We start from the raw sequence: 115,343 nt of genomic DNA, 5'->3' as shown, positions 1-115,343 counted from the left end.
AATTATACTCGCTCCAACTGTCCATTTCGCGCCTTCTATTATTAATTGGACAAGGTCACGGCCTTTCGTATCACTTCCGAACCAAAATTTACTTGATGGCGAAAATGGAGCAGCCTCTAGTTCTCCTTTTTCATTATACATCATCGTAAATTCACGAATATTCCCATCGAAAAATAACGTATATCCAATACTAATAATCATTAGTACACTCAGAAAAGTAACACCTATCCAAAATCTCACATCTCTTTTTACAACTTGCCACATGTTACACACGCTCCCTTATAACATTTTGTAAAAGCGTATGTAATATACGAAATAGTATAAAAAGCGGAACGTATAATATAACTAGACTCACTGTAAATATTTCTAATTTAGAATTTTCTTTTACAAATACAAACATTCCATATGTATTAAAAATCCATTCGATAATATATAAATTGGATAGCATAAATAAAATATTTGTTTTCGCATAGTAAATTGTCGTCAATAAAACATTCCTTGAAACATGATGTGTTAAAATATGCTGCAAACTTAGTCCTTTACTCTTCGCAAATATACTATAATCTTTCTCCATTTCTTCTTTAAAACGTAATAACAATAGTTTAATAAATAATAACGTTGTTGGTATTGTAAGACATATAATCGGTAACAATCGTACTCTCTCTTCTCCTAATCCAGCAAGTTTTATTGGCATAAAACCTGTTTTTTGAAAAACAATTACGACAAGAAGTTGTGATAATAAAATAAGTAATATATCCGGTATACTCTCTAGCGTAAGAAAAACTCCATTCCACATTTTTTGCTTCATATGAGAACGCTGCAATACCCAAACAACAAGTACATACGCTATAAGCAAAGATAGTAAAAAAGCTGATAGAAATACAATCATAGTTTCACTATAATGAATCCATATTTGTGGAAATAATTTCCTCGAGTCTCGAAATCCAAATGTAATTTCCCATGGTCGGAGTAACTTTCCTCCAATAAACACAATCGTGTTCCAAAAACCGATTAAATCAATTTGCAATCCCTTAAATAATCGAGGGAGCGCACCTAAACAGATTATACATAGAATTGCAGCTAATAATTGTAAACAAGTAATCCAACACCACTTAGCAGTTCGCATGAACATAACTATTACCCCTTACCATTCGATAGAATATCTAGAAACAAAAAGAGCTAAATATGTCACATCTCTTTAGCTACAACATGTACTCGCTTTTGCCCACTAGGTAAAATAGCTTGGTATAAACACGTAACAAAAAATAATAAACCAAATAAAATAATATACAAAGTATCCGCCTCAATCCATTTTGGGAATAACATAGCTATCGCTCCAAGAGATAACAATTGAAACCCTGTCGTTAATGGACTTAGCAAACTTTGAACACGCCCCATAAACGATTCTTCTACGATCTCATACATCCATCCTGATATTGCAACATTAATAAACGGTAAAAAGAATGTCGCTAAAGCGATACATACATAAAAAGTCCATACGTAATTTACAAAGTAACACATACCAAAGAAGACTCCTGAGCCTGCCATACCAAAAACTATAATAGATTTTGGCGCATATTTCTTACCTATACTCGTTGCTACTATGCTTCCAATTAGTAATGAAATCCCTCCAACTACACCGCCCACCATTGCTAAACTTTCATACGTTTCTGGAGCTAGTTTGTATTTTAATATGTAAGTAGTGGATACACTTAAAACACCATTTAATAATCCAAATACGATAAATCCTAAAAGTAATTTTTTTAAAGTTTCATTTTGGTATATATACCTAATCCCTTCTTTAAACTCTGTTATTAACATCTTCAAATTAACTTCTTTCCATTTTGTTCTACCATTTGGTAAACGAACTTTTTCTGGAATGGAGATTGTTTGAATCAAAATACCACTCATAATAAAAGTGAGCGTATTTACTAAAATGCTCCCGTAAATTCCAAAAGTCCAGTACACCATCGTTGCAATTCCTACACCAAACAAAGCATACAAACTATTTACCATTTGATTAATACCCGCTGCTGCACCGTATTGGTCTGATTCAACTACTCCCTGTATCATCGATTGTTCTGCTGGAGAGAAAAATTGTATACACGCATTTTCCAAAAATAAAAATATAAAGACAAGTATAATCATCCCGTAATAAAGCGAAATTAGGATTCCAATATTACAGAGCGAGCAACATATGTTACTTACTGTACATATACGTTGTCTATCAAATCGATCCACTACTGTCCCTACCAATAGAAAAAAGATTAATGCAGGTAATGCAATCATAATTTGTGTCATCGTTGCGTAAACTGGTTGTTTTCCGTATTGATCTAGCAAATAAAACATTAAAGAAATTCCAGCAATCATAGAACCGAGTCGCTCTAAAATATTTGCTAGAAAAAAACGTGCATACACTTTGTTGCGAAATAACTGTAGCATTTCTTTCATACTTCGTATCCTTTCTCTCGACAAAATAGTATTGTTTTAGTCATTTCTTGGAAGTTACATTATATTTTTCGACCATTATCCAATCTTTTCCTTCTTTATAAAAAACATAAAAAAAGAGCCCTTATTCTCAACACAAGGACTCTTTTCATAAACTATTTAGCTACCTCTTCTTTCGGCATTACCATACCTTTATAAAGTTGAACAGTTATCCAGTAATAAATGAAATAAATGACTAAGAAAATCCCTATTGGCACCCACACTTTCACAAACGGGTCAACTAATATAAAGCTAAATAAGTTAAGCCCTACTAAAACGTGAGAAATGCCAATGATCGCTGGGAAGATAAATAAATATGAAATTTCTTTATATATACTTTTCGTTAACATACTGCGTCTCACACCAATTTTTCGTAACATTTCATAACGGTGTACGTCGCGAGAAGCACCTGTTAATATTTTGAACATAAGGGAACTTGCCATCATTGCTAAAAAGGCAATTCCGAGGAAAAATCCCATAAACATTGTTCCGCTCATGAAGCTGTTCATAAACTGATAAATTGTCATTTTCGTAAATAAGTCTACCTTTTCACCTGTTGCTTTTTCAATTTGTGCTTTTTGTCTCTTGTCTATTTCGATCAATAACGGTTTATATTTTTTCATATCATCTACTTTTGCTAATATTACAGTGTGTTCTGTTCCTTGAATTCCTTTATAATGCTCTTCGTCTGCAATTCTTACTGGTTTTCCGCTAAATTGATTATGCGTAATTTGTATCTCTCTTACAACTGCGTCTTCCCAATCCTTTGGCATTTGAGGGAATTTTGCTAATTCAGGAGCCTCTAAAGCTGAATATACAGGTTCAGTTAAAGGCTCAGTCACACGTTTACGAACAGGCTCTTTTAACGTTTTTGTATCAAAATGGTCTGAAACAAGTGGTGGTTTCGCAGTTAAGTCGTTACGTAAATAATAAACCGCTTCTCCATCTACTTTATAGTTGTACTTGCTTTCTTCAACAATTTCCATTTCTTTTAAGGCAGCTTTGTCTTGATCATTCGGATCATGAATTACAACATCATATACACGAGAAAAGTCTGTCATAATACCTACATTTTTTTGGAAAGCCATACCTGCCGTCATCGCACCTGCGCCTAATGCAATTAACATTGCTACAGTACCTAATACTCTCGATAAACTATTTACTCGAAAGCGTAGCTGTGCATATGTAAAACTATTTAGACCAGTTTCATTTCGTTTTTTATTCCCCTTAATTTTCATCACAAAAAATGGGAGTAATGAACTAAAGATAAAATATGTTCCAAGTGTTGTAACGATGGTTGCTATAATAAAACCTAATTCAGCATATATTTTTACATTGATCATAAAATAGTACCCTGTACTTACTAGTAATACACCAAGTACTGTCATTATAATAATGCGAGTTTTACTTTTCTTTACTTCATCTAGTGTTTCATCTTCACGAATTAACTCTAGTTCAGTTTTACGTAACAATCGGACACTGTTCATTAAGCCAGTAATGAAAAATAGTATTAAGAAGAAAATAGCTGTAACTAAAATTGCTGGTGTGTATACAGATGCATAACTACCTTTTGCTGAAATTTCCATTCCATTCATTAAAAAGTTTCCTGCTACACTTGCAAGTAACATCCCTACTAAAATACCGATAATAATACTGACAATACCCATACCGAATGTTTCAATAAATAATAACTGTGCTACTTTTTTCTTTTTTGCACCAAGCATCATGTACATACCGAGTTCTTTTCTTCTTAACGTGAGTAAGAAAGAGTTGGCATATATAATATAAAATACAGTAATGAAAGATAATAGTATTGCACCTACCCAAAAGACGAGTCTAATACTACTAATTAGGCTATTATCTTTCGTAAATTCACTATTCATCGCCATTGTTTGGAACATGTAGAAAATACTAATACTAATAACGAGGCCAATAAGTAAAACCATATAATCTTTTAACATCTTTTTCATACTATGACGTGATAATTTAAATAACATAGTTTCGCCCCCCTACTTAGACTCAGCAGCTGAGCCCATATGAGCGAGCACACCTAAAATGTCTTGATAGAAATTCTCTCGAGTGCCTTGACGATTTAATTCTTTATAAAGAAGACCATCTTGAATAAATAAAATACGCTCACAATAACTTGCACTAAATGCATCGTGTGTAACCATTAAAATACTTACATTATGATTTTCATGTAAATCTTGCATCGCTTCTAATAAACTTTTTGCATTTTTACTATCAAGCGCTCCTGTCGGTTCATCTGCTAATACAATTGCTGGATTATGTACTAAAGCTCTTGCCGCCGCTGTTCTTTGCTTTTGTCCCCCAGAAACAGCCGTCGGATATTTTGTTAAAATTTCAGTGATGCCTAATTTCTTCGCAACGTCATTTACCTTTCCAGTAATCTCACTTGATGGTACGCCTTGCAAAGAAAGTGGTAAAGCGATATTTTCATAAATTGATAAATTTTCTAGTAAGTTAAAATCTTGAAAGATAAAACCTAATTTTTGAGAGCGAAAATCAGATAACGCATTGCCCTTCATAGAAGTAATATTTGTACCAGCTATCGTCACACTACCACCTGTCGCTTGGTCAAGTGTACTTATCACATTAAGTAAAGTCGTTTTTCCAGAACCAGAAGGTCCCATGATCCCGACAAATTCCCCTTCTTTAATACTTAACGATACACCCCTTAATGCTTTTGACTGATTCTCATTTCTTTTCCCATACGTTTTTTCTACACTTTCTACAGTAACTACATTTGTTGACATCTCTTTCACTCCATCCCTTTTGTATAAAATCAATTTCTCACATATTTCTTATTATTTTGTCATGTAAATCCTTAAGAATTTTTTAATTATTCATCCAATAAGAGTTACACCCTTAACATGAACCTATTTCCTATTTCCTATTTCCTACTTCATATTCTCATTTTTCTACAACTCGTTCCCTCGATTTCGCTTACATTTACCTTACATTTTTGTAAGATAAAAAAGAAAACACACTAATTTCTAATAGTGTGTTTTCTTTACAATCAATATTTTCTATTCTTTATTTCTTCTTCAATACTTGCCACAAATACATCTAGCGCAACAACTTCTGACTTCTCTTCTCCATATTTACGTACATTTACAGCTCCGTTTTCCATTTCCTTATCCCCAATAACAAGAATATACGGTACTTTTTGCATTTGTGCTTCTCTTATTTTATATCCTAATTTTTCATCTCGTGCATCCTCTTCAACACGAACTCCAGCTTGTGCTAATTTATGTGCAATCTCATTGGCATATTGTTCATGTACTGCATTTGAAACTGGAATTACTTTCACTTGAACTGGTGCCACCCATGCCGGGAACGCCCCTCCAAAGTGCTCAATTAATATTGCTAAGAAGCGATCTAATGACCCTAAAACTGCCCTGTGAATAACAACTGGTCTTTTCTTTTCATTATTTTCATCTATATAATTTAAATCAAATTTCTCTGGCATTTGGAAATCAAGCTGGATTGTTCCGCACTGGTGACTTCTATTTAAAGCATCTTTAATATGAAAATCAATTTTCGGCCCGTAAAATGCACCGTCACCTTCATTTAGTCTATATTTATAATTTAGCGATTGTAATACATTTTCTAATGCTGCTTCTGCTTGCTCCCATAATTTATCGTCACCCATTGAATCTTCTGGACGAGTAGAAAGCTCTACTTCATATTCGAATCCAAAAGTTTTATATACGTAATCAATTTGCGCCATTACGGATTTGATTTCATTTTCAATTTGTTTTGGAGTTACAAATAAATGTGCATCATCTTGGCAGAAAGTACGTACTCTTAATAATCCGTTTAACGCACCACTAAATTCATGGCGATGTACTTGACCGAATTCACACATACGAATCGGTAATTCACGATAAGAATGCAATTTATTTTTAAACATAAGCATGTGCCCTGGGCAGTTCATCGGTTTTAATGCAAAACTTTTATTATCTACTTCAGAGAAATACATATTATCTTTATAATGTCCCCAGTGCCCTGATCTCTCCCATACTTCTTGGTTCATCATGAACGGAGTGCGTACTTCTTGATAATTGTACTCTTTTTGAATTCCTCTTAAAAATGCTTCCAATTCGTTACGAATCATTTGTCCTTTCGGTAAATAAAACGGCATTCCCGGAGCCTCTTCAGAAAACATAAATAACTCAAGCTCATTGCCTAACTTACGATGATTTCTTTTTGCTGCTTCTTCAACGAAATGTAAATACTCTTCTAATTCTTTATGAGAAGAGAATGCAACACCATATATGCGCTGAAGCACTTGGTTATTACTATCACCTCGCCAATATGCACCGGAAACATGAGTTAATTGAAATGCTTTCAAATAACCTGTTGATGGTAAATGTGGCCCTCTACATAAATCTACAAATTCACCTTGTTTATATAGTGTTACACTTTCCCCACTAGGAATTGCTTCTAAAAGTTCTAATTTCAAGCGATCGTTCATTTCTTGAAACAGTTTTGCTGCTTCTTCTCGAGAAACCTCAACTCGTTCTATCTTTATATTTTCATTTATAATCTTTTTCATTTCTTTTTCGATTTTTCGTAAATCTTCTATGTTTACACTACTTGGAAGATCCATATCATAATAAAATCCATTTTCAATAACAGGCCCTACCCCAAGATTTATATCACCATACATTCTTTTTACAGCTTGCGCTAAAATATGTGCCGCAGAGTGTCTTGCAATTTCTACACCTTCATTTGAATCTATAGTAATGATTTCTACTTCCGCATTTTCTTCAATATTTCGGCGTAAATCATATAATCCATCATTTACTTTCCCCGCGACTGCTTTCTTTTTCAAACTACTACTAATAGATCCCGCAATTTCTTCTAAAGTAATTCCTTTTCCAAATTCTTTCACGCTACCATCTGGAAATTTAATTTCAATCATTTGTTCTTTCATTTTTCATCTCTCCATTTCATAATAAAAAGCACACTCATCCCTAAAATAGGGACGAGCGTGCTTATACCCGTGGTTCCACCCAGATTCCCATCACAAAATGCAATGGCTTCTTTTACGGTAACGTCGTTTATACGGCACTAGATACTTAATTTCCCCAGTGCAGCTCTAAGGTGGTAAGTTATTTTTCTGCGTTAGGAAGTTCTCAGCTTTCCTTCCTTCTCTGTATAACCGGGTAAAATAACTCGTGTCCTTTTCTTCGCTTATTATGAAATTGAATGCAAAAAAGCATATTCATCCCTAAATATAGGGACGAATATGCTTATATCCGTGGTTCCACCCAGATTCCCATCACAAAAAACATAATGGCTTCTTTTGCGATAACGTCGCATACACGGCACTAGATACTTAATTTCCCTAGTGCAGCTCTAAGGTGGTAAGTTATTTTTCTGCGTTAGGAAGTTCTCAGCTCTCCTTCCTTCTCTGTATAACCGGGTAAAATAACTCGTGTCCTTTTCTTTGCTTTTTGTAAAACATCCATTTATTGTTATTTAATATATCTTATTCATTTTATTTTTGCAAGTGTTTAAAAAAATTATTTATTTAATTAAAAAAGTGAAACCAAATTTTTTTGGTTTCACTTCACAATTTTACCAATCTTGTGGTTCGTAATTTAAGTCTGCAAATAGACGTCTTTTCTCTTTCTTCGTTAAATCTCTCCACTGCCCAACTGGTAAATTATTCAATTCGATATTCATAATTCTCGTACGTTTTAACGTGTATACTTGATAACCTAAAGCTTCACACATACGGCGAATTTGACGATTTAGCCCTTGTGTTAAAATAATTTGGAACTCATATTTTGATAACTGTGTAACCTCACAAGGAAGCGTTTTTGTTCCTAAAATTTTAACACCCGCTGCCATTTTCTCTAAGAAATCAGGTGTAATTGGCTTATCTACTGAAACGATATATTCTTTCTCATGTTTGTTTTCAGCACGTAAAATTTCATTAACAATATCACCATCATTCGTTAATAAAATTAAACCGTCTGAGTCTTTATCAAGACGTCCAATGTGACTAATTCGTAAAGGATGGTTCACTAAATCGATAATATTACCTTTTACAGCTTTTTCACTCGTACATGTAATACCTACTGGTTTATTTAAAGCGATATATACGTGATCTCGAGCAATTCGAAGCTGCTCTCCATTTACTCGTACATCATCACCTGGGTTCACTTGGTCACCAATTTTTGCAACCTTACCGTTAATAATTACTCTTCTCTCATTAATTAGTTTATCCGCTCCACGTCGAGACGCTTTTCCAGCTTCACTAATAAATTTATTGATACGCAAATTAGGCACATCCTTTTCTAAAAAAATTTCAAGCTCACACTGCTTCTACCGTACAATACAAAAGGGTAAGCCTCCTATTATAACTTAAATATATTAACATGAAAGGGTATATAACGTCTTCTATTAATTACTTGTTTATAAGAAAATATCGTTATTATACAATCATTTATGCACTTTTTCAGCGTTTAATATACAAGCCATTCTTCCTTACATACAGCTTGTTTTCCTTGTATCTTTTCTATATCTTCATGAATATTAGCTAATTTATATAAATCTGGGAAAATCTCTTCCACATAATGTTGGTGCGCTATTTCATCTTTCCAATACGTTAACATTATGTAACGATTTTCATTTTTTAAAGACTTCCCAACTACTCCACCTAGCATTCCTTTTGCTTTTTCCATTCCTTTATTCCAAATTGTTTCTTGCTTATGTAAAAAATACTTTTCCTTTTCCAACTTTACATCACATATAGCAACTCTTACGAATGCCCCCTCTATTACAACGTCTTTCAAATGCATATCAGTTATATCATACAACGTTTGAAATAATTCAATTTCACATGAAAGAAACGTATTCTCTTGATTACTATTTAAATAAATTGTATCGTGAGCTCCATTCATAAATGATTGATATACACTTCTATCTTCCCATAAAGTAAATACACATGCCTCATCTTCATTCCATCCACCAAATTGTCCATGAAAACCCTCTAGGTGTTGTATATCACGCCATTTTTCTTGCGCACTGGAAAACAATTCTTTTTTCTCTTCTTCCACCTTACAGTAGATTGTTTTTAGTAACATTTTTAATTCCCCCTTATGATTCGATCCATTTCCCACTCGCCATACTTTCTATTTTTCCATATACACAAACGTTAATTTATTTTGTTATCAACTCCATTACTTATTCAAAGTTTGATGCCCTCCGTAAATGTTGTAAGTTGATTATTGGAATACTTACCGTGTAAAAATACATCTAAAATATAAAAATTAAAATCTCTTGCTTTCTTACCCTGTTTATAGTTTACATAACATTATTATGTATTACCAATTATCTATATCATTCATAAAACATATTATTTTATACTATACGCATAATAATTTTAATTCAAACAATTCAGAATTAAAATCCGAAAAAGATAGAAAGTAAACAATCTTACATTATCATCTACTCCCTATCTCTTTTATCATCAATTATTTTTCAAACAAATAATACGTAATTTCTCCTGGATAATGTAATACAGTTACCTTCCGCTCCCCCTTTTTAAAACTAACAGTATGCCCGTTTTCCCCTAAGTTCTCCCATCCACTCGCCTTTGTAATTGGCATTACACTTATATATTGATAATCCTCTTCCTTATCATCGTTAATATGAATTGCTGACATTGGTACTGGAAAACCTTTAATTTTAGATTCTTTATTCATAAATATGAATGCAATTACACCAACTAATAACATAGCCATTGAAATACTTGAAACTAGTTTTCTTCTATTCATTTTCACTAAAAACCCTCTTTTCTCACATATAACTTTCATCATTTTACTAACTTTAATTATTTATGTATAGAAAAGATATAATTTAAATCATTTCCAACCTATTTTCTCTACTCCAAACAACATTATTGTTATATATTATAATTATAAGTTTTTAAATTTTGGAGGCGTTACATATTGCAGAAATTACTTTTTACTAAATGGACAGTTATTATTTCTATTTTCATCATTTTCGGTACAATTTTCTACGTTACTAATGTTAAAAATAACAACGAAAAAGCACCTGTAGAAACAGCGGATACAAAAACTTTCAAAACGAAATTACAACCTAAAATTAATGAATTGACTACTAATTATAATGAAATCATTGAAAAAGATTGGTTGCCTGCCTGGGAAGAGATTAACACGAATGGAGATTCAGTAGATCGAAATAAACTATTAGTTACAATGAATGCCGTTTCCAAGCAGTATGAAACAATTATGAACGAAATAGACACACTTAAAATTGAAGAAAACATCACAGATATAGATATACAAAAACAACTAATTCAATTCACAACTCAGTTTAAATCCGCATCAAATTTCATGAAAAATGCAGCAAATTTGATTATAGACGGAACAAATAACTCTATTCCAACCAATGAAACTATTGAAAAAACAAAACAAGCTTTAGGACTTGCGGATCAACATATTGTCATCGCTTTATCTACTTTAAATGAAGTTGAAGATAAATTAGGACTTACAAAAAAATAAAACTATTTACTATTTTAAAATAAAAAATGATTGCAATTCACAATTTGTATGTCTATAATATTTTTATTGATTTACAATCAATGTGTTTATAAATTTTATAATTCGGATGAACCATTCAGGAGAAGGTCTATTGATCTACCGACGGGGCAAAAAGTTGTTATACCAACTTTGAAACTCTCAGGTCTTGGTTACAAGTAGAACTGCATGGGGACGAATCTCTGGAGAGACTCCCTCTCGCTTTTATAGAGCGCGGAGGAAAACGAGCACCGAAGGAGCAAATCTGCTACTTTAGCGGATAATCTCTCAGGTAAAAGGACAGAGACAAGCGAAAGAAAAAGCCGATTGTATCGGTTTATTTTTCTATCCCTTGTTTCTCCAGAGACCATTTCATTTACTTGAAGTGGTTTTTATTTTTTCTAAAAAAGGAGAATAAAGATGGAGACAGTAAGTAAAGTATTAGAACAACTAAATCAATACGTGTGGGGATTACCAACTTTGTTGCTACTCGTTGGAACTGGTGTCATTCTCACAATGCGTTTGAAAGGTTTACAGTTTAGTAAACTATTATACGCTCACAAACTAGCGTTTAAAAAATCAGAAGATACTTCTTCTTCTGGAGATATTAGTCACTTCCAAGCACTCATGACAGCTATGGCCGCAACGATTGGTATGGGAAATATAGCCGGTGTTGCAACAGCTGTTACTATAGGTGGACCTGGTGCAATATTTTGGATGTGGATTACCGCATTGTTCGGTATGGCAACAAAGTATGCTGAAGCAATACTTGCAGTGAAATACCGTGTTAGTAATGAAAATGGTGAATATTCAGGTGGGCCAATGTATTATTTAGAACGTGGTTTGGGTAAGAAATGGCTAGCAGTATTATTCGCTATATTCGGTACAACTGCTTCTTTCGGTATTGGTAATATGGTGCAATCTAATTCAGTTGCAGAGGCAATGCGAATTAATTTCTCTTTCCCTCCTGCTTTAACTGGTATACTAATGGCATTTTTAATCGCAATTGTTATTTTAGGCGGTGTAAAAAAAATCGGGAAAGTGACGGGTTATGTCGTTCCTATTAAAGCTTTCTTTTATATAATTGCTGGTCTTATAATTATTTTCTATCACTACGACCAAATTCCTGAAGCATTTTCACTTATTTTTTCTGGTGCATTTAATGGTACAGCAGCTGCTGGTGGTTTTATTGGGTCAACAGTTGCATCAGCTATTCAAATTGGAATGGCGCGTGGTGTATTTGCGAACGAAGCTGGTTTAGGGAGTGCACCAATTGCTGCTGCGGCTGCAAAAACTGATTCACCTGCAAAACAAGCTTTAGTTTCAATGACTGGTACTTTTCTAGATACGTTTATTGTATGTACAATTACAGGACTAGTATTAATTACTACAGGTGCTTGGAAATCTGGTAAAACTGGCGTTGAAGCTACAACACTTGCATTCCAATCTGTATTTGGTACTGCTGGTAGTATGATTCTCGGTATCGCAATTATTTTATTTGCCTACTCTACTATTTTAGGCTGGTCGTATTATGGAGAAAAATGTGTAGCTTATTTATTCGGAGAAAGTGCTGTTAAATATTATAAAGCAATCTTTATCGTCATGATTGCAATTGGTGCTAATTTAAAGCTAGGAATCGTATGGACATTTGCTGATATTGCAAATGGACTTATGGCCATTCCAAACTTAATTGGTCTAATTGGATTAAGTAGTATTGTTGTTGCTGAAACGAATCGCTTTTTACAAGCAGAGAAATTGAAAGAAAATAATAAAAAACAGGCAAGTTAATCTATGAAAAAAGGAATGACTCATACACGATGAGCATTCCTTTTTTCATCCCCTCTTTTACTTAATTACTATCATTAAAAATATATTTATATCAATGTTTACTCCTTTTTATTCCTCCAAAAGTTTTTCACATAAATGTCATAAATCGTATGGTCTAACTATATAGTTGAAAAGGAATGCGACATTAAAGTGTCGCTGAAAAACTCATCCAAGAAAAGGGAGGAAAAATCTTTTGAAAAACAAAATCATTGTTTTCCTATCTGTTTTATCATTTATTATTGGTGGTTTCTTCTTTAACACAAATACTTCAAGCGCTGAAACATCATCTACTGATTACGTTCCTAACCAATTAATCGTTAAGTTCAAGCAAAATGCATCTTTAAGTAATGTGCAATCTTTTCATAAATCTGTCGGAGCTAATGTCTTATCTAAAGATGATAAGTTAGGTTTTGAAGTCGTACAATTTTCAAAGGGTACTGTAAAAGAAAAAATAAAGAGTTATAAAAATAATCCAGATGTAGAATATGCAGAACCGAATTATTACGTTCACGCCTTTTGGACTCCAAACGACCCATATTTTAAAAATCAATATGGATTACAAAAGATTCAAGCTCCACAAGCTTGGGATAGCCAACGAAGTGATCCTGGTGTAAAAGTAGCTATTATTGATACAGGAGTTCAAGGTTCACATCCTGATTTGGCTTCGAAAGTAATTTACGGGCATGATTATGTTGATAACGACAATACATCTGATGATGGTAATGGTCATGGTACACATTGCGCTGGAATTACTGGAGCACTTACGAATAACAGTGTCGGAATTGCTGGTGTTGCCCCACAAACTTCAATTTATGCTGTCCGCGTATTAGATAATCAAGGAAGTGGTACTCTTGATGCTGTAGCGCAAGGTATTCGAGAAGCTGCTGATTCGGGTGCAAAAGTAATTAGTTTAAGTTTAGGAGCTCCAAATGGTGGTACTGCATTACAACAAGCCGTTCAATATGCATGGAATAAAGGCTCTGTTATAGTTGCAGCTGCTGGAAATGCTGGAAATACAAAAGCTAATTACCCTGCTTATTACAGCGAAGTAATTGCAGTTGGTTCTACAGATCAATCAGATAGAAAATCTTCATTTTCTACTTATGGTAGCTGGGTAGATGTTGCAGCACCAGGTTCAAATATATATTCAACATATAAAGGAAGCACGTATCAATCATTAAGTGGTACATCTATGGCAACACCTCATGTTGCAGGAGTCGCTGCTCTTTTAGCAAATCAAGGATATAGTAATACACAAATTCGCCAAATTATTGAGTCAACTTCTGATAAAATTAGTGGTACAGGTACGTACTGGAAAAACGGTAGAGTCAATGCATATAAGGCTGTACAATACGCTAAGCAATTACAAGAAAATAAAGCTTCTTAAGAAAACTTTAATCAGTCGATCTACCATGAATGCGGAATAAAATAGAAGGAGAGACTTCTATAATTAAAGCCTCTCCTTCTTACAAACTATATTACTCTCCCTGCTTTTTAACCATATGTAAATACAGTACAAAATCCATCATTGTCGACGAATGACCAAGTTGACGGATCATCGCTGTTATATTTCCTCTATGATATGTACCATGATTTACGACATGTTGCACTAATTCTAAAATCGAAGTTTCTAATTTCCCTACATATGGATTCTCAATAACAAATACAGCATTCACATCTTGTATTGTAATTAAAAAATCTTTATATTGATTTGCCATGTTTTCAAACATTTTTTCTAATTCATGTAACGATTTAGTTTCAATTTGTTTTCGTAAATCTTCTCGGTCTTGTATTGCTTCATTCATACTTTTACCATGCAATATATGTAACCACACTTGATCTGTAATATAAATATGCACAAAAGTATCCTTAATGGATGGAAATACACTCTGTATCTGCTCCTTAAAAATGGTCTCATAGTTTGGTAACTCTTTTAATCGATTGAATAATCTTGTATTAGCCCAAGCATGATAATCACACTGTTTTAATATATAATCTTTCAATTTATATTACCTCCTTATTGTATGAAACGAATGGTTTGTTTCTTCATTTCTGATTCTCTATCAGCCTTTGCAATCCCTTTTTCTTTCATTTCATGCTTATTTATCGTTTTATATTTTACATACGTATAAAATTCCGTTTGAAATGGAAATGGTGTAATCCGAATTGTTTCCTCATCCACCCATTCAGCTTGAATAAGTTTCTCCTCTTTACTATTAAACATTTCTGTTCCTTCAAAACCATCTTTAAATAAATCAATTTCATCTTTCTTTTTGACACCAGGCTTATTCATACATACGTATAAAGAAAGTTCATCACAAAACTTTAATAATCTATAATGTTTATCGAACATCGCAAACTGTTCCTTTGTTAACGTTTTCAAGATTCTTTTTTGTCGTTCTAATTCATGTTTATAAAATGACATCATCTCTTCATCTTCCTCGTTTAGTGGAAATGATAAAAAATGTTTACTACAAAGCAATGCCCCGTATGGATTAGAATTTTCAATTTCATTCAAACCAATCGTATAAAAAACAAAACGTAATGGGCTTGGACAATCCATAAATGTATATGGAATATTTTTAGCATCATTTAAAATTGGTACTTTATCAAGCTCTATCCATCCTCTGTCATGCTCATATATTGCATCAACTGTTTCTTTTAAATATGTTTTACCTTCATCTTTTATATGCTTTGCAATCTCTCCAGCTAAAAAACCATGATCATGTTGACGAATTAATATACTTTCCTTCTCATTTTTTTCACGAAAAATCATTCGTATACTCCCCCTCATCCTCATACTAAAGCTTTTTATATGCATCGATTCTTAATTAATCCCCAAATAATAGAAGGGATTCAGTCTCTTGCAACGAAATTAACATAATTATATAGTATTCTTTCTAATCATAGTGATAGCTTTATCTTTACTATCTATTATACTAAAACATTCATTCCAAAAATTTTTTTATGAGGTGAAAACATGAACAAAACAGAATTAATTAAAAACGTAGCACAATCAGCTGATATTTCTCAAAAGGACGCTTCTGCAGCTGTACAATCCGTATTTGACACAATTGCTAATGCATTACAATCTGGCGATAAAGTTCAATTAATCGGATTTGGAACTTTTGAAGTGCGCGAAAGATCTGCTCGTACAGGACGTAATCCGCAAACTGGCGAAGAAATTCAAATCGCAGCTGGTAAAGTTCCTGCATTTAAAGCAGGTAAAGAATTAAAAGAAGCTGTTAAATAAACAAGAAACCAGCCATTTTATAGGCTGGTTTCTTGTTTTTATTTAAGCAATTGCTTTATATTCTCTGCATGATACACTTCACAAATATAAAATACACATTTGCAGTTACTTACAATTTGATACTTTCTAGTTGGATACACATTCGCTGTAACAGAACATCCATCAAACAATTCAATAATATTTCCAGCTGGCTGATATCCTTCATATAATACATTTCTTCTTACTTCCATCTTTTCTATAAGCTTTTCAACAGGAATATTTCCACTCTCTAATTCACTCTTTATTGCGTCCGGTAAAAACGAAGTGTCTGCAAAAATTAGATTTTCAGATAACACCTTTCCTTTATAACTAACATTAGATACACGGTAAAGAAATGTTCCATCTTTATCAAAGAAATTCTTTGCTTCTTTCGGAATGTACTGTCTACCAAGTGCCTCTTGTTCAAGAACATCAAACTGAACTGTATCATTTAAAAGCTTTTCTAAAGCATGAATGGATGATGTATCTCCAGAAAATAAAATATTTTTAATTGCTTGTACATTATAAATGAATTCATTCTTTCTATTTTCCGCTACTAACATGAGGAACACCTCTTCTGTAATTTTTTTATTTAAGATTTAAAAGTGCTGCCGCGTCTAATTGCGTAATTTCAGTCACTTCCTTACTGAATATTGCAACAGAAGCCCTATAATCTAAACTAGGCCTTACATCTTCCATCATTGTATTACTTGCTAACTCTTGTCTATCCTTAAAAACCAACAAGTTTGGAGGATCATTTGGAGCTGATACTGTAATATGTACTGGTGGAATCATTAGTCCTTCACCTGTCGCTTTCAGCACCGCTTCTTTTCGAGTCCAATATGTTAAAAAACCTTCTATTTTCTGTTCATTTGGCAGTTTCATAACTTGCGCTATTTCAATTTCTGTTAATACACCTTCTGCCATTTTCATAACATCTATACTTGGATTCATTTGTTCTACATCTATGCCAACAGGTACAGATTTTGTAAATGCAACGACAACCCACTCACCTGAATGCGAAACGGATAATTGCGGCATACCTTCTGGTAATTGTGGTCTTCCATGCTGCAATTTACATACTGAGCACATTCGATCAATTGGTACTTGGACTGGTGACATAGAAAGTATCTTGCCGAGAACTAATCTACTTATTACGCAACCTATTATAAAACGAGCTCGATCTGCCGAATGATGATACGAATTTGCTTTCTCTCGCTCTATATCATTTAGTAAATTGTAATGCCATGATTGTAAATCCGAAATTCTTGCCCACCATATTTGACAATCATTCTCATTCAAAGTTGGAATAGAATCTACAACTTTACTTTCTATCATGTAAACTCTCCTTTATTCAACGAATATCAATTTTCATAAAAAGCATACGTATATTGTTATTCATTGACAAGTACTTTCTCTTTTTCTGATACAGATAATGTTTTTTCTTTCTTCTTTGACATTACCTCTTTATCGGAAATACGTAAAGAAAATAGTAGTGCTATGAGCAAAAATATTGCTGACCCAATTAATGCTGCTTGATATGGTAAAAAATCGGATTGAACGTTATTACCTCCAAAACCAGCTAGTATACTAGCTAAAACCGCTACTCCTATTGCTGAACCTAGTCGATTTTGCACATTGAATATAGTAGTCGCTCTCCCCATAGAAGGTGGCGTGATATTGTTAAAGGCAGAAAATTGAACCGCACCGACAGATTGACCTAAGAAAATACCGATACCAAACAATAATGCCCGGATTTGCCACGGATTCGTATCATGATTTACAAAACTCAATAAAACAAATATAACCGCCGTACATATTAATCCAATAGAAATTACCTTTCGAGCTCCTAATTTCTTATATGACCATGGTACAATTTGTGAAGAAATCATTAATCCAATCGCCTCTGGAAATGTCGTAAGTCCTGATTCCAGTGCAGAAACTCCTATCACATTTTGATACATAAGAGGAAAAACAAATAACATTCCTAATAAACCAGCTGATGAAAATAATGATATAATGCTCATCTTTCTAAAGACTGGTTCTTTTAATAAGCGTAAATCTAACATCGGTTGCTTTACTTTCAGTTCTACAATTATAAACAATGTAATGAATACAACCCCAGCTATCCCAGTACTCATAATTTCTGAAGAAATCCACCCTTTTGATGGTCCCTGGCTGAGTGCATATATGAGCATCGCAAATCCTGGTGCTGATAAAATAAAGCCGAGCGAATCAAAGCGACCAGCTGATTTTTCAACATGTTCTGCTAAAAATAGAAGTCCAAATAGCAATGCAACGATTCCAAACGGTAGATTAATATAAAATGCCCAACGCCAAGACATTTGATCTACAAAGAAACCACCGATGATAGGACCAATTGCTGGTGCTACAGCAATTGGAAGTATAATGAACCGGGAAATCTTCGGTCTTTCCTCTGGTGAAAATGTTCGAAATAACATCGCCATTCCAACCGGTGTTAAAAGCCCTCCGCCAGCACCTTGAATAATACGGAAAATATTCAATGAAGTAATATCGTTAGCCATTCCGCATAAAGCAGATGCAATTGTAAATACGAAAAGAGCAATTAAAAATACTCTTTTCGTACCAAAACGATCTCCTAACCAACCAGAAATCGGAAGGAAAACAGCTAAACTAACTAAATACCCAACATTCACCGTCCCCATTGCAGATGGAGGTACTTGTAGTTCTCTACTTATCGTTTGCAGTGCTACATTTACAATCGTTGCGTCCATCGCAGCCATAAACATCGCAGTTATATAAACGATACTTACAACTACTTTTGGATTTAGTTTTTCTTTCATTATCGTTTTCCTACTAATGTTTTTTCGCGAACTTGATTACCTTGTGGATTCAAATCTTTCCAGTTATATTCAACATATTCTAAGCAGCTCTGCCTACTAGCTTCTTCATATACGACATTCCAGCCAATAGGTACATCGAGAAAAGCAGGCCAGAGAGAATACTGGCCCTCCTCATTTATTAATACTTTATATGTGTAATTATCATTTTCAAATGGATTCGTCATACTCTACTTACCCCTTTCTTATTCTGCAAATATTTCGCTAATACTTGTCCAATTTCCGTAAGTGGACCTGGCTGACATAGATCTTTATGTCTACAATCAATATCGTGCTGCACAATTTGCCCATCTAAATAATTTAGCCACGTATTTGGAGAAATAGGATCAAACCAGTCTGGTATAACAGTAGATCTAAAGAATAAGATATCTCCGTTATAAACTTTCGGTACATATTTCCCTAACAACCCTACTGAATTTACATATGTTTCTTTCAAGTTCAATATAGTCTCTTCTTCAAGACTTGCTAATGCACTTCCATCTTTACGAAGGATTTCAACTGCACTTTCCATTGTAAGTGGTTTACCCTCCATGTTATCTGGGTCATATCCGCCTAAAGCAAGTAATGCGATTAACGCTTCCTCTTCAGTAGGCGCTTCCGTATTCGGTAAGAAGTGTCCAGGATAAGAATCAAGCATAACGAGTAATTCTACTTCTTCCCCTTCATTTTGTAATTGCGCCGCCATTGCATGCACAACATTTCCTCCAAGCGACCAACCTAGTAAACTATATGGTCCATGAGGCTGTACTTCACGAACATGTTTCAAGTAATCCGCCGCCATCTCCTCTAAACTTTTTGGAAGTTCTTCATTTTTAGCAATACCTCGTGCTTGTACACCATAGATTGGATAATCTGTTCCTAAAGATTTCATAAGTCCTGCATAGCACCAACTTAATCCACCAGCTGGATGTACACAAAATAGTGGTAATTGATCCCCGCTTGCTCGTAATGGAAGCAACACATCAAGTGCACTTTGACCATTCCCCATCTCAAGTCTTTCAGCTAACCCTGCAACAGTCGGTGCTGCAAATAAAGTGCCAATATTTAGTTCCACTCCAAGCGCCTCTTTCATGCGGCTCATAAGTTGCACTGCAAGGAGTGAATGGCCACCAAGATCAAAGAATCCGTCATCAATTCCAATTTGAGGTACACTTAGCACTTCTGTAAACAAGTCACATAACATTTCTTCTTGCGGTGTTCTTGGACCACGACTAGAAGATGATGCAATAAATTCTGGAGCTGGCAATGCCTTTCTATCTAATTTACCGTTTGGAGTTAAAGGTAACTCATTTACTACTACAAAAGCGTATGGAACCATATAATCTGGTAAACTACCACTAGCAAACTGACGCATTTCATTCGTATCAATCGCTTCATTATTTGATGCAACGATATAAGAAACTAACCGTTTATCCCCTGGTTGATCTTCACGTACAATAACGGCTACTTGCTCAACTTTAGGGTGCTTCATTATGACTGCTTCTATTTCTCCTAATTCAATTCGGAACCCACGAATTTTGATTTGATGATCTGCACGTCCTATATAATCTAGCGTCCCATCTTTACGCCAGCGAGCTAAGTCTCCTGTACGATACATTCTTGTACCTGGCTTGCCAAATGGATCTGCGATAAAGCGTTCAGCCGTTAATCCTGCTCTTCCTAAATATCCACGCGCAAGCCCTGCACCTGCAACATACATTTCTCCAACTACTCCAGGTGGCACTGGTTGTAAATAGTTGTCTAACACATACACTTTAAGGTCAGGTATACTGCACCCAATTAAACTATTTGCTCGTAAAGAGACGATAGTTTCATCTAATTCAATATAACTAACATGTACTGTCGTCTCCGTAATACCGTACATATTAATAAGCTTTGGTGCGTTATGAGGATGTCGACTATACCAATCTTCTAAGCGACTTAGCTCAAGTGCTTCTCCTCCAAAAACAACATATCGTAAAGATAATTTTTGGCCAATCTCTTCATTTTCACGATCTGCTTGCATCAATTGATAGAACGCTGATGGAGTTTGGTTTAAAACCGTAACCTTTTCTTTAACAAGAAGCTGTAAAAATTCTTTCGGTGAGCGACTTACAGTATGTGGCACTACAACTAAACGCCCTCCGTATAATAAAGGTCCCCAAATTTCCCAAACCGAGAAATCAAAAGCGTATGAATGGAACATCGTCCAAACATCGTTTCCGTCAAACTGGAACCAATGATCAGTTGCTCCTAAAAGTCTTACTACATTTTGATGAGGTATCATAACGCCTTTCGGTCTACCCGTTGAGCCTGACGTATAAATAACGTAAGCAATATGTGATGGAGATAATGGCTTAATTCGTTCCACTTCATCAATATTGTCATCACTATATTTCTCAACTTCTGCTATTACTTTCACATCATCAACTAAAACTTTTAGTGCCTCATCACATTCAATTTCCACTTCTGAATTCGTTAAAACACATGATGGTTTCGCATCGTGTAGCATAAATGAAATGCGGTCTGCTGGGTAATCTGGATCTAACGGAAGGTATCCGGCACCAGCTTTAAGAACAGCTAATAAGCTTACAACCATGTTTAATGATCTTGGCATCGCTAAAGCAACGAGTTGTTCAGGACCAATCCCTTTTGCTATTAGGAATCGAGCTATTTTATTTGCTTTTCTATTTAACTCTTCATAAGTTAATTTCTTATTTTCAAAGACAACAGCTATAGAATTTGGATTTATATGAGCCTGCTTTTCAAACAATTGTGGCAATGTCATTTCTGGTGCAATTTGAAAACCACCATTCCACTTTTCTAACACTGTATTTTTCTCTGCTACAGTTAATATTTCTAATCTGCCAATTGATTGATCCGGATTTGTAGCTGCATCATCTAATAACAAAATGAATCGTTCTATTAGTTTTTGAACCGTTTCACGTTTATATAAATCGGTACTAAACTCTAGTAATCCATGTAAACCGTTCGGAGTACCATCAACCTCGTTACTCTCACTAATTTCAAATGTTAAATCAAATTTTGCAGAACCAACGCTTTGAATTTCAAGGCTCGCTTCTAAATCTGGTGCATGAAACGTTGCTTCTGGTGTATTTTGAAAAGCTAACATAACTTGAAACAACGGGTGGCTGTTTCGAGTACGTACTGGATTTAACACTTCAACAAGCCTTTCAAATGGAACATCTTGATTTTCATAAGCTGCAAGATTTACCTGCTTCACTCTATTTAATAATTCTTTAAAACTTGGATCTCCTGACGTATTTGTACGTAACACTAATGTATTTACAAATAAACCAACGATATCTGAAAGTACATCATCATTTCTTCCAGCAATCGGACTTCCAATTGGTATATCAGTGCCTGCACCTAATCTTGTAAATAGTGCACTAAGCCCTGCTTGCAATACCATAAACAAACTAACTCCATTTTTACGTGCAAGCTCTACTAACCTACTATGCATACCTTCATCTATATGAAAATGAATTGTTTCCCCGCGGTAACTCGTCTCAATTGGACGCTGGAAATCTGTAGGTAACTCCATTTGGTCTGGTAAACCTTTAAGTTCTTCTTTCCAAAAATCTAATTGTGTTGAAATAAGACTCTCTGGTGTCGTTTCATCACCTAGCAATTGCTGTTGCCAAAGTGCATAATCTGCGTATTGAACTGGTAGTGTCTCCAGCTGAACTCTGTCACCTTGACATCGTGCTTTATACGCCGCTGTAAAATCTCTCGTTAACGGCTGTAATGACCAGCCATCACCTACAATATGATGTAATAAAATTAATAATACATGTTCGTTTTCACTCACTGTAAAAAGTTGCAAACGAACTGCCGGCTCAATATCGAGGTTAAAGCTATATCTTACCGCCTCTGAAAGTACACTTTCTAATTCATCTTTACATGTATTAGTTATAACCATTTCTAGATTTAAATTTTCCATATCTAAAATTTTCTGATAGGAACTACCTAATACGTTAGGGAAAATTGTTCTAAGTGTTTCATGTTTCTCAACTACATCATAAAAAGCACCTTGTAATGCTTCCCGATTCAATATTCCATTCATACGAATGACTAGCGGAATATTATAAGTAGGACTTGGACCTTCTAAACAATTTAAGAACCATAACCTGCGCTGTGCAAATGAAAGTGGAACTTCATTTGGCCTACTTGCTTTCTGAATAGCTGGTCTTGCGCTTTTTGCATGGTTTAATTGTTTCGCCAGTTCGGCAACAGTTGGTGATTCAAATAGTTTCCCAATTCCTAATTCCACACTTAACGTTTCACGAATTCTTGCCATTAAACGAGATGCGAGAAGTGAATGTCCACCCATTTCAAAGAAATTATCATCAATGCTAATTCGAGAAACACCAAGTACTTCTGCAAATAAATCACATAATATTTCTTCTTTCGGATTTCTAGCAACTCTCTCGTTGTTCATTCCATTAAAATCAGGAGCAGGTAATTTCTTTCTGTCAACCTTACCATTTGGCGTTAATGGTAATTCTTCTAGCACAACAAATGCCGATGGTATCATATAATTCGCTAAACTTTCTGAAACATAAGAACGAATTTCTGAAAGATTAATCGGTTCCTTTTCTTCTGCAACGATATACGCAATGATGCGTTTATCATTTGCACGATCTTCTCGTACCATTACTACCGCTTGTTGAATATTTTCATGTCGTTGTAATACCGTTTCAATTTCAGCTAATTCAATTCGGAATCCACGAATTTTAATTTGATGATCTGCGCGACTAATGTACTCTAACGCACCATCACTACGCCATTTCACAAGATCTCCTGTACGGTACATGCGCTTCCCTGATTCTCCATAAGGATTTGCAACAAACCGTTCAGCTGTTAACTCAGGTTTTCCTAAATATCCGCTTGCAAGTCCTTCCCCTGCAATATATAATTCACCAATAATTCCAGGTGGAACTGGTTGTAGCCCTGCATCCAATACATACACTTCTGTATTGCAAATTGGCTTTCCAATAGGTGGTATACCCTTTTCACCTTCATCAATGTTCATGAAAGTAGACCAAATCGTCGTTTCAGTTGGTCCATATAAATTAGTTATTGAACAACCTAATTCTTTTAATTTATTTGCTAAATGCGCTGGGAGAGCTTCACCACCAACAAGTATATTTAGCCCTTGTAGCTTCTCTGGATAATCAGTTACTAACGCCTGCCAAAGCGTCGGTGTAGCCTGCATAATTGTCACTCTTTCTTCTTGTAAAAGTGTCGTTAATGCTGATGGCTCTTGTATGTCTTCTTTTTGCGCAATTGTTAAACTTGCACCACTAATAAGAGGTAAATAAATTTCTAGAGCAGAAATATCAAACGCAAACGTTGTAACTGCTAATAAATGATCATTTTCATTTAATGAAAACTTTTGCTGCATAGCCATTAAAAAGTTACTTAAACCTCTCATAGGAACAATTACACCTTTTGGGTTTCCTGTTGAGCCTGAAGTATATATTGTATAGGCTGGGTTTAAAAGTGATACATCATTCTTACATGCTATATTCATACGAGAATATGTATGTAACGCTAGTTTCGTTTCTTCGTCATCTAATACAATTTTTTTCATATCCTTTTCTATAACTAACTTAGATGAAACAGATGAATGTGTTATGATACAAACTGGTTTTGCATCATTTACTATATAATTAACTCTTTCTGCTGGGTATTCTGGATCTATTGGTAAATACGCTGCACCAGCCTTTAAGACTGCTAGCATACTAACTACCATTTCTATTGATCTAGGGAATACTAAAGCTACAAACTGATTTGGTCGTATTCCTTCTTCTACTAAATAATGTGCTAGTTCATTCGCTCGTTCATTTAGCTCTTTATACGTAAGGATTACACCGTCACAAGTAATCGCTAGTTTATTTGGATTTTTTTGCACTTGTTTTTCAAATGATATAGGTAAACTGATTAACTCATCGTCTTCCTTCGTTTCATTCCATTCCAATAAAACTTTATGATTTTCTTCAGGCAGAGTAATGTTTATTTTTCCAATCGGCTCGTTTTTCTCATAATTATTTATTACTAATTCAAATAGATTCATAAATCTTTCTTTATGCAATGCTAGCTCTGCGCCATTATATACTTCGGGATTCGCATCAAAATGAATCATTAGCTCATTTTGATCAAAACGTTTATATACATTTATCGATAAATCATCTACAGGTCCTGCTGATAAGTTATGCGTAATACCACGATTTCCAGCAAAATTAAGCCCGTAATCAAAAGGCATAACATTCACTAACGGTCCAAACAACCTTTGATTTTCACCTAGTAACTTTAAGTCTCTTCTTAATTCCTCATGACGGTATTTATAATGGCGACGTACATCTCGGATTTCTTTAGAAACTTGCTGCAATAATTCCGCAAGAGTTATATTTGGAGTTACTGTGATACGAAGTGGAACTAAATTCATTACCATACTTGGTGTATGAATAGATACAGAACCTAGACGTCCCATCATCGGTAAACCTAAAACAATATCATTTTCACCTGTTAATTTATGCATATAAATACTTGTTACAGCCACAATGAATTCCGGCCAACTTGTTAACGAAATATTGATATCTTCTAGTAAAGTTTTCGTGCTAGAACTAGATAAATAAGCTGTTTCTCGTGAAAATCCATTTGATGTTCTCGGTGCTCGTTCTGCCAAACTTACAACTTCTGGGGCATCTGCAAACTTTTCTAACCAAAAAGTACGATTTTCCTGAAATTGTTTAGACTCACGATACTCGATATCTTCTTGCACGACTTTTGCAAGAGAACCAAATAGCTTTTCACTCTTGTTTGTTTCTTCTATAAGTGATGTATACTCATTCGCTACCTTTTGGCTAAGAAGTGAAAATCCATAGCCATCCATCACAATGTGATGGATGCGCTGATACCAAAAGAAACGATTATTTTCAACTTGAATAAGTGCTTCAGTAAATAATGTATCTTTTTTCAAATTGACTGGTATAGATAAATCATTTTTCATCCATACTTTAGCAGCTTCTTCAGGGTTTTCTTCTTTCCGAGCGTCAATAAAATGCATATGAAACTGTGATTCTTCAATAACTTGCCATGGGCCAATTTCATCCTCTTCGAAGCGAACGTGAAGTGCTTCTGCTTCCATTACAACTTTACGTACAGCTAATTCAAAAATGTCTTGATGAATATTCCCGTTTATTTCTACATATTCCCCAGTATTATATATCGGATTAAGCGGATCTAATTGTTGCGCAAACCACATGCCAGACTGCGCAGATGATAACGAATGACGAATCTTTTGACTGTTAGGCATTCTTTACTACCCCTTTATTATGTAGTCTATTTGTTACAGCACCTGTGCTGTTTGTGAAGATAGTAAGCTGTACCAACCTGCAACAGTTGGACGTTCTGCTAAATCTGCAAACGTGATTTCTTTCCCTTCACGACGCCACTTCTCTACTAAACTCATAATTCTGACCGAATCAAGCCCTCTATTTAATAAGTCCTCATCAATATCAATACTCTCTACTGACTCACGAAGTAGTTGTGCAACTAGTTCATGTACTTGCTGTATAGTGATTCCTTCACTCTCATCACCTTTTACACTTTGTAAATCTTTTAACAGTAGGTTTGTTGATGTCGTTACTGCGCATCTATTAGATGCATACTCCAATGCTTGTTTATGATGCTCTAGTGAAAAATCAGCAACTGCATCTGCTACAAAGAACGGCTCTATACCATCCATAAATGCTTCACAAGCTGTTAAAAGGCATCCAATATGCGCATAAATACCGCAAATAATGAGTTGATCTCTTCCTTTTTCATTTAAAATTTCTAATAGATTTGTCTTTTTAAATGCACTATATCTCCATTTTGTTAGGAATATATCATCCTCATCAGGAGTAAGTTCATCAACAATTTTCTTTTTATCTGGTCCAGCAGGAATACCGTCACCCCAAAAGTCTTGTAATAAACCTCTTTGTTCTAACGTTTGTCCACCAGGTTGCGCTGTATAAACAACTGGTATACCAAGTTGTTTACATTTTTCTCTTATCATTTTAATATTTGAAATAAGTTCTACTTTTGGTGATTCTTTATCGCTATATGCATCAAGAAAATATTCTTGCATGTCATGAATTAAAAGTACTGCACGTTTCGGGTCTGGTGTCCAATTCACTTTATTTTTTGGTAGTTCTGATTCAATTGGCATTTTATATACTGAAATAGATGGGATAGCCATCTAATCACTTCCTTCCGGTTTTTATTATTGTTTTACTGTAATAAGTTTTTCAGCAATGACTTTACGTAGTTCTTTTTTGCTGACTTTTCCGACTCCTGTTTGCGGGAATGATTCAATAAATTCAATTCGATCTGGAATTTTATAAGCCGCTATACCACGTTCTCTTAAAAACATTTTTAATTCACTTACTGCCGGAACTTGTCCGCGAGCTATAACAAAAGCACAGGTGCGTTCACCTAAATAATCGTCAGGCATAGATACAATTGCTACGTCATGGACCGCATCGTGTGCTAATAAATGATTTTCAACTTCTTCCGCAGCAACTTTCTCACCACCACGGTTAATTTGATCTTTATCTCTTCCTTCTACAATGATGTATCCTTTTTCATTTACTTTTACAAGATCGCCTGTGCGATAAAATCCATCCTTTGTAAATGATCGTGCATTATGCTCTTCAGCTTTATAGTAACCACGAATTGTATATGGACCTCTTGTTAATAAACTACCTACTTCGCCAGGTTGTACATCGTTGTCATTTTCATCAACAACTCGTACTTCATCGAGTGCAGACATTGGTCTACCTTGTGTATGAATAATAATTTCTTCCGGATCGTCTAATCTTGTATAGTTCACTAATCCTTCCGCCATACCGAATACTTGCTGTAACGTACATCCAAATGTAGGGCGTATACGTCTTGCAACCTCAGCGCTAAACTTAGCACCACCTACTTGAATAACCTCTAGGCTCGATAAATCGGTATTACGAGAAGATGCAGCATCAAGCCAAATCATTGCTAATGGCGGAACGAGCGCTGTAATTGTAACTTTTTCTTTTTCAATAAGAGCAAATGCCTCATCTGGACTACCACCAGTTGCCAATACCACTTTTCCACCCGCATAGAAAGTTCCAAATGTCCCTGGAGAACTCATTGGGTAATTGTGTGCTACTGGAAGAACTGCCATATAGACGCTTTCTGCATTCAAATTACAAATTTCAGCGCTTACACGTAAACTATAAATATAGTCATCATGTGTTCTAGGAATTAATTTAGAAAGACCTGTTGTCCCTCCTGATAATTGGAGAAATGCAACATCACTTGGCTGAACTTCTGGTAATGAGACGGGATCCATATACAGATCATTTATGTTCACAAACTCTTCTTCTTCCCCCACTACAATTACACGTTGTAAAGTTGGCACTTTCTCTTTCACTTCTCTTGCTAGTTTTCGATAATCAAAACCGAGAGCCTTATCTGAAATAACGTAAGCGCTCGCCTCGCCAAACTCACAAAAATAACTAATTTCACTGCTTCGATGTGAAGGTAGTGCAAAGACAGGAAGCGCTCCAATTCGAAATAGTGCAAAACATATTTCGAAAAACTCGATAATGTTAGGTAACTGGATTACAACTCTGTCCTCTTTCTTTATTCCTAAATTCAGTAAACCTGCTGCTAAACGATCTGCATTTTTATCAAGTTCACTATATGTTATATGCTTCTTACCACTTACAACCGCGATTCGATCTCCATATTTCTCAGCCCGCTCTCTTAACACTCCTCCAAATGTTTCACCAAGCCAACATCCTTCTTCTCGATAATGATCGGCAAATTCTTTTGGCCATTCTGTATAACCTACTAGCATTCTTTCTTCCCCCTATTTTTCATTAAGTGAACTATCTCTTAATCCTAAAGCTTTTAGCATTGTTTGGAACTTAGCTGATGTTTCTGCTAACTCATCTTCTGGTTTTGACTCAGCAACAACTCCAGCTCCTGCATATAAACGCAGTGTATTTTCTTGTACTTCAGCACAACGAATTGTAACAATCCATTCTCCATCTCCATTTAAATCGCTCCATCCTAGCATTCCTGTAAAGAACTCGCGGTCAAATGGCTCAATATGCTGTATAGCCTCTCTTGCTTTTTCCATCGGAGTTCCGCAAACTGCTGGCGTAGGATGAAGGGCAATTGCTAATTGTAAAGAAGAAGTATTTTGATCCTTCAGTTCACCTTTCACTTCTGTAGACAAATGCCACATCGCTTCACTATGAATAACTGATGGCTTTTCTGGAACATGTAATGTATGACAATACGGACGAAGTGCAGCGGCAACCGCTTCAACTACTACCGCATGTTCATGTAAATCTTTTGGAGAAGAAAGTAATTCCTCTGCTCTTCTTTTATCTTCTACTGGGTCCTCACTACGTGGCCTTGAACCAGCTAACGGATTAGAAATAACTTGCATACCATTACGTGAAACAAGTAATTCAGGACTTGCTCCAATTAGCGTCTTACTGTTCTCTTTTTCATCTTTCGGTAAATTCACAGCAAATGTATAACCATGCTTATTATGTTCTGCTAATTCTCGCAGAAGTTTTTGCTTATCAATCTTTTCCGAAGATTTAACATCTAACGATCTAGATAGAACGATTTTCTTTAAATCACCGTCCTGTATTTTTTTAATTCCTTGCTTCACACCATTCATATAAACTTCAGGGTCTGGTACTGGCGTCATTTCAAATGTTACGTTCTCATTTGTTTCAAGCTGATTTGTTGTATCCAATTGTAAACGCTCAGAAATCCTACTATATTCTGGTACGATAAGTTGGACTTCTTTTCTACGATCGAATGGCAAAGCACCCACAACGATAGGATTTGGATTTCCAGCTTGTTTCGCATTACTTAATGTCGCTTGCACAAGCTCTGGGAAATTTTCAATTTCACGATGCTTTACTGTAGTAAACTCTCCTTCTGCTAATATAGTTCGAGTTGGTGAAGCGAAAAAGAATGAAGATTCAGTCTTATAATCTTCTAAAAGTTTTTCTGACAATTCCTTTACAGCTATATGTTCATTCATAATATAATAACCTCCTGAATTTTTATTAAACTCCTAACGTAGCACCGCCATCGACACATAAATTGTGCATTGTAATATGACTTGCTCTATCTGAGGCTAAAAATAACACTGCTTCAGCAACTTCTGAAGGTTGTGCAATTTTTTGTAATGGAATTCCGAGTCTATATGTATTTTGAGAACCAGTAATTATATTTTTAGCTCCATTCTCATCAGCCCATAGTAATCTTTGCATCTCAGTTTCAGTAGAACCTGGAGAAACTAAGTTGCAGCGTATATTGTATGCCGCAAGCTCTAGTCCTAAACATTTCATAAACATCGTCGTTGCAGCTTTTGACGCAGCATACGCAGCCATCTCCATTCTCGGCGTATTTGCCGCATTTGAACCGACTGTAACAATTGCCCCTGATTTTCTTAACATCATATTTTTACTTACCGCTCGGGACATATTGAAAACCCCTGTAGTATTTACAGAGAATGTTTTATTCCAATCTTCATCACTTAACGAATGAATTGGTCCCATACGTAAAACCCCTGCAACATTTATTAAAATATCTATTGGCGCTATTTCATTTGCAATATGATTTACCATGTCTTCAACAGCAGCGCTATCACTCACATCTAAACGAAACGTTTTCATACGTGTATTATTTAATTCATTTTGATTTAAGAGTACATTTAACCCCTCTTCATTTTGATCAACCGCAATAACTGTGGCTCCTCTTTCTAAAAACATTTTGGCAACAACACTGCCTATGCCTTGTGCTGCACCTGTTACTAAAACTGTTTTCCCATCAAATTCCCCTAAGTTCATTTTCTCTATCCTTTCACATAAACATTAATTTCATTAAGCAACACCACTGATATTGATTTTCATTATCAGTGGTGTTGTAAAAAATAATACACTTACTAAACTAATTGGTCAAGTGCGCATTACTTTAAAATCCATCTTATTGATAATGTTTTTCATTTACTATCTTACACCGAAATGATAATGTTTCTCAATAAACTTGTCAATCTTTTTTTATTTTTCAGACAAAGTATTTTAATGCTTCTTAATAAAATCATATGTAAACGTATTAAATGTACTTATATTATAAATAAAATTCTAAATCCTCTTTTTAAAATTGAAGAAGACAAACTAGAGATACGTTCATTTACAATGCTTTATGAAAAACTCAAGTATATATTTTCTCAATATTTTTCTGAAAATATATCTTACAAATACTAACGAATGTCTTCTTTATCATTTAAGATTTAATATATATTTCAAATGCGATGTATCAATTCATTATATTCCAATATATCCCACTCACTTTTACATCTATAAAACTCCCAAAAGTAATTTAACCTTGTTAAAATAACTCATAAAAAAAGCATCCTAATTAATAGAATAGGATGCTTTTTCGTAATCATAGCGTTATAGAAGATTTGTATACTTACGCTACGCTGCGATACTCTTCTTCGTGTTCTTTTTTCTGTTTAGGTGCTTGAATTAAAATTGCGATAATGAATGACACGACACATAATACACCGATCACCATGAACGTTGGTTTGAATCCACCTAGAAGTGCACCGATAAAGGAACCTGCAAGCGCCCCGAATCCAAATCCTTGATACACAATTCCGTAGTTCTTACTATGGTTTTTCATACCGAAGAAATCACCAACAATAGCTGGGAAAATAGTGATATTTCCACCAAAGCAAAACGCTACACTTGCTACACATACGAAGTATATACCGTAATTTAAATCTACAAAACTTAGAACTAATACTGAACTCGCCATAACAACAAAAGTACCAGTAACGATTTTTAAACGCCCAATTTTATCCGATAACGGTCCTAAAATGATACGACCTAATGTATTGAAGATTGCAACCATAGCCACCGCATTAGCTGCTGTTGCTGCGCTAAGTCCTACAAGTTGAACACCAATGTCTTTTACCATACCAATTAAGTATAAGCCACTCATACATGATGTAAATAACATGATAAATAATAAGTATACTTGTTTTGTGCCTAACATTTCTTTCGTTGTGTATTCCTTAGTTTTTGTTTCATGAACTGCTCCTTGATCTGCAGCTTGATGGATTAAACAAGCACCAATTACAATCATAGCTGTAACAATTAAACCCCAGTATATAAATGCTTGCGATACACCAACTGATTCAATCAACTGTGCGTTAACGTATTTAAAGATTAAGCTACCTGAACCATATGCAGAGACAGAAATACCAGCAATTAGACCTTTACGCTCTGGAAACCACTTTATTAAATTTGATAGTGAAGTGATATATGCTGTACCATCTGCATAACCTACAACAACTCCTGCTAGTGCATAAAGCAATATTAATGAAGACGCTTGTGAACTAAGTATTAACCCTAGTCCTAATGCTAATCCAGCTATCATAATAAGTTTACGAAGTCCCCATTTTTCTTGCAATTTACTCGCAAATAAAGTTGAAAATGCTAAAGAAAGACTAGTAATTGAGAAAGTTATCGCAACAGCGTTAAGACTCCAACCGTATTTACTAACTAAAGGCTGATTGAATAAACTCCATGTATATATCGTTCCAAGCCCCATTTGTACTATAACTGTGCCAAGGACAACAAACCATGGATTAACAGTTGATTTTTTCATATCTTTCCGCCTCCTCTTTCTATTTCAATGCTATTCGCTAAATTTACTTTTTTTATGTTCATTTTGGTCACCTCTTTTGATTTGACACCTTCATTGTATAAGATGTTTCTGTTTATGTAAGCACTTACAATACAGAGCGTCAAAAACATGGAATCAGTTACAAAAAACGAAGGATGAAATACAAAAAACTACTGATTAAATACACTAGAAAAATTTTTTATACTTCGATTCACCTTATTTTTTATAAAATCACAAATTTTTTCCCAATAAATAAAACTAAATATTCACTAATATATCTATCCGTGGTTTAATATATATAATAAAAAAATATTTCTGTCTTTAATGAGGAGGTACTATGAAAGCAAACGTAGGGGATACTATACTTTTTCAACGAAACAATTTAAAGATTACAGGATCTGTACTAAAACTTTATACTGAATCGGTCTTAGTTGAAATTACAAATGTAAGCGGTGGTACTTTTGAATTTGATCGAACAATTGTAAATCATAAAAACTATAAAGTTTTAAATGCAAATACATAAAACAACACAAAATAGCCCCTGCTCAACAGCAGGGGCTATTTTATATAAAAATATTTCACTAGTTTATATACCCTAAAACATTAACAATCTTACTCGCTTTTAAATTGTTAATATGATAATAAATTTCTAAACCTCTTCTCTCTGCTCGTAACACTTTACCCTTCATTTTTGATAAATGTTGTGAAACAGTAGATTGCGGAATATTCAGTAACTCTGTTAATTGTGTTACATTACAAGTTTTTCTCGTACTTAATTCATTTACAATTTGCAGTCGGATTGGATGCGCCATAATTTTTAAAATATCTACATCTTCTTCTGAAACTAAAGTTTTTTTCATTTCACTTGTATATGTTGTCATAAGACATTCCCCTTTTATATGAATTCCATTTTTATAAGATCTATTTCCAAAATTTTCAAAACCCTCGATTAAAACTTTCATATAGAAATAAAAGGATTTTAAATTTTTGAAAACAGAACTTACATTCACTTTATTTATTTGGTACATATACATAATACAATGTTAATATGTGCTCTATGTGAAGTTCGCATAAATTTGTGATGAAGATTTATTTAGCCACTCGCATCCTACTCATCTAATTACCCACTGCATAAAATCATCAGTTATTTTAACACATTTTAGGCGTTTGTATATACTATTTATAAAACAACTTTTATAAAGGGGAATTCATATGCCTACAGCGTTACAAGAAGAAGTCGAAGAAGCACGGGAAACATATGTCAGTCGTATCATCTTAGTTGGAGGATCCGCTTTATTTTTAGTAGGCGGGGTTATCTCAGCAATTTCAGCCTTTAAAACTTATAATCGTTTGGAGAATACGCCGCCTTCTACAGATAATTCATAGATATTTTATAAAATAAAACGTCGCCTCCAATATGAAGAGACGACGTTTTATGATTCATACATATGACACTAAAAGTATCGATAGATTCCCTACTCCATTTTCTAAGCTTACTTCACCACAAACCTAGTCTGACTACACCCATCCTTTTGCTTCGTTACTTCTAATACAGCTGGCATTGCGTTTTTCAGCTCTTGTACGTGTGAAATGACACCGATAAATCGGCCTGATTTTTGTAGGTCAATTAAGGCATCAACTGCTTTCGTTAATGATTCTTCATCTAATGAACCGAACCCTTCATCGATGAACATCGTTTCGATGGAAATACCACCTTCATATGCTTGAATGACATCTGCCATTCCTAGCGCTAAGCAAAGTGATGCGTTAAATTTCTCTCCGCCGGATAATGTTTTTACATCGCGCGTTTGGCCAGTGTATGCATCGTACACATCTAAGCCTAATCCACTTTGACGGTTTCTTTTTTCAACTCGTTCACTTCGTTTTAAATAAAATTGTCCATTTGATAATTTACGTAGTCGTTCGTTTGCGATTTGAACGATTTGTTCTAAATACTCAATTAAAATGTAACGTTCAAATGATATACGACTTTCGTTATCACCTTTCATTACTTCATATAAATCAACAAGTTCTTGGAAGGCTTTTTCTTCCTCGTGAATTTGTTCGTCAATACGTCTAATGTTTTCATGTAAATCAGAAATATATGTTACCGCATTTTGCGCACGTTGACGTTTTTCTTTAATTATATCGAGATTAATTTCTAGTTCTTTTATGTGTTCACCTAAAGATGTAATATCCATGTACTCTTTATCTTTTAATTCTGAGTTTAGCTCTTCAATTTGTTTTGCAAGCACTTCAAGAGATGAATAATAACCTTGAATTTCTTTCTGTAACATCTCCATCTCGGCGTCGCTTAATTTGGCTTCTTTATACGTGAATTGATCTGTAAATCCGCTTTGTTCTAGCTCTTTCATAAAGCGTGCGAAAGTCTCTTCTTTCTTCAATTTTGCACTTTCAAATTGATTAGAAGCACCTTTCTGTTCTGCTTGAATACGTATATTTTCATTTTGCCAATGTTGATACGCTTCCTGCACTTTCTTCCATTCGTCCTCCATTAACCTAAGTTCGTGCATAGCTTGGTCAAACTGTGATTTCCAAGCTTGTACTGTTTGCAAGTTTTCTGGAATATTTCGTTTATCATGTTCATATGACGTACGAAGTTGCATGCACTCTATTTCTGTACGGTGCTGCATTGTTTCTACTTCCCGTTTTTGTTTCTGAAGTTCTTCTATTTTTTCTTCTACGCTTTTCATGTTCGCAGCAATCTGCTTACGTGTTTCTTCACTTGCTTTTAACGTATTAACGTCTGCTGCTAATTGTTTTCCTTTTTGAACAAGTGCACTATATGTTTCAACTAATTTTTCGGAGTTATAGCCACGCTTCACAACTTCTTCTATCACTTGTTCATATTGTAGTCGATAAAAATTCCATTTCTCCTCTACTTGCACATGTAATTTTTCAGCAATGTTCTTCTTATCTCTTAAATCGTTTAACTCTTTTTCATCGATCGCATTACTTTGCTCTGTAGCTTTTTGCGGATGATTCGTACTACCACATACCGGACAAGATGCACCGTCATGTAAATGAAGAGCTAATATACCAGCCTGTTCACTTAACCAGCGGCGCTCCATGTTTTCATATGCACGAACTGCCACGTCCATTTTATTATTTGCCACTTCTTTTTCTTGCTCGAATTTTTGTTTTTCTTGCCAAACATCATATGCTTGCTTTAAAACTTTTGCATCTTCTCGCATATTCGTTAGTTCTTCTACTTTAGCTACATATTGCTCAAGTGCTTGTTCTAATTGATGCAATTCATCAGACATTCTCTGTTTTTGGCTTGTATGCTCTTCTAGTTGTTGATCCAACTTTTGCATACTTTCTTTTAATTTCCCTATTTGAATTTCGGCATTTTGTAAATTCAGCTTTCTCTCAGCTAATGATTCAATGATTGCTTGTAACTCTTCTAATCTTTGAACAAGTTTTTTAGCCTCTTCTCGTTCAGCTTCTTTATTCTTTACTACTTCATACTTCTCCTGAGCAAGTTCAAAGCTGTTCATTATCTGTTCTTGTTTGACGATTATCTGTTTTAACAAACTTTCAGCTTTCTGCTCATTTTGCATCGCTTCTTCATACCATTGTTCAAATGGTAATAAGCGCTTTGCTTGTTCCGCACGTTTAAAGGATTTTTCTTTCCTTTCAATTGCTGCACGGTTCTCTTGTAAAGTGTTATATTTCTCATTCTTTTGTTGTAAATCTATAAATTTCTCATTTACAGATTTTGCTGCATGAAAACGTGTTTCTGCATCCTTTAATTGCTTCGTTTGAACATCTTGTTCTACTTGTAATTGCTCAACCTCTGCCTTATACACTGTTGTTTCTTGTTCTAACGCTTCTACTACTTGATGCGTATTTACATGTTCTTGTGCCGCTAATGTCTCTAATAATGCTCCATCACGGATTGGTAATTTAAAAACATTACGGAAATAGAGCTCTCTCTCTTTTTGTTTTTCTTGTAAAACATCTTTCCATTGTTTTCTCTTTTGATCAAGTAACTCACGCATTAATTTATAACGATCCGTTTTAAAAATACGACGTAAAATCTCTTCTTTGTTTTCCGTCTCAGATGTTAATAGTTTTCGGAATTCACCTTGTGGTAACATAACAATTTGACTAAATTGATGTTTACTTAAACCAATTAAATCTTCCACTTTTTTGTTTACGTCTGTTACATGAAAACGATCGACGGCTGGAACGTTTTCTCCATCAATAACTTCATATAATTCTACTGCATGTCCTGTAATGGTCTTATTCCCTTGTTTTTTATGTCCAAGTTGTCTTTTTATTTCATAGCGTTTCCCTTTTAATTGAAAGGTTAATTCTACACTTGTATAAACATCATCATCAGCAAATTGACTTCGAAGCATGCTCGTATCACTACGTTCTTCTCCACTAGCCTCACCATATAACACATAACAAATCGCATCAAAAATCGTTGTTTTTCCAGCTCCCGTATTCCCAGAAATAGCGAAAATACGATGTTCTCCAAGATCTTCAAAATCGATTACTTCTTTCTGTTTATATGGCCCGAATGCTGTCATAATAAGCTGAATCGGTCTCATCCTCGTTCACCTTCCCGTTCTTGCACTGTTTGTAATACATCTATAAATAGGCGTTCTTTCTCTTCTGATAAATCTAACCCTTTCATTTCTTTATAGAAAGCCTTTAAAAGAGATAAATCATCCGTTTTATGTCTTGAAACCGTTACTTCATTTGTATCTGTGAGTTCTCGCCTTTGCATCGCTCTTTCAACGTGCATTGCATTTGGATATACAGATCGTATTTTCTCCATTGGCTGTAAGACAGGGTTTTCATCTAATAATTTTACAAATACGTAATCTTCACTTACTGGGTGCTGTAATAATTCATCTATTTTCGCTTCTACTGTTCGCATTTTACGACGTGGTGAAAGTAACCTTTTTTCAATTGCTACTTCACCAGTTTCATTCAGTTCTACAATGTAATAACCTTTTTTATGTTTCTCTTCAGAAATTGAATAGGCAAGTGGTGAACCTGAATATCTAATGGTCTCATTACGTACGAAATGCGCTTGATGTAAATGTCCAAGCGCAGTGTAATGAAACTTATCAAAATAATGACTATTTACATATTCAGCACCACCAATTGAAAGTGGTCGTTCTGCATCACTTGTATTCTCCTCCGCTTCTCCTGAAGAAGTTACAAATGCATGTCCAACAAATACATGTCTAGCTTCTTTATCCATTGTTTCAGAGAGCTCATTCATAAAAATGCGCATCGCATCATCATGAGAACGTACGTCTTCATTTTTCAACACGTGTCTAACTATGCTTGGGTCTGCATACGGTATTAGATGGAAGTGAACCTCTCCATATTCATCATTTAGTACAACAGGTTCATACGGGAATTGAAATTGGCCTGCAATATGTAATCCCTGTTTTTTCATTAAACTACTCCCAAAATGGATACGATCCGGACTATCATGATTACCAGCTACTGCAATAACTGTTGTTTGTAAATCAATAACTATTTTTTGCAGCACATCATTTAATAAGTCTACTGCTTCTGTAGGTGGAATTGCTCGGTCATATAAATCCCCTGCAATAATTACAGCATCTGGTTTTTCTTCTTCAACAGCCTGTACAAACTGATCTAATACAATCTTTTGGTCTTCAGTCATATACACGCCATGAACAAGCTTACCTAAATGCCAATCCGCTGTATGAAATAACTTCATATTTTTCTACTCCTTTTAATTTACTGATTTTAGTGAAACGAGTTGATAGTTTATTGTAGTTTTTCCGTTCTCCCACTCTAGCTTCAATATCGTTGCACTTCCAATTCTTTCTTCATTTGATTTATATAAAGGCAATATTTCTTGAATTGTAAATAAGTGATAACCATCCAATATTAATTGAAATATATTTTCTTCAATATGTAATCTTACTTCTTTTTCATTTGAAATAATTTTTGTGTGCATCTCAAATTTCATGATAGATACAACCCCTTTTTATAATCTCTACATTTTAATAGTATAGTGGCTATGCAAGATTGACAAGTACATACACAGCAAAGTACACACTTTTCTATTGTTATATGTTTTATGTATTTTATATAAAATACGGTATGTGAAATTTTATATTTTCTCCAAAATAAAAATGCCTATTGTGACATCTTTATTTTTGTATAAAGTCTTTCATTACATAATATAAAACGGTAATTAAAACGATTGCGACGAAAAATGAGAACACTGCGACAATGTACCCATCTTTATTTAATAAAATACAGAATGAAATAGATATTATAAAAATCGGAAATACGAGACGTACTTTATCCTTCACTTCTTCTGTCGTATCTGTATGATGAAAATACTGCGTTATCCCTATCATTAAAGAAGACAAAATAATAACCGACAATAGTAAAGGTCCTGGCATTCCGATTTCTCCTTTCTCTATTTCTAATTCAGTGTAAAATTTTTTATTACAATTGTACGATTCATTTTTTCTTCAAACACTCTTTTTAGAATTGATAATGAACAATTCACACCTATATAATAGCGCTTTTATCATTATAACTTCAAATAATTACACTTACAGTAATGTTGTAATATTCCCCCTCAGTCTCTGAAATCCTGCAAAGATAACTCGTCAAAATATGCGGTGACCAAATTAATATTTACCGTCAACTTTTGACAAAATTTATAAAGGACATTTCAGTACATATCAAGAATTAAGAATAAGAAGATATGTAAGGGAGGATGCATTATGACTGAACACGTTTTATTTTCTGTTAGTGAAAACGGCGTTGCAACAATTACTTTAAACCGTCCAAAAGCACTTAATTCTTTATCTTATGACATGTTACAACCTATCGGACAAAAACTTAAAGAGTGGGAACACGATGAGCGTATTGCACTTATCGTGTTAAAAGGAGCTGGCACAAAAGGTTTTTGTGCAGGTGGCGACATTAAAACTCTTTATGAAGCGCGTTCCAATGAAGTGGCATTGCAACATGCAGAACGTTTTTTTGAAGAAGAGTATGAAATTGATACATATATTTATCAATATACAAAACCGATTATTGCTTGTTTAGATGGAATTGTAATGGGCGGTGGTGTCGGTCTTACAAATGGTGCGAAGTATCGCATTGTAACTGAACGTACGAAATGGGCAATGCCAGAGATGAATATCGGCTTCTTCCCAGACGTCGGAGCTGCATATTTCTTAAATAAAGCACCTGGATATACAGGTCGCTTCGTTGCTTTAACAGCATCTATTTTAAAAGCTTCTGACGTATTATTTATTAATGCTGCTGATTACTTTATGACATCTGATTCATTACCAGAGTTTCTTACTGAACTTGAAAGTGTAAATTGGCATAAAGAAGATGATGTACATACTAATTTAAAAGAAGTTATTCGTACATTCGCAACTGCTCCAAACTTAGAAAGCGAGCTGACTCCTTCATTAGAAGTAATTAATTCACATTTTGCTTACGATACAATTGAAGAAATCATCCATTCATTGGAGAAAGATGAAAGCTCCTTTGCTCTAAAAACGAAAGAAACACTGTTATCAAAATCACCTATTTCACTAAAAGTAACATTAAAACAGTTTATTGATGGACAAGATAAATCCGTTGAAGAATGTTTCGCTACGGACCTTATACTTGCTAAAAACTTCATGAGACATGAAGATTTCTTCGAAGGAGTACGCTCCGTTGTCGTTGATAAAGATCAAAATCCGAATTATAAATATAAACAGTTAAGTGACGTTTCAGAAGAAGATGTGAATCGTTTCTTTAATTTACTTAATGCATAAAATGAAACTGTAATGAGTGGGTGTTTTGTTCATCCCCCACCTAACTTCTTTGCTCCAGCTAAATCTTGTGCGGTGGAAATCTTACTACTCGCAAATAGCGGGATAAAATCGAGGCTATATAGTAGTGTAATTACAGCTACTATATAGCCTTTTTTATTTAATAATTTTTAATAAAATTTAATTTTATTAAATCCATTTTTGTGCTACACTGATTTTAATCAAATATTCTAAAAATAAAAAGGAGGGGCGGCTATGATAGAAAATTATCTTCTTTTCATCATTATGTCTATTTGCCTTATCATTTTACCTGGTCCAGATACAGCAATGGCTACGAAAAACACATTGGTTGCTGGTAAAATCGGTGGAGTGAAAACAGTGTTTGGTACATGTATTGCACTATTAATTCATACTTTAGCTGCTGTAATTGGTCTTTCTGCACTTATTGTAAAGTCAGCTCTTTTATTTTCTATTTTCAAGTACGTTGGGGCTCTCTATTTAATATATATCGGTATTAAAGCCCTTTTAGCAGTAAGAAACAAAGAAAACTTAGATACAAATGATCTATCTTTGAATAATGAAAACGAACATACTTCTTGCTTTCGCCAAGGATTTCTTACAAATTTATTAAATCCTAAAGTTGCAGTCTTCTTTTTAACTTTTTTACCGCAATTTTTAAATCCAAATCATAATACATTTATTCAACTTCTTGTAATGGGCCTTACTTACCTCGTTTTAACAGTCATTTGGTTTGCATTTTATATATTTTTAATTGATAAAATTAGTGCTTTTATGAAAAAACCAAAGACGCAACGTTATATTCAAGGGCTAACAGGAGTCGTCCTAATTGGATTTGGTATTAAACTAGCTTTTGAAAAAAATAATTAACAAGATGAAAACCACCACCACTATTAATAGTGGTGGTGGTTTTCATTTAATAGCTGATTTGGCTGTTTACTCTATATTAAAACCAGCGCTCAGTTACAACTTTTTTACGTGTATAGAATTGAACGCCATCTGTACCATTTGTACCTAAATCACCAAAGAATGAAGCTTTATTTCCTGCAAATGCGAAGAATGCCATTGGTGCTGGAACATTTACATTTACACCGATCATACCAGCATCGATGTTATCACGGAATGTTTGTGCATGTTTACCATTTGACGTATAAATAACCGCACCGTTTGCAAATTTAGATTGATTTGTTAGTTTAATACCTTCTTCTAAATCTTTAACACGTACAATGCTTAATACTGGAGCAAAAATTTCATCTTGCCAAATTTTCATTTCTTGATTCACGCCATCAAAGATTGTCGCACCTACAAAGTAACCTTCTCCAACTTCTTCATTAATTTTACGGCCATCTACTAATAAAGTTGCCCCATCTGCTACACCGCTATTAATATAGCCTAAAACGCGCTCTTTATGAGATTCACGGATTAATGGTCCAACATAGTTATCTTCGTTAAAGCCATCGCCTACTTTTAATTTTTTCGTTTCTGCTACTAATACATCAATGAATTCATCAGCAATTTCATCCACTACTGCTACTACTGAGCATGCCATACAGCGCTCTCCACTACTTGCAAATGCAGATCCAATTACACCTTGTACTGTTTTCTCAAGATTGCAATCTGGCATTACAATCGCATGGTTTTTCGCACCTGCTAACGCTTGTACACGTTTTCCGTGTTTTGTACCTGTTTCATATACGTAACGAGCTACCGGCTCAGAGCCAACGAACGAAACAGCTTGAATATCTTTATTTTCTAAAATGCTATTTACAACATCTTTTCCGCCTTGTACTAAATTTAATACGCCTTTTGGGAAACCTGCTTCATAGAATAATTCTACAAGTCGCTCCGCTAAAAGTGGCGTTCTTTCCGATGTTTTTAATACGAATGTATTACCGCAAGCAATTGCAAGTGGGAACATCCATAATGGAATCATCATTGGGAAGTTGAACGGTGTAATACCAGCAACAACTCCGATTGGGTAGCGCCAAATTGATCCATCAATTCCGCTAGCGATATTCGGAAGTGCTTGACCCATCATTAAATTTGGCGTAGATGTTGCAAGTTCTACCGCTTCAATACCACGCTGTACTTCACCTGTTGCATCTGTTAGCGTCTTACCATTTTCTAGCGTAATAATTTTTGCAAGCTCATCTTTGTTTTCTTGTAATAGCTGTAAATATTTATATAAATTTCTTGAACGATTCGGAACTGGTACTTTAGACCATGTTTCGAATGCTGCTTTTGCCGCTTCAACAGCTTTTTCAACATCCTCTTTTGGAGATAGTGGAACGTAAGCGATAATTTTTCCAGTCGCTGGATTTGGAACTGCTTCTACTTCCGTACCTGTCGATTCAACCCACTCACCGTTAATGTGATTTTTCACTCGTTTAATTTCAGTTGTAATCATTGTATTCTCTCCTTTGTATAATTTATTTTTGATTAGAAATTAATTGCTCGCTAACTTTCTTATATAAAGCAGCCATATCGTTTTCACCATATCCAGCTTGACTCGCTTCGTCATATATATTTAATAACATTTCGCTTACCGGTAAATGGAGTTCGCTTTCCTTAGCTAAGTCAACTGCAAACCCTAAATCTTTCTTCAATAAGTTCACAGTAAATCCTGGCTCGTAGTTTTCAGGTGCTATAAAACTTTTAAAATTACGTTCATAAATTCTGCTTTGGCCGTAACTTACATTTAAAATATCAAACATTTTATCTAAATCCATATTGTTCTTTTTCGCTAATGTTAAAGCTTCACTTACACCAGCTGTATAAAAACCAATTAATAAGTTATTAATTAACTTAACAGTTGTACCACTATCAATCTGCTCACTAACATGGAAAATGTTCGCGCCTAGAACGCCCATGATAGATTCCGTTTTCTCATATACCTCTTTTGATCCACCAACCATAAACGTTAATGTACGATTTTCGGCTCCAATTACACCGCCGCTCACAGGTGCTGCTAAAAAGTTTACTTTCTTTTCCTTTGCAGCTTCCTCTAATTGTTTGTTTAACTGCGGCGATACCGTACTTGTATCAATGAAAACTACATTCAAGTGACCATTTTCAAATAATCCTTCTGCTCCAAAATATACCGCTTCAACAGCGCGAGGTGAAGGTAAACTTGTAAAAACTACATCACATGTTTCTGCTAGTTTTGAGATTGATAGACCGATAATTCCGCCTTCTTTTTCAAAGGACGCTTCTGCCTCTTTATTTAAGTCCACGCCATATACTGTGTAACCTGATTTAGCTAGATTTTTTGACATCGGAAGACCCATGTTACCTAAACCGATAAAACCAATCTTTTTCATATCACTTTCCTCCTATTTACACAATATATTTCCCGCGATTTATAATAGCTTTCGCAATTTCTCTCTTCTTCGTAAATACGTTCGTGTATAAAGGTACTAATAATTGACGGATTTCAGCTAAAATCACATGTCTATCTTGTTCTTCTGTGACAGCCGCCGAAAGTACAGAAATCGCTGCTTCTTCTACTTTACGGTATCCTTCTTCACAAATAACATCCGTTATGAGTTGCTTCGTACGTTCTTTTTCCTCACCATTTTTACTTACCGCTTTTCTCGTACGTAAAAACGCTGATTCCATGACGTACACGTCCGTCAACATATTTGAAATTACACGTGAATATTCTTGTTCTTGGTCAATTTTTAGGGCTGGAGTTTTAGAGAGCGTTTTCAAAGATTGTTTCAACAATTTTTTCGCTAATAAAATGTAACGATGGTTTCTTTCTACATTTGCTACATCACTTTCTACTGCAGTATCTTCTAATTGTTCGATTTGCTTCATTAACATTTTGGCAACTGTTAATCTATTAATTTCATTCGTTCCTTCAAAAATACGACTAATTCTAGCATCACGATATAATCGTTCTACCTCATACTCTTGCATATAACCGTAACCACCATGAATTTGTACAGCTTCATCTACGATATAAGCAAGTGTTTCAGAAGCGTTCACTTTATTAAGTGCACATTCAATTGCAAATTGGGACATTTTCTTCATAAGATCTTCATCGCTCTCATGAATTGCTTCATCGATTACACCTGCTGTACGATAAGCTGCACTTTCTGCTCCATATGTAGCAATGATCATATTTGCAATTTTCTCTTGAATCATCGTAAAGTCTACTAATTCCGTTTGGAACTGTTTTCGCTCTTTTCCATATTGAACCGACAAACCAATTGCTTGTTTTGCTGTTCCAATATTTCCAAAAGCAAGTTTAAGTCTAGCAAAGTTAAGAATATTAAGGGCTACGTGATGCCCTTTCCCAACTTCCCCTAAAACATTTTCAGCAGGGATGACAACATCTTCTAAAATAAGAGTCGCTGTTGAAGAACCTTTAATCCCCATTTTCTTTTCTTCTAATCCAATAGATACACCTTCACATGTTCTTTCGACAATAAATGCTGTCATTCCTTTATTTGTCTTCGCAAAAACAACGTATACATCTGCCATATGAGCATTTGTAATCCATTGCTTCTCACCATTTAACTTCCAAGCTGTTCCCTCTTCATTCAATACGGCGCTTGTTTTTGCACTTAATGCATCCGAACCAGCATTTGGCTCAGTTAAAGCATAAGCCCCAATCCATTCTCCCGATGCGATTTTCGGTAAATATTTTTCTTTCTGTTCTTTCGTTCCGTAATATATGTAAGGCAATGTACCAACACCAGCGTGTATATTAAAAGAAACGCTAAACGCACCAGCGTAACCCATTTTCTCTGCTACAAGACCTGAGACAGCCTTTCCTAACTCGAACCCGCCATAATCTTCTGGTACCTCAATGCCTAATAATCCAAGTTCCCCAGCTTTCTCAAATAATTGACGAGAAACTTTATAGTTATGTTGTTCAATATTCTCCATTTGTGGAACAATTTCTTGTTTAACGAATTGTTCTGTCGTTTTTGCGATTAAATCTTCATCACCTGAAAAATCTTCTGGTGTAAAGTAAGTATGATTTATATCTTTATTGAGTGAAAAAAATTCATCCCATGGTAACTTCGTTTTCTCCATATGTATCCCCCTATCATTCGGCTTTCATAGCTTTTTGCTTATGCTCGTCTACGATGAGTGGAATATCTTTTTTGAAAATAGAAGGCGATGATTTTTCACATCAAGCATTTTATTTTGCCAAAGATGTATTTTCATCGCCTTCGCTGCTTTATCTATTGATCTTCTGATAATACTGTTTTTGCAATACCAGTATCTAACTCTTCAAAGTCATGATATGAAATTGTTTCGTATAATTCACTTCTCGTTTGCATATTAGAAAGTGCATCTTTTTGAGAACCTGTTTCTTTAATTAAAGTAAACACATTTTCATACGCTTTCGCTGCAACGCGAAGTGAAGTTACAGGATAAATAACCATTTGGAAGCCCATATTTGCAAATTCCTCTGCACTATAATATGGAGTTTTTCCGAATTCAGTCATATTCGCAAGTAAAGGTGCATTTACCTTACTATTAAATAGACGGAATTCTTCCTCTGATTGAAGCGCTTCAGGGAAAATTGCGTCTGCACCTGCTTTTACATATGCATTTGCTCTTTCAATTGCTTCATCTAATCCTTCAACGCCACGAGCATCAGTACGTGCTACAATGTATAAGCTCGGTGCAACTTCTTTAATCGCTTTAATTTTTTGAACCAATTCTTCTGTAGTAACAAGTTTCTTACCATTTAAATGCCCACATTTTTTTGGTAATTGCTGATCTTCAATTTGGACAGCTGCTACTTTCGCTTCCACCATTTCTACAGCTGTTCTCGCTACATTTAGTACACCACCAAATCCTGTATCAATGTCAACAAGAACAGGTAAGTCTGTAGCTCTTACTAAATCTCTTGCTCTCTCAGCCACTTCAGTAGACGTCACGATACCTAAATCTGGTAAGCCTTTACTTGCAGTATAAGCAGCTCCTGATAAATAAAGAGCTGAAAAACCTGTATTTTTTGCAACTAAAGCCGCCATTGCATCATGAGCACCTGGAATTTGCAAAATTTCATTTGCTTCTACTAAAGCTCGGAATCGATTCGCAAGCTCCTCTTGTGTTGACTGCTTTTTCACAACCCAAGCCATTCTAAATTCCCCCTATTATTAAATTAAGAATAGATCTACAAATTCATTTACATTCATATTTTCTAGCTTTTCTTCATTTAAACAAACTTCATGAATTTGTTCTTGTTGCTTACTAGAATAATGACCTGCCATATTTGCAGTGAATTTTTGAACAACTTTTGGAATTGCTTCGTCTCTACGGAAACGGTGACCAAGTGGATATTCACATTCCACATTTTCTGTTACTGTGCCATCTTTAAAGTGAACTTGAACAGCGTTGGCGATTGAGCGCTTGTTCGGGTCAAGGTAATCTAAACTGTACTGTTTGTTTTCAACAACAACCATCTTATTACGTAATTCGTCTACACGTGGATCGTTTGCTACTGCATCTTCATAATCGTCTGCAACGATATCTCCTTTTAATAAACCAATTGCCGTAATGTATTGTAAGCAATGATCACGATCAGCTGGGTTATTTAATGGGCCTTCTTTATCAATAATACGAATTGCTGATTCATGAGTCGTAATTGTAATACGGTCAATTTCATCCAATCTCTCTTTAATTTCCGGATGCAACTTCACTGCACATTCTGCAGCTGTTTGTGCATGGAATTCTGCTGGATATGACACTTTAAATAATACATTTTCCATTACATATGACTCTAGTGGTCTTGCTAATTTTAATTCTTGTTTATTGAATAATACATCTTGGAATCCCCATCCTGGCGCAGATAATGCTGTTGGATAACCCATTTCACCTTTTAGAGCAGTCATTGCAAGATGAACACCGCGGCTCGTTGCGTCACCTGCAGCCCATGATTTACGTGAGCCCGTATTTGGAGCATGACGATATGTACGAAGACTAGAATTATCAATCCACGCATGTGATAATGCATTAAAGATTTCTTCACGTGTTCCGCCAAGCATTTTCGCAACTACTGCAGTTGTTGCTACTTTTACATATAATACATGGTCAAGACCAACTCTGTTTAAGCTGTTTTCTAAAGCAAGCACGCCTTGAATTTCATGTGCTTTAATCATCATTTCTAATACTTCACGTACTTTTAAAGCTTCTTTTCCTTCTGAAATGCGAACACGGCTAATATAATCTGCGACCGCTAAAATTCCGCCTAGGTTATCAGATGGATGTCCCCACTCTGCTGCAAGCCAAGTATCGTTATAGTCTAACCAACGGATCATACATCCGATATTAAATGCACCTTTTACTGGATCTAGTACATAAGACGTACCTGGTACACGTGTACCATTTGGCACGACTGTTCCTGGCACAACTGGTCCTAGTAATTTCGTACATTCTGGATATTGTAGTGCTAAAATTCCACATCCAAGTGTATCAAGTAATACGTAACGAGCTGTACTGAATGCTTCTGCACTAGTAACCTCTTTATTTAATACATAATCCGTAATCTCTTCTAATAATGCATCTTTTTGCTTAATTTCATTTGTTTTAATCATGCTATCCTTCCCTTTCTGTCGAAAATTCGTTATTATTAATGATGGGTGTCGGTCAAACACCCATCTGGCGGGCGGTGCTAACAACTCCCCAGTTGTTCTTATTTACTAAGTACATGTCGCTCGCCAATATAATTTACACGCGGACGGAACAAACGATTATTTGCATGTTGCTCAATAACGTGCGCACATAATCCCACTGTTCTAGAGCTAAAGAAGATAGGTGTGTAAAGTTGAATTGGAATACCTAGCATCCAATATACTGGAGCTGCATAATAATCAAGATTTGGATAAATTCCTTTTTCCTTTTCCATAATCTTTTCTCCAGCTTCACACATTTCATATAGTGTATAATCACCTTTTACATCACATAACTGTTTTAAAGCTTCCTTCATCATAAGTGCTCTTGGATCCATCTTCTTCATATAAACACGGTGTCCAAAGCCCATAATTTTTTCTTTGTTATATAGTTTCTTCTGTAATAACTCTTCAAATTTCTCAACATTACCAGCTTCTAAAAGCATGTACATAACCGCTTCATTTGCACCGCCATGTAAACTTCCTTTTAAAGATGCAACTGCACCTGTTAAAGCACCGTATAAATCTGATTGTGTTGATGCAATAACGCGCGCTGTAAATGTAGAGTTTGGCATTTCATGCTCACTATATAAAACAAGGGAACGATCAAAGATCTTTTCCTCAAGTTCAGTTGGTTTTTTACCAGTTAACATATAGAAGAAATTCGCACTATAAGATAATTCTTTAAGAGGTTCAATTGGCTCCTCATTATTTAAAATATGATAGCTATTCGCTACAATGTTTGGCACTTTACTTAACAGCTTGTACCCTCGGCTTTTATTCACTTCTAACGAGCGGTTTTCGATATCATTATCGTAACCAGCTAACGCTGACACACCTGTACGTAATCCATCCATGGGATGCGTCTCTTTAGGCAATGCCTTTAGTACGTTGAATACACCTTCTGGTACTGCATATTCTTCTTTTAATTTCTTTTCAAGTGTTGCTTTTTCATCTTCATTCGGTAGATGTTCCTCCAATAAAAGGTGCACAATGTCTAAATACTCTTTTGTTTTTGAGAGTTCGATTAAGTCATACCCTTGAATTACAATTTCACCTTTTACTGTGTCAAGAAACGAGATTTTCGTCTCCGCTGCCACTATACCATCTAATCCCGGGGAAAATTTTTCTTCAGCTTTCATCATTATTTCCTCCAATCCTAATAGATCTTCGTGCACATAACTGTAAGCCTTTACAATATTGTGAAACTACATTTCTATTTCAATGTATCAGAGTTTTTAGAAGATTTCAATTTATTTTATAATGATAAGTTTCCTACACTTTTCTTACTGTAACAATACAATTTTTTGAAAATAATTCTTATATTTTATAAAGAAAGAATAGACTTTTTTGCGTATTTTCAAAAACAAGATATAAAGATTTTTCATATAACACCGCCAAATATACAATTATTCTAATTTTATTTGAGAAATAAAAAAAACGAGCTGTACATAAATACAGCTCGTTACTATATGATATTTATTTCACTATCTCTTAAATATAATTTTTATATAAAACTTATTCATTTTTAATAAAGTTATTATTTTACATAATTAAATTGAATTTCTTCCATTTCCTCATGATAACTTACAAATAAATCATAGTTTTGAAAATACCAAAGATCATCAGAATCTACAAAAAATATAATACCTTCCTTCTCAACTGACACTATTTCCCCATCTGGTTTCTCAGCAACAACCCCTAAAGAATATCCGGGCTGAATTGAACTATCCCCTCCGTACCTTACAGTAAAACGTACAGATTCACCGTGCTTTATACGTAATTCTTCCTGGAACCATTGCAGAGCTTTACGATCAATTGAAATTCTCATCTTTATTCCTCCAGTTTACGCAAACTCTTTTTTTCCTAATCGTTGTTTTACAAAGAAGACGAAAATGATTAAGGCTATTAATGCCGAAATTGCACTCCCTGAAAATAAAATACGATAACCAAACATTTGTGAAACAACTCCAAGTAAAATAGCACCTAACCCGATTCCTAAATCAAACGCTGTAAAAAATGAAGCATTTGCAACTCCTCTTTTACTCGGATCGACAATTGTAAGCATTGCCGCTTGCAAAGCTGGCTGCGCTGAACCAAATCCAATACCGTATAATGTTGCTGCGATAATTACACCTAACAAACCATTTGAAATAGTTAAAACAACTATAGCTAAAATAGTAATACATAATGCTGGGAGTATGATGAATACTTCTCCATACTTATCTAATAGTTTCCCTGAAATTGGTCTTACAATTGTTAATGCAATTGCATATACAAGAAAGAAAGTTCCTGGATTCACATGAATTGATGATGCAAATAACGGTAAAAAGGTTGTTATTCCTCCATATGCAAACGATAAAAAGAATACTACAATCGTGATTGTTAATACAGATTTCTCAAATAGCTGAATTTTCCCTTTTTCTTTTTGTGGCGTAAATGGCATCTTCGTTATTAGTGATAATACGACTGCCATAAAAGATAACAACGTCGCTAATAAAAATAGACCATGAAATGAATAATTTTGTACAACCCATAGTCCAATCATTGGTCCGATCGCCATTGCAATTGTCATCGCCATCCCGTACCAGCCCATACCTTCACCACGGCGTGAATCTGGAATAATATCCGTTATTGCTGTTCCAACAGCTGTTGTAGAAACAGCCCATGTTACTCCGTGAATAACACGTAAAACAGCTAAAAGGACAATAGTCGATGCTATATTATAGGAATACATCGTTAATCCAAAAAAGATGAGTCCGAAAATAATAAAGGATCTTCTACCATATTGATCTAACATTCCTCCAATAATCGGTCGTATTACAACAGCAGCTATTGTAAACATTCCCATCATGAGTCCAACTTGCGATTCATTGCCACCTATCTCTTTAATAAAGAGCGGGAGCGTTGGAACAAGTAAATAAAATCCTGTAAATAAAAATAACATTGCGAAAGTCATTTGAATAAATGATTTCGTCCATAATCGTTCCATAAAAATACCTCCATACACTCGTAAAACATTACGATTAACACCCTCATTGTACATTTTTTTTATCTCTTTTCCCTCCGCAAATAGACGTATCTTTTCATATTAAATAGTCCACCATCAGCTTACATTAGTCTTAAGACTTTGTACGCATGTTTTAAACGAAAGTCCTATATATGTGCCTTTATATGTGTGAAAAGAATATACTAATTTATTATCACAACTTAGGAGTGAATATTTCATGTGGGTATTATTAAGAGTAACTGCCGTAGTTCCTTCGACTCCTGGAATACATGTTCCTGCAGTTCATACAGCTAGCTCCGATGTAGGAATTGAACTTCCCGCAACTTGGCAGCAATATCAAATTCCCGGTCAAGTTACCCCATCATTTTGGCATCATGGTACACACCCCAGTAGTACTCCCATTCATAGCCATAGTTATCCTCCACTACCTCCGACTCAAGTCTTTTATCATTTCCCTTCAATTTTTTTTCAAAATTTTTATGGTACGTTTAACATTTAATAGCTATCACTGTATTACCCCTACATTTTAATAAGGCGAACCTTTAATCCAGTTTCAACATAAAAAGTCGAATTCCTTAAATAAGAAATTCGACTTTTTAATTGTTTTCCAAACTAAAGTAACCGTTAAAGAAAGACATTTATTAAAGATTTGAATATAATTCCCACTCATTTAATGGTTTATGTAATCCATCACAGTTAGTCCCTTTCCGGGATAACCCGCACGTACAATCATTTCTCTCTTTACGTTATATTTCACATAAACTACATTCACTCTTTTTCTATCCGGCCCTTAACATTACATTTTCTGTAGCAAAATGAAAAGAGCACTTAAGATTGTAAATTCCTACAAATCTTAAGTGCTCTTTTGAAAACTTTTCTATAAATTTTTCTTATTGTCCATTATTGGCAGGAACCTCTCCTGCATTTCCACCATTATTTGGTTGTACTGTTGCAGGTGGGGTTGGAGTTCCTTGACCTCCATTATTATTCGCTGGAGGTGTCGTTCCTTGACCTCCTCCGTTATTTGCTGGAGGTGTCGTTCCTTGGCCTCCTCCATTATTCGCTGGAGGTGTCGTTCCTTGTCCTCCTCCGTTATTTGCTGGAGGTGTCGTTCCTTGGCCTCCTCCGTTATTCGCTGGAGGTGTCGTTCCTTGACCATTTCCGTTATTTTGTTCATTTTGTTTCTTTTCTTCTTCTTGTTTCTTTTGCTCTTCTAGTTTCTTTTGTTCTTCTTGCTTCTTAAGTTCCTCTTGTTTCTTTTGCTCTTCTTGTTTTTTCAGTTCTTCTTGTTTCTTTAATTCTTCTTGCTTTTTCTCTTCTTCAGTTTTTTGCTGTTGATCTTGTTTTGGTTGCTCCGTTGTATCCGGTACGCTAGTATTTGGCGATGAATCACGTTTTTCACCTTTTATACGTAGCTCACTACCTTCTTGAATAACGCTACTTGGCATTTTAAAGCGTGATTTATCTGTAGCCATTTCACTCATCATTTCTTTAAAGATCAACTGTGCAATTTTCGTATTTTTACTACTAATATACTCGTCTTTACCATCTTTCATATACCCCGTCCATACTGCCATCGTATATTGCGGTGTATATCCAGCAAACCAACTATCACGAGTTGCACTTTCTGGAATTTTATATTGAGCTAATTGTTTTGATGAGTAGTTTGTCGTACCCGTTTTACCAGCTACATCTAAAGATGCTATATTTGCAGATGTACCAGTACCTGATGTAACTACAGAACGAAGCATATCTGTAATCATATATGCCGTAGAATCTGTCATAACTTGTTTTGGCTTTTGTCCAAAACTTTGTGACTTACCATCTGGATAAACAACTTTCTTAACAAAATGCGGTTTCGTATATTTACCATCATTACCAAATGCCGCATAAGCGCCCGCTATTTCAGTTGGTGATACTTCATTTGTACCAATCGCTGTTGATTCAGTCGGTGCCGCATTAAATGTAATGCCTAATTTCTCAGAGAAGTCTTTTGATTTATTAATTCCAACTTCTTTCGCAGTCTTAATTGCTGGGATATTTCGTGACTTTTCTAATGCTACACGCATTGTAATAGGTCCCATATGACTTCTATCTGAATTTCGTACTTCTTGTCCCGTTGAATACTTAAATGGAGAGTCATCAATTTGATGGTACGTGGCCCATTTTAAATATTCAATTGCAGGAGCGTAGTCGAAAATCGGCTTCATCGTTGAACCAGCTGCACGATCTAATTCAATTGCCATATTATGCCCTTTAAATACAGCTTTATTTTCTCCACGGCCACTACCTATAGCACGAACTTCTCCTGTTTTCGTATCCATAAATGTAAATGCACCTTGGAATTTATCGTTCGGATAATCAATGATATTATTATTTAAAATATTATCAGCGAGTTTCTGTGCTTTCGGATCTAACGTTGTATAAATTTCTAAACCATCAGAACCAATATTAGCATCTGGCAATTCTTTTTCTACTTCTTTCACAACTGCATCCATAAATGCAGGGTATGGCATTGTTTGTAGTTGAGTTGCAGGCTTGAGTCCCTTTTCTACGTCAACTTTTAATGCTTCTTCCATTTCCTGTTTTGTTATATATCCATGTCGATTCATTAAGTTTAGAACAACATTTCTTCTTTCTGTTGCTTTTTGAACATTTTCTTTTTTCGTTGGATCATAGTTATTCGGTGCTTTCGGTAAACCTGCCAACATCGCAACTTCTGGTAATGTTAAGTCCTTCAATTCTTTACCATAGTAGTTTTGTGCTGCTGTTGCGATCCCATATGAACGGTTTCCTAAGTTAATTTTATTTAAGTACATCTCTAATATTTCATGTTTTGAATACTGTTGTTCTAGCTTATAAGCTAAATATATTTCTTGCGCCTTACGCTTTGGTGTTTTGTCCATTGATAAGAAGTAGTTTTTAATAACTTGCTGTGTTATCGTACTTCCACCTTGAGAACCGTAATCTCCTTTAAGACTTACTAGAACAGCACGCGCAGTACCTTTAAAATCTACTCCGCTATGCTCATAAAAACGTGAATCTTCTGTCGCTAAAAATGCATTTTCTACTAATTTAGGTATTTGCTCATACGTAACATTCGTCCTTTTTTCTTTTCCATATTCATATACCAAATCCCCGTTTTTATCATAAATTTTTGAGGATAACGGATTAACAAGTTTTGCTTTCTCAAGTTTTGGTGCATCCTTAATCATTACGAAAAAGGTAGCAACCCCCGCCACTAAACCAACAATACCAAGTAATAAACAAGTAATTAAAAACTTGCGAAAGAATGATGTTTTACCTTTTGGTTTTTGTGTTTTAGAAGCTGGTTGTTTTTTCTTTTTAACTTGTCGTCGTTCCTCTCGAGAACGATAATTTTCTGACATGTTACTTTCTCCTGCCTTTCAATTCTCCCGTTGATTTACTTAAAAATATTGAGGTCACTTTCTAAAATGCATTTGATTAAGAAAGTATATTGACCTGGAGCATTCAATATTTTCCCAATTCACAGATTATAAATTTTAGAATACTTCTTATACAAACTATTTTCACTTCTATTTTTCCTAATAACGCTGCCCCTTTAAGCATAGAATGTAAAAAGTGAATTTTTAATACCTCGTATAAATAATATACCTTTTTTTCAAATGGTCAATATTTTCTTATTTATAAATCAAAGGTGAAATAAAAATAGCACAACGATATGTACTTCGTGTGAACTTCCTTATAATTACGTATAACAAACATTTAATATATTGCATATAAGTATAATACCTCTTAATTTATAAGGATTTCAACTTCACAACCTCAATATCTACAAGAAATTATTAAAAATGAAAAGTGAGGAGTTGCGTAATGATGAAGCTATCTCCCGTGATTTCAAAAAATATAGTTGCTGTTGGCTATAATCCTTTTTCTATGATTTTGCGAATCCAATTAAAGAATGGTATGTACGATTTCTTTAATGTACCAGAAAGTATTTATACTGGCCTATTACATGCACAATCTAAAAGTTATTATCATAAAACTTATATTAAAAATTCTTTCCGCCACACAAAAATTTAAACTTAACACCCACTAAAAAAAGGAGGTTAATCCTCCTTTCTTTTAAAAACATTTCACAGATGAATTATCTTCGATTCCTCTTATTAATTTCATCATATGCTTGAATTTGTTTTTTCAAACGCCGATCAGCTTTTTTATCATGCACTACAAGAATTGCATGTATAACTCCTGGCACCCAAAATATTAATGTTAATATGAAATTTATTATTGCCTGAATTGGTTTTCCACAAAATAGTACAGCAACAGGTGGAAGAAAAATTGCTAATAAATACATCATCCCTTGAAAACTCCTTATTTTGTATTTTATATATCCCTTTTCAAAACATACGTAAAGAAACCTTATGATGTTGTTACATAAATTTTCATTAAGTATATATAACATCTCTTACTTTATATATTCTATCTATAGGCAAAAAAACCTACTACTATTTTAATCTTAACGTACCTATAAAATTCATGTATCTCCTTCTATTTATATAAGTATTTCAACCTTTTCATTGTTTTCTAGCCTATTTTCTTCCTCTATTGCAGTTACTCCAATTGCAGAAATTAACGTTCCTATCGCTTGTATCCAAATACCAATGAGTGCAATTATTCTCTCATCCTTCTTATCAAAAATACTATCTTCATTTTCTCTCTCATCTTTCAATACATTTGAAACACCTTGATACGCTTGTAATCCAGCACCTAAACTTTGCATGGAGTTACCTAATATAATAATTTTCTGTAGTACATTTATATCCATCAAAGCTGCTTCTACTCCTAAAAAAGCACCGATCGATTGTAAACTGTTCCCTGTAATAATAAGATAATCATTTTCTTTCGATTGTTCATTTATATTAAAATATGTTCCTATTACATTTGATATATTCCCTAATGCTAATAGCTCAATTCCTATTTGATCAAGTAATTTACTTTGATTCTCTAAGCCTATATTTTGATTTTCTCTTTTTTCTTCCCCATCATCATAATTGCTCGCAATGATTTGTAATATATACCCGAGGGCTTGTAATGAGCTTCCTACAATAACGAGATCCGATTCAACTTTCTCTTCTCCAATAAATCCTCTTGTCGTTCCAATTGCAGCTGTAAGGTTCCCACCTACTTGAAACCATGCTCCTGTAACTTTTAAACCGCTTGGATTCATTTTTATCACCTATTTAAATATTTTCTAAACCTTTCAAAATAAAGTGAAACTTTAATCAGTGGGGTTTTCTTCATCCCCCTCCTAAATTCTTTGCTTTCGCTGAATTTTGAGGTAGGGGTCTTACTAATCGGCAAATAGCGGAATAAATAAATTCCACCCTTAATCTTTTATTTTATTTTTTAAATGTAATTTTGTGAATGATATAATGTGCTACTAATATAAAAAGCACCTTAAAGGTGCTTTTTATATGCATGCTGGGCATGTCAGTGAATCTCCATTTTTATCTATTGTTATATTCAATATATATTGAGTTGCTTTATGTGACCAAGTTTCAGGTGTAGGTGATTCATTTATATATTGTGGCGCACATGACTTCAGCATTGGAGTACTAATACTCCCTCCAGGATCTAAAGCAACTACAGCCATGCCATGAGGTAATTCCAGTGCCATAGATTTAGTGATACCTTCAATTGCAAATTTTGAGGCACAATATGGCGCAAGCTCAGCTTCACCTTCTCTCCCCCAACTAGAACTCATATTAATGATAATTCCTTCTTTCCTAGCTACCATTGCGGGAACAAACGCTCTTATTACATTTACTACACCATTCACGTTTACATTCATTACATTTTCGAATTCTTGAGCCGTAATTTTCCAAAGTTGTGCATTTTGATTTACAATCGATGCATTATTTATTATCATATCGGGAGCCGTATGTCTATTAAGTATATAATTTGCCCAGTTGTTAACTTGCTGAGAATCTGAAACATCAATTACTTGAAAATCATGTATTTTACTGTACTGTTTTTTTAGTTCTTCAATTTTATCTTTTGAACGTCCACAACCATATATGTTCCACCCTAATTCATCAAATCGGTCAACCATCGCACGTCCTAACCCTTGTGTCACACCTGTAATAATTACAGATTTACCAATTTCTTTTCTCTGCATTTCTCTCATCCTCCTTCCCTATATCTTACTCTCTTCATTTTTATTCAGCCATTTACTATAGTATCAACTCAACTCATACTTTAGTAATGGTTTTGATATTGCATACATAAATAAAAAAAGTAACCATCATGGTTACTTTTTGCTATATATCTAAAAATTCATTGTTTATTTCATTATCGTTTTTACATTTCAACTTCTCTTTTCCACATTTTTCACACTGGTAAATATAAACTACACCTAATGTATCTTTTTTAAAATCCTCATTATCCTGCATCTTAATAAAAATATATTTATGTTTACAATGCGATTCACCCAAATAATTTTCAAACCACTTTTTCAACACAACACATTCCACCTTTATGATAGAACCTTTATTTAGCTGCCTTATTACATACTTTTATTTAAATATTCAATCTCATATTGCAATTTTTTAAATTGCTCAAAATGCATGGTAATAGATTGGCTACTACCATAATCAACATTTTGTTTCACTAATATAACACCCGTATCATGAAAAAGCGCTTCAAGTTCTTTCCTAATAGACACTTTCGCAATATGAGCTGTTTTAATTGCAGATAAAATTGCAATTTCATTAAACTTTAATTTTATTTCATTTGGACAAAATGCGTCTTCAACTAATATAACTTCATTACTATAAATTAGTGCAACAAGATTACTTGATTTGGCATCTGTTAAATCAACTTTTTTCATAATATCTTTCATTACATTTTGCCTCCTTTATTTTCGTATATATCAATTATACAAATTTTTTAAAAAAATTACTCAACTTTATTATATTAATTTTAACACACTTTTATTGAAATCCATGCTCCAAACGTTTTACTATTCCACAATTTTTATTATATGAACCATCTGGACTATAACTCCATATAGTAATGTTAACAACTTATTATAAAGCAGGTGAAAATTATGCCATCAGTTGTAGGGAATTTAGTTGTACAAAATAGTAATGGTTCATTTAACTTAGGTGATTTCTACAACGTTTCTCCAAAAGAAAATACGAAAGCTTATAATGGCTCTGGCGCATCAAACGTTGGTTTTGTTGTTAATACTTTTAGCGGTGTTAGCGCGACCAATACATTTGATTCTGACCTTGCAGATCAAAACCAAGTGGGTACAGCCTAATCTTATGTTCAACTTTTAGTATAGAAAATCTTAATTTGTCTATACTATAATCAGGCTGTTTGACAGCTCTTGTTGATTTTGGAGTACCCTATCTTTTTCTCCCTTTCCCTGGGGCTCAGCAGCTAGCACGAAGCTAGCTGCTTTTTCTTGTATTATTTGTCTCATAAATCAGAAATAAAAGAAGCTGCCATTTAATATTCAGCTTCTTTTACGTTATTTCAATAATATCCATAGCGTTAAATACGTAAGTTTTATAAAAGGCGTCTGTACAAATTACAATTTGTTTTACCGGATTGATATGTACAACAGTCATGTAGTTTGTTAGTATGTAACCATCTTCAAAATATGTTACCAATATTTCTTTCTCAGACAGTAATGACGTTAATAATTTATCAGAAATTCTCTCTTTTGCTTCGTTTGTTAAAAGCGGTTTTTGTACTTTTAATTTCTCTCCAATAATCTTTCTCATATTTAAAAGTTGTTCGGATATTACTGTAAACGGAACCCACTCTCTTTCTTCCTTTTGTATCTTTACATCGTTCATTTTTATCTCCTTGATCATTTATACATTTATTTAGCCATACTATCCCTTAGTTATTTTTAATACGCACTAAACTCGGATTTACTTCTAAACTATAATTAGGTTACCTCTCAAAAGAACATTCGTTCTTATTATACACGAACTTACGTTCTTTTGAGAAGAGCCATACTTATTATTTTTTAACAAAAAACATAATTTTATTTATCTCCATACTTTTTTCCTTTATCAAATAAACTTCTCATTTCTTATGTAAAATGCATATAACAACTAAAAGGCGACTTCACACAAAGTGAAATCGCCTTTTCTTAAAAAATATTTCAATGTTTATTTTTCTATCCTAACTAATGTTCTTTCTGGAATACATAATTCATCTATATTAAAATGATTTATTTTTAATTTCAATTCCCCTACTCGTTCCTTATCTTCATCACCAACCCAACAACTGAATAATTCGAAATAGTCTCCATCTTCCAAATAACCTTCCATAATCTTGCATAAAGTTAAAAGTTTTTCTTTCGCTTCTTTTTTTTCCTTTACGTTTTGCCACTCGACAAGTTCAATTCCCCAACTAGTTGAAACCTCATATATGTAATTTTTTTGGAATTGATACTCTTGTACCATTTCAAGCATACTTTCCTCTGCAAAACATGATCCAAAAACAATTACATCATTAGAATCGGGCTCCGTTAACGGAATTTCTACATTACAGCCTATGTAACTTGCTAAACTCATTTTATACTCCTCCAATATTCGTATAAAAAATACTTCATAGTATATTTATTTACTTAAATATAAAATCCCTGCCTAAACAAAAAAGTTTTAAATTTTTTCGTTTATTAACCATCTATAACTGAACACATATACTATGATGAACGAACTCACAAAGCATAAGAAAAGAGAGCATTTACAACACTCTCTTTTCTTACATACTCTATGAAACTTTACAAAACTGAATCAGTGATTTTTATTATTATATTTCATTACATATACTTAGGTTGTACTATTATATGTAACTCTCTCTCTGTATCCGCTTTTTTCGGATGACGAAAATAATTAAGTTCGTACTTTAACACTTTATACTCAACAATCCCGATTTTAATCCCTTTCGTTTCTTTTAATATAGCTAATAAATCACTTACATTTTCATCATATGACTCAAAAATTTTCGCGCCGCCCTCTCCTTGAAAGATTACTTTCATATATTCTCCCCACCTTAATTTATTGATGTGGTAAATGACGCGTTTAATACGATTCATTATTTATCCTAAAATTTTCACACCAAAAAGAACATCCTTTCCATTCGAATGCTCAGCTTTTTACTAATTATCCATATTAAATATTTATTCAAAAACATTATATGTATTATTTTTTAAATTATGTTCGATATCCATTATTTCCCATTGTAATTCTTAATATTTAAATGTAATATTGTATTGTCTTACTATCTATTTATAACTCACACACTAATTAGAAAAGGGAACTCTATATGAGTTCCCTTTTCTAATTATGATTACAATCATTATTTCTTTTCTAGAAATTTAAATGTATCTTTAAATTCTTTATTATTCACTTTAATATCAGCATCTTTCAATAAATCATTGACTACTTGTTGTTTCCATTTACCTGTCGTATCTTGTAGTCTTTGTTGTTCTAAATCTTTACGAATTTTTTCCTTTACTTCATCAAATGGCTTCAATTCTTTTTTATCCGTCACTTTAATAATATGGTAACCGTAAGTTGTTTTAACTGGATCACTTACTTGGCCTGCATCTAATTTATACGCAGCTTCCTCAAATTCTTTCACAGTTTGTCCAGGAGCAAAACCAGATATTTCCCCGCCCTGTTCCTTTGAACCAGTATCTTCTGAATACTGTTTTGCTAAGGCAGCAAAATCTTCACCATTATTTACTTTCTCCTTTACTTCTTTAGCTGTCTTTTCATCTTTCACTAAAATGTGACTTACTTTCATTTCTGGTTTATAGTTATTTTTCACATCTTTTTCTGTGACTGTTGCTTTAATCGCTTTCTCAAATGCAATTTCTGGCTTCATTTTTTCTTTTAATTCATCTTCATTTTTCAATCCAAGTTGTTCTAAAGTTGATTTAAAGTTCTCACCCATTTTATCTTTTGCTTCTTCTACTTTCTTTTTTGCTTCCTCATCCGAAACTTTATATTTATCTAACAATGCCTTACTTAACATCATTTGATATAAAGTACTTTCTCCATATTGTTGTCTTAATTCTTTACTTAATTCTTTCTCTGTAACATTTCCTACTTTTGATGTTACTACGTTGTCTGAAGAACCACATGCAGATAATGCTAGCATCACGCATGAAATAATTGTTCCAATAAATATTTTTTTCTTTTTCAATTCAAATACCTCACTTTTATCATTATGCAAATTAACTATACACAGGCATTGTGAAAACAGTGTGTTTTCTGCATGTAATTCATTTCATATGAGTTGACTATGTATCATGCATTTCCATTTTTAAACATAAAGAGTCTTCTTACTATTATGTATAGTAAGAAGACTCTTTACATACACCTCAAAAACAATACGGCTGCTATAGTTACTTAATACTTACATGTTCTTCAGGTATCCAACTATTCTGCCCGATATCTACCGCATTTCCCACTCTACCCCACACTCGAAAAGATGTCGATCCATCTATATTTCCTTTATAATTCATACATTCAGGCTCTTCATAATAATTTACTCTGTAGCCGACAGGATATTTCGAAGTTGCATAAAACCATTTCACCTTAAAATGTTTTAAATATGCCCACTGCTTATCGTTCCCTAAACAAATCATATCTTGCTCACCGCCTCCCCAATAACCTGTTAAGATTAAATATGGAATTTTCTGAGTGAGTGCACCTGTAAATTGAGGATTCATGGGGTTCTCATATAAATTTATTCCGTATCCATCAGGATATTTCGAAACTGCAATACCAATGCCATTCGGTTGCTGTTTATACACTATGTTAGATTGATTTGCTTTGTTCGAATCTATAAACCAAGAAAGTGACTTATTTCCTACTAATCGATTCAGATCACATTTCCCAATCCCAGGAACATTCCCTGAATCCGTATATTGCCAAATATCACATGGATATGCTGGCTTATTCCCTCCATAACGAGGGATCCATACGAAATCAGCTTCAATATTACGTGCTCCAAATGATAAATACATGTGATGCCCTACATATAATCCTACTTTTTCCGCACCTAAACGGCGTAATTCATCAATAAATGCCTGTGTCCCGCCTTGCATATCTGCCATCGTTTGAACTTCTACGTCCGCCACCCAAAACTTAGCTGATTGATCACCACGATTCCAAAAATCTTGTGCCTCTTTCTTTGCATCAGCAATAGATATAAAACGGCAAAAAGCATAATTACCGAATGGGATACTATACTTTTTCATTTCACTAACATAATTTTGATACATAAAATCCACCTTATTAGAGCCATCTTGAACTCTAGCAATCACTAAATCTAGCTGAGATGCTGCAATATCCCAATTGATAGTTCCATTCCATTTTGAAATATCTACAATATAACCCATACATTCCAGCTCCTTTTTAATGTCTTATTCATAGCTTGTTTTATTGTAAGCCTTATCTCTCTAAAACTAGCTATCTATAATATAAATAAAAAGAATCGTTACTGTTTTAAAAAATATATTCTCTTTCAGAAATATTTCTATTAACTTTAACATATATACCATATAAAACATTCTCATATTTGAAATATACCCTACTATTCATTTGTTATGTAATCTCGTCCTATCAATCCAGGTATCAATCATTTTTACGGATATTAGAAAACATCCCCCTACATTATTAAATTAAAACTTCCAAACTTAACGCATGCACTAAAATAATATAATTACCACCAACAGGAATAAGCGGCCCAACTGTAACAGTTGGATCAGCACCTATTGAATTTTTTAATTCATTAAAATATGTGATCCACGGTGGCGAAAGCTGAGCTTGTACATTTTCTTCCACTATTTTATACTACCTCCTTATACAATTCTTACTAACATAATATGTAGAAAATAAAAAAATGCATTAGTTATATTAACCATTTGCGTATTTATTGATTATATTAATTAAACGTTTTATTTCGCATTCTCAATTTCCCCTTTACATCTTTAAGCAATTTTACTACTATGAAATTCTTTATTATAAGCAAATCCACTGAAGTTTCATATTATACTAATACGACTCTACATCCTTTAACTTATAATACTCAATATTAGGAGCTGATTTCATGGAAAAAAAACCTATCGTGTTCAAAATCCCACCAAATTCAAAACTAAAAGTTACATTTTTCGGTCCTTGTAACGAAGTAATTACAAATGTGTCTATAATTAATCAACTATGCACCCCTAAATGTCAAACTATCACGCAATATCCAGACTTTAAGAAATATGTGACTGAAGTACGATCGCTATCCCGTTGTTAGTCCGCATAATGTACGATTTTCACAAATTTGTTACCTAAAATAACTGAGAAAGAAAATAAATGCATTCCTAAACTAAAATTACACATTTTATGATATTCCATTGATAATTCATTGATTTTTTACACGTTTTTATTAAAAGAACATATATTATCGTATGGAGATTATCCACTCATAAAACCTATCTTTCTTTAGAGCGTACTTATTATGTATGCTCTTTTTTTATGCAACCGTCCCCCTTCTAAATTGACCAATAATATATTAAAATTCTTTATATACTCAAGGAGGTCAAATATGTTCAAGCTGCATCCAATACTACTCATCTTAGGATTGATTTTGTTTTTATATAGTGTAATCGCCTTTATGTTATTCTTTTCAGTGTATTAGTATTACCTTCACAAATCTATGTTCAATATATAATTTCTATATAGTAAAGAAAAAACGTAACGATACGATCTTTTATGTATTCCTTCTTTCTTGTTCTATAAGAAAACTAGTAAACTTACTAACAATGAGTTTGTACAAGCATGTTACTTATTATTCTGTTTATTATCTGAAGAAGATTGAAACCCTTACAAATTAAACTATACTTAACCTGTTTCCTTATATATTTTAGAAAAACAATAATAATCCCCCACCATTTGGTAAGGGGATTAACTAAACCTACTAAAAAACATTTAATGATCTGTTTTATTTAATTGGAGAAGGAAATCTTGCCACTTCAAAGTGAACCGTATTTACACCATTAACATTTTGTACAATTACGCCAGCAATACTACTTTCTGCAAAAATTTCAACTACATCTCCTGCTTCTAATTGAAGAATAGTAGTTACGGAAACATCATTATTAAAAAATACTCCTGTTCCAAAGAAATCATTATCTATCGCTATTGCTGGATTTCCATTCACACGAATTTCTACTCTAGCTCTGTAATTCACATTAAAATCATTTGGAGAAAATGTTATATTTCCTAATACACTATATACCCCTCTAGTTTTCGGAGTGAAAATGGATGTTACTGGATTATATTCATTCGCTAGATCAAATTGTTCATTTTGAAATAATACTTTAACAGGAGTATTTGCTAGAACAGGTTGATTAACTGTATTCACAGCTCTAAATGCCGATGCCCTTACAAGCTCCTCTTTCTTATCATCACAACACTTCACCTTTACATACTTCCTATCACATTTACTACTTTTCCTATAACAATCATGACTTTCCTTTTTGTAATCTTTACAATACTTACAGTAATAATAAGACATAGTTAGTCCCCCTTTACACTTATTTTTACATAGTATGCTATATAGATTAGAATAGCTTGGACGACCTGTTACTATTTTTAATAGAGTAAAAAACCCTCACCATTTCGGTGAGGGTTTACCTTTAAGCTTCTGTAAACTCATTGTTTAATGACTTTATTTAATTGGAGAAGGAAATCTAGCTGCTTCAAAATGTGCACCATCTTCTAAAGGACTTAAAACTCCATCTATACTACTTTGTGCATAAATCTCAACTTCATCCCCTGCATTCAATTGAACAATCGTCGAAACACTTACTACATTTCCAAAACTTATTGGACCAAAAAAGTCATTATCTATAGCTATCGCTGCGTTTCCATTCACACGAATTTCTACACGCGCTCTATAATTTAAAGTTGGATCGTTTGGAAAGAAACCAATCGTTCCAATAATAGAATATACTCCTTTAGTCTTCGGCATAAAAATAGATGTTGCTGGATTATACTCATTCGCTAAATCAAATTGTTCATTTTGAAATAACACTTTCACAAAAGTATTAGCAGGAACATTTTGATTTACTGTATTTCTAGCTCTAAATGCGGATGCTCTAACAAGATTGTCCTTGTTATCATGGCACTTACTAGTGTTCTTACAACAATCATGATGCTTCTTTTTATACTCCTTACAATACTTACAGTAGTAATAACAAGACATACTAATTCCCCTTTCAAACTTATTACTACATATTATGTAAGATTGATTTATAAGGTTTGGACTAGCTATTTTTATTATTCATAAGGGCGCTATTAACCTGCACCCTTATTTATATACACCACTTCATTCCTTACTAGTTATAAGTTGTATACAGTTCCATATGGAATAGTCAGAAAAGAACTTCCGTACGGTGTAACATGATGTACTGGGTAAAAATACTCTACGGATGAATAATACGGTTGTACACCTTGCTGCTGCATTTGCAATTGTTGTTGCATTTGCAATGCTTGTTGAATAGCTTGGACTGTACTTTGTGCTCCACTATACGTTATAGATGTACCATACGCTGGTCGCATACCAGTTTCAGAATTAAAATATGAATAAAACATGATTTTCAGCTCCCTTCCCGTATAAGTTATTACAAATTATATTATGATTCTTTATTTCAGTGGGTACTATAAAGCTAGTCCACTCGCTTATATTCAAATAACAAAATAAAAAAGTAGCTGCTAGACTACTTTGACTCCTTCTTATTACCAAATGAAATGATATACATATTCTCCTGTTACACGCTCATTAATTCCCGCAACCCTGACGAACCTAAGTAAATCCGCCCCTTGCAGAAAATATATCGACATCGTAACCGGTACTTGTGACCACATGAATTGAAAAAGCTCATTCACCCTCTGATTCGTCGTAATGATTAAATCATTTACAGGTCCATGATTCCATGCAGAGGTTTGAACTGAAGTGAAAGAAAGGTCTTTTCCATTAACCACTATTCTTGATACGCTTTGAGTTATGTCCACAATAATCCCCTCCAACATTACAAAAATCGGACCTTTTTTAGTTCATATTATTATAAATATTCTTAACTGCAATAAATGTTTAAGGCAAATCCCTAATAAAGTGAAACTTTAATCAGCCCTCACCAATCGGGCTTTTACGGGCATCCCGACTCCACCTAACTTCTTTGCTTCCGCTGAATTTTGAGGGGAGGATCTTACTGCCCGTTAATGCGAGATAAATTTTTTTATTCATATCCCTTAATTCCCGTTACAACCATATAATTTCTAACCTTATTCAATTTTTGTAATTAAAATAAAAAATAGCTAATTCACTACTTAAAAAGTAAAAAAAGCATCAGATTGACTAGTATGTAGATGGTTAAATGAATGTAAAATGTTTTTAAATTATCTACTCTTTTTTTAGTTTGGAAGTAACTCTCATCTCGTCCCATCTTTATACACCACTTTCTTAATCACACTGAACGCAATATTCAATTGATGAGTTTGTCATTTCGTTACCTCCAATTAACGCCTTTGTTCAATGTAGTAATTTTCTTGTATAATAAAAGTTAATTAATCTAGAAGGGACTGAATTATGCGCAGATATCAATATTTTTAATCTACCTATCATTACAACATAACGGAGGTAAAAGTATTGATTACAGAACTACACTCACAGAGATTATATTTAAGGAAAATGAAAGCATCTGATTCACTAAGTATGTTTAAAATATGGTCTGATCCTGATGTTACTAAATTCATGAATATAAGTAATTTCACTGATGAGAACCAGGCAAAAGATATGATTCAATTCCTTAACGAACTCGCTAAAAATAATAAAGCTATACGTTTTACTATTATTGAAAAAGAATCTAATCACATTATCGGTTCATGTGGCTATAATTCCTTAGATTTTGAAAACTCAAAGACTGAGATTGGCTATGATATTTCAAAAACATTTTGGGGTAAAGGATATGCACCTGAAGCAATATCCTCTTTATTAGATTATGCTTTTACACATCTAAAACTAAATCGTGTTGAAGCAAAAGTTGAACCTGCAAATGTAAATTCCATAAAAGTATTAGAAAAATTAAACTTTACTTTTGAAGGTACTCTGAGAAAGAGCGAAAAATCAGCTGGAAAGCTTATCGATTTAAATATCTATTCGAAATTAATAAGCGATTAATTTTAGTCCCTCTGCCCATACTCAATCAAAGTGTGGGCTTCTTTAATTTTTGTATAAAATTCAAAAGTTTGACACAATCCTGGAAAAAGCTTATAAAGAAAAGTGAGGTTTCGTTATTTTCACACTTAGTAGCGCAGTCATGTTACATACAATTTTATAAGTGTGAACGAACTACAAAACTAAAAAACAAATAATAAGTTTGCAACATGTTTGCAAATACGAATTTTGCATATAAATTCGTGTGATATTGAAAGGAGTTTTACTTATGAAAGAAATTAAAACAGAACAAGAATTCAAAGACATCATCGCAAGCGAGGAGCCTGTAGTTGTTAAGTTCTTTACTACATGGTGCCCAGATTGCGTACGTATGGACAACTTTATCGGAGATGTAATGGAAGAGTTCAATAAATTTGAATGGTATTCTATTAATAAAGATGAGTTTCCAAGTATCGCTGAAGAGTATCAAGTAATGGGTATTCCAAGTTTACTTGTATACCAAAATGGTGAGAAGTTAGGCCACTTACATAGTGCTAACGCAAAAACTGAAGAGCAAGTTACTGAGTTTTTAGAAGCATACTAAAATAAAAGCCCTCTGGAAAATATTTTTCAGAGGGCTTTCATCTATTTTCACACTTATCTTTTGACGTTTTTCATCGTTTAATGAATTACACCTTGTCATTATAAGAATAATACATAGTAAGAAAAGTATTCGTTTCTTCATCCATCTCCCCTCCTATCTCTTTAGTAAATAAACTCCAATTCGGTTTACACCCTGACTTTGTACTTTTCAACATATTTTTCCTTCACGAAACTTTGTTATCCCCTTCTTAAAAAGCTATAAAACGTCAACAATGTTTGTATAGACCCACACGACTTTCGTTTGATACTCTATTTATAGAAAGAATTCCTTTAAAGAAAGGTGAGTGATTAAAATGGATACTCTTTCTCATAAAGAAGCTGATAAAGGTGCTATTGTCAGCATTATGGCCTACATATTTTTATCCTCTATGAAAATCATCATCAGTTATATTACCCTCTCTAGTGCATTACGTGCTGACGGTTTAAATAACTTAACGGATATCGGTGCTTCTTTAGCGATATTAATTGGTCTAAAAATATCTCGTAAACCTCGTGACCCAGATCATCCGTATGGGCATTCGCGGGCCGAACAAATCGCATCACTTGTTGCGTCCTTCATTATGGCAACAGTCGGATTAGAAGTTGTTATTAGTGCCATTCAATCTTTCTTAAATCCGAAACAAGCAGCACCTAATGTACTCGCTGCATGGGTTGCTTTATTTTCTGCTGTCGTTATGTACTGCGTGTATTTGTATACGAAAAAAATTGCAGCACGAACAAAAAGTAAATCATTAGAAGCCGCTGCAAAGGATAATTTATCAGATGCACTCGTAAGTATTGGTACTGTAGTAGGTATTGTCGGTTCTCAGTTCCAAATGCCTATTTTAGACCCTATTGCCGCTTTAATTGTAGGTCTTATTATTTGTAAAACTGCATGGGAGATTTTCGTAGAATCTTCTCATATGCTAACAGATGGAATTGATCCTGATAAAATGGAGGAATACGCTGATGCTATTGAGCATATTGGCGGTGTGGAAAACATTGTAGATATTCGAGCTCGTATGTACGGGAATCAAACGTACGTTGATATTACAATTGAAGTAGATGCTCGTATGGATGTTGGAGAAAGTCACTGTATTACTGACAATATCGAGGCTATGCTTCGCAAAAAGTTTGGAATTTACCATGCACACATTCATGTTGAGCCAATGAAAAAAGAACCTATTATGACATAGGTTCTTTTTTTATGAACGTTTTATGAAATATAACACATAAAACGAGCCAGCTACCGCCAGCTGCCCATCCTGCTAATACGTCAGATGGAAAGTGCACGCCAAGATATATTCGGCTAACTGAAATAGATAATACAACAAAGCTTGCTATAAGAATAATTAATAATTTTTTATGCAATGAAATACGATCTTCAGTAATTGTGACGTATGCAATAAATCCTAAAAAAGCAGTAGCATTCATCGTATGACCGCTCGGAAAACTATATCCAGTTGCAGTAACAAGCTGCGTGACATCAGGTCTTGCTCGTTCGTACCATAGTTTAAGCATACTGTTTAAATAACGAGATCCGTAGTAATTAATTGTTAGAAGTAACGCACTAAGCAACTTTTTTCTAACGAGAAAATACATTACAAGAATAATGAGTAATGGAAAATATATTCTTTTGGAACCGATAAAAGACACCCAAGTAAAATAGGTCGTCAAATAATCGTTTCGAAAGCTTTGAATAAAATGTGCGACTATATTGTCGAAATTCTCAATACAAGCGGTATGATACGAAAGTGATAATACGACAAAACAAATGAGTAACGTAAAACTTAGCAAGTATAAATGTCGATATCGTTTCACATACATAACCTCACTATGCAAAAAAATGGAGCGGTTGTTTTAGTTTTCCTCTCCATTTCTTTTTTATGCATAGTTTATTAAAAAATATAATTATTAATTTTTTGCTTCATCTCAGGGATATCTTCTCTTGTTACGGTAAAACGAATCACCTTCTCATCAAGATCAAGCGCCTCAGCGAATAATCCAGCTAAACCACGGGATTTTCTATCTACTTCCATAATAATTTCTAGTCGGTCGTATGCACGTGGCAAGATTAATAATTCTAATTCATCTAATTTCCCATAATGCTCTCCAGAAACCGGAATAAACTCAAATTCTTGTGCGAATGGAACTTGCTTACGTAATCGATGCGGTAATTCTTCACATTCTATATGACGTGCTTTAAACCCTAATTCATTTACACTATCTAAAACACTACTTAATAATGCATTGGGTAACACTTGAACGTAGTCGCGGTCACTTGGGTCTATACTACGTTTAATATCAAGACCTGTATGAATCCAAACCGTTTTCATACCAAGTGTAAGTGGTGCTTCAATTGGCATTGGAAAAGAAAATGGAATTTCAACTTTTTCATTCGGTTCTACAGAAAAAGGTTCTGTTAAGCGTACTCGCTCTAAATCATATGTTGCTGTTACTTTTTTATCATCCACTTCTCGTACATACGACGTCGATAATGTTAAGTAAATGCTTTCAATTTGTTGGCTAACTGAACCTCCAGTTATATGAACCTTTCCAACTATTTCTTCCCCAACAATATACTCATCTTTTTCAAGAACAGTATCTACCTTTGCACTTCCAATACCAACGCTTGCTAAAAACTTTTGAAACATGGAGTCTCCATCCTCTCTAAAGCAGAAGCTACATCTTTTTTTAAATCTTGTACATTCTCATAGTACGGCGTTTTTATTTGTAACATTCGCATAAGCATTTCGCGATTATAATTTTCCAAAGTTAATTCTTCGTACCATGGTTTTTCCTTTTTTTCATTAGATTCATATCCTGCATATAATAAAAATAATGAGAAATGACCGAGCGCATAAAAGTCACTACGAAAGTGAACTTCTCGCATCAAAGCTTGTTCACCTTCGTAAGTTGTAGCTCGCTCATCATCCTCACCTTTCCATTTAGCCAATCCAAAATCAATAATACTAATTTGATTTTCTTTCATTAGTATGTTTGGAATGCGTAAATCTCGATGAATAATGCCTTCACTATGAAACACCGATACAATTTCTAATATTTCATATAAAATCTCAAAAACTTCACGTTCTGTATATACATACCCATCTATGAAAATATAATCTTCAAAATTTTTACCAGGCATGTACTCCATTACAAAGAAGCTCTTTTTCTCCCATATGAAATGATCATATAGACTAGGAATTGCATGATGATTTAATGTTTGTAAAATCATTTTCTCTTGTTCAAATGATTTTCTACCAGACTCATATCTTTGTTTACTTTGTCTTAATTGTTTTAAGACTTTATATCTATTTATTTGTAAATCATTAACGACATATGTAACCCCATAACTGCCCATTCCAATTACTGATTCAATTTTATAACGTTCTGCAACAATTGTATTTTTTCGTATTGTTCTATCAAATAAAGCTAGTACACGACGCCATTTCATCAGCTACTTGAAAAGAAGCTACGGCTTTTACGTTTTCTTTTATAATGTTGATGTCCATAACCAGATGAACGTCGTTTATAATCGCTACTTGAATAAGAGCGCCCTCTACGACGATAATCACTACTTGAATACGAACGATATTTTTTCTTTCCTAATAAAGAATCAATAATTTTTTTGAACATTCCTTCACCTCTTGAGTAAAATTTCCTTTTCATTATACCAATAATTATTGACTATATTTGTGACAGGTTTGTAAAGAGTAAAAAACGACGAGTTATGCCCGTCGTTACTTTCATTCATCCTCTTCATCAAAAACTTCATCAATCATACATTTCTCTAATAAATACTCAAATGTAATATCTGCGAGATCTTCAATTTCTTCTCGTTTTGGGACGTACCCTCTTTCAATTAGTTGCTCATAAAAAAACTCCGCAATCTCTTCCGTATCAATCACGACTTCAATTTCCTTCATGAGCATCACTCCTTTATTTCTGTTTTATGAAAAAATCTCAAAATTATGTATATGAGATTAGAAAAATAGATTTTATTTTTTTATAGGTCATAAGCTTTGGACGAGATGCATACGATTGTAGTACAAGCTATTCAAAGGGGGAAATAATAATGGAAAATCAATATGAAGTAGGACAAACAAAAGAAGAGTTCATGCATGAAGATCAATGGGCAGACTCTCTTATAAAGTGGCTTTTTATTTTTTTAATAGTTGTAGGCATACCTTATACTGCATATGTTGTTGTTCAATTTATTCTCTCTTTCTAGTTAACTATTTTTTCTCTGTCAATTTAACTAAATAATTATGAACAACATCCATTACAATTTTATATTCTTCATCTTTAAATGTATCGAACAATAATTGATAATCGTTATAAATATCAAGTAACCCATCAATGATTTCTTGACGATTCGTCTTAACACTCACTTTTTTCGAGTTGTTAATTGACTTTAACTTACCTAAATCTAATTTATTCATACCTGCTTTATCTTGTTTCAGTTTCTTCAAAATTGCATTTGCCGTTTGAGCATTCGCAAGTAACGTTAAATCTGACTCATCCGCTTCTAACCATTCACCATCCGTAATCCGTGACAATTCATAAATTGTATCTTCCCATGCGTCATTCTTATATCTCCATACTTCTGTACGAAAACCAACAATACGGAAAACATCTTTATCATATCCAGTTACTTGCACAAGATCACCAAACGTGAAATTATAATTTAATTCAATCCACTCCGTATCGCCCTTTTTCATATCTTGCTCTGTAACGTGCTGCAATGTTTGCTCTACGTAAAATCCATCGTGATTATTGACTTCGTATACATAAACTCCATCTAAAACCTTCATATTTGTAATTTTCCCAACGGTTCCATATAGCGTAATCACGACTATGTCCCCTACGTTGTATTTAGGTTGTTTTTTTCTTGCCATCTCTATCTCTCCTTTTTTTGACGTCGTGATTTTGATATCAGTATATGCAACCTACATAAAAACGCTTATCACAGAAGCTTATATTCATAAATTTTTTCAATAAAAATTATAATCTTATAAAATTTACGTTACACTCAAAAAAAAGCTAGTAACTAGACTAGCTTCAAATCAACAAATTTCGTATAAAAAAACATACAGAATACTTCACTTTAAACAAAGTAATGTATTCTGTATGTTTTCAAATAGTTTTTATCTATCTTGTATGTATAAATCCCAGGCTTCATCAAATATAGACATACTTTCTAGCATTCCGCTCAACTCTAAGTATGAACTAATTTCATCATAGTCTTCAGATTGCTTCGGAAAACTTAAATCATCATACATCGCCTCTGCTAAATCTGAAATTTCATTTCTAAATAAAGCTGCACGATGCTTCATCATATAATGGTAAAATGTTTTTTTCAAAAATATTCCCTACCTTTCTAACTTGGGTACATTATACAAGGCGAAAAAGAAAAAAACCAGCATAAAAGCTGGTTAAAAGTCGAAATAATTTCTTTTTAATAGACGCGGTCTTCCCATTAATTCTTCATACGTTAGTTGTTTTGGTAAATCTTTCGTGTAAATTAAAAATAATTGATCTTCAATTTCTTTTACTGTATGGTCTGATTGATAGTCCATCCCGCACGAGGAACAAGAAATACATGGTGTCTTTTGGATTTCAATGGCTTTCGTACCATCTGGTAATTCCCAATATACAGTATTCAAGCTTTCTTTCGCTTCTGTACTGTCACACCACATACAATTCATACTGCATCACCCTCAGTTTTTTTGTCGTTTTCTTCTAATTTAGCCATTTGTGCTTGATATTTTTTATCTTTTAATTGATCACGCTTATCACGTTTATCTTTTAAAGATGCATGCGTATCATTATCTTCATAGTCTTTACGACGGTTCATACGCTGTAAGTCGTCTGGAACGAGGTTAAATTTCTTATCGCTCATAAGACCTGCGATACCAACATCTGAACGTTTTTCTTCGTAGTTCGGATAAATCTCTTTAAAGTATCCTTCCGCTCTTCCTGGAATATAGCTCTCTGGCTCTGGATACGTCGTAATAACACCTTCAAAGTTACGAAGTACAACTTTATCTGCACTTTGTGAGATTAAATAGTTTGGTTGAAGTGCAATTTTACCGCCTCCACCTGGCGCATCAACAACGAATGTCGGAACAGCATAACCAGATGTGTGTCCACGTAAACCTTCAATAATTTCAAGACCTTTAGATACTGGTGCACGGAAGTGACCGATACCTTCAGATAAATCACATTGATAAATGTAATATGGACGTACACGGATTTTTACTAAGTCATGCATAAGTTTTTTCATAATTGGAACGCTGTCGTTAATACCAGCTAAAATTACTGCTTGGTTTCCGACTGGAACACCAGCATTCGCTAACATTTCACATGCCTTTTTCGATTCTTCAGTAATTTCAATAGATGTATTGAAATGTGTATTTAACCATACTGGATGGTATTTTTTAATAATGTTACATAAATTTTCTGTAATACGTTGTGGGAATACTACTGGTGCTCTCGTTCCGATACGAATAATCTCAACATGCGGAATCTCACGTAAATTTTTTAATACATATTCTAAAATTTTATCGTTAATTAGAAGTCCATCACCACCGGAGATTAATACATCTCGTACTTGTGGTGTTTCACTAATATAAGCAATCGCATCATCTAATTGTTTCTTCGGTACACCCATTCCAATTTGTCCACTAAAACGACGGCGTGTACAGTAACGACAATACATAGAACATTGATTTGTTACTAAGAATAGTACACGGTCCGGATAACGATGTGTTAGCCCTGGAACTGGTGAATCTTCATCTTCGTGAAGCGGATCTTCTAAATCATATTTTGTTTTATATAACTCTTCCGAAATCGGTACTGATTGCATCCGAATCGGACAGCGTGGATCATCAGGATTCATTAGCCAAGCATAGTACGGTGTAATGTTTAACGGGATCGTTTTCGTTGAAATTTTAACGCCCTCTTCTTCTTCAGGTGTTAAGTTAATTACTTTTCTTAAGTCATCTAACGTTTTGATCGTATTCGTTAATTGCCAAACCCAATCATTCCATTGCTCTTCAGTAACATCTTTCCATAATTCGATATCCTTCCAGTGACGATTTGGTTTGTATACATCATGTAACATTGCTATTCCCCCTTTTTATACGCTCATCCTTTATATAAGCAATAGTTATGCCAACTTTACATTGTTGATAAGTAAATGTGCGGAGAACCCTATTACATAAGCGAAAAAATATTTTTAAGCGTTGTATGAAATCAATACTTAACATCATATTCATTACTTTTTATATATGTAAACGCTCTTTTATTCGTGCAAACACACAAAAACCGCCGATTATTCGGCGGTTTTGTCGTACTTGCTCAGTTTATATTGAAGCGTTTGACGAGGGATACCTAACATTTTTGCGGCTTGTAATATATTCCCTTCCGTTTCAATCAACGCTTGATCTATTAATTCTTTTTCTGTTTGATGAAGTGCTTCTCTAAGTGGCATTATACCCTTCTTCTTCGAAAAATTCTCTTTCCGAAATGTACGTGGTAAACAATTGGCTGTTAATGTATTCCCTTCTGCAATAATAACAGCATGTTCAATCGTATGTTTTAACTCTCGGACATTTCCAGGCCACTGATAAGCTTGCAGTCTATCTTTCGCTTCCTCATCAATTTGAAGTACACCTTTTTTATAACTTTTATTATATTCTTTCAAAAAATAAGATGCTAATAATAGTACATCCTCAGTTCTTTCACGAAGCGGTGGGATATATAATGAAAATACGTTTAAGCGATAATATAAATCAGTGCGAATTTTATTCTCTCGTAAACATATTTCTGGAGGCTGGTTCATTGCGGTAATAACACGAACATCTACTTTTCTCGTCTTATTATCACCAATTCTTCTAATGACTCCATCTTCTAACACTCGTAACATTTTTGCCTGCAAATCAAGAGGCATTGAATTCAGTTCATCTAAAAATAATGTACCACCATCAACAAGTTCAAATAGCCCAGCTCTTTCAATCGCTCCTGTATAGCTTCCTTTTGTCGTTCCAAACAATAAACTTTCTAATAGCGACTCTGGTAAAGCTGCACAGTTTTGTGCAATAAATGGCTTGTTTTTTCTTTTAGAAGCTTCATGAATTGCTTGCACGAACAGTTCTTTTCCTGTTCCTGTTTCACCATATATTAAAACATTTGCGTCTGTTGGTGCTACTTTTTGTGCTAACTCTTTCGTCTGTTTAAACCGCGTATCATTTGTCACTATCGTCTCAAATGCAGCATGCTTTTTAATCACTTTTTTTCTAGATGATCGCTTTATTTTCGACTGTAAGTCAACAATTGTGTCAGTAAGTTTTTGAATTGTAGAGTAATCCTTTGCAATTTCAACAGCCCCAGCAATATTCCCATCTATAAAAATAGGTAACGTCGTATTTACTGTACAAACATCTTCACCATTTAAATTTTGATAATGCTGTGCTTGATGTACGATAGGTTTTTTTGTATCTAGTACTTTCATCAATGTACTCGTTTCCCTTGATAAAGACGGGAACGCTTCTAACAGATGTTTCCCTAACACTTTTTCAATCTTCGATCCATCGTGTTTTGCAGCTACAGAATTATAAAATATTGTAATTCCATTCTCATCTACAGCGTGTATAGCCTCATCAATACTGCCCAAAATCGCTTCAATGACTTCTTGTGTCGAAACTGCTAGCAATGTCATCCCCCCTCTTGCCGAAAATCCAGCAATTACATGCCGAATTTTCGGCACACCTATGTGCGATTGTAAGCATGACGATTCCGTTCTATAATTTTGACCAATTTTATATTTTCATTAGATAACTCGAAACTCTAATTAGTACAGCTTTTCGAACACCCAGCTCCACCTAACTGTTTTGCTTTACAGCCGAATTTTGAGGCGGAAGTTTTACTGCTTTCGAATAGCTAGAAAGATCTTTCACCCATATATTCATATCTTCCAACTTATCGAAAATGTAGCAATTATTCGCCAGTCTTCCTGTATACGTATAACCTAATTGATGAAAGGCAGCATTCATTCCGAAAGAAAGCGATCGAGCAATTGTATAGGAGCAGAAAATAGATCTTTCTCGAAGCTCTTCCTCTAATTTAATTAGTAAACTTTTCATAAATCCATGTTTACGATATTCAGGTAAAGTAGCACAATTCGTTAATTCTGCATTCCCTTCTTTTATATTCATTTCTGCAGATGCTGTACTAATAATTTTCCCCTCATATTCATATACGTAGTAAATTGTATCGTCTTCTTTCATCGTCTGTAATACATAACTCGCTTCATTTAAAGGTGTCGGATACACTTCAAATACTTTTCCGAATACAGTTGCTAATTCTTCTGCATCTTCTTCAGTCGCTTTTCTCAGCAAAAATTTCTCTGGAACTACTTTTTCTTTTATTTCTTTTCCTTTTACACCGCTTAATATAGTATCTTCCTCAGTCCAATGCATACTATTTCGTCTTTCATCATTATTATATTTCACAAAAAAGTATGCATCGTGTCCTTGAAAATAATGAGGTATCGTTGCTTCCAACAAAAAACCGAAAGAGAGCCATGTTGAAACATGCTCTCCCTTTCCTTTAATAATACATTTAGTGAAAGAATGTTCCTCTGCTAGTTCGTCAATTGTCTGTATAATACTTTCAACATTTCCTGTATAGTGATCTACCCGAATACGCTTATTAAAATAATCTAAAACGCCTTCTACTGTATAACAATTCGTCTGTTCTCTAAAAGATTCATAGTATTTCATTTTTTCACCTCACACCAATCTAGTAATGTACATGCAATAATTTTTGCGGCAGCTATCATTTTATCAACTTCTATATATTCGTTTGGATAGTGTGCTACTTTCGTCTCTCCTGGACCAAATACTATTGTTGGTACGTTTGCAATTTGTGTAAATAAACCTCCATCAGTCCCCCACGGAGATGCTTCAATAATTGGTTCGTTCCCTTCGATTTCAACAAAGTTGTGATGAAGTGTTGTAATGAGTTCATGATTCTCTTCTAATTCACCAGGAACCCATCTCGCTCCAAACCACTCTACTTCTACTGGATTTTCAACAAACCAATTGTCCACATCATTTAATTCAACAATCCAATTCTCAAACTCTTCTTTTGCCGCCTCTATAGTCTCATTCGGCGCAACACCGCATCTTCCTTCTAAAATTAATTCATCTGGAACAGAACTTGGCCAACTCCCTCCTTCAATTTTCCCAATGTTAATTGGAATTGGAATCGGAATCCCTTTAAATAACGGATCTGTAATTCGACTATTTCTTTTCTCCTCTAGCTTTCTTACATGTTCTATAACAAACATACTTTTTTCAATTGCACTAACCCCTTCATAACGCGTTCCACCGTGTGCAGCTTTCCCTTTTACACGTAAACGAAACCACATGGAACCTTGTTGTTTCGGGAAAAACTTCATATTAGTAGGCTCTGGAATAATGACACCATCTGCCTTATATCCTCGTAATATAGTTGCTAATGTCCCTGCTCCGCCACTTTCCTCTTCTATTACACTTTGAAAATAGATGTCTCCTTTTAATTCAATGCTAGATTCAATAATCGCTTCCATCGCAAGCATGAGTGCGACATTTCCACCTTTCATATCCGTCGTTCCACGGCCATATATACGATTTCCTATCTTCTCACCGCTATAAGGATGATGTTCCCACTGATTCACATCCCCTTCTGGAACTACATCAATATGCCCATTTAATATCATAGATTTCCCGTCGCCACTTCCTTTTAAAGTTGCTACAATATTTGGGCTATCTGAAAAACTTGTACGGGGTGATACAAAATAAGGATGATCTTTCATTTTAGAAAAAGAAGGCTCCCATATATCGAGGTCTAAACCTAATTCACGTAATTTTTCAATCACAATCGCCTGCGCACCGCTTTCATCACCAGATACGCTCTTTTCTTGAATTAATCGTTTTAAAAATTTCACACTTTCCTCTTCATGGCTCTCAATATAATCACAAACTTGCTTTTTTAATTGCTCCATATATTACATCTCCTTTCATTCAATTACTAGTAAGTTAGAACTAATTTGAAAATCAGCTTCTGTATGTCGTTTTATATCTTCTACTGTGTATGGGCTCATTAATTCTTGTAATATAAGTCCACTCGGAGTTACCTCCATGACCGCCATATCAGTAATAATTAAATCTACACATTTCTTTGAAGTTAATGGCAATGTACACTCTGAAATAATTTTTGCATTTCCGTACTTATCAACATGATTCATCACAACAACGACCCGCTTCGCTTTTTGTGCTAAATCCATTGCTCCACCAATACCTGGAACACGTTTTCCAGGTACAATCCAGTTTGCTAAATCACCGTTTTCACTTACTTGTAATGAACCAAGAATCGTTATGTCTAGCAAACCTTTTCGAATCATACCAAACGCTGTACAACTATCGAAATAACTCGCTCCTGTTATAAGAGAAGTTGGTAAACCTGCCGCGTTACACAAATTTTCGTCTTCATTCCCTTTACTTGGCGTTGGTCCCATACCGACGATTCCATTTTCCGCATGAAACATAACATTTATATCGTTAGGCAAATGATTTGGTACAAGCGATGGTATGCCAATACCTAAATTTACAATCATGCCATTTTGTATTTCTTTCGCCGCTCGCCTAGCAATCTTATCCCTCACTTCTACGCCCATACCCATTTCCAGTTCACTCCTTCCGACGGTACAATATAATTTACGAAAACACCTGGAACGACAATTTCCTCTGGATCTAAACTTCCAAGCGGGACTATTTCTTCTGCTTCTACTATTGTTATATCCCCAGCCATCGCTACGTGAGGATTCATATTTCGTGCACTTTTGTCAAATACAAGGTTACCAAACGGATCTGCCTTTTTCGCATATACAATTGAAACTTCAGCAGTTAATGCTGTTTCAACTAAGTAGGTCTTACCATTCATTTCAACTGTTCGTTTTCCCTCTTCCACAATCGTATCAACACCAACATCAACTAAAACACCACCAAGACCAACGCCACCAGCGCGAATGCGCTCTGCTAATGTTCCCTGCGGAGAAAACTCAATTTGTAATCTTCCCTCGTTTAGTTGCCTTCCTGCATTCGGGTTGGAGCCAATATGAGAAGTAATTAGTGATTTAACTCTTTCATTTGTAACAAGACGACCGATACCTACATCAGGGAATCCAGTGTCATTTCCAATCAAATTTAAATTTGTAACGCCTTTTTCTAAAATTGCCTGTATTAAAGATGGAGGGGATCCAATCCCTCCAAATCCCCCAAACATTAATGTCATATCATCATGGAACAAAGAAATTACTTCCTCAATTTCTTTTAATTTACCGAATGTATTTGTAATAGTTGTCATGCGATACTATGCCCTCCTTTTTGCATCATCTCTTCCACACTTTTAGAGAAAATTGAAAGTAATTCATCTAACTCGGAATATGTAGTTGTCATTGGCGGTGCTACAAGCAGTGCACTATCTTCTTTTCCTGCTTGCCCTGAAACTGCTTGGTATAAAAGTAGACCATTTTTAGCTGCAACTGAAATAAGCTCCGACGCTTTTGTAAACGGTTGCAATTCTACTCCGATTAGCAACCCTTTTCCGCGCACATCAGCAATGATTGTCGATTGTTGCTGAACTTTCTGTAAGCCTTTTATTAAATACTCTCCCTTTTCTGCTGTTTTTTCAGGGAGATTATGTTTCTCCATATATTCAATAACAGCTAAAGCCGTTGCTGCAGACAATGGATTGGCACTTAACGTATGACCGCTCATTACTGAACGTGACCCACGTAATATTGGTTCCATAACACGATCACTTACAACTGTCGCTGCCATCGGTGTATATCCCGCTCCTAACCCTTTACCAAGTGTCATGATATCCGGTTCTACACCCCAATGCTCCATTGCAAACCATGCTCCAGTACGACCAAGCCCAGTCATCACTTCATCCGCAATAAATAAAATATCGTAATGGTCGCAAATATCTTTAATGACTTTATAATAGTCTTTCGGCGGAACAACCGCGCCTCCAGCTGCTCCGATAATCGGCTCAGCAATAAAAGCAGCAATATGCTCTGCACCAATTCTTTCAATTGATCTTTCTAGTTCAGTCGCACATGCCAGCTGACAAGTTGGATATACCTTTTGAACAGGGCATCTGAAACAATATGGAGCTGGTATAGTCGGATAATCTTCCAAAATAGATACGAAACGTTGTCTACGTAGTGGGTGGCCAGACATCGATAACGCACCCATCGTAATACCGTGATAACTCATCCATCTTGATAATATTTTATGTTTCCCTTGAATACCTCGCTCTTGAAAATGCTGAATTGCAATTTTCATAGCTGTTTCATTTGCTTCCGTACCACTATTTACAAAGAAACTCCAGTTCAAATCTCCTACACTTAAATCACTTAACTTCTTTGCTAATTTTTCAGCTGGTTCACTCGTAAACTGTGATCTATAAACAAAAGCAATCTCCTCAGCTTGCTTTTTAATAACGTCTGCAATCTCCTTTACGCCATGCCCAATACCTGCCGTAATTGCTCCTGACGAACCATCAAAATATTTATTACCATTTTGATCATACAAATAAACACCTTTTCCATGTGAAATCATTGGATACGGCTGACCAACAAGTGGTTTAATTAAGTAATCGCGCATAGCGCTCCCCCATTTCTCCAATTTGTATATATATATGAAGAAAATTGACGTTTCTTTCATAAAAAAGAATCCTCTGCAAAAGCAGTGAATTTATCAAAAAACTATTATAAAATATACAAATGAGTGCTTAAAAATATTTATAAAACAGAAAATTCAGAACTCAAAGTGAAGACCAATCCTTTTCTATACGCCCAAATAACCCTCCCTTTTATATGAAATGACTACATCACCAAATGTTTTTATAGCATAATGCCAGCTGCCCTTAAATGCCGACATTCTGTACACTTCGACGGAACTCCCGTTAAACTCCTTCCTAATATCCTACTTTAAATTGCATATTTTAAAACAAATTTCGACACCCCACCTTACTAACCAATTCAGATTCATATTTAATATGTAAACTTTTCATTTTTAAACTATAAAAAAAGAACCGATTAACCACACTAATCAGTTCGTCATGACGCTCTCTTATGGGTTAATACTGTCAATTGCTAAAATAAATAGAAAAATCATGTTTACAAATTCATCCTACAGCCTATAAGACAAAACCTTTTCATAACTTCATTCACAATTACTATCGGGATATCCCTATCCCGAAGTGGCACCCCTTTCCTCAGATTCAAACTACCTTTCCTTTATAATTTATGTAGGACAATTATCACTTTGTATGTGTATTTGCCTATAATTAAAAAAAACTCTAGTTTTCTAGCGATTGCTGGACATGTATTCAATATGTTAATTGAAATGCAGTTTCAATTTGGCATTTATTTTACTTTCGTGCAGTCATATGTACTGCTTTACTCTGCCAAATACTCGTAAGCACCAGCACCTCTTTATGAAAACATATTTGTTGTCAATTTTTAATTTTCCCTTTATAAAATTATTTTTTTCGCATAACCGCTTTCTTGCTTCGCATATAGTTTTAATGATGACAAAGGAGGAATGTTCATGTCTCAATCTGAAATTGAAAAATATGGACAAGAAGTTACGCAATACGAACAGCTCGCACGTTACTATCAGTTTCGTAATCCTAAAAAATATATAGAATTATATATGAAATATTGCGATGCACTTTCAAAACTTGTACAGGCGCATGAGAAAAGGGATTCACAAGAAGCTGCTTTACCGTCACATATAAGAATTTTTCATGCCGATCCAAATATATCAGCGGTTGATATTTTAGTAAACGGACAAAAGGTTATTAAAAGTATTTCATTTAAGCAATTCAGCCCTTATTTATCATTAGTGCAAGGTAAATACCGTATAGATATTGTCCCTGTCGGAAATGAAACTCCAATCTTTTCAGCATTGGTACCAATAATGGGAAATCATACTTATACTCTTGCTGCAATAAATAGTGATAATCACCTACAATTACAACCTATACTTGATAATACACATTTACCAGCTGGTCAAGCTAAAATACGCTTTGCACATTTCTCTCCAGATACCCCTGTTGTAAATGTAGATTTAAAAGATGGAGATCATTTATTTGAAAATGTACTCTTTAAACAAATAACAGATTTTTTACAAGTTAGCCCTGGTACAGCAGATATTGAAATTTCACTCGCAGATAATAAAAACGTTTTATTGACTATTCCGAAATTCAATGTTGAACCAAATGTTATTTATACAATTTCAATAGTAGGTTATTCAACTAAAGATCCTAAATTAGAAGCCGTTATACTTACAAATTAAAACAGTCTACACCATTCATTTGGTGTAGACTGTTTATTTTTGAAATGCAATTTGAAATTCTGTCCAATCGTTATCTGATCGACACATAATGGATCCATTATGTTTTTCCACAATTTGTTTACATACAAATAATCCAATACCAGTTCCTAACTTTTTAGTAGTTACAAATGGTTCAAAAATCGTTTCTACATTTTCAGCTGGAATCATTGGTCCATTATTTTTTATCACAATTCGAATAGCTTGATCTTCTTCAAATACATCAATGATAATTTTTCGTTCTTCTTTCATTGATTCAAGAGCATCAATTGAATTCATTAATATGTTTAAAAATACTTGTCTCACTTCACTTCGATAACCAACAAGCGGAATTGGATACGGTAAATTCTTTTCAATCAAAACATTCGCATTGACCAAACTCGGATATAAGAATTGTATAATGTCTTGAAACAAGTCATTAAGCCAAAACCGTTCCGATTCATTCCACATTTCTTTTTTCGATACGAGTAAAAATTGCGAAATGCGAAAATTTAATTGATCTAATTCATGCGAAATAATATCTAAATACGATAAACTCGGATGATCTGCCTTTAATAATTTGACAAACCCCATAATGGAAGTAAGCGGATTACGAAATTCATGTACAAAACTAGCTGACATTTGTCCTAAAATCGTCAGCCTTTCTTTATGTGTTTCGTTAATATATTGCTGTTTTTCCTCTAAATTCTTCGATATAATTTCCGAGTATTTTAAAACAGTATAATAAATTAATTTGTCAAAACAAGTATGTATTTTTGCCATAATTGGTTTCAATTCACGAGCGCTAACATCTAATTCACACATCGCTTCGAAAAGTTCATTTCTTCCCACGTTTGCGTTATAAACAAAATCTCCAATATTCGCATCTGCTCCAGCACGTTCAATAGCAATTTTCTCGCATAACGGTTGAAGATAATTTATATCTTTATCTTCCATAGTAAGTTCGATAATTAACTCTAGTAAATCCTCTCCATTTTGAACTACTTCTAGTTTAAATGGATCTTTTTCGGAAATTATCATTTTGTTTTTCCAGTTCTCTACGAATTGGTGCCTATTGTTTTTCAAGTGTGAACAAAATATTTCTTTAATATCCTTATCGATTGGAAAAACCTCCATTCCCTCCATTTCCATACGACGAATACCCTTTATATTTTGAATATTAACACAAAAAATACGATTCGTTAATAGATTTTTGTCACATTTTGTTAATTTCTGTTGATAAAATTATTTTTTCTTTCTTATTTAACTAATTGTATGCAAATTCCCTTTTTCCTTCACATATTTTCATTATTTCCGTAGTCAAAACGACTTTTTTTTGCATCATTTTTAATTCTTGCGTACAATAGAAAATGAAAGGTGTGAAAAATATGGTAAATAAAAATGTGGAAGATTATCTCCAAGAAGGCATTTACGGCCAAAAGCAAAACAAACCAGAAGAACGTAATATGTATTTAACTACATTACGTGAGCGTGTAGAAATCGCTTTAACGATCGGTCAAGTAATGCAAAGTAATGTATACTCTGAAGTGGCAGGTAGCATGCGCTCTTCTCAATCATTACAACTCCTCCTAAATGGTAGCATTGCTTACCCACATTTATCAAAATACATTAAATTAGCAAACGAAAAAAATGTTCCTTTTACAATTGTTCAAAATAAAGATACAGAAACACCAATCGGTTTAGTATTAACACATGCTACTGCTGTAGATAAAGAACAAATTTATGTAGAAGATACTATTTTCAAACAAGAAATGAAGTAAAAGTTACACTTAATTAAATAGTTACTAAAAGCGTAAAAAAACGAGTATGGAATCGTAAACATTCCCTACTCGTTTTTTAGCGCAAATTTTAAGTTTTCTATTTTATTTTTTAATACATACTAATTTCATTTCTGTCATTTCTTCTATTGCATATTTAATTCCTTCGCGCCCCGTGCCACTTTCTTTCACACCACCATAAGGCATATGATCTACTCTGAACGTTGGAATATCATTAATCATGACACCACCAACCTCTAGCTCATCAATTGCACGCATTGCTTTAAATAAATTATTTGTAAATACTCCTGCCTGTAAGCCGTAACGCGAATTATTTACTTGCTCAATCGCTTCATCAAATTCTTTAAATGTATTTACTGTCATGAGTGGACCAAATACTTCTTGGCACTGCACAGATACATGATCTGGAACATTTGTTAATACAGTCGGTTCAAAAATTCTTGCATCCCGCTTCTTACCACCGCATAAAACAGTTGCTCCTTCCTTGATTGCTTCTTGAACCCACATATCAATTCGCTCTACATCTTTTTTTGAAATTAAAGCTGATACATCCGTTTCCTCAAGCAGTGGATCACCAACAACAACTGATTCCATCGCTTTCTTTAGCTTCGAGAGAAATTCATGCATTTTCGTTTCATGTACAAAAACACGTTGTACGGAAATACAAACTTGCCCATTATTAACAAATGCTCCCCATTTTACACGTTCAATTATTTCATCTGTTAACTCTACATCTTCATCAATAATAACAGCAGCATTTGAGCCTAGTTCTAACGTAACTCGTTTTAGCCCAGCCTTTTGTTTTATTCCGATTCCAACTTTTGGACTTCCGGTAAAAGTAATAGAAGCAACATAATCATTTTTGACGATTGCCTCACCAACCGTGGCGCCAGGGCCAGAAATGATATTTAAAGCTCCATTTGGCAATCCTGCCTCTTCAAATAACTCAACTAATGCATAAGATGATAATGGCGTTTGATCAGCTGGCTTTAATACAACTGTATTTCCAGCAGCAATTGCTGGTCCAACTTTATGCGCTACTAAATTTAACGGGAAATTAAATGGTGTAATAGCCCCTATAACCCCAATCGGCTTTCGGATTGTATATGCAATACGCCCATCCGCACCAGGTGCGGCGTCTAATGGCAATGTCTCACCATATATACGCTTCGCTTCTTCAGCTGCAAATTTGTACGTTTGAACAGTACGATCTACTTCTCCCCTTGCAGCACGTATTGGTTTTGCAGCTTCTTTTGCAATAATCTCTGCAAATTCTTCTCTTCTTTCATCCATTTTTTGTGCAACTTTCTCTAAAATAGTCGCACGATCATATGCAGATAATTTATTCATTTTTATCATTGCATTTTTTGCAGCAGTAACAGCCTCTTTTACATCTTCTTCCGTTCCTTGTGCAATTTCCGCTAATGTTTCTTCAGAATATGGTGCGTATAATGGCTTATACGTGTTTACAGATTTCCAATTTCCGTTTATATATAAATGCTTTTTCATACTTCTTCTCCTTCCAAATATATGTATACAACAATACTTCACCTAGTGAAAGGTTCAACTTATGTCATTGTATCATAGCCCTTATCCCTCAAAAAACATTATGCTCAAAAAAACTCTGCTATATAGCAGAGTTTACGAGCTAATTTGCTCTTGTAACGGAATTTGTTTTTCATCTTCTAAAATAACAATCGATTCTACTATCTTTGTAACTTCTAATCTTTTTATATAATGTCCATCTAATTCTTTCACACAAAACTTATAATTTTCAATTTCAACGGAATCCTCTTCAGCAATCTCTATATTCTTCGTTAAAATCCAACCACCGATTGTATCAACACCATCATCATCAATCCCTAAACCAAATAACGTATTCACTTCACTAACAAGTACTTTTCCCTCTAGTATCGTCTTCGTTTCACTAACCTTTTGAATTTCTGGCTGCTCATCCGTATCAAACTCATCCTGAATATCTCCAACAATTTCTTCCAAAATATCTTCAACAGTAACAAGTCCAGATGTCCCACCATATTCATCTATCAATATAGCAATATGTGTTCTTTCTTTTTGCATTTTTAAAAACAAATCATGAATTGGAATAGAATCGATAACTAAAATAATTGGTCTCATATATTGCTCTACTGTCTTCTTATTAACAGCTTTATGTTGTACAAACTCAGTAAAAATATCTTTAAAATTCACAAAACCTATTACGTGGTCTTTGTCACCATCAACAACTGGATACCTTGTATATTTTTCGCGAGACATTTTTTGCAAAGCTTCTTCAGCAGGCATTTCTTTACTTATAATATTCATTTCAGTTCGAGGTACCATTATTTCTTTTGCAATCCGATCATCAAATTCAAAAATTTTATTTACATATTTATATTCAGATTGATTAATCTCACCATTTTTATAACTTTCTGAAACTAACAACCGTAATTCTTCTTCTGAATGAACCTCATCATGCCCCTTCGGCGGTTTCAGCCCTAGCAGCTTCGTAATGATTCGAGCTGAACCATTTAATAGCCAAATGAATGGGAATGCAATACGATAAAAGAAAATTAACGGCTTAGAAACAAGCAAACTCACTTGTTCAGATTTTTGAATTGCAAATGTTTTTGGGGCCAATTCCCCTATTACAACATGTAAAAAAGTAATTAACAAAAATACTAAAGTTACAGCAAAAATGTCTGCTAGTTGAGTAGAGATATTCCAATTTGCAAAAAGCGTATCAAACATTTGCTTTAACGCAGGTTTACCAAACCACCCAATTCCTAAAGCTGTAACAGTAATTCCTAACTGACAAGCAGATAAATATTCGTCTAAGTTTGTAATGACTGTTTTGACCGATGTTGCACGATTATTTCCTTCTGCAATTAAATAGTCAATTCGTGAACTTCTCACTTTAACAATTGCAAATTCTGCTGCAACGAAAAATGCCGTTAAGGCAATTAAAACAATCACTATACTTATACTATATATGTCCAAATACTTTTCCTTACTTACATTGTAAGCAAGGAAGCCACCTCCTACTTAATTTTATTCAAGTGAAGTAAGCATTCTAATACTCTAACAAAATTCTACATTAGCAACCACCTTTTTATATATTATATGCATACATAAAAAAGATATTTATCATTATGATAATCTAATTCATTTACACTCGTCAAATTATTCTAAATGTTAAGATAAAATTTTTTCATTTAAACGAACTATTCTTCTCAACTCAATTTCGTGAAAAAACACTTTCTTTGCCGATTCCACACTTCTTTTGTCGCACTAGAAGGGAACTTACTTCATAGCTCGAAATCATTCAACAGGATATATATAGGAGGGATTATTTTGGAATATAAAACACCATTTATCGCAAAAAAATTAGGTGTTAGCCCAAAGGCTGTTGTCCGGATCGCGCAACAATTAAATCTTACGATAGAAAAAAACAAATATGGCCACTTTATTTTTACACAAGATGATGTCGATCAAATGTTAGAACACCATCTATTTCAAATAGAGCAGTCTCAAAATCCTCAACCTACTCAAAAGACTTCCTCAAATGAGGTTGAAGAATTAAAAACTCAAGTCAATACAATTGTTCAAAACATATCATCGAATGATTTTGAACAATTAGCTGATCAATTAAACACTATTACGAGAAGACTCGATCGAATGGAAGAACAAATGCAAGATAAGGCAAATGATGTCGTCACGTACCAACTTTTACAACACCGTCGTGAAATGGAGGAAATGTTAGAACGAATTCAAAAGCTAGAAGCTGCCCTAACGAAAGAAGAACCCATTTATATTACTCCTGATTCAAAACCAACATACGAACGAGAAAAGAAACCGAAGCGCCGCAAAATGATTTTTAGTATATTTGGATTATAATTTTTAGACCCTTATTAAAATAATAAGGGTCTTTTTTAATGAAGAGTTATATCTTATAAAAATATTATTCTCTTTATTATACATATTCACTTCGTTTTATTTCGTTAACATAATATTTTTACTGTATTCTGCAATTAATGCCTGTGCATGAGCATTCCCTTGAATCACATCACGAAATTCTTTTAAAGAATACAAATGCGTAACCCCTTTTCGAGCATGAATTCTTACTGGTACACCTTGTAAAGTATCATGAAACTGAAATGGATTATCTATCGGTTCAATTGGAAAACCGAGTGTAAGTAAATACATATACATTCTTTTTGTTACTGCTGCAATGTACCATTCAGCTTTTGTTTCTAACGCATGTATAAATAAAATAGCTGTTAACCTTTTAAAATGTCCTCTCCCACGAGACGTTTTCGAAATACTTAACTTGCCTATTTCATACACATTCTTCAAATCTTTTACTAAATCATTTTTAGAAAACGGATAGAAAAACTCAGAATTTGATTGTTCAGGTACCGTATACTTAATACATTCTACTGTACCAATAGGATGTTCATCTTCTATTAATAAAAATCGTGATGGATTTAAATTACGTTCTACGAACATTAAGTTTCTTTCTTCACAAAAATCTCCCCATAGTTGCTCGAACCCAAAATGTTCTTCCTTTGTTTGAACACGCTGGAACATATTTAACCGCCTTTCCCATCGTCGCTCTGTTTTTTGATAACGCTTTCACTATCTATCATATAAGAACAAATCTTCGTATGCAACTAAAAATATTTATTACTTATTATATTCTGCAAAATGAATTAGATTCCAATTTAATCGACTTTTATCCCGCGCTCACATTCCTTTTAATAACACATTTGTATCACTTTTCAAATCTAACTTACAATATGTTTCTTTCCATACAGCATATAATTCTTCTTAATCTAAAAAAATCCTTTATGAAAAAGGATTTCTTTTACTTCTCAATGCTTTTTAACCACTTTTCAAAAATTTGTACCATCCCGTGTTTTCCAGCTAATTTCTCTTCCCCTTGTTTCGTCTTATATGGATATAACTGCAAGAAAACACCGCATCCAGACTCAATTTTTTTACTATGCATATGGCTTCCTGGATATACACAAATGACTTCATAAATTGACCTTCGATAATAGACTCGCTTTCCATCCTGTTCTTCTACATACTTTATAGACCAATACTTATACATTTGCTCAGTTGCTTTCGTATTTCCGACGTGCTGAAAAATATTGTACATTGGACTATACTTCACTTCAATAATAATAGAAGATTTATATACGTATTTCCCATCTTCTTTTACATAACAGTCTAAGCGAATATCTGGCTTCTTCGTATCCTCACCATTGTAAAAATTACTCCCTTTACTTAATGCAATAAGAGGATGTGTTTCAATTAAGTCATTAAATGCGACATGCACCTTTAAATCATCTCGTTGTAAAACTACTGTCGTTCCATCTTGTAATCCATCTACATAAAAATGTTCTTGTATTTGTTCACGAATGGAATTTCTAGCCTCAAAACCAATTTGCTCTAAAATTGAAATAACGATAAAAAAAGCGTAATATTCATACACTAAAAACGTTGGCTTATAAACAAATAATAACGATGGAGATTGATCCGTATATTGCGGGAGTACTTCTAAATGATGTAGTAATTGTTGATGTGGTATCGGTAAATCATGTAAGTTCATGTTACTTGTTTCAGTAACTTCCCTCCAAAACGAGGAGTACATTAACATTTGAAAATATTGTACATTTTCATGAACAATGTGCGCCAATATTTTATATTCTTGTATTTTCATTGAGCTCTTTCGTAAATCGGCTTCTTTTAGTAAATGTATATTTTTATATTTTTGCTTCTCTCTATCGGTTACTGATCCATTACGCTCAATTGTTTGTATAATTGTTTTTACGGCTTGAAACTCTTCTGATTTTTTCTTTTTTTCTCTTTCTAATATTTCAATTGTTTGACGTAAAAAACTTTTAGCTTCAATTAAATAATGATAAAATTGCATCGATTTATATTTAAGAAATGCATTTTCCTTACTATTTTTTTGTTCCATAAACTTACGATTATAATGTTTTGCATAAGGTTTTCTTTCTGCCACTATGGTTCCTTTTCTTGTTGGCTTTCTCTCTTTTCCTTCCCATTTATATGCATTTATAAATTTTGAGCTTGATTCTATTTTCTTAAAGATTTGCTTTATCATCTTCATTTTTTGGGGTAACTTTCTAAGCAACACTAAATAAGAAGAATCCTCAATATCGCTAAGTGCAGAGAAAGTCTTTTTATAATAACCTCTATCCAAAATCAACTCATTTAAAATTGACTTCACATAGTCTTGAATCATTTCAAATTGATCATCAAAAAAGTTTTTCGGTACGATTTGAAAAGCACCATAATACGTTGTATCTTCTATACGAACTTCAAAATGGTATAAACCACAGCGCCATGGATAAAAGAATTCTGTTTTCCCATGTTCATATATTAATACTCTTTGTTTTTTTTCATTTATTTCATATTGAGCCTCTTTTATATTTTTCTGTCCCTCATATACTTTATTCCATATAAAAGTAATATTCATTGGGATTTCATAATTGTACTGCAATCTAATCGGTTTTAATTCTTGTACTTTATAAATGCATTGAACTAATGCTGTAGTAGATGTACAAAGACGATTTAATAAAATATAATCTCCTTTCCCCTCATTTCCAATGATTAACTTTAATACAAAAGGGAGCGTTTCATTCGTATCAACGATTTTTGTTTCGTAACGCCCTTCATTTTGCATATCCATACAGCTCCAGTTCCCTACGTTTTTCTCGTATATATGCTAAAGAGTGTTCAAATGTAGATACTCTGTTTGCAAGTGCAGATTGCAAAAGAGGTACTAAGGTCGCTCCCCTTTTTGCTTCTTCAGAAAGTAAAGAACCAACCATCATTTCGGTCCCTCTGATTTTCGTCAATACACGCTGCTTTATTTGTAAATCAAACCCTTCTTCTCTACTAATCATATAGGTATGGTTATTTTGGAACGGTATATTTTGCAAATAAGTCGCAATTGCGTTTGCACATCGGAAAGAAATTCCCTTAGACGCATCATGTGATGACAATACGACATGCAACTTATCTAATAGCTCTAATTCTTCTTCAGAAAACACTTCAATCATCGCTTTATTTCTCATCCAATTTATCCGAAATTCTCCCGCTGTTACTTTCAAAGGTGGGTGTAATACGACTTTCCCCAGTTCCATGCCCATCTCACAAAACGGAATTTTTTGTAACGTTATTAAGTTCGTTCGGTCTAATAATCGATCGGAGAGCTCTTTCGTTGTTTCATCAAAATTCACAGTACCTACAAATATAATATTTTCTCCAATTTCAATTGTTGATGGAATTGAATTCTCAATGTCCTGAACACCCTCATACAAGTTTAAAATACGATTTTTTGTTTCAAGTTGAAGAACAGATAAAAATGGAGTAAACCAATGCTCAATATGTGACATGTTCATTTCATCAAAAACGATTATATACAGTTGATTGGGATTTTCTTTCGCCTTCATTAACGTCCTAACTAACTTCGTTTCACTTTCAATAAAAGTACCATTTGGATGAAGGTAACCAAGTAAATCATGTGGTTCTTGATACGATGGTGAAATTGGAATCCAAACCAATTCTTCCCCATACTGTAATCCTAATGCTTCTGCATAAGTTTGCACAAAACGTGATTTCCCAACGCCCGGTATACCACCAAGAATCGTTAACATATTTGTTTTTACACTTATATGGAAATTATATATATCCGTTGCATCCAAATATAGCCCTTTATTATGCACCATACTTTGTACATACTGTAAAAAGGACGATTCACGCTCATCCCATTCCCATTCATCTTTTTGCACTTTTATATCCTCTACTTCAACTAGCTTACCTTCTTCATGCATTCGTTTTTTTAATTGCTCATACACATGATCACTTACAAAATATAATTGATCTTCTACCGCTATTTCTACATACTTCGTCCAGTCACTGCAGTTTATATATTTACATTCACGTTTCTGTTCAAAATATGCGATTGAGCTAATTGATGACTTTAAGGATATGTTTCCATACAGTCTTCCATCGTGCCACAATAATTCGGGAGGCTCAAAGTCCTTCGGAAATTTAGGCATAAGAAATGATAAATAACCGTTGCTAAGTTTTCGTTCTAAAGATTCTCTTTTTTTATTATTTGTAACTTTAGGTGCCGGAATCATTTTATAGCTGCTTGCTATTTCTTTCGGTTCTTCTGTACATATTAACTCCACGTATACATTTCCTCTTTCATAATAAAGACGAAACATCACTAATTGCTTTTCTAATTTCCTCTTCTTTAATTCCAAAAAGATTTTTTCATTCTTTTTATTACTACATAATCCTTCAAATACATAGGGTTCATTTGCAAATTGTTCCTGTAAAGTGAATGGTATTGGCGATAAGCATTGTACAAAGAAATTCTCTCCACTCTTCTCTTTTTCAGCTTTTGTAAATTTCCCTAAAAATCTCATATAGTACATTCGTTTTATAAAACTTGGCTGAAGAGCTTTATGTAATTTCACCTTAGTCACCTTCTTTTTTCATACTATTCTTAGTGTATGAAAGAAACGAAAAACTAGAAATAAAAAACCTGACGTTATCCGCCAGGTTCAAAATTAAAACGTATATTAATGAGAAGGAAATGCTTTTTTCTCTTGTAAAATTGCATTATGAGCAATTTTCATTTTAGCAAGTACGTAACGTAATCGATCTTCAGCATTTTCATCTTTACTTTTTTGCAATTCCGCCAAATTTTCAACAGAACTTGCTAAATTCTCAATGACTCCTCTCAGCTCAGGATGATGATTAAAAAAAGATTCTTGCACTAATACTTTCCTTAACTCACTAGCTAAATCAATTATTCTAGACAGCTGTTCTTTTTCTTCCATTCTCATCCCTCCTGAATATCTTATGTAGTAAATATTCTCTAAACAAAGAAAAAAGCCCTTTAAATGAAAAGGACTTTTTACATTTTTATATTTCCAGTTAATAACATATACAGTGATGTGATAGCCGCAATAATAATTGCCCACATCACATATTTCTCTGCACCTGCAAAGCAACGGTTCCCTTGTTCTTTTCTTGCAAACGTGTAAACAATAATTCCAATTCCATACACAATTGAAACTAGTAGTAAATTCTTTAAACCAGCTGCATAAAGAAGCCATACAGAGTAAATAGAAGCAATTAAAGCTAACGCTCCATTTTTTAATTTAGCGTCTTTTAGCTCGTTTGTAATGACTAATTTAAATTGGAATAACGCTGATAATAAATATGGTAATAAAATTGATGTTGATGCAATGAAATACATAATTTGATATGTTGATTCTGAAAACAGAACGATGATAAATATAATTTGGGCAACACCATTTGAAATCCATAATGCCATGTGCGGTGTTTGCTTTTTATTTGTTTTCGTAAAGACTTTCGGAAATACGCCATCTTTTCCGGCTACATGAGAAATTTCAGAAACAAGTAAAAACCAGCCAATTAATGTACCGACAAGTGAAGCAACTAACCCAATGTTAATCGCAACTGCACCCCATGGACCAACAACATGCTCTAATACATGTCCCATTGACGGAGTTTCTAGCACAGAAAGTTCGCTTCTTGTCATCGCTCCCATTGACAGAACAGAAATTAAAATATATATGGACATTACTAAAATAAGTCCCATTACTGTTGCCTTACCAACATCTCGGCTATTCTTCGCTCTTCCGGATAATACAACCGCTCCTTCAACTCCAATGAAAACCCAAAGTGTTACAAGCATTGTATTTTTCACTTGACCAAGTATAGCGGAAAGTGAGAAGGTTCCTTCTCCCCAAAAATCATGTGTAAATGTGTCCCAGCGAAAGGCTGTTACCATTACAACAATAAATAAAACGATTGGAACTAACTTCCCTATTGTTGCGATAACATTCATAATAGAAGCTTCACGGATTCCAAATAAAATTAGAAAATGAAGTGTCCATAATAAAAGTGATGCCCCAACGATAGATGCAACATTATTTCCTCCTTTGAAAATTGGAAAGAAATAACCTAATGTACTAAACAGTAACATAATTGTTGCGACATTACCTAAGATTCCTGCTAGCCAATATCCCCAAGCACTATTAAATCCAATATATTCACCGAAACCAGCACGTGCATAACTATAAATTCCACCTTCAAGTTCCGGTTTTTGTCTTGCTAACGTTTGATATACGAGCGCAAGTGGAATCATTCCCATCGCTGTAATACACCAGCCAATTATTATTGCACCACTGTTTGCTCCTACTGCTAAATCATGCGGTAAACTAAAAACACCTCCACCAACCATTGTTCCAACTACTAATGCGATTAACGGAAAAAATCCTAACTTCTTTTCTATTTGTACCACCCCATCTGTCATTCTAGGTGTTATGTTCGTTCAACTATTAAAGTCACCTTTTTCTCTAATAGACGTTTCTCTTATATTTTTTCAGGAAAACATTACTTATTCTAAAAGAAAATGAACAAAAATGGAATACTTTTTTGAAAAAATGTATAAGTATGCACAAAAAAACCGCTCATTTTGTAATGAACGGTCATTTCAAACATATAAATTTGTATATTTCTTGTAAATTTAACGAAGTAAATTCTCTTTTTCTAAAAATTGTTTTGCGACTTCTTCACTACTTTTACCATTTACGTTAACTTCATAATTCATTTTTCGCATTTCTCCATCTGTAATCTTTCCAGATAATTTATTTAATACCTTTTCAAGTTCAGGATATTTCTGTAACGTTTCTTTTCTTAATAATGGTGCTCCTTGATAAGGTGGGAATAACCCTTTATCATCTTTTAGCACTTTCAGTCCGTATTGCTCCAATTCACTATCTGTTGAATATGCATCAATTACGTTAACATCTCCAGATTGAATTGCGCTATAACGCAGCTTCGGCTCCATCGTTTTAACATTCGAGAACTTATAGTTATATAATTTTTGCATTCCTTTATAACCATCTTCACGATCAGCAAATTCCAATGTAAACCCTACTTTGGCTTCCTGCGCAACATTCCCTAAATCAGAAATTGTATTTATATTCTTTTGATCTGCTATTTTTTTCGGCATGGCTAGTGCATATGTATTGTTATACTCCATTGGCTTCAACATAACCATATTATATTTCTTTTCCATTCCAATGCGAGCCTGATCATATACTTCATCACGATTTGTGCTCTTTGGTTCTTCTTTCACGAAAGTAGATAAAGCTGTTCCTGAAAATTCTGGGTATATATCTACTTCCCCGGATTTCAACGCTTCAAATACAAATGCTGTTTTTCCAAGACCTGGTTTTAATTGTACGTTTAAATCGGTATCTTGTTCAATAAGCTGCTTATACATTTGAATTAAAATTTCAGGTTCTGATCCAAGTTTGCCCGCAATAACAATATCTTTCTTTTCTGTACTCCAAAGAAATGGAGAAGCAATCATTACTACAACTATACATATCGTCAATATAACACGCTTAGAAGAGCGTTTCGGTCGTTCAAGTATGCGAAGTACTATATCAAAGAATAAAGCGAGTAACGCGGCTGGTACGGCCCCTAAAATGATAAGTGCATGATCATTTCGATCTATGCCTAATAATATAAGCTTACCGAGCCCACCAGCACCAATGAGAGCTGCTAATGTAGCCGTTCCAACAATTAATACCATCGCTGTACGAATACCTGCCATAATGATAGGCAATGCAAGAGGAAGCTCTACCTTCCACAGCCTTCTCCAACTATTCATCCCCATAGCTCTCGCGGCTTCTATTAGTGATTCATCTAATTCCCTTATTCCTGTATATGTATTTCGTAAAATAGGTAATAGTGCATACACAACTAATGCAATAATCGCTGGAAGTTTTCCGATTCCTACTAACGGAATTAATAGTCCGAGTAATGCAAGTGATGGCACTGTCTGCATTACTGCAGAAGTTCCTATTATAAATTCAGCCATTCGTTCTTTTCTTGTTAATAAAATGCCAAGTGGCACCGCTATAATTACTGCAAAAAATAATGAAATAAGCGATATTTGTAAATGCTCACTTAATGCAGTTAGTAATTCTATTTTTCGTTCTTGGAACGTTTGTATAAAATTAGTCACTGTTTAGCCTCTTTCCTTCATTTGTTCAACAATGTAATTGACGATATGACGACTTGTTAACGCTCCAATATATTGACCGTTTTCTTCAACTGGAACGATTTCCTCATCACGCACACGAACTAACGCTTCTTGTAAAGAAGAATGTAATGATAGTGCCTGCCCTTCTAATTGCACACTTTGATCAAGTGGCAATACATCTGCTACACTTTTCTCCTCATACCAAGTTCGTCCACGATTTCCAATGAACTCCTCTACAAATTCATTTTTCGGATTATGTATAATTCCTTCTGGTGTATCTAGTTGAACAACTTTTCCTTCTTTCATAATACAAATGCGATCTCCAAGTGATAATGCTTCTTGCATATCATGTGTTACGAACACGATTGTTTTTTGAATCTTTTTTTGCAACTGTACAATATCCTTCTGAAGCTGTTCCCTACTTAATGGATCTAACGCACTAAATGGTTCATCCATAAGAACGATTTTCGGGTTTGCGGCTAATGCTCGCACGACACCGACACGTTGTTTTTGTCCTCCTGACAATTCATCAGGCATACGATCTCGATATATATCCGGATCTAATCCAACCATATGTAACAAGTCATCGACGCGTGCTTTTATTTCCTTTTTGCTCCATTGCCTCATTTCTGGAACAACTGCAATATTTTCAGCGATTTTCATATGAGGAAACAAAGCGATTTGCTGCAACACGTATCCTATATCCCAACGTAATTCGTTTATATTATATTGTTGAATATCTTTTCCATCGATTAAAATCGATCCTTCAGTCGTTTCGATTAAACGATTAATCATCTTCATTGTCGTTGTTTTCCCGCAACCACTCGGACCGATGAGAACGAAAAATTCTCCCTTTTTAATTTCTAAATGCAATGAATCCACTGCTTTCGTGCCATCTTCATACGATTTTGACACATGATTAAATTGAATCACAAACACAACTCCTTTACTGTTGTTTCCTTTATTTTGATGGAAGATGGCATTCATTTCAAATGATACGCTTTTAAATTAAAAAAGAGCTCGCATTTGAGCTCTAACGGTCGAACAATATTGTTTTCATAATAGCAGCATATTCGCGAACATACATTTTTCTCTTAGAACGAATTGGTGTTTCAGCAGCTAGCGCCTCCATCTTCATACCTAAACGCTTTGCAATTATTTTCGTTCGATATAAATGATATGTATTACTTACAACTACCGCATGTTTCACATTATATAAATCCATACTAAATTTTAAGTTTTCATACGTATTTGTAGATTGATCTTCTATTAAAATACGACTCTCATCTATACCGTGTACCATTAAATAATTTCTCATGCTATGAGCTTCCGGTATATCTTCATCTTCTCCTTGACCACCTGAAACAATTACTTTCGCTTCAGGATGGGAAAATAAATACTCCAACGCTACATCCAAACGATTTTGAAGAGATAAAGACGGTCTATCCCCAAATAACTTTGCACCCAGTATAAGAACGTACGGAGAGTGATAGCTCAACTTTTCACGAGCAACTTTGTTCATTCGAAACGTCATATAAATGATGTATAGTGGCGGTAATAATAAAATCATAAGAAAGATCCATTTGTTCATAAATAAGTATTCACTCCCTTTCTTGTTATTATATAGAAAAAGAAAGGGAGGCAGAAGTGTTTTTTCAAACGATTGATTTATTAGAAACATGCGCCGCTACTTTACGTTGTGATAGTACATAATAAATAGCGATTCCTAATGAGAAGATCAATATGCAGCTTAATACGTAAAACGGCAGCATGACTCCGACTTTAGATACACCCGCTGTAAACAACATTAATAATAAAATTCGTATTCCAGTACCAATTAGGCGAAATAAGCTGTCTACACGTCCCATTACTTCATTTGGAATTTCCTCCATCATCAATACATTTCTCGCCACTCTTGTACCCGCATTTCCAACTGCATGAAAAATTGCAAGTCCATATAAGAAAATTACGGAAGGTTCAATACTCATTGCGGTAATTGAAATTACATAAATGAACATCGTCATAACGATTGAAACTTCTGTTTTGACATATTTCATTATGAGTGGAATACAGATTCCTGCAACAACCGCTCCGACACCGTACATCGTGCCCTCTATTGCGTATACAGAGGCATTGGCTTTGAGTATATCCGAAATATACACGGGTATTAAATAATTTGCCATCATGACACCTATAAACGGCATATAAGTAGCCAGTAAGAACCAAAAGAGCTTAGGACGTTTTTTCATAAAGTGAATTCCTTCAAACAATTGCTTCTTAAATGTTATTTTTCTTTTCACTTCTTTTTTCTTTACGTACGGTATACATAAGAAAAGAAAAAATGCTCCAGCAAAAGTTAACATGTCTACTAACAAAATCCACTTCAAAGATACAATTTCAATTAAGAAGCTCGCGGCCGCTCCAGAAATAACTTGTGTTAACTGTCCTTGTATTTCCATCGTTCCACTTAAACTTTTATAATGTTCCGCTTGAAATATCTCTTGGTTGAACGCAAATATTGTAGGATAAAATAATAAATAGTAGAATGATCCGGCTATATAAATAAGAATATAGTGAATAGAATGATAAGGTTGCCCCGCAAATCCCCATATAACCATTATTCCAATTACGGCAATTCCGATTCCTTCGTTACATAGCAATAAAGATTTTCTTGAAAAACGATCAATACTTTGCCCAATGAATGGTGTTAATAAAAACATAATGAGGGTTGCAATGATAGAAACATAACCAAATGTTGTCTCTCCTCCACTCTCTTTAATTAACAGCCACGGAATCGTTATCATAACAATTCCGGAACCAATAGCAGATAGACTATTGGCCCCTAGAATGTAATACAAGCGAGAATCATGATAAAGTGAGGACATATCACTCCACTCCTAGTTGCTTTTTCACCTCTTTATATACGCTCATATATGCTTTTAATTCTTTAACTACATCATGAATTAATGGTTTGGCATCTTCCCCAAGTTCACCATCTTGCACATGTAATCCATCAAGCACAACTTGTTTTGGAATGGCATTTGCATAAACACCTCTAGCGACCGTTCGCATGCTGTTTAATGCATTTATTCCACCTTTACCTCCACCAGCAACCGCTAACAACGCAACTGGTTTATGAATAAATTCACTACTACTTAAGTAATCTAAAGAGTTTTTCAGCGCACCGCTCATCGCATTATGATATTCTGGTGTACATAATACAACCCCATCCGCAGCTTTCACTAACGTTTTCAATTTTTTTACTGCCTCTAAATCACGTTGTGACTCTTCTCCATTGTATAAAGGTAACTCCTCAATTGCTAAATCATATAATTCCCCTTCAAATTGATCCGCAATATATTTTGCCACCACGCGAGTTCTACCAAATTTTCTTGGTGTACCGTTAATAACGACTAGTTTCATGATTATTTCTCCCCTTTGTTTTCAAGTTCTACTTATATATTATCAGAAATTTCTATACAAAACACAATATAAAGAGTTAACTTGTTTCATAAAATAGTATGATAAACAAAAAAGAACTCATACTTTCGTATGAGTTTCGCACAATTACTTCGTTTCATCTCTGAGACTCAATGTACCTAAACTTTCATTTGCTTCAAAATGATTATATGCTTTTCCCGCTAATTTTTTCCGTTCTTCTGGTAATTCTATATATTTCATTACGTTTTCAATTATTTTTTCGTACGGAGTAAATACAATTCCCGGCCACTCTACCTCATCTTCTGGATTACTATTTTCAGAAATAATAAATTTCTTATTTGCGACTGCATAAGACACGCGAGGTGTTTCAAGAATTCCTGATAAGTAAAAATGAATATTTAATATAATTTTAGCTCTAGCAATCAATTCATTTCTAACAATTCCCCACGCATTATTTTTAAAAACTATATTTAAATTTGGGGCAATCGCTTTTAGATGATCAAAAATAGCTTGCCGCCTCGGATTAAGAGCACCTATAAACAGAATATCAATATCTTCAGTAATGTCATCTTCAAATGCATCTTTTTTTATTTCCAAAGTTGGAGCATAGTTCATTTTTACATGTTTTATTTCTTTTCCTACCCCTTTTTGTTTTAGCCATTCTATATTTTGTTTACTATAATCCCAAATCACTCTATCTTTTAATAATATTAAATAAAGGGGGTGTGCATATGGACTTCCTTCGTATAGCTGTTCTAAATTATAAATAATTGCATCTTTCGGAAGAAGATTCGGGTTATATGCGTATGTATGTGCTCCAAAAACAACTGTATTCTTTACATTTTCTAGTATTGTTTCTGATATAATTACTGTATTTCCCTCCTGCTCCAACCGCCACTTTAAAGCTCGCGCAACATCTATGAAACTACCGTATGTCTTTGGGCATATAAAAAGACAATAATCATATTCTTTATTCAAATAAGCTTCCATTAATTTTAAATTATTTTTATATAAATCTACATCCGGATGTTTAAGCACTAACTCATTTGCATGTTTTCTTGCTACTTTATATAATCCAGCATAATAAGCAGCGATGCATCTTCTTAATTCGATTCTTTCACGATGTTCATCTAATACATCCATGTTTAAAAGAAGATTTGCGATACAATACGCTTTTAAATGATCACGGTCATAATAATAGTCTAGTAGTGGCATCAATTCTTCATACGTATTTCCATGCACCGATTCTCCTAGTTCAATCGCCCATCGCATTAATTCCATGATTACTCCACTACTCCTTTAACCAAAAATGTATTTAATAAAATTTCGCATTATTCTCTACTACATTTGCTATATGAAATGGAATCTCTTCTTTAATCGATTCCAAATACTTTTGCGACACGGCCCCTAAATGTTTTTTATGAGGTATATAGAAAGCACTAATAGAAATTTCATAGTCAAATAAGTAATCATACACATGATAATCTACAAATAAAAGATCATCCTTTGGAAAAGGAATTTCCTTCCCTTGCAGAGCATACATCAAAGCAATATTGTTTTGAGATCGTAATCGATACAACCTTGCAAGTTGGTATAATGGTTCAGCCCGAGTTGGTCTATATTCCCACGCTTTTTGAAAATAAAAAACAGCTAATGCTAAATATTGCTCTTCTTGCCCTTTAACAGTTTCTTTTTCATTAGCATCTGTCACTTCATTTTGTTTATTTGCTGAACGATTTGCTAACTGCTCATAACAAAATCCTATTCGCAATAACGAATAGAATACCTCTTCAACCCACCCCCCTGCTTCCACTCGTTTTTTATACCATTTAATCGAATCTTCAAATTGACTTAAATGAAAATAAGTTTGGGCTAAATAAAATAAATATCTTATATGCAAATCTGGCGTTGTTTCTGGGTCGTTTATTCCTTGTAACAACAACCTCTCATCTCTTTCAAATTTATCAGCTTTACTCCCGCCATCTCCGGGATCATTCACGACAAGAGTCTCTAACCGATCTACCCTCGTATTGTAATTCGCTCCAACTTTTGAGCGATCTATATCCCAATACTCATGAGTAACACCGACAGATTTCCATGGTAAAGAAGCTTTTAATAGACGTGTAAGCCAATATTTAATATGAACATCATATTGCAATGTAAGATAATGATCTTCCGTTAAGCTCGTTTTATCGAAATTCGGATCAACCTCTAAAATCATATCCGCATCTAATATTAATAAATAATCCGCTTCTGGATATGTTTTTTGCGCTAATGAAACTGCTAAGCTTCTGTTATAACCAAAGTTTTTAAACGGCTCATGATGAACCGTCCCAGGTATCTCATTTTCCTTACACCAATTTTCTATAATTTCAGGCGTATTATCCGTCGATCCAGTATCACAAATAGAAACATAATCTACAATTGATTTTGTTGCATTTAAACATCTTTCCATAATTCTAGACTCATTTTTGACAATCATACAAAGACATAACTTTTTTTCTTCCTTTACAGACTTCACTTGCTCATTTCCCATTTAACCACCTCATATTTTATTAACACGCTCTTCTCATATGTAACAACATTTTTTAGCTATACTGATGACATAAGCACCCTTTTACTATTTATGAAAACTTCATTTTATTTATTCTTACTTTTATGTTGGGACATATTTCATGCTTCGCTTTATATTTGATACAATCAATACAAAAAAACATAATACGGGAATCCGTACATTTCAAAGTCTAAGAGGAGGTTATGTTTTGTTGGATTACATTTGGCTAGATGACAAATCACCAATTTTAGAACAACTACCAAGTAATTTTAAATCTGCAGCTATATTGCTACATCCATTTGTCCAAATGCCTTTAGGATGGGAAAAGTCTGTGAGAAAAAGACCATATGAGCACATCTATCCTAGCGCTGAAGAAATCATTCACAATGGGAAATCCGTTTCTTGGAAGGAAACGATGTCTTGTAGTGGATTACATTCATACGCAGACCTAGCAATGGCCATGTTGACTTCCATTAGTGCCTTTTCAGAAGAATATAAAAGAGAGGATTTAGCTGAAAAGCTACATTCAAACTTAAAAAACGATCTTTATTATCCAACAGAAGATTATACGTCTATATTTTTATTACACAAATTACTTAAACTCCTCGGTTCTAAAGGTGCAAAAAATCTATATTTCTCTGAACCAATTCTTGATACAAACGGATTATTACAGGTAAATAATACTACTCCATTAGATATTTGGGACATTAGCAATAATGAGTTAATTATTACTGGAGAAGACAATGAGTATGCGTTTATGAGTATATACGATTCCTTTACAACCTTATTATTAGCTAAAGAAGAAAATATAGAATATATTGTTCAATCAATGAATGTTGAAGCTGTCATTTGTGACAAAAAAACGATGATTGATTGGTATTTTTAAATTAGTAATTTCTTAAACTATAAAAAAGAAACTTGCGCTTATGCACAAGTTTCTTTTCAAAAACATCCTTATTTTTTTACAACTTCATGTCCACCGAACTGATTACGTAGTGCTGAAACTACTTTTCCATGGAATGCATCATCTTCCTGAGAACGATAGCGCATAAATAATGACATCGCGATTACTGGTGCCGCTGCTTGTAACTCAAGCGCAGTTTCAACAGTCCATTTCCCTTCTCCTGAAGAGTTCATTACACCTTTAATGCCATCAAGTTTAGGATCATCTGCAAATGCTTTTTCAGTTAAGTCCATTAACCAACCGCGGATTACTGATCCGTTCGCCCATACTTTTGCAACATCTTCATAATTGAAATCAAAGTCACTCTTATCTAGTACTTCAAATCCTTCAGCAATTGCTTGCATCATGCCGTATTCAATACCGTTATGAACCATTTTTAAGAAATGACCACTACCAACGCGGCCAGCATAAGAATAGCCATTTTCTACTGCTAAATCTTTAAATAAAGGTTCTAATTGGTCGTAAATTTCTTTTTCTCCACCAACCATTAAACAAGCACCGTATCTAGCTCCTTCTACACCGCCAGATGTACCGATATCTACATAATGTAATCCGAAGCTTTTTGCTTCTTCAGCACGGCGTAACGTATCTTTATAGAATGAATTTCCACCTTCAATAACGATATCACCTTCATCTAATAACGGATACACATCTTTTAATACTGACTCTACAACTTCTCCTGCAGGCACCATTACCCAGATCGTACGAGGAGCTTCTAATTCAGCGATCATTTCTTTTAATGTATGACGTGCAGTAATTCCTAGTTTTCCTGCCTTTTCTACAAGCTCTTTATTTACATCGTATACAACTACTTCATGCTTGTCTTCATGTAAGTGTTCAGCTAATGGGAATCCCATTTTTCCTAATCCAATTAATCCTAGTTTCATATTAATCAATCTCCTATTCTATACAAATATATTTAATATCGAAATTAGCCCAAGTGCTACTACAGATAATATAGTCTCCATTGCAGTCCATGTTAATAACGTTTCTTTCACAGTCATTCCGAAATACTCTTTAATCATCCAAAATCCTGAATCATTCACGTGTGATAAAATTAATGACCCTGCACCTGTTGCAAGTGCTAATAATTCAACATTTACACCTGGTGTACTTGCTGCAATCGGCGCAACAATACCAGCTGCTGTCATCATAGAAACAGTTGCCGATCCTGTCGCAACTCGGATAAGTGCAGCAATTCCCCATCCAAGTAATATTGGTGAAATATGTGATTCTTTCGCCATTTCAGCAATTGTAGTACCAATTCCAGAATCTAATAATACTTTATTAAATGCGCCACCTGCACCAATTACTAACAGTATGTTTGCAATTGGTCCAAGGCAATCATTTGTAAATTGTAATACTTTATCTTTAGAAAATCCTTTTGCATAACCAAGGCTAAAGAAAGAATAAATCGTTGCAATTAATAAAGCGACTATTGGATCTCCAATAAAGTGTAACACTTGTGCAAGTTGACTCGTTTTATTTAATGCTACTTCAGCAATGGATGCACCAAGCATAAGAAATACTGGAAGTAAAATAGTAAACAATGTATTTCCGAAGCTAGGAAGTTCTTTCTTCTTATCTTTTTCAACAAATTGCTCCGCTATATCTAATGGTACTTCCTTATGTATACGAGCACCAATCCATTTCCCGTAAAGTGGACCTGAAATAATTGCAGTTGGAAGTCCGACAATTAACGCATATAAAATTGTCTTCCCTACATCTGCTTTAAAAATACCAACTGCCGCCATTGCCGCTGGATGCGGTGGAACAAGTCCGTGTACGACTGACAGTCCTGCTACTAGCGGAATACCGATTGTAATAAGTGATACCCCAGTTTCTAACGCAATTGTAAATACTAACGGAATTAATAGGACAAATCCAACTTGGAAAAATACCGGAATCCCTACTAAAAATGCAACGAACATCATCGCCCAGTGAACTCGTTTCTTCCCAAAACGATTAATTAATGTGTTAGCGATACGTTCAGCACCGCCAGATTCGGCCATCATTTTTCCAAGCATCGTTCCTAGTGCTAAAACTATCGCTAAAAAGCCTAACGTATTACCAAGCCCTAGTTTAATAGAATCAATAATCCCTGGATCTTTTGGTGAAGTTCCAATTAAAGGCATTCCCATTGCTAAACCTACACCAATTGCTGTTAAAATTAATGCGACAAATGGATGCCATTTTACTACCGTAATAAGTAAAAGTAGTATGACAACTGCCGCTAGTACGATCCCAACTACCATTTCTCCCAATCCCCCTATTGTTTACGTTGGAAAGCAGCTATACAATCAAATTCTTCTTTCAAGCGATTGTAAAGTCGTTCATACATATAAAACATTTCTAAATATATAGCCGTATTTTCTTTATTCGGTACATGATGATGGACAATATCAATCCAATCCTTTACCTCTTCAAGAGAATCAATTTTTCCTACAGCATATAAAGCAACTGCCGCTGCCCCAAGCGCAGATGCTTCATGACTTTCAGGTACAAACAATTCTTTTCCCATCATATCGGACAACATTTGTCTCCAAAATGAAGATTTTGCAAACCCTCCTGAAACTCGTATTTCAGTAAGTGGCCCTGTACAATCCCTGATTGCGAGTGCTACTGAATATACACTCATACAAACACCTTCCATCACTGCACGTATAAAATGTTCTCGTTTATGTTGAAGATTGATTCCAAAGAATGTACCACGAGCGTTGGCATTCCAGTAAGGTGCGCGTTCTCCAGATAAGAAAGGTAAAAACAATAGCCCATCCGCTCCAGCTGGTACGCTTTCTGCATATTTAATTAATAAATCATAAGGATCAATGCCGAGCTTTCTTGCTACTTCTTGCTCTGGACTACCAAATTCATCACGTAACCATCTCAGTAATATTCCGCCGTTATTCGTTGGACCACCGATTACCCAGTGCTCATCTGTTAATGCGTAACAAAACGTTCTCCCTTTCTCATCTGTATTTATATTTGATGAGATTGTTCGAACCGCACCACTCGTTCCAATCGTAATTGCAGCCGCACCCGGTGATATCGCACCAACTCCTACATTTGCAAGAACCCCATCACTTGCTCCGATGACAATTGGTGTTTCTGCACTTATCCCCATCTTCTGTGCTAATTCTGGCTTCATACCTGATAAAATATATGTAGTGGGTACAGGGGTTGATAATTGTTCTGGTGACATATGTAACATAGTCAAAACATCTTCATCCCAGTTTAATGTTTCTAAATTAAATAACCCTGTAGCAGAAGCAATCGAATAATCAACTACGTAGCGTGAAAATAATTGGTAAATCACATACTCTTTAATGGAAATGAATTTATAGGCACTTGTATATAACTCTGGTTCCTCTTCTTTCATCCATAACAATTTAGAAAGTGGTGACATCGGATGAATCGGTGTACCTGTACGTCTATAAATTTCATGCCCATTCATTTGTTGTAATAATTTTTCTGATTGCTTCGTACTTCGATTATCTGCCCAAATGATAGAACGCGTTAATGGCGCACCATTTTCATCTACTGCAATTAATGCGTGCATAGCTGTACTAATACCGATTGAAGAAATATCTTCTGGTAATACATTACCTTTTCCAATGGCAACGCTTACACTTTTGTATACAGCGGCACATATTACATCAGGATCTTGCTCAGCCCATCCTACATTCGGTTGAATAATTGGGTAATCGATTGCATGTGATGCAATGACTTTTCCTTTTTCTGTGAACACAACCGTTTTTGTACTTGTGGTACCGATATCAATCCCGATTACTCTCCCCCTTGTTTCCATGCGAATCTTCCCTTCATTTCTAGCAAAATACGATTTAGTAAACCGTTTACATGAATTAGTATATAAAATATTTTTTCATTTATCAAGTTATAAAAAGAAAATTTTTTTCACAACAAAAAGTAAATCCCCTCATTCCATTTCACTTATATACTAAATTTAGCTTTTCCGTGCGGTAAAATTACGTTATCTTCTTTACGCAATACACTCTTTCCTCTCATTAACAACACATACATAGTCCTCCATACGTTCTACTCATTTGCATGAAAAAGCGTTGAAAAGCAATATTCATTTTTAGGGATCACGTTACATAACCATCAAGCCAAGAAAAGTAACTACCCGCAGAATGAGAATTCTGTGCATTTTGCTCTTGTTTATTGTTTTAGTTTCACTAGTCTTTTATCTTGATAAACATAGAGCGCGGCCCCCTACTATCAATTTTTTATCTTGTAAATATATCTTGCATACTATAAAACCGAAAAGTATTTTTATTTTTCAGAAAAATAAAACAATAATATAGAATTTATTGTATAATGTTGTAAAAAGATGTCGGAGGGATTTAATGTTAAATAAAATATCTCAATTCACAATCAAGCTTTCATCAATTCTTTTATCACTCTTACTATTATTAAATTTACCTTATTTATTTATCACTCAACAAGGGTTTACCTTTCAACCAATTTATTTTTTTAATCAGATCGTTACCATGTTAAAACAGGTCTTCTCCCCTGAATCATTAGTGATTATAGGATCAGACCCGAAGTTTGGCCATTTCAAAAAAACACCATTATTTCCAACTGTTTTAGAACCTTACCTATATTCATTTACTATATTATTTTTAGCCTTTTTTCTTGCTCTCTTTCTATCATCTAGCATGGCATTTTTTTATTTTTTAGCGAAAGATTATATAAAAAAATGGATAAACCGAATTGTGTTCATATTAGAAGCTGTCCCTGATATGATGATGATGATTTGTTTGCAAATATTCTTCATATGGGTACTTCAAAAATTCGGGGAATCTCCTGTCACTATTATTTCTTTTAATGAAAATCGAGCTTATTTACTCCCTATTTTATCATTAGCTGTCTTACCTACATTACAAATGTTTCGGATGATGGTGTTATACATAAAAGAAGAAGAAGGAAAACATTACGTAGAGGTTGCATATGGAAAAGGCCTTTCATCAAGTTATATACTCTGCATTCATTTATTCAAAAATATATCTATCCACTTCTTTCACCATTTAAAAACGATTTTTGTTTTCTTACTTTCTAATTTATTCATTTTAGAATTTGTTTTTAATATGGAAGGCATTATTCAATTTCTATTTAATAAGGCGTTTGTTTCACCTCCCGCTGCATTTATCATACTTGTTATGATTATTTTACCGTTTTATGCCCTTTTCCACATAGTCTCATTCATGATGAATAGATGGAAAAAGCAATTGAAAGGAGTATCATTATGAAATCTATTTGGAAATCAAAACGATTTTTAATCGGCTTTACTTATCTATTCATACTTATTTCAGCTAGTTTTATTTATAGTTGGTTCTTTAAAGATAACATCCCAAAACCTCCTCAGTTACTTTACAATGACAATAACGAATTACTTGGAAAGGCCCCCTTTCCGCCTTCGTTAATTCCACCTTTTGGATCTGATCGTTTTGGAGAGTCTGTTTTCTTACAAATTGTAGAAGGAGCAAAATTCACTATTTTATTAGCCGTGGCAATTAGCTTCTTTCGAATTTTATGCGGAACATGTATAGGAATCCTCTTAAGTTTATTTGCTCCAAAACTCAAGAGATTTTTCCAGTCATGCTCAGAAGTTTTTTATTATATTCCAACTCTATTTATCGCATTCATACTCATCACGCCTGTTAATATTATAATCACATCAAATGCTGATGGGGTAGATCCAAATATTTCATTTACGTTTTATCAAGTACTCGTACTTATTTTCGTCGCTCTGCCTACACTTTCTTTATACATATCCTCAGAGGTTGATGAATTTATGAAACAAGATTACATCTTAAGTTCACAATTACTGGGGGCTAGTCGTTTTCATATTATAAAAAAACACTTACGAGTCTTATTACTTGACCGCTTATTTGTATTATTTATGGAACATATCGTCCAAACACTCATACTCGTTATCCATTTAGCGTTGCTTAACATTGTAATTGGCGGCATACAAATGCGTGAACTCTATGACGGAGTGCTCAAACCTGTTTCTCTATCTAATGATTGGGCAGGCCTTATTGGATTAAATCGTAATGAAATGAATCTTTCATGGTGGATTATTTTTTATACTCTCGCTTCATTCTTTATTACGATTCTATTTATTAAGCTTATGACCATCGGGATTCAAGATGCACTGAAAGCAAGAGATTCGCAAATTGTAGCAATTCAAAACGTTCCAGATCATAAAAAATTTGTTAAACATAAAGATTCTTTTTCGTTTGCAAATAAAGTAAACCTTTAATCATTTCTCATTAATCAAGTATTAATTGGCATCGATATTAGTAGAAAATAAAGAAGATGATCCCTATTAAATACAGGGATCATCTTCTTATGCTGTCTAACTTTTTTACATGTCCTTTGCTAGACTCATGCTTTTTATATTTAAAGTGAATTATTTGCAATCACAATTATGTTTTTTAAAATCAATTACCATACGCCCTTGAATTCTACCTTGTTCCATTTCTTCGAATACATTTTGTACTTTATCTAGCGAACAAGTTTGAACAACCGGCACTACTTTTCCTTCTGCCCCAAACATAAACGCCTCTTCCAAATCTTTACGAGTACCCACTAGAGAACCAACTACTTCAATTCCATCCAGTACAAGTCGCGGGATGTTTAAGTCCATTGTTTCTACTGGTAGCCCTACTGCAACTACTTTACCGCAAGCACGTACTGCATCAACCGCTGAGTTAAAGGCTACTTTAGAGACTGCTGTTACTACCGCAGCATAAGCGCCACCAAGCTCCTCTTGAACAATTTTATCAGCAGGACCTTGAGAAATTGGATTGATAGTCATATCAGCACCAACTTCTTTCGCTAAGGCTAATTTGTCGTCATTAATGTCTACTGCGATTACCTTTGCACCAAATACATTTTTAGCATATTGGATAGCTAAGTTACCTAATCCACCGCAGCCATAGATTACAATAGGTTGACCAGGTTTAATATCTGATACTTTAATAGCTTTATATGTAGTTACACCAGCACATGTAATTGATGATGCTTGAGCAGGATCTAATCCTTCTGGTACTTTTACCGCATAATCAGCTGTAACGATACATTGTTCAGCCATACCACCATCTACTGAATAACCTGCGTTTTTAACTTCACGGCAAAATGTTTCTCTACCAGTTACGCAATATTCACAACGTCCACAAGATTGGAACATCCATGCAATACTTACACGGTCACCTATCTTTAGCGAATTAACATCATCAGCTATTTTCGTAACAATACCTACACCCTCATGACCAAGAATACGGCCATCAGTGTTACCAAAATCATGATTCGCAACGTGTAAATCAGTGTGGCAAACTCCACAATACTCTACATCTACTAACGCTTCGCCTGAGCGTAACGGACGTAATTCTTTTTCAATCACTTCGATGTTTGCTTTGCTGTTTTTATTAACCACTACTGCTTTCATATGTGATCTCCCCTTTAGTGTTTTAGCGTTTTAATGAGTTTATCTCACAACTACTTTCCTCACTACTTTGGCTAGTTATTGTACCAAATTTAAGTGTTCAATCATCATTACATGTTCATCATAACATGACACTTCATAAACAGCTTGTGAAATTATGAACAATATTTGAATTATTACACAAATCGGTCTTTATTTTAATTTTTTAAAAATGAGAGTTTATCACTGACTATAAGTAAGTCATACATTTCTAAAAGAAAATAAAGTAACAAACTTCTCATCGATAAAAAGCTCTTCACTCAATATTTTCTATATTTAAACACTTAGTTTCACAGTAATAGCCTTTACCGCCAACATAAACTTTTTCTATTTTATTTTTGCTATTGGTTGCTAATTTAACTAATATTTCAGAAGGCGAGTATAAAGAATAACCTTGTTCAAATACATAGACTTCTTTTTGCAAATACTGCTGTTCATAAAGGTAGCAAGCTAATGCACCGTTTGAAGTTCCAGTCGCTGCTTCTTCATTAATGTCGTATAGTGGAGCAAAATTTCTGCATATAATTCGATTGTCATTAAAAGTATATAGATGCATCCCGACAACATTATAATACTTGCTGATTTCTTTAATTTTTTCAAAATTAGGTTGCAGTGCATGTAATTGTGTTTCGCTTTTTATAGGAATTAAAATATCTTTTAAGCCCGTAGAGACAATTTGGATTGGGTATTTATTGTCTATATCTTTAATGTCAAAACAGTCGGTGAACTCATTTGGAGATACAACATCATAGAATATCGGCTTATTTTGTTCCATGAATATGATGTCATCTGTTATGGTAATAGTAAGAACACCGCTGTTCGTTTCAATCGTATAGCGATTCTTGAAAATTTTATTTAAATGCATCAGTATCGCGAAAGAGCCAATTGTGGCATGACCACATAAATCAACTTCTTCTTTTGGAGTAAAATACTCAAATTTATAATCAGCAATTTCAGATTCTGATATAAATGCGGTTTCCGCATAACCCAGTTGTTTCGCTATTGTCATTTTTTGAGTAGTGGTCAATGTATTTGTATTCTCAATAAATACCACTCCTGCTTTATTTCCGCCTTTATGATCCTTGCTAAATGCACTTGCAACATAAACAGATATTTTCATAAGACACCTTCCTCGCCTATAGTAAATTCCAATATAATAATCACTATATATAAATATAATTGGGTAAATTATCAATAAAACAAGAGACAAACTATTTTTTTTAGCATTTGAACTCTCCAAAAATAGTTTGTCTACAGTCTGCAAGCTCTTCATTTGAAGAGCTTTTTTTATATTCGTTTCATCGAAATCGTTTCACGTATACTTTGTAAATTTTTTAGCGTTTCCTCTTGTCGCTGCAACGACAACCCTACATACAAAGTATCTAATAAGCTTAACTGTGCTAATCGTGATGAACTTGCTTCTGTGCGGAACTCAGTCTCACGTGTTGATGTATATAACGTAATATCAGCAAGTTGACTTAATGCTGATTTCTTATAGCTCGTAATCGCAATAATTTTGGCCCCTCTTGCTTTCGCTACTTCTAACGCTTCAAGTAATCCTTTATTGCTACCAGAATGAGAAATGCCAATAACAACTGAATTTTCCGAGAGTAAACCTGCTCCCATAATTTGAAAATGCGAATCAGTATGAGCGATACAAGAAATACCCGTTCTCATAAACTTATGATACGCATCCATCGCAATAATACCAGAGCCACCATTTCCATAAAACTCAATTCGACTTGCTTCTTGCAAAGCTCGTACAGCCTGCTCAAGTGCTGTTTCATTTAGCAAATGTAAAGTATCTTGCAGTCCTGTAATATGCGAATGAAAAACTTTTTTAGCAACAGTTACCATACTATCTTCTGCTGATACCTCTTCATGAATATTTTGCATCGGTGTATGTACAATTTCACGAGCTAATGTAATCTTTAAATCTTGAAAACCTTGCAAACCAAGGTGTTTACATAAGCGGAATATCGTCGCTTCGGAACTACTCGTAACTTCAGCTAATTCTGTAATAGATTTATGTACAACATCTTGTGGATGTTTCAAAATATGTTCGGCAATACTTCGCAATTTCGGTGATAAACCATTTAACGAAGCCTGAATCTTTCCAATCCCACTCCTTGTACCAGGCATAGCATATCCTCCTCTTCTATCGTAGCTTTATCCTGTAAAAACCGATTAGTTTAACTTTATTGTACCTAATTATTGAAAGAAGAAAAACCTATATTAGGGATTACTATAAATTTTAATTGCTCCTATGTATTCTGTCATACGATATAACAGAATTATTCATGCTTATGAATAATCCTCCCCATGTTTCACTGCGTATAATGCGGCTTGCGTACGATCATCCACTTCCAATTTAGCTAAAACGTTTGAAACGTGTGTTTTCACAGTTTGTTCTGTAATATGAAGTTCTGCTGCAATCTCCTTGTTGCTTCTTCCTTTCGCAATTTCGCGAAGTACCTCTTGCTCTCTTTTCGTTAACATTGAAAAAGGATTTTCTATTTCCTTCTTTACTGCGGTACGCCCCATTAATGCAGGTGTTACTTTCGGATGAAAATTCGCATTTCCTTGATGTACTGCAATAATAGAAGCGACAAGTTGCTCAGGTTGTACTTCTTTTAATTGATAACCATCTGCTCCAGCTTCAAGTGCTGGTATAACATAATCTTGCTCTGAAAAACTACTTAATATAAGTACCTTTATCGTCTCATCGTATTGCTTTAGACGTTTTGTTGCCTCAATTCCATCCATTTTCGGCATCGATACATCCATTAGTACGACATCCGGTCTTTCTTTTTGCACGAAATGTAATGCCTCTTCGCCATTTTCTGCTTCCCCAATAATTTCAAATTCTTCTCTCGTTTTCAAAAAGAATACAAGTCCTCTTCGAACGATATGATGATCCTCAACTAGTAGCAATTTAATCTTCAATCTTATTCTCCCCTTCAAATCGGCAATTGAATTTCTATTTTTGTACCCTTTCTCAGCTCTGTTATAATTTGAAACGACCCCTTCATTAACTGAATACGTTCCTTCATACTTTTCAGGCCAAGTGCTGACTCCCTTACTTGCTCTTGTATAAATCCTATTCCATTATCTTCTATGTAAAAATGTAACTGGTTATTTTCTATTTTCAAAAGAACATGTACCTTTTCACACGAAGCATGCTTTTTACAATTATGTAGCGCCTCTTGGCTAATACGCCATAAAACTTCTTCTATTTCATCCCCAATTGAAACCATCCCATCAATTCGAACTTCCACTTGAACTCCTAATAACTTCCCGTAATTTTGAATTGCTTCTGCTAACCCTTTCTCTAATCCTTCAGG

General features: G+C 34.3%; 110 protein-coding genes, 1 pseudogene, 1 riboswitch and 1 other annotated feature (2 of these 113 only partly in view). Of the genes and pseudogenes, 22 read left to right on the top strand and 89 right to left on the bottom strand.

The annotated features are described in order from the left end of the window. The 9 genes from BM089_RS07680 to BM089_RS07640 all read right to left on the bottom strand — a co-directional run. A protein-coding gene (locus tag BM089_RS07680) for an ABC transporter permease subunit (RefSeq protein WP_090976508.1) crosses the window boundary here: on the bottom strand, positions 1–264 show its start. The gene continues 741 nt to the left of window position 1, outside the view; 264 of the gene's 1,005 nt are visible here — the first part of the coding sequence; the start codon lies at positions 262–264; its stop codon lies off the left edge, out of view. Between the two features lies 1 nt (position 265). Beyond that, complete coding sequence (locus BM089_RS07675) at positions 266–1,132, bottom strand: ABC transporter permease subunit (protein WP_000481000.1); 867 nt, start codon at positions 1,130–1,132, stop codon at positions 266–268. Positions 1,133–1,188: 56 nt separating this feature from the next. Next, complete coding sequence (locus BM089_RS07670) at positions 1,189–2,460, bottom strand: MFS transporter (protein ID WP_254904529.1); 1,272 nt, start codon at positions 2,458–2,460, stop codon at positions 1,189–1,191. 143 nt (positions 2,461–2,603) lie between these two features. Next, a complete protein-coding gene (locus BM089_RS07665; RefSeq protein ID WP_090976505.1) occupies positions 2,604–4,484 on the bottom strand; it encodes an FtsX-like permease family protein in 1,881 nt (626 codons plus the stop codon). A 12-nt stretch (positions 4,485–4,496) separates the two neighbouring features. Continuing rightward, positions 4,497–5,264 carry an ABC transporter ATP-binding protein gene (locus tag BM089_RS07660; protein ID WP_000106426.1) on the bottom strand — a complete coding sequence of 256 codons (768 nt, stop codon included), beginning with the start codon at positions 5,262–5,264 and terminating at the stop codon, positions 4,497–4,499. A 263-nt stretch (positions 5,265–5,527) separates the two neighbouring features. Beyond that, complete coding sequence (thrS, locus tag BM089_RS07655) at positions 5,528–7,450, bottom strand: threonine--tRNA ligase (protein WP_090976503.1); 1,923 nt, start codon at positions 7,448–7,450, stop codon at positions 5,528–5,530. Positions 7,451–7,752: 302 nt separating this feature from the next. Then, positions 7,753–7,976: a binding site (T-box leader), on the bottom strand. Positions 7,977–8,097: 121 nt separating this feature from the next. Further along, positions 8,098–8,805, bottom strand: coding sequence for a 23S rRNA pseudouridine(2604) synthase RluF (gene rluF, locus BM089_RS07650; protein ID WP_001222162.1), 708 nt, complete (start codon positions 8,803–8,805; stop codon positions 8,098–8,100). A 185-nt stretch (positions 8,806–8,990) separates the two neighbouring features. Beyond that, a complete protein-coding gene (locus BM089_RS07645) occupies positions 8,991–9,611 on the bottom strand; it encodes a YdbC family protein (RefSeq protein WP_065228805.1) in 621 nt (206 codons plus the stop codon). A 390-nt stretch (positions 9,612–10,001) separates the two neighbouring features. Beyond that, on the bottom strand, positions 10,002–10,346 hold the full coding sequence (locus tag BM089_RS07640) for a hypothetical protein (RefSeq protein WP_003278183.1): 345 nt from the start codon (positions 10,344–10,346) through the stop codon (positions 10,002–10,004). Positions 10,347–10,478: 132 nt separating this feature from the next. Between BM089_RS07640 and BM089_RS07635 the strand changes: the two genes are divergently transcribed. From BM089_RS07635 to BM089_RS07625, 3 genes are all read left to right on the top strand, one after another. Then, on the top strand, positions 10,479–11,054 hold the full coding sequence (locus BM089_RS07635; protein WP_001170865.1) for a hypothetical protein: 576 nt from the start codon (positions 10,479–10,481) through the stop codon (positions 11,052–11,054). A gap of 208 nt (positions 11,055–11,262) precedes the next feature. Continuing rightward, positions 11,263–11,383, top strand: a riboswitch (glycine riboswitch). 106 nt (positions 11,384–11,489) lie between these two features. Then, positions 11,490–12,857: an alanine/glycine:cation symporter family protein gene (locus BM089_RS07630; RefSeq protein WP_016512868.1), complete on the top strand. Its 1,368-nt coding sequence runs from the start codon at positions 11,490–11,492 to the stop codon at positions 12,855–12,857. 232 nt (positions 12,858–13,089) lie between these two features. Beyond that, positions 13,090–14,283: a S8 family peptidase gene (locus BM089_RS07625; protein ID WP_000790932.1), complete on the top strand. Its 1,194-nt coding sequence runs from the start codon at positions 13,090–13,092 to the stop codon at positions 14,281–14,283. A 91-nt stretch (positions 14,284–14,374) separates the two neighbouring features. Here BM089_RS07625 and BM089_RS07620 read toward each other — a convergent pair whose 3' ends face one another. Next, a complete protein-coding gene (locus tag BM089_RS07620) occupies positions 14,375–14,899 on the bottom strand; it encodes a DinB family protein (protein WP_000656263.1) in 525 nt (174 codons plus the stop codon). A 14-nt stretch (positions 14,900–14,913) separates the two neighbouring features. After that, complete coding sequence (locus tag BM089_RS07615; RefSeq protein ID WP_090976501.1) at positions 14,914–15,672, bottom strand: DUF3891 family protein; 759 nt, start codon at positions 15,670–15,672, stop codon at positions 14,914–14,916. A gap of 204 nt (positions 15,673–15,876) precedes the next feature. On the opposite strand from BM089_RS07615, the gene BM089_RS07610 reads away from it, so the two are divergent. After that, positions 15,877–16,149, top strand: a complete 273-nt coding sequence (locus BM089_RS07610) for an HU family DNA-binding protein (protein ID WP_001043905.1) — start codon at positions 15,877–15,879, stop codon at positions 16,147–16,149. 38 nt (positions 16,150–16,187) lie between these two features. On the opposite strand, the gene BM089_RS07605 is transcribed toward BM089_RS07610, so the two are convergent. The 10 genes from BM089_RS07605 to BM089_RS07555 form a co-directional block, all read right to left on the bottom strand. Further along, a complete protein-coding gene (locus BM089_RS07605) occupies positions 16,188–16,730 on the bottom strand; it encodes a cold-shock protein (protein WP_090976500.1) in 543 nt (180 codons plus the stop codon). 25 nt (positions 16,731–16,755) lie between these two features. Then, positions 16,756–17,505 (bottom strand): 4'-phosphopantetheinyl transferase Sfp, encoded by a 750-nt coding sequence (gene sfp, locus BM089_RS07600; protein ID WP_000573002.1) that lies wholly within the window; start codon positions 17,503–17,505, stop codon positions 16,756–16,758. 56 nt (positions 17,506–17,561) lie between these two features. Beyond that, complete coding sequence (locus tag BM089_RS07595) at positions 17,562–18,992, bottom strand: MDR family MFS transporter (protein WP_000660202.1); 1,431 nt, start codon at positions 18,990–18,992, stop codon at positions 17,562–17,564. Further along, positions 18,992–19,216, bottom strand: coding sequence for an MbtH family protein (locus BM089_RS07590; RefSeq protein WP_000184059.1), 225 nt, complete (start codon positions 19,214–19,216; stop codon positions 18,992–18,994). The genes BM089_RS07595 and BM089_RS07590 overlap by 1 nt, the downstream gene beginning before the upstream one ends. After that, positions 19,213–26,370, bottom strand: a complete 7,158-nt coding sequence (locus tag BM089_RS07585; protein ID WP_090976499.1) for an amino acid adenylation domain-containing protein — start codon at positions 26,368–26,370, stop codon at positions 19,213–19,215. Before BM089_RS07585 ends, BM089_RS07590 begins: the two co-directional genes overlap by 4 nt. A 33-nt stretch (positions 26,371–26,403) precedes the next feature. Then, entirely contained in the window at positions 26,404–27,297 is an 894-nt protein-coding gene (locus BM089_RS07580; RefSeq protein WP_071714333.1) for an isochorismatase family protein, read from the bottom strand. A gap of 24 nt (positions 27,298–27,321) precedes the next feature. Then, a complete protein-coding gene (locus tag BM089_RS07575) occupies positions 27,322–28,938 on the bottom strand; it encodes a (2,3-dihydroxybenzoyl)adenylate synthase (protein WP_065228800.1) in 1,617 nt (538 codons plus the stop codon). A 12-nt stretch (positions 28,939–28,950) separates the two neighbouring features. Beyond that, entirely contained in the window at positions 28,951–30,150 is a 1,200-nt protein-coding gene (dhbC, locus tag BM089_RS07570; RefSeq protein WP_065228799.1) for an isochorismate synthase DhbC, read from the bottom strand. 25 nt (positions 30,151–30,175) lie between these two features. Next, positions 30,176–30,961: a 2,3-dihydro-2,3-dihydroxybenzoate dehydrogenase gene (dhbA, locus tag BM089_RS07565; RefSeq protein ID WP_001048431.1), complete on the bottom strand. Its 786-nt coding sequence runs from the start codon at positions 30,959–30,961 to the stop codon at positions 30,176–30,178. Between the two features lie 625 nt (positions 30,962–31,586). Further along, the gene (locus BM089_RS07555; protein ID WP_090976494.1) at positions 31,587–32,789 is read right to left on the bottom strand and encodes an L-lactate MFS transporter; all 1,203 of its coding nucleotides are present in this window, start codon (positions 32,787–32,789) and stop codon (positions 31,587–31,589) included. 355 nt (positions 32,790–33,144) lie between these two features. Here BM089_RS07555 and BM089_RS07545 point away from each other — a divergent pair, with 355 nt between their 5' ends. Further along, positions 33,145–33,330 carry a YkvS family protein gene (locus BM089_RS07545; RefSeq protein WP_000646792.1) on the top strand — a complete coding sequence of 62 codons (186 nt, stop codon included), beginning with the start codon at positions 33,145–33,147 and terminating at the stop codon, positions 33,328–33,330. A gap of 58 nt (positions 33,331–33,388) precedes the next feature. Here BM089_RS07545 and BM089_RS07540 read toward each other — a convergent pair whose 3' ends face one another. Then, positions 33,389–33,688: an ArsR/SmtB family transcription factor gene (locus BM089_RS07540; protein ID WP_000214794.1), complete on the bottom strand. Its 300-nt coding sequence runs from the start codon at positions 33,686–33,688 to the stop codon at positions 33,389–33,391. A gap of 331 nt (positions 33,689–34,019) precedes the next feature. Between BM089_RS07540 and BM089_RS31000 the strand changes: the two genes are divergently transcribed. Beyond that, complete coding sequence (locus BM089_RS31000; RefSeq protein ID WP_001141667.1) at positions 34,020–34,193, top strand: hypothetical protein; 174 nt, start codon at positions 34,020–34,022, stop codon at positions 34,191–34,193. A gap of 107 nt (positions 34,194–34,300) precedes the next feature. On the opposite strand, the gene BM089_RS07530 is transcribed toward BM089_RS31000, so the two are convergent. From BM089_RS07530 to BM089_RS07515, 4 genes are all read right to left on the bottom strand, one after another. Beyond that, positions 34,301–37,390, bottom strand: coding sequence for an AAA family ATPase (locus tag BM089_RS07530; RefSeq protein ID WP_090976490.1), 3,090 nt, complete (start codon positions 37,388–37,390; stop codon positions 34,301–34,303). Further along, complete coding sequence (locus BM089_RS07525; protein ID WP_090976488.1) at positions 37,387–38,544, bottom strand: exonuclease SbcCD subunit D; 1,158 nt, start codon at positions 38,542–38,544, stop codon at positions 37,387–37,389. Before BM089_RS07525 ends, BM089_RS07530 begins: the two co-directional genes overlap by 4 nt. A 15-nt stretch (positions 38,545–38,559) precedes the next feature. Next, positions 38,560–38,799, bottom strand: a complete 240-nt coding sequence (locus tag BM089_RS07520) for a DUF2584 family protein (RefSeq protein ID WP_000667344.1) — start codon at positions 38,797–38,799, stop codon at positions 38,560–38,562. Between the two features lie 184 nt (positions 38,800–38,983). After that, positions 38,984–39,241 (bottom strand): hypothetical protein, encoded by a 258-nt coding sequence (locus BM089_RS07515; RefSeq protein ID WP_001119409.1) that lies wholly within the window; start codon positions 39,239–39,241, stop codon positions 38,984–38,986. Positions 39,242–39,571: 330 nt separating this feature from the next. Here BM089_RS07515 and BM089_RS07510 point away from each other — a divergent pair, with 330 nt between their 5' ends. Beyond that, a complete protein-coding gene (locus BM089_RS07510) occupies positions 39,572–40,627 on the top strand; it encodes an enoyl-CoA hydratase/isomerase family protein (protein WP_074047299.1) in 1,056 nt (351 codons plus the stop codon). A 252-nt stretch (positions 40,628–40,879) separates the two neighbouring features. Next, a complete protein-coding gene (locus tag BM089_RS07505) occupies positions 40,880–41,512 on the top strand; it encodes a LysE family translocator (protein ID WP_000572348.1) in 633 nt (210 codons plus the stop codon). 76 nt (positions 41,513–41,588) lie between these two features. Here the strand turns inward: BM089_RS07505 and BM089_RS07500 are convergent, their stop codons facing one another. The 8 genes from BM089_RS07500 to BM089_RS07465 all read right to left on the bottom strand — a co-directional run bounded on the left by BM089_RS07500 (position 41,589) and on the right by BM089_RS07465 (position 51,271). Next, positions 41,589–43,049: a CoA-acylating methylmalonate-semialdehyde dehydrogenase gene (locus BM089_RS07500; RefSeq protein ID WP_000633344.1), complete on the bottom strand. Its 1,461-nt coding sequence runs from the start codon at positions 43,047–43,049 to the stop codon at positions 41,589–41,591. 22 nt (positions 43,050–43,071) lie between these two features. Continuing rightward, positions 43,072–43,962: an NAD(P)-dependent oxidoreductase gene (locus BM089_RS07495; protein WP_000719399.1), complete on the bottom strand. Its 891-nt coding sequence runs from the start codon at positions 43,960–43,962 to the stop codon at positions 43,072–43,074. Between the two features lie 16 nt (positions 43,963–43,978). Further along, the gene (locus BM089_RS07490; protein ID WP_090976485.1) at positions 43,979–45,688 is read right to left on the bottom strand and encodes an acyl-CoA dehydrogenase family protein; all 1,710 of its coding nucleotides are present in this window, start codon (positions 45,686–45,688) and stop codon (positions 43,979–43,981) included. Between the two features lie 152 nt (positions 45,689–45,840). Next, a complete protein-coding gene (prpB, locus tag BM089_RS07485) occupies positions 45,841–46,749 on the bottom strand; it encodes a methylisocitrate lyase (RefSeq protein ID WP_000312640.1) in 909 nt (302 codons plus the stop codon). A gap of 18 nt (positions 46,750–46,767) precedes the next feature. After that, positions 46,768–48,204, bottom strand: a complete 1,437-nt coding sequence (gene prpD / locus BM089_RS07480) for a 2-methylcitrate dehydratase (RefSeq protein ID WP_000598139.1) — start codon at positions 48,202–48,204, stop codon at positions 46,768–46,770. A gap of 98 nt (positions 48,205–48,302) precedes the next feature. Next, positions 48,303–49,424 (bottom strand): citrate synthase, encoded by a 1,122-nt coding sequence (gene mmgD, locus BM089_RS07475; RefSeq protein ID WP_001987369.1) that lies wholly within the window; start codon positions 49,422–49,424, stop codon positions 48,303–48,305. 395 nt (positions 49,425–49,819) lie between these two features. Then, positions 49,820–50,110, bottom strand: a complete 291-nt coding sequence (locus BM089_RS07470) for a HesB/YadR/YfhF family protein (RefSeq protein ID WP_001222842.1) — start codon at positions 50,108–50,110, stop codon at positions 49,820–49,822. A gap of 15 nt (positions 50,111–50,125) precedes the next feature. Next, positions 50,126–51,271: an MFS transporter gene (locus BM089_RS07465; RefSeq protein WP_014482022.1), complete on the bottom strand. Its 1,146-nt coding sequence runs from the start codon at positions 51,269–51,271 to the stop codon at positions 50,126–50,128. Between the two features lie 235 nt (positions 51,272–51,506). Between BM089_RS07465 and BM089_RS07460 the strand changes: the two genes are divergently transcribed. Continuing rightward, positions 51,507–51,788, top strand: coding sequence for a hypothetical protein (locus BM089_RS07460; RefSeq protein WP_000270089.1), 282 nt, complete (start codon positions 51,507–51,509; stop codon positions 51,786–51,788). A gap of 391 nt (positions 51,789–52,179) precedes the next feature. Here the strand turns inward: BM089_RS07460 and BM089_RS07455 are convergent, their stop codons facing one another. Further along, entirely contained in the window at positions 52,180–54,678 is a 2,499-nt protein-coding gene (locus tag BM089_RS07455; protein WP_025118549.1) for a transglycosylase domain-containing protein, read from the bottom strand. A 466-nt stretch (positions 54,679–55,144) separates the two neighbouring features. Here BM089_RS07455 and BM089_RS07450 point away from each other — a divergent pair, with 466 nt between their 5' ends. Further along, positions 55,145–55,354: a KTSC domain-containing protein gene (locus tag BM089_RS07450; RefSeq protein ID WP_000977080.1), complete on the top strand. Its 210-nt coding sequence runs from the start codon at positions 55,145–55,147 to the stop codon at positions 55,352–55,354. 64 nt (positions 55,355–55,418) lie between these two features. On the opposite strand, the gene BM089_RS07445 is transcribed toward BM089_RS07450, so the two are convergent. From BM089_RS07445 to BM089_RS07425, 5 genes are all read right to left on the bottom strand, one after another. Continuing rightward, a complete protein-coding gene (locus BM089_RS07445; RefSeq protein WP_000990219.1) occupies positions 55,419–55,631 on the bottom strand; it encodes a YqaE/Pmp3 family membrane protein in 213 nt (70 codons plus the stop codon). Positions 55,632–55,826: 195 nt separating this feature from the next. After that, positions 55,827–56,501: a DUF6944 family repetitive protein gene (locus tag BM089_RS07440; protein WP_001069869.1), complete on the bottom strand. Its 675-nt coding sequence runs from the start codon at positions 56,499–56,501 to the stop codon at positions 55,827–55,829. Positions 56,502–56,744: 243 nt separating this feature from the next. Then, positions 56,745–57,452 (bottom strand): SDR family oxidoreductase, encoded by a 708-nt coding sequence (locus BM089_RS07435; RefSeq protein ID WP_001189038.1) that lies wholly within the window; start codon positions 57,450–57,452, stop codon positions 56,745–56,747. A 142-nt stretch (positions 57,453–57,594) separates the two neighbouring features. Continuing rightward, on the bottom strand, positions 57,595–57,795 hold the full coding sequence (locus BM089_RS07430; RefSeq protein WP_000915134.1) for a hypothetical protein: 201 nt from the start codon (positions 57,793–57,795) through the stop codon (positions 57,595–57,597). Between the two features lie 44 nt (positions 57,796–57,839). Next, positions 57,840–58,175, bottom strand: a complete 336-nt coding sequence (locus BM089_RS07425) for a hypothetical protein (protein WP_000651909.1) — start codon at positions 58,173–58,175, stop codon at positions 57,840–57,842. 207 nt (positions 58,176–58,382) lie between these two features. Here BM089_RS07425 and gerPF point away from each other — a divergent pair, with 207 nt between their 5' ends. Further along, a complete protein-coding gene (gene gerPF, locus BM089_RS07420) occupies positions 58,383–58,598 on the top strand; it encodes a spore germination protein GerPF (protein ID WP_001141569.1) in 216 nt (71 codons plus the stop codon). A gap of 208 nt (positions 58,599–58,806) precedes the next feature. Here the strand turns inward: gerPF and BM089_RS07415 are convergent, their stop codons facing one another. From BM089_RS07415 to BM089_RS30995, 6 genes are all read right to left on the bottom strand, one after another. Further along, positions 58,807–59,142, bottom strand: a complete 336-nt coding sequence (locus tag BM089_RS07415; protein WP_002093988.1) for a YolD-like family protein — start codon at positions 59,140–59,142, stop codon at positions 58,807–58,809. A gap of 321 nt (positions 59,143–59,463) precedes the next feature. Then, entirely contained in the window at positions 59,464–59,871 is a 408-nt protein-coding gene (locus BM089_RS07410) for a hypothetical protein (protein ID WP_061660149.1), read from the bottom strand. Between the two features lie 248 nt (positions 59,872–60,119). Continuing rightward, the gene (locus tag BM089_RS07405; protein WP_000864277.1) at positions 60,120–60,338 is read right to left on the bottom strand and encodes a hypothetical protein; all 219 of its coding nucleotides are present in this window, start codon (positions 60,336–60,338) and stop codon (positions 60,120–60,122) included. A gap of 320 nt (positions 60,339–60,658) precedes the next feature. Then, positions 60,659–61,510 (bottom strand): peptidylprolyl isomerase PrsA, encoded by an 852-nt coding sequence (locus tag BM089_RS07400; protein WP_000727353.1) that lies wholly within the window; start codon positions 61,508–61,510, stop codon positions 60,659–60,661. Positions 61,511–61,712: 202 nt separating this feature from the next. Continuing rightward, entirely contained in the window at positions 61,713–62,711 is a 999-nt protein-coding gene (locus tag BM089_RS07395; protein WP_090976481.1) for a glycoside hydrolase family 25 protein, read from the bottom strand. A gap of 277 nt (positions 62,712–62,988) precedes the next feature. After that, complete coding sequence (locus tag BM089_RS30995) at positions 62,989–63,156, bottom strand: hypothetical protein (protein WP_000392277.1); 168 nt, start codon at positions 63,154–63,156, stop codon at positions 62,989–62,991. Between the two features lie 265 nt (positions 63,157–63,421). On the opposite strand from BM089_RS30995, the gene BM089_RS07385 reads away from it, so the two are divergent. Then, the gene (locus tag BM089_RS07385) at positions 63,422–63,616 is read left to right on the top strand and encodes a hypothetical protein (RefSeq protein ID WP_000412557.1); all 195 of its coding nucleotides are present in this window, start codon (positions 63,422–63,424) and stop codon (positions 63,614–63,616) included. A gap of 687 nt (positions 63,617–64,303) precedes the next feature. Here BM089_RS07385 and BM089_RS07380 read toward each other — a convergent pair. From BM089_RS07380 to BM089_RS07360, 5 genes and pseudogenes are all read right to left on the bottom strand, one after another. Next, positions 64,304–64,879 (bottom strand): complement C1q domain-containing protein, encoded by a 576-nt coding sequence (locus BM089_RS07380; RefSeq protein ID WP_000122945.1) that lies wholly within the window; start codon positions 64,877–64,879, stop codon positions 64,304–64,306. Between the two features lie 153 nt (positions 64,880–65,032). Next, positions 65,033–65,569 carry a C1q-like domain-containing protein gene (locus BM089_RS07375; RefSeq protein ID WP_001278088.1) on the bottom strand — a complete coding sequence of 179 codons (537 nt, stop codon included), beginning with the start codon at positions 65,567–65,569 and terminating at the stop codon, positions 65,033–65,035. A 137-nt stretch (positions 65,570–65,706) separates the two neighbouring features. After that, entirely contained in the window at positions 65,707–65,958 is a 252-nt protein-coding gene (locus BM089_RS07370; RefSeq protein WP_000500095.1) for a DUF3947 family protein, read from the bottom strand. A 144-nt stretch (positions 65,959–66,102) separates the two neighbouring features. Next, positions 66,103–66,378: a hypothetical protein gene (locus BM089_RS07365; RefSeq protein ID WP_130813707.1), complete on the bottom strand. Its 276-nt coding sequence runs from the start codon at positions 66,376–66,378 to the stop codon at positions 66,103–66,105. A 320-nt stretch (positions 66,379–66,698) separates the two neighbouring features. Next, positions 66,699–66,809: pseudogene (locus BM089_RS07360) on the bottom strand (2TM domain-containing protein); the annotation flags it as partial. Positions 66,810–67,012: 203 nt separating this feature from the next. On the opposite strand from BM089_RS07360, the gene BM089_RS07355 reads away from it, so the two are divergent. From BM089_RS07355 to BM089_RS07345, 3 genes are all read left to right on the top strand, one after another. Further along, entirely contained in the window at positions 67,013–67,543 is a 531-nt protein-coding gene (locus tag BM089_RS07355; protein WP_046392668.1) for a GNAT family N-acetyltransferase, read from the top strand. Between the two features lie 265 nt (positions 67,544–67,808). After that, the gene (locus tag BM089_RS07350) at positions 67,809–68,123 is read left to right on the top strand and encodes a thioredoxin family protein (RefSeq protein ID WP_000658787.1); all 315 of its coding nucleotides are present in this window, start codon (positions 67,809–67,811) and stop codon (positions 68,121–68,123) included. Positions 68,124–68,475: 352 nt separating this feature from the next. Next, positions 68,476–69,357, top strand: coding sequence for a cation diffusion facilitator family transporter (locus BM089_RS07345; RefSeq protein ID WP_000380385.1), 882 nt, complete (start codon positions 68,476–68,478; stop codon positions 69,355–69,357). Here the strand turns inward: BM089_RS07345 and BM089_RS07340 are convergent. The 5 genes from BM089_RS07340 to BM089_RS07320 all read right to left on the bottom strand — a co-directional run bounded on the left by BM089_RS07340 (position 69,347) and on the right by BM089_RS07320 (position 72,090). Continuing rightward, a complete protein-coding gene (locus tag BM089_RS07340; protein ID WP_139213226.1) occupies positions 69,347–69,982 on the bottom strand; it encodes a phosphatase PAP2 family protein in 636 nt (211 codons plus the stop codon). The two genes, BM089_RS07345 and BM089_RS07340, sit on opposite strands and share 11 nt — an antisense overlap. A 77-nt stretch (positions 69,983–70,059) precedes the next feature. Then, positions 70,060–70,815 (bottom strand): sporulation protein, encoded by a 756-nt coding sequence (locus BM089_RS07335; protein WP_000486625.1) that lies wholly within the window; start codon positions 70,813–70,815, stop codon positions 70,060–70,062. Continuing rightward, positions 70,797–71,618 carry a serine/threonine protein kinase gene (locus tag BM089_RS07330; protein ID WP_090976479.1) on the bottom strand — a complete coding sequence of 274 codons (822 nt, stop codon included), beginning with the start codon at positions 71,616–71,618 and terminating at the stop codon, positions 70,797–70,799. Before BM089_RS07330 ends, BM089_RS07335 begins: the two co-directional genes overlap by 19 nt. Further along, positions 71,618–71,800, bottom strand: coding sequence for a hypothetical protein (locus BM089_RS07325; protein WP_000473371.1), 183 nt, complete (start codon positions 71,798–71,800; stop codon positions 71,618–71,620). The genes BM089_RS07330 and BM089_RS07325 overlap by 1 nt, the downstream gene beginning before the upstream one ends. 110 nt (positions 71,801–71,910) lie before the next feature. After that, a complete protein-coding gene (locus BM089_RS07320; RefSeq protein WP_000658451.1) occupies positions 71,911–72,090 on the bottom strand; it encodes a YozD family protein in 180 nt (59 codons plus the stop codon). Between the two features lie 149 nt (positions 72,091–72,239). On the opposite strand from BM089_RS07320, the gene BM089_RS07315 reads away from it, so the two are divergent. After that, complete coding sequence (locus BM089_RS07315; RefSeq protein WP_000431486.1) at positions 72,240–72,395, top strand: DUF3930 family protein; 156 nt, start codon at positions 72,240–72,242, stop codon at positions 72,393–72,395. A gap of 4 nt (positions 72,396–72,399) precedes the next feature. On the opposite strand, the gene BM089_RS07310 is transcribed toward BM089_RS07315, so the two are convergent. The 10 genes from BM089_RS07310 to BM089_RS07265 form a co-directional block, all read right to left on the bottom strand. Next, positions 72,400–73,062, bottom strand: coding sequence for a hypothetical protein (locus tag BM089_RS07310; RefSeq protein WP_000101498.1), 663 nt, complete (start codon positions 73,060–73,062; stop codon positions 72,400–72,402). A gap of 249 nt (positions 73,063–73,311) precedes the next feature. Then, positions 73,312–73,527, bottom strand: coding sequence for a YozE family protein (locus BM089_RS07305; protein ID WP_000750717.1), 216 nt, complete (start codon positions 73,525–73,527; stop codon positions 73,312–73,314). A 72-nt stretch (positions 73,528–73,599) separates the two neighbouring features. Next, positions 73,600–73,872, bottom strand: a complete 273-nt coding sequence (locus BM089_RS07300) for a YokU family protein (RefSeq protein WP_000995766.1) — start codon at positions 73,870–73,872, stop codon at positions 73,600–73,602. Then, positions 73,869–75,290: a lysine 2,3-aminomutase gene (ablA, locus tag BM089_RS07295; protein WP_000902145.1), complete on the bottom strand. Its 1,422-nt coding sequence runs from the start codon at positions 75,288–75,290 to the stop codon at positions 73,869–73,871. Before ablA ends, BM089_RS07300 begins: the two co-directional genes overlap by 4 nt. Positions 75,291–75,500: 210 nt before the next feature. Next, the gene (gene rocR / locus BM089_RS07290; RefSeq protein ID WP_023521852.1) at positions 75,501–76,886 is read right to left on the bottom strand and encodes an arginine utilization transcriptional regulator RocR; all 1,386 of its coding nucleotides are present in this window, start codon (positions 76,884–76,886) and stop codon (positions 75,501–75,503) included. A 163-nt stretch (positions 76,887–77,049) separates the two neighbouring features. Continuing rightward, the gene (gene ablB, locus BM089_RS07285) at positions 77,050–77,949 is read right to left on the bottom strand and encodes a putative beta-lysine N-acetyltransferase (protein WP_000878589.1); all 900 of its coding nucleotides are present in this window, start codon (positions 77,947–77,949) and stop codon (positions 77,050–77,052) included. Continuing rightward, positions 77,946–79,214 carry a peptidase gene (locus tag BM089_RS07280; protein ID WP_000436691.1) on the bottom strand — a complete coding sequence of 423 codons (1,269 nt, stop codon included), beginning with the start codon at positions 79,212–79,214 and terminating at the stop codon, positions 77,946–77,948. The genes ablB and BM089_RS07280 overlap by 4 nt, the downstream gene beginning before the upstream one ends. A 15-nt stretch (positions 79,215–79,229) precedes the next feature. Beyond that, a complete protein-coding gene (locus tag BM089_RS07275) occupies positions 79,230–79,892 on the bottom strand; it encodes a CoA transferase subunit B (RefSeq protein ID WP_053564592.1) in 663 nt (220 codons plus the stop codon). Beyond that, positions 79,877–80,575 carry an acetate CoA-transferase subunit alpha gene (atoD, locus tag BM089_RS07270; RefSeq protein ID WP_000208107.1) on the bottom strand — a complete coding sequence of 233 codons (699 nt, stop codon included), beginning with the start codon at positions 80,573–80,575 and terminating at the stop codon, positions 79,877–79,879. Before atoD ends, BM089_RS07275 begins: the two co-directional genes overlap by 16 nt. Beyond that, positions 80,572–81,882: an aspartate aminotransferase family protein gene (locus tag BM089_RS07265; RefSeq protein ID WP_001205877.1), complete on the bottom strand. Its 1,311-nt coding sequence runs from the start codon at positions 81,880–81,882 to the stop codon at positions 80,572–80,574. Before BM089_RS07265 ends, atoD begins: the two co-directional genes overlap by 4 nt. A gap of 948 nt (positions 81,883–82,830) precedes the next feature. On the opposite strand from BM089_RS07265, the gene BM089_RS07255 reads away from it, so the two are divergent. Then, on the top strand, positions 82,831–83,580 hold the full coding sequence (locus BM089_RS07255) for a DUF4397 domain-containing protein (RefSeq protein WP_000083276.1): 750 nt from the start codon (positions 82,831–82,833) through the stop codon (positions 83,578–83,580). A gap of 33 nt (positions 83,581–83,613) precedes the next feature. Here the strand turns inward: BM089_RS07255 and BM089_RS07250 are convergent, their stop codons facing one another. Continuing rightward, complete coding sequence (locus BM089_RS07250; RefSeq protein ID WP_000425086.1) at positions 83,614–84,747, bottom strand: BA2291 family sporulation histidine kinase; 1,134 nt, start codon at positions 84,745–84,747, stop codon at positions 83,614–83,616. 236 nt (positions 84,748–84,983) lie between these two features. On the opposite strand from BM089_RS07250, the gene BM089_RS07245 reads away from it, so the two are divergent. Beyond that, the gene (locus BM089_RS07245; protein ID WP_000247562.1) at positions 84,984–85,376 is read left to right on the top strand and encodes a YueI family protein; all 393 of its coding nucleotides are present in this window, start codon (positions 84,984–84,986) and stop codon (positions 85,374–85,376) included. 102 nt (positions 85,377–85,478) lie between these two features. Here BM089_RS07245 and BM089_RS07240 read toward each other — a convergent pair whose 3' ends face one another. Together BM089_RS07240 and BM089_RS07235 are read right to left on the bottom strand one after the other, a co-directional pair. Beyond that, positions 85,479–86,903, bottom strand: coding sequence for an aldehyde dehydrogenase family protein (locus tag BM089_RS07240; RefSeq protein WP_000716480.1), 1,425 nt, complete (start codon positions 86,901–86,903; stop codon positions 85,479–85,481). Between the two features lie 132 nt (positions 86,904–87,035). Beyond that, the gene (locus tag BM089_RS07235) at positions 87,036–88,391 is read right to left on the bottom strand and encodes a hemolysin family protein (RefSeq protein WP_090976477.1); all 1,356 of its coding nucleotides are present in this window, start codon (positions 88,389–88,391) and stop codon (positions 87,036–87,038) included. Between the two features lie 354 nt (positions 88,392–88,745). On the opposite strand from BM089_RS07235, the gene racA reads away from it, so the two are divergent. Beyond that, entirely contained in the window at positions 88,746–89,288 is a 543-nt protein-coding gene (gene racA, locus BM089_RS07230) for a chromosome-anchoring protein RacA (protein ID WP_000456013.1), read from the top strand. A 96-nt stretch (positions 89,289–89,384) separates the two neighbouring features. On the opposite strand, the gene BM089_RS07225 is transcribed toward racA, so the two are convergent. The 12 genes from BM089_RS07225 to BM089_RS07170 form a co-directional block, all read right to left on the bottom strand. Further along, the gene (locus tag BM089_RS07225; RefSeq protein WP_000487795.1) at positions 89,385–89,981 is read right to left on the bottom strand and encodes a hypothetical protein; all 597 of its coding nucleotides are present in this window, start codon (positions 89,979–89,981) and stop codon (positions 89,385–89,387) included. Between the two features lie 277 nt (positions 89,982–90,258). Continuing rightward, positions 90,259–92,109 carry a hypothetical protein gene (locus tag BM089_RS07220; protein WP_090976726.1) on the bottom strand — a complete coding sequence of 617 codons (1,851 nt, stop codon included), beginning with the start codon at positions 92,107–92,109 and terminating at the stop codon, positions 90,259–90,261. Then, positions 92,099–93,916, bottom strand: coding sequence for an AAA family ATPase (locus BM089_RS07215; RefSeq protein ID WP_000766193.1), 1,818 nt, complete (start codon positions 93,914–93,916; stop codon positions 92,099–92,101). The genes BM089_RS07220 and BM089_RS07215 overlap by 11 nt, the downstream gene beginning before the upstream one ends. Positions 93,917–94,021: 105 nt before the next feature. Beyond that, positions 94,022–94,282: a hypothetical protein gene (locus tag BM089_RS07210; protein WP_000391447.1), complete on the bottom strand. Its 261-nt coding sequence runs from the start codon at positions 94,280–94,282 to the stop codon at positions 94,022–94,024. Positions 94,283–94,359: 77 nt separating this feature from the next. Next, positions 94,360–95,787: a basic amino acid/polyamine antiporter gene (locus BM089_RS07205; RefSeq protein ID WP_000129441.1), complete on the bottom strand. Its 1,428-nt coding sequence runs from the start codon at positions 95,785–95,787 to the stop codon at positions 94,360–94,362. A 213-nt stretch (positions 95,788–96,000) separates the two neighbouring features. Continuing rightward, on the bottom strand, positions 96,001–97,512 hold the full coding sequence (locus BM089_RS07200; RefSeq protein WP_090976475.1) for an ABC transporter permease/substrate-binding protein: 1,512 nt from the start codon (positions 97,510–97,512) through the stop codon (positions 96,001–96,003). Positions 97,513–97,515: 3 nt separating this feature from the next. Further along, a complete protein-coding gene (locus BM089_RS07195; RefSeq protein WP_090976473.1) occupies positions 97,516–98,463 on the bottom strand; it encodes an ABC transporter ATP-binding protein in 948 nt (315 codons plus the stop codon). Between the two features lie 100 nt (positions 98,464–98,563). Next, a complete protein-coding gene (locus BM089_RS07190; protein WP_001045718.1) occupies positions 98,564–99,121 on the bottom strand; it encodes a YdcF family protein in 558 nt (185 codons plus the stop codon). Positions 99,122–99,185: 64 nt separating this feature from the next. After that, a complete protein-coding gene (locus tag BM089_RS07185; RefSeq protein ID WP_053564593.1) occupies positions 99,186–100,415 on the bottom strand; it encodes an MFS transporter in 1,230 nt (409 codons plus the stop codon). 1 nt (position 100,416) lies between these two features. After that, positions 100,417–100,953, bottom strand: coding sequence for an NADPH-dependent FMN reductase (locus BM089_RS07180; protein ID WP_000780355.1), 537 nt, complete (start codon positions 100,951–100,953; stop codon positions 100,417–100,419). Positions 100,954–101,097: 144 nt separating this feature from the next. Next, entirely contained in the window at positions 101,098–102,252 is a 1,155-nt protein-coding gene (locus tag BM089_RS07175) for a CgeB family protein (RefSeq protein ID WP_000422334.1), read from the bottom strand. 34 nt (positions 102,253–102,286) lie between these two features. Next, positions 102,287–103,507, bottom strand: a complete 1,221-nt coding sequence (locus tag BM089_RS07170; RefSeq protein ID WP_090976471.1) for a glycosyltransferase — start codon at positions 103,505–103,507, stop codon at positions 102,287–102,289. Positions 103,508–103,646: 139 nt separating this feature from the next. On the opposite strand from BM089_RS07170, the gene BM089_RS07165 reads away from it, so the two are divergent. Then, positions 103,647–104,411 carry a DUF2711 domain-containing protein gene (locus tag BM089_RS07165; RefSeq protein WP_139213225.1) on the top strand — a complete coding sequence of 255 codons (765 nt, stop codon included), beginning with the start codon at positions 103,647–103,649 and terminating at the stop codon, positions 104,409–104,411. Between the two features lie 68 nt (positions 104,412–104,479). Here the strand turns inward: BM089_RS07165 and gnd are convergent, their stop codons facing one another. Genes gnd through gntK form a run of 3 tightly spaced genes read right to left on the bottom strand, consistent with a single transcriptional unit; the run spans position 104,480 to position 108,297 of the window. After that, a complete protein-coding gene (gene gnd, locus BM089_RS07160) occupies positions 104,480–105,376 on the bottom strand; it encodes a phosphogluconate dehydrogenase (NAD(+)-dependent, decarboxylating) (RefSeq protein WP_090976467.1) in 897 nt (298 codons plus the stop codon). An 18-nt stretch (positions 105,377–105,394) separates the two neighbouring features. Further along, positions 105,395–106,744 carry a GntP family permease gene (locus BM089_RS07155; protein ID WP_139213224.1) on the bottom strand — a complete coding sequence of 450 codons (1,350 nt, stop codon included), beginning with the start codon at positions 106,742–106,744 and terminating at the stop codon, positions 105,395–105,397. A 14-nt stretch (positions 106,745–106,758) separates the two neighbouring features. Next, positions 106,759–108,297 (bottom strand): gluconokinase, encoded by a 1,539-nt coding sequence (gene gntK, locus BM089_RS07150; RefSeq protein WP_090976464.1) that lies wholly within the window; start codon positions 108,295–108,297, stop codon positions 106,759–106,761. Between the two features lie 559 nt (positions 108,298–108,856). Here gntK and BM089_RS07145 point away from each other — a divergent pair. Both BM089_RS07145 and BM089_RS07140 read left to right on the top strand, forming a co-directional pair. Further along, on the top strand, positions 108,857–109,759 hold the full coding sequence (locus tag BM089_RS07145) for an ABC transporter permease subunit (protein WP_090976463.1): 903 nt from the start codon (positions 108,857–108,859) through the stop codon (positions 109,757–109,759). Further along, positions 109,756–110,775: an ABC transporter permease gene (locus tag BM089_RS07140; RefSeq protein WP_000836567.1), complete on the top strand. Its 1,020-nt coding sequence runs from the start codon at positions 109,756–109,758 to the stop codon at positions 110,773–110,775. Before BM089_RS07145 ends, BM089_RS07140 begins: the two co-directional genes overlap by 4 nt. Positions 110,776–110,925: 150 nt before the next feature. Here the strand turns inward: BM089_RS07140 and adhP are convergent, their stop codons facing one another. The 5 genes from adhP to casK form a co-directional block, all read right to left on the bottom strand. Then, a complete protein-coding gene (gene adhP, locus BM089_RS07135) occupies positions 110,926–111,963 on the bottom strand; it encodes an alcohol dehydrogenase AdhP (protein WP_000649129.1) in 1,038 nt (345 codons plus the stop codon). Between the two features lie 292 nt (positions 111,964–112,255). Then, on the bottom strand, positions 112,256–113,119 hold the full coding sequence (locus tag BM089_RS07130) for a PhzF family phenazine biosynthesis protein (RefSeq protein WP_090976461.1): 864 nt from the start codon (positions 113,117–113,119) through the stop codon (positions 112,256–112,258). 167 nt (positions 113,120–113,286) lie between these two features. Continuing rightward, the gene (locus BM089_RS07125) at positions 113,287–114,141 is read right to left on the bottom strand and encodes a MurR/RpiR family transcriptional regulator (protein WP_001119652.1); all 855 of its coding nucleotides are present in this window, start codon (positions 114,139–114,141) and stop codon (positions 113,287–113,289) included. A gap of 162 nt (positions 114,142–114,303) precedes the next feature. Further along, complete coding sequence (gene casR, locus BM089_RS07120) at positions 114,304–114,945, bottom strand: two-component system response regulator CasR (RefSeq protein WP_000694630.1); 642 nt, start codon at positions 114,943–114,945, stop codon at positions 114,304–114,306. Positions 114,946–114,959: 14 nt separating this feature from the next. Then, positions 114,960–115,343, bottom strand: partial view of a two-component system sensor histidine kinase CasK gene (casK, locus tag BM089_RS07115; RefSeq protein WP_170925745.1) — the end only. 714 nt of this gene lie beyond the right edge of the window; 384 of the gene's 1,098 nt are visible here — the last part of the coding sequence; the start codon falls outside the window, past its right edge; it ends in the stop codon at positions 114,960–114,962.

The organism is Bacillus sp. 5mfcol3.1, from assembly GCF_900114335.1.
Classification (GTDB): Bacteria; Bacillota; Bacilli; order Bacillales; family Bacillaceae_G; genus Bacillus_A; species Bacillus_A thuringiensis_S.
Note: the sequence above shows the minus strand (reverse complement) of the source record. Positions and strands in the feature narration are given on the sequence as shown.

What these genes read in the sequence shown, in the direction of transcription:
- BM089_RS07350 (WP_000658787.1), top strand. Translation starts at nt 67,809, where the DNA reads ATGAAAGAAATTAAAACAGAACAAGAATTCAAAGACATCATCGCAAGC.
- BM089_RS07520 (WP_000667344.1), bottom strand. Translation starts at nt 38,799, where the DNA reads ATGAAATTTGAGATGCACACAAAAATTATTTCAAATGAAAAAGAAGTA.
- BM089_RS07175 (WP_000422334.1), bottom strand. Translation starts at nt 102,252, where the DNA reads ATGGAATTAATGCGATGGGCGATTGAACTAGGAGAATCGGTGCATGGA.
- BM089_RS07465 (WP_014482022.1), bottom strand. Translation starts at nt 51,271, where the DNA reads ATGGAACGATTATGGACGAAATCATTTATTCAAATGACTTTCGCAATG.
- BM089_RS07385 (WP_000412557.1), top strand. Translation starts at nt 63,422, where the DNA reads ATGGAAAAAAAACCTATCGTGTTCAAAATCCCACCAAATTCAAAACTA.
- BM089_RS07515 (WP_001119409.1), bottom strand. Translation starts at nt 39,241, where the DNA reads ATGCCAGGACCTTTACTATTGTCGGTTATTATTTTGTCTTCTTTAATG.
- BM089_RS07125 (WP_001119652.1), bottom strand. Translation starts at nt 114,141, where the DNA reads ATGCCTGGTACAAGGAGTGGGATTGGAAAGATTCAGGCTTCGTTAAAT.
- ablA (WP_000902145.1), bottom strand. Translation starts at nt 75,290, where the DNA reads ATGTTACATGATGTATACAAACCAAATCGTCACTGGAAGGATATCGAA.
- BM089_RS07275 (WP_053564592.1), bottom strand. Translation starts at nt 79,892, where the DNA reads ATGGGTATGGGCGTAGAAGTGAGGGATAAGATTGCTAGGCGAGCGGCG.
- BM089_RS07205 (WP_000129441.1), bottom strand. Translation starts at nt 95,787, where the DNA reads ATGACAGATGGGGTGGTACAAATAGAAAAGAAGTTAGGATTTTTTCCG.
- BM089_RS07490 (WP_090976485.1), bottom strand. Translation starts at nt 45,688, where the DNA reads ATGGAGAAAACGAAGTTACCATGGGATGAATTTTTTTCACTCAATAAA.
- BM089_RS07590 (WP_000184059.1), bottom strand. Translation starts at nt 19,216, where the DNA reads ATGACGAATCCATTTGAAAATGATAATTACACATATAAAGTATTAATA.
- BM089_RS07395 (WP_090976481.1), bottom strand. Translation starts at nt 62,711, where the DNA reads ATGGGTTATATTGTAGATATTTCAAAATGGAATGGAACTATCAATTGG.
- gnd (WP_090976467.1), bottom strand. Translation starts at nt 105,376, where the DNA reads ATGAAACTAGGATTAATTGGATTAGGAAAAATGGGATTCCCATTAGCT.
- BM089_RS07310 (WP_000101498.1), bottom strand. Translation starts at nt 73,062, where the DNA reads ATGGCAAGAAAAAAACAACCTAAATACAACGTAGGGGACATAGTCGTG.
- BM089_RS07380 (WP_000122945.1), bottom strand. Translation starts at nt 64,879, where the DNA reads ATGTCTTATTATTACTGTAAGTATTGTAAAGATTACAAAAAGGAAAGT.
- BM089_RS07330 (WP_090976479.1), bottom strand. Translation starts at nt 71,618, where the DNA reads ATGAAATGGCGTCGTGTACTAGCTTTATTTGATAGAACAATACGAAAA.
- sfp (WP_000573002.1), bottom strand. Translation starts at nt 17,505, where the DNA reads ATGATAGAAAGTAAAGTTGTAGATTCTATTCCAACTTTGAATGAGAAT.
- BM089_RS07555 (WP_090976494.1), bottom strand. Translation starts at nt 32,789, where the DNA reads ATGAAAAAATCAACTGTTAATCCATGGTTTGTTGTCCTTGGCACAGTT.
- dhbC (WP_065228799.1), bottom strand. Translation starts at nt 30,150, where the DNA reads ATGAATGAACATATAGCTGTAAAGGAATTGTCAGAAAAACTTTTAGAA.
- BM089_RS07180 (WP_000780355.1), bottom strand. Translation starts at nt 100,953, where the DNA reads ATGAAACTAGTCGTTATTAACGGTACACCAAGAAAATTTGGTAGAACT.
- BM089_RS07545 (WP_000646792.1), top strand. Translation starts at nt 33,145, where the DNA reads ATGAAAGCAAACGTAGGGGATACTATACTTTTTCAACGAAACAATTTA.
- BM089_RS07660 (WP_000106426.1), bottom strand. Translation starts at nt 5,264, where the DNA reads ATGTCAACAAATGTAGTTACTGTAGAAAGTGTAGAAAAAACGTATGGG.
- BM089_RS07500 (WP_000633344.1), bottom strand. Translation starts at nt 43,049, where the DNA reads ATGATTACAACTGAAATTAAACGAGTGAAAAATCACATTAACGGTGAG.
- ablB (WP_000878589.1), bottom strand. Translation starts at nt 77,949, where the DNA reads ATGAAATACTATGAATCTTTTAGAGAACAGACGAATTGTTATACAGTA.
- BM089_RS07345 (WP_000380385.1), top strand. Translation starts at nt 68,476, where the DNA reads ATGGATACTCTTTCTCATAAAGAAGCTGATAAAGGTGCTATTGTCAGC.
- BM089_RS07665 (WP_090976505.1), bottom strand. Translation starts at nt 4,484, where the DNA reads ATGTTATTTAAATTATCACGTCATAGTATGAAAAAGATGTTAAAAGAT.
- BM089_RS07145 (WP_090976463.1), top strand. Translation starts at nt 108,857, where the DNA reads ATGTTAAATAAAATATCTCAATTCACAATCAAGCTTTCATCAATTCTT.
- BM089_RS07630 (WP_016512868.1), top strand. Translation starts at nt 11,490, where the DNA reads ATGGAGACAGTAAGTAAAGTATTAGAACAACTAAATCAATACGTGTGG.
- BM089_RS07265 (WP_001205877.1), bottom strand. Translation starts at nt 81,882, where the DNA reads ATGCGCGATTACTTAATTAAACCACTTGTTGGTCAGCCGTATCCAATG.
- BM089_RS07325 (WP_000473371.1), bottom strand. Translation starts at nt 71,800, where the DNA reads ATGTTCAAAAAAATTATTGATTCTTTATTAGGAAAGAAAAAATATCGT.
- BM089_RS07575 (WP_065228800.1), bottom strand. Translation starts at nt 28,938, where the DNA reads ATGCTAGTAGGTTATACAGAATGGCCAAAAGAATTTGCCGATCATTAT.
- BM089_RS07280 (WP_000436691.1), bottom strand. Translation starts at nt 79,214, where the DNA reads ATGGAGCAATTAAAAAAGCAAGTTTGTGATTATATTGAGAGCCATGAA.
- mmgD (WP_001987369.1), bottom strand. Translation starts at nt 49,424, where the DNA reads ATGATGAAAGCTGAAGAAAAATTTTCCCCGGGATTAGATGGTATAGTG.
- BM089_RS07370 (WP_000500095.1), bottom strand. Translation starts at nt 65,958, where the DNA reads ATGTTTTATTCATATTTTAATTCTGAAACTGGTATGCGACCAGCGTAT.
- BM089_RS07300 (WP_000995766.1), bottom strand. Translation starts at nt 73,872, where the DNA reads ATGAATTGTATGTGGTGTGACAGTACAGAAGCGAAAGAAAGCTTGAAT.
- BM089_RS07405 (WP_000864277.1), bottom strand. Translation starts at nt 60,338, where the DNA reads ATGAAAGTAATCTTTCAAGGAGAGGGCGGCGCGAAAATTTTTGAGTCA.
- BM089_RS07640 (WP_003278183.1), bottom strand. Translation starts at nt 10,346, where the DNA reads ATGATGAAAGTTATATGTGAGAAAAGAGGGTTTTTAGTGAAAATGAAT.
- thrS (WP_090976503.1), bottom strand. Translation starts at nt 7,450, where the DNA reads ATGAAAGAACAAATGATTGAAATTAAATTTCCAGATGGTAGCGTGAAA.
- BM089_RS07525 (WP_090976488.1), bottom strand. Translation starts at nt 38,544, where the DNA reads ATGAAGTTATTTCATACAGCGGATTGGCATTTAGGTAAGCTTGTTCAT.
- BM089_RS07445 (WP_000990219.1), bottom strand. Translation starts at nt 55,631, where the DNA reads ATGATGTATTTATTAGCAATTTTTCTTCCACCTGTTGCTGTACTATTT.
- BM089_RS07375 (WP_001278088.1), bottom strand. Translation starts at nt 65,569, where the DNA reads ATGTCTTGTTATTACTACTGTAAGTATTGTAAGGAGTATAAAAAGAAG.
- BM089_RS07470 (WP_001222842.1), bottom strand. Translation starts at nt 50,110, where the DNA reads ATGAGAATTTCAATTGATCGTAAAGCTCTGCAATGGTTCCAGGAAGAA.
- BM089_RS07250 (WP_000425086.1), bottom strand. Translation starts at nt 84,747, where the DNA reads ATGGAAATGGAGGGAATGGAGGTTTTTCCAATCGATAAGGATATTAAA.
- BM089_RS07245 (WP_000247562.1), top strand. Translation starts at nt 84,984, where the DNA reads ATGGTAAATAAAAATGTGGAAGATTATCTCCAAGAAGGCATTTACGGC.
- BM089_RS07240 (WP_000716480.1), bottom strand. Translation starts at nt 86,903, where the DNA reads ATGAAAAAGCATTTATATATAAACGGAAATTGGAAATCTGTAAACACG.
- BM089_RS07645 (WP_065228805.1), bottom strand. Translation starts at nt 9,611, where the DNA reads ATGTTACTAAAAACAATCTACTGTAAGGTGGAAGAAGAGAAAAAAGAA.
- atoD (WP_000208107.1), bottom strand. Translation starts at nt 80,575, where the DNA reads ATGACAACTATTACAAATACATTCGGTAAATTAAAAGAAATTGAGGAA.
- BM089_RS07320 (WP_000658451.1), bottom strand. Translation starts at nt 72,090, where the DNA reads ATGAAGGAAATTGAAGTCGTGATTGATACGGAAGAGATTGCGGAGTTT.
- BM089_RS07510 (WP_074047299.1), top strand. Translation starts at nt 39,572, where the DNA reads ATGACTGAACACGTTTTATTTTCTGTTAGTGAAAACGGCGTTGCAACA.
- BM089_RS07615 (WP_090976501.1), bottom strand. Translation starts at nt 15,672, where the DNA reads ATGATTTTTCGTGAAAAAAATGAGAAGGAAAGTATATTAATTCGTCAA.
- prpD (WP_000598139.1), bottom strand. Translation starts at nt 48,204, where the DNA reads ATGATTAAAACAAATGAAATTAAGCAAAAAGATGCATTATTAGAAGAG.
- BM089_RS07440 (WP_001069869.1), bottom strand. Translation starts at nt 56,501, where the DNA reads ATGAATCCAAGCGGTTTAAAAGTTACAGGAGCATGGTTTCAAGTAGGT.
- BM089_RS07675 (WP_000481000.1), bottom strand. Translation starts at nt 1,132, where the DNA reads ATGTTCATGCGAACTGCTAAGTGGTGTTGGATTACTTGTTTACAATTA.
- BM089_RS07605 (WP_090976500.1), bottom strand. Translation starts at nt 16,730, where the DNA reads ATGTTAGTAGCGGAAAATAGAAAGAATGAATTCATTTATAATGTACAA.
- BM089_RS07610 (WP_001043905.1), top strand. Translation starts at nt 15,877, where the DNA reads ATGAACAAAACAGAATTAATTAAAAACGTAGCACAATCAGCTGATATT.
- BM089_RS07225 (WP_000487795.1), bottom strand. Translation starts at nt 89,981, where the DNA reads ATGTTCCAGCGTGTTCAAACAAAGGAAGAACATTTTGGGTTCGAGCAA.
- BM089_RS31000 (WP_001141667.1), top strand. Translation starts at nt 34,020, where the DNA reads ATGCCTACAGCGTTACAAGAAGAAGTCGAAGAAGCACGGGAAACATAT.
- BM089_RS07130 (WP_090976461.1), bottom strand. Translation starts at nt 113,119, where the DNA reads ATGAAAATATCTGTTTATGTTGCAAGTGCATTTAGCAAGGATCATAAA.
- BM089_RS07495 (WP_000719399.1), bottom strand. Translation starts at nt 43,962, where the DNA reads ATGAAAAAGATTGGTTTTATCGGTTTAGGTAACATGGGTCTTCCGATG.
- BM089_RS07580 (WP_071714333.1), bottom strand. Translation starts at nt 27,297, where the DNA reads ATGGCTATCCCATCTATTTCAGTATATAAAATGCCAATTGAATCAGAA.
- BM089_RS07585 (WP_090976499.1), bottom strand. Translation starts at nt 26,370, where the DNA reads ATGCCTAACAGTCAAAAGATTCGTCATTCGTTATCATCTGCGCAGTCT.
- BM089_RS07505 (WP_000572348.1), top strand. Translation starts at nt 40,880, where the DNA reads ATGATAGAAAATTATCTTCTTTTCATCATTATGTCTATTTGCCTTATC.
- BM089_RS07255 (WP_000083276.1), top strand. Translation starts at nt 82,831, where the DNA reads ATGTCTCAATCTGAAATTGAAAAATATGGACAAGAAGTTACGCAATAC.
- BM089_RS07170 (WP_090976471.1), bottom strand. Translation starts at nt 103,507, where the DNA reads ATGGGAAATGAGCAAGTGAAGTCTGTAAAGGAAGAAAAAAAGTTATGT.
- gntK (WP_090976464.1), bottom strand. Translation starts at nt 108,297, where the DNA reads ATGGAAACAAGGGGGAGAGTAATCGGGATTGATATCGGTACCACAAGT.
- BM089_RS07220 (WP_090976726.1), bottom strand. Translation starts at nt 92,109, where the DNA reads ATGCAAAATGAAGGGCGTTACGAAACAAAAATCGTTGATACGAATGAA.
- BM089_RS07410 (WP_061660149.1), bottom strand. Translation starts at nt 59,871, where the DNA reads ATGAGTTTAGCAAGTTACATAGGCTGTAATGTAGAAATTCCGTTAACG.
- BM089_RS07185 (WP_053564593.1), bottom strand. Translation starts at nt 100,415, where the DNA reads ATGTCCTCACTTTATCATGATTCTCGCTTGTATTACATTCTAGGGGCC.
- BM089_RS07155 (WP_139213224.1), bottom strand. Translation starts at nt 106,744, where the DNA reads ATGGTAGTTGGGATCGTACTAGCGGCAGTTGTCATACTACTTTTACTT.
- prpB (WP_000312640.1), bottom strand. Translation starts at nt 46,749, where the DNA reads ATGGCTTGGGTTGTGAAAAAGCAGTCAACACAAGAGGAGCTTGCGAAT.
- BM089_RS07455 (WP_025118549.1), bottom strand. Translation starts at nt 54,678, where the DNA reads ATGTCAGAAAATTATCGTTCTCGAGAGGAACGACGACAAGTTAAAAAG.
- BM089_RS07165 (WP_139213225.1), top strand. Translation starts at nt 103,647, where the DNA reads ATGCTTCGCTTTATATTTGATACAATCAATACAAAAAAACATAATACG.
- BM089_RS07415 (WP_002093988.1), bottom strand. Translation starts at nt 59,142, where the DNA reads ATGAACGATGTAAAGATACAAAAGGAAGAAAGAGAGTGGGTTCCGTTT.
- BM089_RS07210 (WP_000391447.1), bottom strand. Translation starts at nt 94,282, where the DNA reads ATGGAAGAAAAAGAACAGCTGTCTAGAATAATTGATTTAGCTAGTGAG.
- BM089_RS07190 (WP_001045718.1), bottom strand. Translation starts at nt 99,121, where the DNA reads ATGAACAAATGGATCTTTCTTATGATTTTATTATTACCGCCACTATAC.
- BM089_RS07540 (WP_000214794.1), bottom strand. Translation starts at nt 33,688, where the DNA reads ATGACAACATATACAAGTGAAATGAAAAAAACTTTAGTTTCAGAAGAA.
- BM089_RS07140 (WP_000836567.1), top strand. Translation starts at nt 109,756, where the DNA reads ATGAAATCTATTTGGAAATCAAAACGATTTTTAATCGGCTTTACTTAT.
- BM089_RS07595 (WP_000660202.1), bottom strand. Translation starts at nt 18,992, where the DNA reads ATGAAAGAAAAACTAAATCCAAAAGTAGTTGTAAGTATCGTTTATATA.
- gerPF (WP_001141569.1), top strand. Translation starts at nt 58,383, where the DNA reads ATGCCATCAGTTGTAGGGAATTTAGTTGTACAAAATAGTAATGGTTCA.
- rocR (WP_023521852.1), bottom strand. Translation starts at nt 76,886, where the DNA reads ATGACATTGCTAGCAGTTTCGACACAAGAAGTCATTGAAGCGATTTTG.
- BM089_RS07425 (WP_000651909.1), bottom strand. Translation starts at nt 58,175, where the DNA reads ATGAAAGATATTATGAAAAAAGTTGATTTAACAGATGCCAAATCAAGT.
- BM089_RS07450 (WP_000977080.1), top strand. Translation starts at nt 55,145, where the DNA reads ATGATGAAGCTATCTCCCGTGATTTCAAAAAATATAGTTGCTGTTGGC.
- BM089_RS07530 (WP_090976490.1), bottom strand. Translation starts at nt 37,390, where the DNA reads ATGAGACCGATTCAGCTTATTATGACAGCATTCGGGCCATATAAACAG.
- adhP (WP_000649129.1), bottom strand. Translation starts at nt 111,963, where the DNA reads ATGAAAGCAGTAGTGGTTAATAAAAACAGCAAAGCAAACATCGAAGTG.
- BM089_RS07335 (WP_000486625.1), bottom strand. Translation starts at nt 70,815, where the DNA reads ATGTTTCAAAAGTTTTTAGCAAGCGTTGGTATTGGAAGTGCAAAGGTA.
- dhbA (WP_001048431.1), bottom strand. Translation starts at nt 30,961, where the DNA reads ATGAACTTAGGGGAATTTGATGGGAAAACAGTTTTAGTAACAGGTGCA.
- BM089_RS07460 (WP_000270089.1), top strand. Translation starts at nt 51,507, where the DNA reads ATGTGGGTATTATTAAGAGTAACTGCCGTAGTTCCTTCGACTCCTGGA.
- BM089_RS07315 (WP_000431486.1), top strand. Translation starts at nt 72,240, where the DNA reads ATGGAAAATCAATATGAAGTAGGACAAACAAAAGAAGAGTTCATGCAT.
- BM089_RS07435 (WP_001189038.1), bottom strand. Translation starts at nt 57,452, where the DNA reads ATGCAGAGAAAAGAAATTGGTAAATCTGTAATTATTACAGGTGTGACA.